This window comes from Nonomuraea sp. NPDC004580 (assembly GCF_040609855.1).
Classification (GTDB): Bacteria; Actinomycetota; Actinomycetes; order Streptosporangiales; family Streptosporangiaceae; genus Nonomuraea; species Nonomuraea salmonea.
The window spans coordinates 227,229-340,229 of record NZ_JBEXLH010000001.1; the positions used below are offsets into that span (position 1 = coordinate 227,229).

At 70.2% G+C, this 113,001-nt stretch carries 106 protein-coding genes and 1 pseudogene (2 of these 107 running past the window's edge); 69 read left to right on the forward strand and 38 right to left on the reverse strand.

What is annotated here, in order from left to right; all coding sequences use genetic code 11:
• Nucleotides 1-1,213, forward strand: the 3' portion of a protein-coding gene (locus ABZW11_RS01030; protein ID WP_355411254.1) for an ATP-binding protein. It extends 65 nt beyond the left edge of the window; 1,213 of the gene's 1,278 nt are visible here — the last part of the coding sequence; its start codon lies off the left edge, out of view; the stop codon is at nt 1,211-1,213.
• Here ABZW11_RS01030 and ABZW11_RS01035 read toward each other — a convergent pair.
• Nucleotides 1,197-1,679, reverse strand: coding sequence for a GtrA family protein (locus ABZW11_RS01035; protein ID WP_345396408.1), 483 nt, complete (start codon nt 1,677-1,679; stop codon nt 1,197-1,199). The two genes, ABZW11_RS01030 and ABZW11_RS01035, sit on opposite strands and share 17 nt — an antisense overlap.
• Before the next feature lie 304 nt (nt 1,680-1,983).
• On the opposite strand from ABZW11_RS01035, the gene ABZW11_RS01040 reads away from it, so the two are divergent.
• The 3 genes from ABZW11_RS01040 (at nt 1,984) to ABZW11_RS01050 (ending at nt 4,685) form a co-directional block, all read left to right on the forward strand.
• Nucleotides 1,984-3,132 carry a 5-(carboxyamino)imidazole ribonucleotide synthase gene (locus ABZW11_RS01040; RefSeq protein ID WP_355411256.1) on the forward strand — a complete coding sequence of 383 codons (1,149 nt, stop codon included), beginning with the start codon at nt 1,984-1,986 and terminating at the stop codon, nt 3,130-3,132.
• Nucleotides 3,129-3,635: a 5-(carboxyamino)imidazole ribonucleotide mutase gene (purE, locus tag ABZW11_RS01045; protein WP_355411258.1), complete on the forward strand. Its 507-nt coding sequence runs from the start codon at nt 3,129-3,131 to the stop codon at nt 3,633-3,635. The genes ABZW11_RS01040 and purE overlap by 4 nt, the downstream gene beginning before the upstream one ends.
• A gap of 156 nt (nt 3,636-3,791) precedes the next feature.
• Nucleotides 3,792-4,685 carry a GNAT family N-acetyltransferase gene (locus tag ABZW11_RS01050; RefSeq protein ID WP_355411260.1) on the forward strand — a complete coding sequence of 298 codons (894 nt, stop codon included), beginning with the start codon at nt 3,792-3,794 and terminating at the stop codon, nt 4,683-4,685.
• A 3-nt stretch (nt 4,686-4,688) separates the two neighbouring features.
• Here ABZW11_RS01050 and ABZW11_RS01055 read toward each other — a convergent pair whose 3' ends face one another.
• Entirely contained in the window at nt 4,689-6,032 is a 1,344-nt protein-coding gene (locus ABZW11_RS01055) for a UDP-glucose/GDP-mannose dehydrogenase family protein (protein WP_355411262.1), read from the reverse strand.
• Between the two features lie 98 nt (nt 6,033-6,130).
• Here ABZW11_RS01055 and ABZW11_RS01060 point away from each other — a divergent pair, with 98 nt between their 5' ends.
• Nucleotides 6,131-7,294 carry an acyl-CoA dehydrogenase family protein gene (locus ABZW11_RS01060; RefSeq protein ID WP_355411264.1) on the forward strand — a complete coding sequence of 388 codons (1,164 nt, stop codon included), beginning with the start codon at nt 6,131-6,133 and terminating at the stop codon, nt 7,292-7,294.
• Nucleotides 7,295-7,422: 128 nt separating this feature from the next.
• Nucleotides 7,423-8,085 (forward strand): HAD-IA family hydrolase, encoded by a 663-nt coding sequence (locus ABZW11_RS01065; RefSeq protein ID WP_355411266.1) that lies wholly within the window; start codon nt 7,423-7,425, stop codon nt 8,083-8,085.
• Nucleotides 8,086-8,122: 37 nt separating this feature from the next.
• Here the strand turns inward: ABZW11_RS01065 and ABZW11_RS01070 are convergent, their stop codons facing one another.
• On the reverse strand, nt 8,123-8,416 hold the full coding sequence (locus tag ABZW11_RS01070) for a hypothetical protein (RefSeq protein WP_355411268.1): 294 nt from the start codon (nt 8,414-8,416) through the stop codon (nt 8,123-8,125).
• A complete protein-coding gene (locus tag ABZW11_RS01075; protein ID WP_355411270.1) occupies nt 8,413-8,631 on the reverse strand; it encodes a hypothetical protein in 219 nt (72 codons plus the stop codon). Before ABZW11_RS01075 ends, ABZW11_RS01070 begins: the two co-directional genes overlap by 4 nt.
• A gap of 95 nt (nt 8,632-8,726) precedes the next feature.
• Here ABZW11_RS01075 and ABZW11_RS01080 point away from each other — a divergent pair, with 95 nt between their 5' ends.
• Nucleotides 8,727-8,999, forward strand: coding sequence for a winged helix-turn-helix domain-containing protein (locus ABZW11_RS01080; RefSeq protein ID WP_355411272.1), 273 nt, complete (start codon nt 8,727-8,729; stop codon nt 8,997-8,999).
• A 411-nt stretch (nt 9,000-9,410) separates the two neighbouring features.
• On the opposite strand, the gene ABZW11_RS01085 is transcribed toward ABZW11_RS01080, so the two are convergent.
• Both ABZW11_RS01085 and ABZW11_RS01090 read right to left on the reverse strand, forming a co-directional pair.
• Nucleotides 9,411-10,079, reverse strand: coding sequence for a restriction endonuclease subunit S (locus tag ABZW11_RS01085; protein WP_355411274.1), 669 nt, complete (start codon nt 10,077-10,079; stop codon nt 9,411-9,413).
• 284 nt (nt 10,080-10,363) lie between these two features.
• Nucleotides 10,364-12,280 carry an N-6 DNA methylase gene (locus ABZW11_RS01090; protein WP_355411276.1) on the reverse strand — a complete coding sequence of 639 codons (1,917 nt, stop codon included), beginning with the start codon at nt 12,278-12,280 and terminating at the stop codon, nt 10,364-10,366.
• 1,099 nt (nt 12,281-13,379) lie between these two features.
• Between ABZW11_RS01090 and ABZW11_RS01095 the strand changes: the two genes are divergently transcribed.
• The 6 genes and pseudogenes from ABZW11_RS01095 to ABZW11_RS01120 all read left to right on the forward strand — a co-directional run bounded on the left by ABZW11_RS01095 (nt 13,380) and on the right by ABZW11_RS01120 (nt 16,865).
• Nucleotides 13,380-13,619: a hypothetical protein gene (locus ABZW11_RS01095; RefSeq protein ID WP_355411278.1), complete on the forward strand. Its 240-nt coding sequence runs from the start codon at nt 13,380-13,382 to the stop codon at nt 13,617-13,619.
• 4 nt (nt 13,620-13,623) lie between these two features.
• The gene (locus ABZW11_RS01100) at nt 13,624-14,775 is read left to right on the forward strand and encodes a hypothetical protein (RefSeq protein ID WP_355411280.1); all 1,152 of its coding nucleotides are present in this window, start codon (nt 13,624-13,626) and stop codon (nt 14,773-14,775) included.
• Between the two features lie 2 nt (nt 14,776-14,777).
• A complete protein-coding gene (locus tag ABZW11_RS01105; protein WP_355411282.1) occupies nt 14,778-15,185 on the forward strand; it encodes a hypothetical protein in 408 nt (135 codons plus the stop codon).
• A gap of 340 nt (nt 15,186-15,525) precedes the next feature.
• Nucleotides 15,526-15,597, forward strand: a pseudogene (locus ABZW11_RS01110) (hypothetical protein); the annotation flags it as partial.
• Nucleotides 15,598-15,679: 82 nt separating this feature from the next.
• The gene (locus ABZW11_RS01115) at nt 15,680-16,297 is read left to right on the forward strand and encodes a DUF4240 domain-containing protein (RefSeq protein WP_355411284.1); all 618 of its coding nucleotides are present in this window, start codon (nt 15,680-15,682) and stop codon (nt 16,295-16,297) included.
• Between the two features lie 112 nt (nt 16,298-16,409).
• Nucleotides 16,410-16,865 carry a hypothetical protein gene (locus ABZW11_RS01120; protein ID WP_355411286.1) on the forward strand — a complete coding sequence of 152 codons (456 nt, stop codon included), beginning with the start codon at nt 16,410-16,412 and terminating at the stop codon, nt 16,863-16,865.
• Between the two features lie 122 nt (nt 16,866-16,987).
• On the opposite strand, the gene ABZW11_RS01125 is transcribed toward ABZW11_RS01120, so the two are convergent.
• Nucleotides 16,988-17,167, reverse strand: coding sequence for a helix-turn-helix transcriptional regulator (locus tag ABZW11_RS01125; protein WP_355411288.1), 180 nt, complete (start codon nt 17,165-17,167; stop codon nt 16,988-16,990).
• A 262-nt stretch (nt 17,168-17,429) separates the two neighbouring features.
• On the opposite strand from ABZW11_RS01125, the gene ABZW11_RS01130 reads away from it, so the two are divergent.
• Together ABZW11_RS01130 and ABZW11_RS01135 are read left to right on the forward strand one after the other, a co-directional pair.
• Nucleotides 17,430-17,894, forward strand: a complete 465-nt coding sequence (locus ABZW11_RS01130) for a hypothetical protein (RefSeq protein WP_355411290.1) — start codon at nt 17,430-17,432, stop codon at nt 17,892-17,894.
• Between the two features lie 90 nt (nt 17,895-17,984).
• A complete protein-coding gene (locus ABZW11_RS01135) occupies nt 17,985-18,374 on the forward strand; it encodes a VOC family protein (RefSeq protein WP_355411292.1) in 390 nt (129 codons plus the stop codon).
• A 54-nt stretch (nt 18,375-18,428) separates the two neighbouring features.
• On the opposite strand, the gene ABZW11_RS01140 is transcribed toward ABZW11_RS01135, so the two are convergent.
• Nucleotides 18,429-19,247, reverse strand: coding sequence for a hypothetical protein (locus ABZW11_RS01140; protein ID WP_355412014.1), 819 nt, complete (start codon nt 19,245-19,247; stop codon nt 18,429-18,431).
• 109 nt (nt 19,248-19,356) lie between these two features.
• Here ABZW11_RS01140 and ABZW11_RS01145 point away from each other — a divergent pair, with 109 nt between their 5' ends.
• The 3 genes from ABZW11_RS01145 (at nt 19,357) to ABZW11_RS01155 (ending at nt 22,325) form a co-directional block, all read left to right on the forward strand.
• Nucleotides 19,357-20,175, forward strand: a complete 819-nt coding sequence (locus tag ABZW11_RS01145; RefSeq protein WP_355411294.1) for a helix-turn-helix transcriptional regulator — start codon at nt 19,357-19,359, stop codon at nt 20,173-20,175.
• Nucleotides 20,176-20,304: 129 nt separating this feature from the next.
• On the forward strand, nt 20,305-21,435 hold the full coding sequence (locus ABZW11_RS01150) for a hypothetical protein (RefSeq protein ID WP_355411296.1): 1,131 nt from the start codon (nt 20,305-20,307) through the stop codon (nt 21,433-21,435).
• Nucleotides 21,436-21,515: 80 nt separating this feature from the next.
• Nucleotides 21,516-22,325 (forward strand): hypothetical protein, encoded by an 810-nt coding sequence (locus ABZW11_RS01155; RefSeq protein WP_355411298.1) that lies wholly within the window; start codon nt 21,516-21,518, stop codon nt 22,323-22,325.
• Between the two features lie 464 nt (nt 22,326-22,789).
• Here the strand turns inward: ABZW11_RS01155 and ABZW11_RS01160 are convergent, their stop codons facing one another.
• The 3 genes from ABZW11_RS01160 to ABZW11_RS01170 form a co-directional block, all read right to left on the reverse strand.
• Nucleotides 22,790-23,626 carry an LLM class flavin-dependent oxidoreductase gene (locus ABZW11_RS01160; protein ID WP_355411300.1) on the reverse strand — a complete coding sequence of 279 codons (837 nt, stop codon included), beginning with the start codon at nt 23,624-23,626 and terminating at the stop codon, nt 22,790-22,792.
• A 179-nt stretch (nt 23,627-23,805) separates the two neighbouring features.
• Entirely contained in the window at nt 23,806-24,153 is a 348-nt protein-coding gene (locus ABZW11_RS01165; protein ID WP_355411302.1) for an STAS domain-containing protein, read from the reverse strand.
• A gap of 34 nt (nt 24,154-24,187) precedes the next feature.
• Nucleotides 24,188-25,627, reverse strand: coding sequence for an LCP family protein (locus ABZW11_RS01170; protein ID WP_355411304.1), 1,440 nt, complete (start codon nt 25,625-25,627; stop codon nt 24,188-24,190).
• A gap of 82 nt (nt 25,628-25,709) precedes the next feature.
• Between ABZW11_RS01170 and ABZW11_RS01175 the strand changes: the two genes are divergently transcribed.
• Nucleotides 25,710-26,726 (forward strand): glycosyltransferase family 2 protein, encoded by a 1,017-nt coding sequence (locus tag ABZW11_RS01175; protein WP_355411306.1) that lies wholly within the window; start codon nt 25,710-25,712, stop codon nt 26,724-26,726.
• 74 nt (nt 26,727-26,800) lie between these two features.
• Here ABZW11_RS01175 and ABZW11_RS01180 read toward each other — a convergent pair whose 3' ends face one another.
• Together ABZW11_RS01180 and ABZW11_RS01185 are read right to left on the reverse strand one after the other, a co-directional pair.
• A complete protein-coding gene (locus tag ABZW11_RS01180; RefSeq protein ID WP_355411308.1) occupies nt 26,801-28,537 on the reverse strand; it encodes a CDP-glycerol glycerophosphotransferase family protein in 1,737 nt (578 codons plus the stop codon).
• Nucleotides 28,538-28,699: 162 nt separating this feature from the next.
• Nucleotides 28,700-29,467 carry an IspD/TarI family cytidylyltransferase gene (locus ABZW11_RS01185; RefSeq protein ID WP_355411310.1) on the reverse strand — a complete coding sequence of 256 codons (768 nt, stop codon included), beginning with the start codon at nt 29,465-29,467 and terminating at the stop codon, nt 28,700-28,702.
• A gap of 111 nt (nt 29,468-29,578) precedes the next feature.
• Between ABZW11_RS01185 and ABZW11_RS01190 the strand changes: the two genes are divergently transcribed.
• The 6 genes from ABZW11_RS01190 to ABZW11_RS01215 all read left to right on the forward strand — a co-directional run bounded on the left by ABZW11_RS01190 (nt 29,579) and on the right by ABZW11_RS01215 (nt 35,310).
• Nucleotides 29,579-30,997: a CDP-alcohol phosphatidyltransferase family protein gene (locus ABZW11_RS01190; protein WP_355411312.1), complete on the forward strand. Its 1,419-nt coding sequence runs from the start codon at nt 29,579-29,581 to the stop codon at nt 30,995-30,997.
• Nucleotides 30,998-31,008: 11 nt separating this feature from the next.
• Nucleotides 31,009-31,617, forward strand: a complete 609-nt coding sequence (locus tag ABZW11_RS01195) for a DUF5941 domain-containing protein (protein ID WP_355411314.1) — start codon at nt 31,009-31,011, stop codon at nt 31,615-31,617.
• A gap of 76 nt (nt 31,618-31,693) precedes the next feature.
• Nucleotides 31,694-32,428, forward strand: a complete 735-nt coding sequence (locus ABZW11_RS01200) for a phosphocholine cytidylyltransferase family protein (RefSeq protein ID WP_355411316.1) — start codon at nt 31,694-31,696, stop codon at nt 32,426-32,428.
• 28 nt (nt 32,429-32,456) lie between these two features.
• Nucleotides 32,457-33,497: an iron-containing alcohol dehydrogenase family protein gene (locus ABZW11_RS01205; protein ID WP_345409547.1), complete on the forward strand. Its 1,041-nt coding sequence runs from the start codon at nt 32,457-32,459 to the stop codon at nt 33,495-33,497.
• Nucleotides 33,475-34,242 (forward strand): CDP-alcohol phosphatidyltransferase family protein, encoded by a 768-nt coding sequence (locus ABZW11_RS01210; protein ID WP_355411318.1) that lies wholly within the window; start codon nt 33,475-33,477, stop codon nt 34,240-34,242. The genes ABZW11_RS01205 and ABZW11_RS01210 overlap by 23 nt, the downstream gene beginning before the upstream one ends.
• Nucleotides 34,243-34,425: 183 nt before the next feature.
• On the forward strand, nt 34,426-35,310 hold the full coding sequence (locus tag ABZW11_RS01215) for a glycosyltransferase (protein ID WP_355411320.1): 885 nt from the start codon (nt 34,426-34,428) through the stop codon (nt 35,308-35,310).
• A 31-nt stretch (nt 35,311-35,341) separates the two neighbouring features.
• On the opposite strand, the gene ABZW11_RS01220 is transcribed toward ABZW11_RS01215, so the two are convergent.
• The 5 genes from ABZW11_RS01220 to ABZW11_RS01240 all read right to left on the reverse strand — a co-directional run bounded on the left by ABZW11_RS01220 (nt 35,342) and on the right by ABZW11_RS01240 (nt 42,558).
• Nucleotides 35,342-36,055, reverse strand: a complete 714-nt coding sequence (locus ABZW11_RS01220) for an acetoacetate decarboxylase family protein (RefSeq protein WP_355411322.1) — start codon at nt 36,053-36,055, stop codon at nt 35,342-35,344.
• 12 nt (nt 36,056-36,067) lie between these two features.
• Nucleotides 36,068-37,108 carry a glycosyltransferase gene (locus ABZW11_RS01225; RefSeq protein ID WP_355411324.1) on the reverse strand — a complete coding sequence of 347 codons (1,041 nt, stop codon included), beginning with the start codon at nt 37,106-37,108 and terminating at the stop codon, nt 36,068-36,070.
• Nucleotides 37,109-37,164: 56 nt separating this feature from the next.
• Nucleotides 37,165-39,099, reverse strand: a complete 1,935-nt coding sequence (locus tag ABZW11_RS01230; RefSeq protein WP_355411326.1) for an acyltransferase family protein — start codon at nt 39,097-39,099, stop codon at nt 37,165-37,167.
• A gap of 173 nt (nt 39,100-39,272) precedes the next feature.
• On the reverse strand, nt 39,273-40,928 hold the full coding sequence (locus tag ABZW11_RS01235; protein WP_355411328.1) for an LCP family protein: 1,656 nt from the start codon (nt 40,926-40,928) through the stop codon (nt 39,273-39,275).
• 163 nt (nt 40,929-41,091) lie between these two features.
• Nucleotides 41,092-42,558: a hypothetical protein gene (locus ABZW11_RS01240; protein ID WP_355411330.1), complete on the reverse strand. Its 1,467-nt coding sequence runs from the start codon at nt 42,556-42,558 to the stop codon at nt 41,092-41,094.
• Between the two features lie 300 nt (nt 42,559-42,858).
• Between ABZW11_RS01240 and ABZW11_RS01245 the strand changes: the two genes are divergently transcribed.
• From ABZW11_RS01245 to ABZW11_RS01255, 3 genes are all read left to right on the forward strand, one after another.
• On the forward strand, nt 42,859-44,886 hold the full coding sequence (locus tag ABZW11_RS01245) for a hypothetical protein (protein WP_355411332.1): 2,028 nt from the start codon (nt 42,859-42,861) through the stop codon (nt 44,884-44,886).
• Between the two features lie 100 nt (nt 44,887-44,986).
• The gene (locus ABZW11_RS01250; RefSeq protein WP_355411334.1) at nt 44,987-45,916 is read left to right on the forward strand and encodes a glycosyltransferase family 2 protein; all 930 of its coding nucleotides are present in this window, start codon (nt 44,987-44,989) and stop codon (nt 45,914-45,916) included.
• A gap of 3 nt (nt 45,917-45,919) precedes the next feature.
• Nucleotides 45,920-46,981, forward strand: coding sequence for a glycosyltransferase family 4 protein (locus ABZW11_RS01255; protein ID WP_355411336.1), 1,062 nt, complete (start codon nt 45,920-45,922; stop codon nt 46,979-46,981).
• On the opposite strand, the gene ABZW11_RS01260 is transcribed toward ABZW11_RS01255, so the two are convergent.
• Nucleotides 46,882-47,853, reverse strand: a complete 972-nt coding sequence (locus ABZW11_RS01260; protein ID WP_355411338.1) for a lysylphosphatidylglycerol synthase transmembrane domain-containing protein — start codon at nt 47,851-47,853, stop codon at nt 46,882-46,884. The two genes, ABZW11_RS01255 and ABZW11_RS01260, sit on opposite strands and share 100 nt — an antisense overlap.
• Nucleotides 47,854-48,017: 164 nt before the next feature.
• On the opposite strand from ABZW11_RS01260, the gene ABZW11_RS01265 reads away from it, so the two are divergent.
• The 7 genes from ABZW11_RS01265 to ABZW11_RS01295 all read left to right on the forward strand — a co-directional run bounded on the left by ABZW11_RS01265 (nt 48,018) and on the right by ABZW11_RS01295 (nt 57,414).
• Nucleotides 48,018-48,845 carry a class I SAM-dependent methyltransferase gene (locus ABZW11_RS01265; protein WP_355411340.1) on the forward strand — a complete coding sequence of 276 codons (828 nt, stop codon included), beginning with the start codon at nt 48,018-48,020 and terminating at the stop codon, nt 48,843-48,845.
• Nucleotides 48,842-49,747, forward strand: coding sequence for a lysylphosphatidylglycerol synthase domain-containing protein (locus tag ABZW11_RS01270; protein ID WP_355411342.1), 906 nt, complete (start codon nt 48,842-48,844; stop codon nt 49,745-49,747). Before ABZW11_RS01265 ends, ABZW11_RS01270 begins: the two co-directional genes overlap by 4 nt.
• 94 nt (nt 49,748-49,841) lie before the next feature.
• Nucleotides 49,842-50,957, forward strand: coding sequence for a glycosyltransferase family 1 protein (locus tag ABZW11_RS01275; protein ID WP_355411344.1), 1,116 nt, complete (start codon nt 49,842-49,844; stop codon nt 50,955-50,957).
• Nucleotides 50,958-50,977: 20 nt separating this feature from the next.
• Entirely contained in the window at nt 50,978-52,069 is a 1,092-nt protein-coding gene (locus tag ABZW11_RS01280; RefSeq protein WP_355411346.1) for an NDP-sugar synthase, read from the forward strand.
• A 20-nt stretch (nt 52,070-52,089) separates the two neighbouring features.
• Entirely contained in the window at nt 52,090-52,986 is an 897-nt protein-coding gene (locus tag ABZW11_RS01285; RefSeq protein WP_355411348.1) for a DNA-3-methyladenine glycosylase 2 family protein, read from the forward strand.
• A 50-nt stretch (nt 52,987-53,036) separates the two neighbouring features.
• Complete coding sequence (locus ABZW11_RS01290) at nt 53,037-55,583, forward strand: bifunctional FO biosynthesis protein CofGH (RefSeq protein ID WP_355411350.1); 2,547 nt, start codon at nt 53,037-53,039, stop codon at nt 55,581-55,583.
• Between the two features lie 82 nt (nt 55,584-55,665).
• Complete coding sequence (locus ABZW11_RS01295) at nt 55,666-57,414, forward strand: substrate-binding and VWA domain-containing protein (protein WP_355411352.1); 1,749 nt, start codon at nt 55,666-55,668, stop codon at nt 57,412-57,414.
• A 3-nt stretch (nt 57,415-57,417) separates the two neighbouring features.
• Here ABZW11_RS01295 and ABZW11_RS01300 read toward each other — a convergent pair whose 3' ends face one another.
• Together ABZW11_RS01300 and cofD are read right to left on the reverse strand one after the other, a co-directional pair.
• Complete coding sequence (locus ABZW11_RS01300; RefSeq protein ID WP_355411354.1) at nt 57,418-58,695, reverse strand: coenzyme F420-0:L-glutamate ligase; 1,278 nt, start codon at nt 58,693-58,695, stop codon at nt 57,418-57,420.
• Entirely contained in the window at nt 58,692-59,630 is a 939-nt protein-coding gene (gene cofD / locus ABZW11_RS01305; RefSeq protein ID WP_355411356.1) for a 2-phospho-L-lactate transferase, read from the reverse strand. Before cofD ends, ABZW11_RS01300 begins: the two co-directional genes overlap by 4 nt.
• A 181-nt stretch (nt 59,631-59,811) precedes the next feature.
• Between cofD and ABZW11_RS01310 the strand changes: the two genes are divergently transcribed.
• The 3 genes from ABZW11_RS01310 (at nt 59,812) to ABZW11_RS01320 (ending at nt 62,547) form a co-directional block, all read left to right on the forward strand.
• Nucleotides 59,812-61,602: a hypothetical protein gene (locus ABZW11_RS01310; RefSeq protein WP_355411358.1), complete on the forward strand. Its 1,791-nt coding sequence runs from the start codon at nt 59,812-59,814 to the stop codon at nt 61,600-61,602.
• 317 nt (nt 61,603-61,919) lie between these two features.
• The gene (locus ABZW11_RS01315) at nt 61,920-62,180 is read left to right on the forward strand and encodes a WhiB family transcriptional regulator (protein WP_176903063.1); all 261 of its coding nucleotides are present in this window, start codon (nt 61,920-61,922) and stop codon (nt 62,178-62,180) included.
• A gap of 115 nt (nt 62,181-62,295) precedes the next feature.
• On the forward strand, nt 62,296-62,547 hold the full coding sequence (locus tag ABZW11_RS01320; RefSeq protein ID WP_355411360.1) for a hypothetical protein: 252 nt from the start codon (nt 62,296-62,298) through the stop codon (nt 62,545-62,547).
• Here ABZW11_RS01320 and ABZW11_RS01325 read toward each other — a convergent pair.
• Nucleotides 62,492-62,848 carry a hypothetical protein gene (locus tag ABZW11_RS01325; protein WP_355411362.1) on the reverse strand — a complete coding sequence of 119 codons (357 nt, stop codon included), beginning with the start codon at nt 62,846-62,848 and terminating at the stop codon, nt 62,492-62,494. The two genes, ABZW11_RS01320 and ABZW11_RS01325, sit on opposite strands and share 56 nt — an antisense overlap.
• Nucleotides 62,849-63,081: 233 nt before the next feature.
• On the reverse strand, nt 63,082-63,522 hold the full coding sequence (locus tag ABZW11_RS01330; protein WP_355411364.1) for a metallopeptidase family protein: 441 nt from the start codon (nt 63,520-63,522) through the stop codon (nt 63,082-63,084).
• A 288-nt stretch (nt 63,523-63,810) separates the two neighbouring features.
• Here ABZW11_RS01330 and ABZW11_RS01335 point away from each other — a divergent pair, with 288 nt between their 5' ends.
• Genes ABZW11_RS01335 through ABZW11_RS01355 form a run of 5 tightly spaced genes read left to right on the forward strand, consistent with a single transcriptional unit; the run spans nt 63,811 to nt 67,829 of the window.
• Nucleotides 63,811-64,179 (forward strand): DUF3499 domain-containing protein, encoded by a 369-nt coding sequence (locus tag ABZW11_RS01335; protein ID WP_106236645.1) that lies wholly within the window; start codon nt 63,811-63,813, stop codon nt 64,177-64,179.
• 44 nt (nt 64,180-64,223) lie between these two features.
• Nucleotides 64,224-65,579 carry a phosphomannomutase/phosphoglucomutase gene (locus ABZW11_RS01340; protein ID WP_355411367.1) on the forward strand — a complete coding sequence of 452 codons (1,356 nt, stop codon included), beginning with the start codon at nt 64,224-64,226 and terminating at the stop codon, nt 65,577-65,579.
• On the forward strand, nt 65,576-65,743 hold the full coding sequence (locus ABZW11_RS01345; RefSeq protein WP_345396568.1) for a Trm112 family protein: 168 nt from the start codon (nt 65,576-65,578) through the stop codon (nt 65,741-65,743). Before ABZW11_RS01340 ends, ABZW11_RS01345 begins: the two co-directional genes overlap by 4 nt.
• Nucleotides 65,740-66,846 (forward strand): SIS domain-containing protein, encoded by a 1,107-nt coding sequence (locus tag ABZW11_RS01350; protein ID WP_355411369.1) that lies wholly within the window; start codon nt 65,740-65,742, stop codon nt 66,844-66,846. Before ABZW11_RS01345 ends, ABZW11_RS01350 begins: the two co-directional genes overlap by 4 nt.
• A gap of 47 nt (nt 66,847-66,893) precedes the next feature.
• Nucleotides 66,894-67,829: a cation diffusion facilitator family transporter gene (locus tag ABZW11_RS01355; protein ID WP_355411371.1), complete on the forward strand. Its 936-nt coding sequence runs from the start codon at nt 66,894-66,896 to the stop codon at nt 67,827-67,829.
• A 7-nt stretch (nt 67,830-67,836) separates the two neighbouring features.
• Here ABZW11_RS01355 and ABZW11_RS01360 read toward each other — a convergent pair whose 3' ends face one another.
• Entirely contained in the window at nt 67,837-68,178 is a 342-nt protein-coding gene (locus ABZW11_RS01360) for a MerR family DNA-binding transcriptional regulator (protein WP_355411373.1), read from the reverse strand.
• A gap of 104 nt (nt 68,179-68,282) precedes the next feature.
• On the opposite strand from ABZW11_RS01360, the gene ahcY reads away from it, so the two are divergent.
• Both ahcY and ABZW11_RS01370 read left to right on the forward strand, forming a co-directional pair.
• Entirely contained in the window at nt 68,283-69,710 is a 1,428-nt protein-coding gene (ahcY, locus tag ABZW11_RS01365; protein ID WP_355411375.1) for an adenosylhomocysteinase, read from the forward strand.
• Between the two features lie 74 nt (nt 69,711-69,784).
• Nucleotides 69,785-71,020: an adenosylhomocysteinase gene (locus ABZW11_RS01370; RefSeq protein ID WP_355411377.1), complete on the forward strand. Its 1,236-nt coding sequence runs from the start codon at nt 69,785-69,787 to the stop codon at nt 71,018-71,020.
• Nucleotides 71,021-71,108: 88 nt separating this feature from the next.
• Here the strand turns inward: ABZW11_RS01370 and ABZW11_RS01375 are convergent, their stop codons facing one another.
• Nucleotides 71,109-71,747: a DUF305 domain-containing protein gene (locus ABZW11_RS01375; RefSeq protein ID WP_355411379.1), complete on the reverse strand. Its 639-nt coding sequence runs from the start codon at nt 71,745-71,747 to the stop codon at nt 71,109-71,111.
• Nucleotides 71,748-71,914: 167 nt separating this feature from the next.
• Between ABZW11_RS01375 and ABZW11_RS01380 the strand changes: the two genes are divergently transcribed.
• Together ABZW11_RS01380 and ABZW11_RS01385 are read left to right on the forward strand one after the other, a co-directional pair.
• Nucleotides 71,915-73,315 (forward strand): hypothetical protein, encoded by a 1,401-nt coding sequence (locus ABZW11_RS01380; protein ID WP_355411381.1) that lies wholly within the window; start codon nt 71,915-71,917, stop codon nt 73,313-73,315.
• A gap of 94 nt (nt 73,316-73,409) precedes the next feature.
• Nucleotides 73,410-74,801, forward strand: a complete 1,392-nt coding sequence (locus tag ABZW11_RS01385) for a hypothetical protein (RefSeq protein ID WP_355411383.1) — start codon at nt 73,410-73,412, stop codon at nt 74,799-74,801.
• A gap of 43 nt (nt 74,802-74,844) precedes the next feature.
• Here the strand turns inward: ABZW11_RS01385 and ABZW11_RS01390 are convergent, their stop codons facing one another.
• Nucleotides 74,845-75,789: an RDD family protein gene (locus ABZW11_RS01390; RefSeq protein ID WP_355411385.1), complete on the reverse strand. Its 945-nt coding sequence runs from the start codon at nt 75,787-75,789 to the stop codon at nt 74,845-74,847.
• 51 nt (nt 75,790-75,840) lie between these two features.
• Between ABZW11_RS01390 and ABZW11_RS01395 the strand changes: the two genes are divergently transcribed.
• Nucleotides 75,841-76,833, forward strand: coding sequence for a stage II sporulation protein M (locus tag ABZW11_RS01395; RefSeq protein WP_355411387.1), 993 nt, complete (start codon nt 75,841-75,843; stop codon nt 76,831-76,833).
• A gap of 24 nt (nt 76,834-76,857) precedes the next feature.
• Here the strand turns inward: ABZW11_RS01395 and ABZW11_RS01400 are convergent, their stop codons facing one another.
• Genes ABZW11_RS01400 through ABZW11_RS01420 form a run of 5 tightly spaced genes read right to left on the reverse strand, consistent with a single transcriptional unit; the run spans nt 76,858 to nt 82,407 of the window.
• Entirely contained in the window at nt 76,858-78,231 is a 1,374-nt protein-coding gene (locus ABZW11_RS01400) for a DUF58 domain-containing protein (protein WP_355411389.1), read from the reverse strand.
• A gap of 34 nt (nt 78,232-78,265) precedes the next feature.
• Complete coding sequence (locus tag ABZW11_RS01405) at nt 78,266-79,249, reverse strand: MoxR family ATPase (RefSeq protein WP_355411391.1); 984 nt, start codon at nt 79,247-79,249, stop codon at nt 78,266-78,268.
• Nucleotides 79,239-80,408, reverse strand: coding sequence for a DUF4350 domain-containing protein (locus ABZW11_RS01410; RefSeq protein ID WP_355411393.1), 1,170 nt, complete (start codon nt 80,406-80,408; stop codon nt 79,239-79,241). The genes ABZW11_RS01405 and ABZW11_RS01410 overlap by 11 nt, the downstream gene beginning before the upstream one ends.
• Nucleotides 80,405-81,118 (reverse strand): DUF4129 domain-containing protein, encoded by a 714-nt coding sequence (locus ABZW11_RS01415; protein WP_355411395.1) that lies wholly within the window; start codon nt 81,116-81,118, stop codon nt 80,405-80,407. The genes ABZW11_RS01410 and ABZW11_RS01415 overlap by 4 nt, the downstream gene beginning before the upstream one ends.
• Nucleotides 81,115-82,407 carry a glycerophosphoryl diester phosphodiesterase membrane domain-containing protein gene (locus ABZW11_RS01420; protein WP_355411397.1) on the reverse strand — a complete coding sequence of 431 codons (1,293 nt, stop codon included), beginning with the start codon at nt 82,405-82,407 and terminating at the stop codon, nt 81,115-81,117. Before ABZW11_RS01420 ends, ABZW11_RS01415 begins: the two co-directional genes overlap by 4 nt.
• Before the next feature lie 268 nt (nt 82,408-82,675).
• On the opposite strand from ABZW11_RS01420, the gene mtrA reads away from it, so the two are divergent.
• The 6 genes from mtrA (at nt 82,676) to ABZW11_RS01450 (ending at nt 89,727) form a co-directional block, all read left to right on the forward strand.
• Nucleotides 82,676-83,353, forward strand: a complete 678-nt coding sequence (gene mtrA / locus ABZW11_RS01425) for an MtrAB system response regulator MtrA (RefSeq protein ID WP_043620615.1) — start codon at nt 82,676-82,678, stop codon at nt 83,351-83,353.
• Nucleotides 83,354-83,371: 18 nt separating this feature from the next.
• Complete coding sequence (mtrB, locus tag ABZW11_RS01430; RefSeq protein WP_355411399.1) at nt 83,372-85,117, forward strand: MtrAB system histidine kinase MtrB; 1,746 nt, start codon at nt 83,372-83,374, stop codon at nt 85,115-85,117.
• Nucleotides 85,104-86,840, forward strand: coding sequence for an LpqB family beta-propeller domain-containing protein (locus tag ABZW11_RS01435; RefSeq protein WP_355411401.1), 1,737 nt, complete (start codon nt 85,104-85,106; stop codon nt 86,838-86,840). The genes mtrB and ABZW11_RS01435 overlap by 14 nt, the downstream gene beginning before the upstream one ends.
• Before the next feature lie 52 nt (nt 86,841-86,892).
• Nucleotides 86,893-87,561 carry a phosphoribosyltransferase family protein gene (locus ABZW11_RS01440; RefSeq protein ID WP_355411403.1) on the forward strand — a complete coding sequence of 223 codons (669 nt, stop codon included), beginning with the start codon at nt 86,893-86,895 and terminating at the stop codon, nt 87,559-87,561.
• Between the two features lie 626 nt (nt 87,562-88,187).
• Nucleotides 88,188-88,856: a ribosome-associated translation inhibitor RaiA gene (gene raiA / locus ABZW11_RS01445; protein WP_355411405.1), complete on the forward strand. Its 669-nt coding sequence runs from the start codon at nt 88,188-88,190 to the stop codon at nt 88,854-88,856.
• A 172-nt stretch (nt 88,857-89,028) separates the two neighbouring features.
• Entirely contained in the window at nt 89,029-89,727 is a 699-nt protein-coding gene (locus ABZW11_RS01450; protein WP_355411407.1) for a response regulator transcription factor, read from the forward strand.
• A 112-nt stretch (nt 89,728-89,839) separates the two neighbouring features.
• Here the strand turns inward: ABZW11_RS01450 and ABZW11_RS01455 are convergent, their stop codons facing one another.
• The gene (locus ABZW11_RS01455) at nt 89,840-91,027 is read right to left on the reverse strand and encodes a crosslink repair DNA glycosylase YcaQ family protein (RefSeq protein WP_355411409.1); all 1,188 of its coding nucleotides are present in this window, start codon (nt 91,025-91,027) and stop codon (nt 89,840-89,842) included.
• Between the two features lie 424 nt (nt 91,028-91,451).
• Complete coding sequence (locus ABZW11_RS01460) at nt 91,452-91,712, reverse strand: HGxxPAAW family protein (protein ID WP_345396606.1); 261 nt, start codon at nt 91,710-91,712, stop codon at nt 91,452-91,454.
• Nucleotides 91,713-91,936: 224 nt separating this feature from the next.
• Between ABZW11_RS01460 and secA the strand changes: the two genes are divergently transcribed.
• Nucleotides 91,937-94,726 (forward strand): preprotein translocase subunit SecA, encoded by a 2,790-nt coding sequence (gene secA, locus ABZW11_RS01465; RefSeq protein ID WP_355411411.1) that lies wholly within the window; start codon nt 91,937-91,939, stop codon nt 94,724-94,726.
• A 191-nt stretch (nt 94,727-94,917) separates the two neighbouring features.
• Here secA and ABZW11_RS01470 read toward each other — a convergent pair whose 3' ends face one another.
• The 4 genes from ABZW11_RS01470 to ABZW11_RS01485 form a co-directional block, all read right to left on the reverse strand.
• The gene (locus ABZW11_RS01470; protein ID WP_355411413.1) at nt 94,918-95,328 is read right to left on the reverse strand and encodes an Rv3235 family protein; all 411 of its coding nucleotides are present in this window, start codon (nt 95,326-95,328) and stop codon (nt 94,918-94,920) included.
• A 222-nt stretch (nt 95,329-95,550) separates the two neighbouring features.
• Nucleotides 95,551-96,783 (reverse strand): PTS transporter subunit EIIC, encoded by a 1,233-nt coding sequence (locus tag ABZW11_RS01475; protein ID WP_355412016.1) that lies wholly within the window; start codon nt 96,781-96,783, stop codon nt 95,551-95,553.
• 161 nt (nt 96,784-96,944) lie between these two features.
• Entirely contained in the window at nt 96,945-98,258 is a 1,314-nt protein-coding gene (locus ABZW11_RS01480) for a PTS transporter subunit EIIC (RefSeq protein WP_355411415.1), read from the reverse strand.
• 69 nt (nt 98,259-98,327) lie between these two features.
• Nucleotides 98,328-99,068: a GntR family transcriptional regulator gene (locus ABZW11_RS01485; protein WP_345396618.1), complete on the reverse strand. Its 741-nt coding sequence runs from the start codon at nt 99,066-99,068 to the stop codon at nt 98,328-98,330.
• A gap of 127 nt (nt 99,069-99,195) precedes the next feature.
• Here ABZW11_RS01485 and ABZW11_RS01490 point away from each other — a divergent pair, with 127 nt between their 5' ends.
• From ABZW11_RS01490 to ABZW11_RS01540, 11 genes are all read left to right on the forward strand, one after another.
• Nucleotides 99,196-100,230 (forward strand): SIS domain-containing protein, encoded by a 1,035-nt coding sequence (locus ABZW11_RS01490; protein WP_355411417.1) that lies wholly within the window; start codon nt 99,196-99,198, stop codon nt 100,228-100,230.
• Between the two features lie 38 nt (nt 100,231-100,268).
• Nucleotides 100,269-100,505 (forward strand): PTS glucose/sucrose transporter subunit IIB, encoded by a 237-nt coding sequence (locus ABZW11_RS01495; RefSeq protein WP_345396624.1) that lies wholly within the window; start codon nt 100,269-100,271, stop codon nt 100,503-100,505.
• A 10-nt stretch (nt 100,506-100,515) separates the two neighbouring features.
• Entirely contained in the window at nt 100,516-100,962 is a 447-nt protein-coding gene (locus ABZW11_RS01500) for a PTS glucose transporter subunit IIA (protein ID WP_355411419.1), read from the forward strand.
• Nucleotides 100,963-101,146: 184 nt separating this feature from the next.
• Entirely contained in the window at nt 101,147-101,407 is a 261-nt protein-coding gene (locus ABZW11_RS01505; protein WP_355411421.1) for an HPr family phosphocarrier protein, read from the forward strand.
• The gene (gene ptsP / locus ABZW11_RS01510) at nt 101,404-103,071 is read left to right on the forward strand and encodes a phosphoenolpyruvate--protein phosphotransferase (RefSeq protein ID WP_355411423.1); all 1,668 of its coding nucleotides are present in this window, start codon (nt 101,404-101,406) and stop codon (nt 103,069-103,071) included. Before ABZW11_RS01505 ends, ptsP begins: the two co-directional genes overlap by 4 nt.
• 58 nt (nt 103,072-103,129) lie before the next feature.
• The gene (gene nagZ, locus ABZW11_RS01515; protein WP_355411425.1) at nt 103,130-104,422 is read left to right on the forward strand and encodes a beta-N-acetylhexosaminidase; all 1,293 of its coding nucleotides are present in this window, start codon (nt 103,130-103,132) and stop codon (nt 104,420-104,422) included.
• Nucleotides 104,423-104,463: 41 nt separating this feature from the next.
• On the forward strand, nt 104,464-105,108 hold the full coding sequence (locus ABZW11_RS01520; protein ID WP_355411427.1) for an HAD family phosphatase: 645 nt from the start codon (nt 104,464-104,466) through the stop codon (nt 105,106-105,108).
• Between the two features lie 90 nt (nt 105,109-105,198).
• Nucleotides 105,199-105,705: a hypothetical protein gene (locus tag ABZW11_RS01525; RefSeq protein WP_355411429.1), complete on the forward strand. Its 507-nt coding sequence runs from the start codon at nt 105,199-105,201 to the stop codon at nt 105,703-105,705.
• A gap of 103 nt (nt 105,706-105,808) precedes the next feature.
• Nucleotides 105,809-106,249, forward strand: coding sequence for a DUF2690 domain-containing protein (locus ABZW11_RS01530; protein ID WP_355411431.1), 441 nt, complete (start codon nt 105,809-105,811; stop codon nt 106,247-106,249).
• An 82-nt stretch (nt 106,250-106,331) separates the two neighbouring features.
• On the forward strand, nt 106,332-106,958 hold the full coding sequence (locus ABZW11_RS01535) for an HAD family hydrolase (RefSeq protein WP_355411433.1): 627 nt from the start codon (nt 106,332-106,334) through the stop codon (nt 106,956-106,958).
• Nucleotides 106,959-107,036: 78 nt separating this feature from the next.
• The gene (locus ABZW11_RS01540) at nt 107,037-107,795 is read left to right on the forward strand and encodes a haloacid dehalogenase-like hydrolase (protein ID WP_355411434.1); all 759 of its coding nucleotides are present in this window, start codon (nt 107,037-107,039) and stop codon (nt 107,793-107,795) included.
• 8 nt (nt 107,796-107,803) lie between these two features.
• Here ABZW11_RS01540 and ABZW11_RS01545 read toward each other — a convergent pair whose 3' ends face one another.
• The gene (locus ABZW11_RS01545; protein ID WP_355411436.1) at nt 107,804-109,375 is read right to left on the reverse strand and encodes a penicillin-binding transpeptidase domain-containing protein; all 1,572 of its coding nucleotides are present in this window, start codon (nt 109,373-109,375) and stop codon (nt 107,804-107,806) included.
• An 87-nt stretch (nt 109,376-109,462) separates the two neighbouring features.
• Here ABZW11_RS01545 and ABZW11_RS01550 point away from each other — a divergent pair, with 87 nt between their 5' ends.
• The 3 genes in view from ABZW11_RS01550 to ABZW11_RS01560 are tightly spaced (at most 57 nt apart) and all read left to right on the forward strand, a layout consistent with a single transcriptional unit that may run on beyond the window.
• Nucleotides 109,463-110,380 carry a LysR substrate-binding domain-containing protein gene (locus ABZW11_RS01550; protein WP_355411438.1) on the forward strand — a complete coding sequence of 306 codons (918 nt, stop codon included), beginning with the start codon at nt 109,463-109,465 and terminating at the stop codon, nt 110,378-110,380.
• On the forward strand, nt 110,377-111,234 hold the full coding sequence (locus ABZW11_RS01555; protein ID WP_355411440.1) for a serine hydrolase: 858 nt from the start codon (nt 110,377-110,379) through the stop codon (nt 111,232-111,234). Before ABZW11_RS01550 ends, ABZW11_RS01555 begins: the two co-directional genes overlap by 4 nt.
• A gap of 57 nt (nt 111,235-111,291) precedes the next feature.
• On the forward strand, nt 111,292-113,001 hold the 5' portion of the coding sequence (locus tag ABZW11_RS01560; RefSeq protein WP_355411442.1) for an acetoacetate--CoA ligase. Its footprint extends 264 nt past the window's final position; the window shows 1,710 of its 1,974 coding nt (coding positions 1-1,710); it begins with the start codon at nt 111,292-111,294; its stop codon lies beyond the right edge, outside the window.

Here is a 113,001-nt window from a genome sequence, read left to right on the forward strand (position 1 = left end):
CCCCCTGGGCGTCGTCGTCAGCCGCCTGATCGTCGATGAGGCGGCTCAGGAGCTCGGGGCTGAGGCCAAGCGTCTCGTGGGAGAGGTGGAGTACGCCCGCGTCCAGGAGGCGCCGCTCGACCCCCAGCAACTGGAACAGAAATACCCGGGCAGATTCATTCAGATCTGGGAACGCGGAACCCCCCTGAGGGTGACCGTCGTCGGCGACCCCCCGCCGTCGGGTCACCTCATGACCGAGGACGCCCAGACCAACACCGGTGTCTACGTACGCATCAGCCGCGACCGCGACCAGGTCGAGCAGGACGTACGGGCTCGCCTGCTGCTCATCGTGGCCCTCGCCGGCGCCGCGCTGGCCGTGGCCGTGAGCCTGGCCGTCGTGCAGTCGCGTCGGCTCACGCTGCCCTTGCAGGACCTGGCGAAGATCGCCGACCGGCTGGGCTCAGGAGACGCGCGGCCGAGCAAGCACCGCTACGGCATCCCCGAGCTCGACCGCGTGGCGCAGGTGCTCGACCGCAGCGCCACCCGCATCTCCGACCTGCTCACCCGCGAGCGCGAGTTCGCCACCGACGCCTCCCACCAGCTCCGCACCCCCTTGACGGGGCTGACGATGCGTCTTGAGGAGATCGTGGCCTCATCCGACGAGCCCGAGGTCGTCCGCGAGGAGGGCGAGGCGGCGATCGTGCAGGCCGAGCGGCTCACCGCGGTCATCGACGAGCTGCTGGCCGCGGCCCGCCGCCAGCGGCACGCCCAGGCCGAGCCGGTGGCCGTGGACGAGGTGCTGGTGCAGCAGATGACCGAGTGGGAGCCGGTGTTCAAGGACGCGGGCCGCGTACTGCAGCTCGAAGGCACGCGCGGGCTCAAGGCGATGGCCACCACCGGCGGCTTCGGCCAGGTCATCGCCTCGCTGCTGGAGAACTCCCTGCGGCACGGCGGCGGCGCCGTCACCGTCACCACCACCTGCGGCGACAACTACGTGGTGATCGAGGTGGCGGACGAGGGCCCCGGCATCGCCGACGACATCGCCCCCAAGATCTTCGACAGGAACGTCAGCGGCGGCGGAGGCACCGGCCTCGGCCTGACGCTGGCCCGCGCGCTGGCCGCCGCCGACGGCGGCCGGCTGGAGCTGGTGCGGCGCAGGCCCGCGACGTTCGCCATCTTCCTGCGGCCGGCCGACGACGACGGCCGCAACAGGGTGGTCAGCGGTCCTGCCTGACGCCGCCCTCCGGCAGCTCCACCGGGATCGGCTCGGTGGCCTCCAGGAACACCCACTTCTTGTACGACCAGTAGCGGAACAACGTGCCGAGCCCGACGCCCACGATGTTGGCGATGTTGAAGCTGAGCGTGTCGTGCAGGCCGAGCGTGTAGGTGGTGAAGCCGATCGTCAGCATGCCGAACAGCAGGGCGATGCCGTTGAGCAGGAAGAACAGGAAGTATTCGCGGCCCAGCCCGCTCTGCTCGCGGTGGCGGAAGGTCCAGAAGCGGTTGCCCAGGTAAGCGAAGGTCGTGGAGATCGTCGTCGCCACGACCTTGGAGGTCAGCGGGCCCAGGCCGACCACGACGTTGAAGAGGTTGAGCAGACTCGTGTCGAGGACGAACGCGACCGCCCCGATGCTGCCGAACTTGGCCAGCTCGTGCACGAGGGACGCGAACCGCTCGTAGAGCCGCTTGGCGAATGTCACGTCTCTGCTCGGTCCTTCCTTGTCGAGCTGACCCACTCAGCGTACCGGTCACGATGAGGGCCGGACGTCAGGCGTACGAACATACCCCGCAAAGAAGGTCTGCAGAAATATCGCCCTATGTGCGGCATACCCGTTAAAGAGGCATTACGCTGCCATGCAGTTCGAGGGCACGCGAATCGCTGGGCGGTCGTGCCTGCGAGGCAACCCGGAACGGCCGTCCAGCCCCCTGACGAGTGCGGACGTTGACCCGGAAGGTCCAGGGCCGGGCGGGGTAAGTGGTTGCGTCCCGGTAAGCTCGCCTGACGTGAGTGCCATCAGCCCCATCGGACCGGTCGTCGGCATCGTCGGCGCGGGCCAGCTCGCCAGGATGTCGCAGCCGCCCGCCATCGCGCTCGGTGTCGAGCTGCGGGTGCTGGCCAACACTCCTGCGGAGAGCGCGGCCCGGGTCATCGTCGACACGCGCATCGGAGACTATCGCGATCTTGAGGTGCTCCGGGCGTTCGCGCAGGGTTGCGACGTCGTCACCTTCGACCACGAGCACGTCCCCACCGAGCACATCAAGGCCCTGGCCGCCGACGGCCACACCGTGCGGCCCGGCGCCGACGCCCTCGTGCACGCCCAGGACAAAGCGGTCATGCGCGAGCGGCTCAGCGCGATCGGCGTGCCCTGCCCCGCCTGGCGGCGGGTCCCGTCCGTCGGCGACGCCACCGCCTTCGCCGAGTCCCACGGCTGGCCGGTCGTGCTCAAGGCCGTGCGCGGCGGCTACGACGGGCGCGGCGTGTGGGTGTGCCGCACGCCCGAAGAGGTCGCCGAGGCGTTCGCGACCGGCGTCGAGCTGATGGCCGAGGCGTTCGTACCGTTCGAGCGTGAGGTGTCCGTACTGGTCGCCCGCTCGCCCCACGGGCAGGGCGTCAGCTACCCCGTCGTCGAGACCGTGCAGCAGGACGGCATCTGCGTCGAGGTCATCGCGCCCGCCCCCGACCTCGACCCCGAGGCGGCCGCGCGGGCCCAGCACATCGGCTTGCAGATCGCCCACGAGCTGGGCGTGACCGGGCTGCTGGCCGTCGAGATGTTCCAGACCGCGCGCGGCTTCGTGGTCAACGAGCTGGCCATGCGCCCCCACAACAGCGGCCACTGGACGATCGAGGGCGCCACTACCTCGCAGTTCGAGCAGCACCTGCGAGCCGTGCTCGACCTGCCGCTCGGCTCGCCCCGCATGACCGCGCAGGTCGTCGTCATGGCCAACCTGCTCGGCGGCGACGACCCCGACCTGTTCAAGCGCTACGAGCACGTGCTCGCCCACGATCCCGGCATCAAGCTGCACTTCTACGGCAAGGAGGTGCGGCCGGGCCGCAAGATCGGCCACGTCACCGCGCTGGGCTCCAACCTCGACGAAGTACGCGCCCGAGCCCGCCACGCCGCCGTCTACCTCATGACCGGGGAGTACACATGAGCACCGGCCCCACCGTCGGCATCGTCATGGGGAGCGACTCGGACTGGCCGGTCATGAAGGCCGCCGCCGAGGCGGTCGCCGAGTTCGGCGTGCCGTTCGAGGCCGACGTGGTCTCGGCGCACCGCATGCCGGTCGAGATGATCGACTACGGCCGCCAGGCCGCGTCCCGGGGCATCAAGGTGATCATCGCCGGCGCCGGCGGGGCGGCCCACCTCCCCGGCATGCTGGCCTCCGTCACGCCGCTGCCCGTCATCGGAGTGCCGGTGCCGCTCAAATACCTCGACGGCATGGACTCCCTGCTGTCCATCGTCCAGATGCCCGCGGGGGTGCCCGTCGCCACCGTCGCCGTCGGCGGCGCCCGCAACGCCGGCCTCCTCGCCGTCCGCATCCTGGCCGCGTCCGATGAGGGGTTGCGGGCGCGGATGGAGGAGTTCCAGGTGCGGTTGAAGGAGCAGGCGTACGCGAAGGGCGAACGCCTGCGCGCCGAGGCCGCCGGCCTCTGACACCTCCGGCTCGCCCCCGGCCCGCGCCGCGCGCGCCGTCCCACGCATGACCCCGGCCACGCCGCCGGTCGCGGTCGCGCACGCGCCCCTGCGTGTGCCGCTGAGCGCGGTTGCTTGCCTTTATCCTGAGGTTTTCCGTGGATAGGGTGCGTTCCCATGGACGACGACCCGATCAAGGGCCACGAGGCCCGCGTACGCGCTGTTGACCCGCTCGTGGCCGACCAGGGCACGCTGGTCGTCAGGGAGCGGGACGTGCCGCTGGAGGTGCCCGGTGGCGTCGGCCTGACCAACGTGGACCGGCTCGACCCCGGCAGCCTCCAGGCCGCGTGGTCGCCGCTGGTCGTGCACCGGCTGCGCGCCCGGGTGTCAGGACCCGACCCGGAGGCCGTGCTGGGGGCGCTCATCGACCGCTGGCTGGCCCTGCCCCGCGACGACGAGCCCGAGCAGGCGCTGAGCGTGGTGTGGCCGAGCCGCGACACCGTACCGGTCAGGGCGCTGGCCAGGAGCGGGTTCGCCCCCATCGTGGCGGTCTCCGTCCACCGCCTGCGCCCGCACGACGCGCCCGCCGCACCGGTGAAGATCCGTACGGCGGGTCCGGACGACGTGGACGTGGTCGCGGACATGTACGAGCGGCTCGCCGCCTACGACGCGCAGTTCGGCTGGGTGACGCCACGGGCCGGCACCCCCGACAGGATCAGGGAGTCGGTGGCGGGCGAGGTGCTGCCGCTGGATTGGTGCTGGCTGGCCGAGGTGGACGGCCGGCCCGCGGGCTGCCTCATCGTCGAGCCGCCCGCCAGGGCCCGCTGGATCTCGGGCTGGGTGCACGACGCGCCGGTGGCGTACCTGGGAGTGATGTACGTCGAGCCGGAGCTACGGGGGCGCGGCATCGGTGCGGCGCTGACCGAGGTCGCGCACGCGCACGCGGCGGCCGAGGGCGTGTCGTCCCTGCTGCTGCACCACGCGCTGCCCAACCCGCTCTCGACCCCGTTCTGGGCCCGGCGCGGCTACCGCCCGCTGCTCACCCAGTGGATCCGCCACCTCACGACCTGAAGGTCAGGGGCGGCCGAGGGCGCGGTAGTGCCAGCCGGCCGAGCGCCACGCCTCGGCGTTGAGCGCGTTGCGCCCGTCCACGATGCGCCGGGCGGCCACGACGGCCCCCAGCTCCTCCGGGTCGAGCCGGATGAACTCCTGCCACTCCGTGAGCAGCAGCACCACATGCGCCCCGCGTACCGCCTCGACGGCCGATTCGCCGTAGTTCAGCTCGGGATGCGCCTTGCGGGCGTTGTCGAGCGCGATCGGGTCGTACACGGTGACCGCGCCGCCTTGGTGGCCGATCGTGACGGCCACGTCGAGCGCGGGGGAGTCGCGGATGTCGTCGGAGTTGGGCTTGAACGCGGCCCCGAGCACGCCGACCGTGCAGCCGTGGAAGGAGCCGCCGGCCAGCTCTCTGGCCAGGTCGACCATGCGGGCCCTGCGGCGCATGTTGATCGCGTCGACCTCGCGCAGGAACGTCAGCGCCTGGTCGGCCCCCAGCTCGCCGGCCCGTGCCATGAAGGCCCTGATGTCCTTGGGCAGGCAGCCGCCGCCGAAGCCGAGCCCGGCGTTGAGGTAGCGGCCGCCGATGCGGTCGTCGTACGACAGCGCCTCGGACAGCAGCTCGACGTCGGCGTGCGCGGCCTCGCAGACCTCGGCCATGGCGTTGATGAAGGAGATCTTGGTGGCCAGGAACGCGTTCGCCGCCGTCTTGACCAGCTCGGCCGTCGCGAAGTCGGCCACCACGATCGGAACGTCGCCGATCGGCTCGTACACCTCACGCAGGATCTTCTCGGCGCGTTCGGAGCGTACGCCGAGCACGATGCGGTTGGGGTGCAAAGTGTCCTCGACGGCGAAGCCCTCGCGCAGAAACTCGGGGTTCCAGGCCAGCTCGGCTTCGCCGCCGGCGGGCGCGAGCCGGGCGAGCTTGTCGGCCAGCCGTTCGGCGGTGCCGACGGGGACCGTCGACTTGCCCACGACCAGGCATTCGCGGTCGAGGAGCGGGGCGAGGGATTCGATGGCGTTGTCCATGTACGTGATGTCTGCGGCATACTCGCCGCGTTTCTGCGGGGTGCCCACGCAGATGAAGTGCACGTCGCCGAAGGCGGCGACCTCGTCGTACGAGGTGGTGAAGCGCAGCCGCCCGGATTCGAGGCCACGGCGAAGGACGGGTTCGAGGCCCGGCTCGTGGATGGGGAGCTCGCCGGCGTTCAGACGTCGGATCTTGTCGGCGTCGACGTCGAGGCCCAGGACGTCGAACCCGAGATCAGCCATGCACGCCGCATGGGTGATTCCGAGGTATCCGGTCCCGATCACCGTGAGGCGGTATGGCACGAGTGGGCTCCTTTCGATCCGCGCAGGCATGCTACCGGGGCCCTCGCTACCTCGTACGTGCCACCTGCACTTCGCCGCAAACCGTACTAGCTGGTAACAAGATGGTCGGACGTCCTAGTATCTGACGCATGAGCTTTCCTCTCTATGCGCCCGCCGAAGAGCACGACATGCTCAGGGAGACCGTGCGGGCCCTGGCCGACGAGAAGATCGCGCCGCACGCCGCCGAGATCGACGAGACCGAGGAGTTCTCCTGGGACGTCTACAAGGCGCTCGTGGCCGCCGACCTGCACGCCGTGCACGTGCCCGAGCAGTACGGCGGCGCCGGGGCCGACGCGCTGGCGACCGTGATCGTCATCGAGGAGGTGGCCAGGGCCTGCGCGTCGTCGTCCCTGATCCCCGCCGTCAACAAGCTCGGCACCGTCCCGCTGCTGCTGTCGGCCTCGGAGGAGCTCAAGGCCCGCTACCTGGCGCCGGTGGCGCGCGGGGAGGCGATGTTCTCGTACGCGCTGTCGGAGCCTGAGGCGGGCTCCGACGCGGCGTCCATGAAGACGCGGGCCGTCGCCGACGGGGACGCGTACGTGCTCAACGGCACCAAGATGTGGATCACCAACGCCGGCGTGTCCGAGTACTACACCGTCATGGCCGTCACCGACCCGTCGGCCGGCGCGCGCGGCATCTCCGCCTTCGTCGTGGAGAAGTCGGACGAAGGCGTCTCGTTCGGGCCCAAGGAGAAGAAGCTCGGCATCAAGGGCTCGCCCACCCGCCAGGTCATTTTCGACAACGTCCGCATCCCGGCCGACCGCATGATCGGCGCGCCCGGCACCGGCTTCAAGACCGCCCTCGCCACCCTCGACCACACCCGCGTCACCATCGCCGCCCAGGCCCTCGGCATCGCCCAGGGCGCACTGGACTTCGCGATCGGCTACGTCAAGGAACGCAAGCAGTTCGGCCGGCCGATCGCCGACTTCCAGGGCCTGCAGTTCATGATCGCCGACATGGGCATGAAGCTCGAGGCGGCCCGGCAGCTCACGTACCACGCGGCCGCGAAGTCCGAGCGCGCGATGCACGGCGAGCCCCAGAAGGACCTCACCTACCTGTCGAGCGCCGCGAAGTGCGCCGCCTCGGACGCCGCCATGGAGATCACCACGGACGCGGTGCAACTGCTGGGCGGGTACGGCTACACGAAGGACTTCCCGGTGGAACGCATGATGCGCGACGCCAAGATCACCCAGATCTACGAGGGCACCAACCAGATCCAGCGCATGGTCATGGCCCGCCAACTCCTGAAGTAGGGCGCTGAGCAGCGAAAACCCCGGTCCTTCGATAGGGGGAGCCGGGGCGCTGCTCCGTGGCTGTCGTGGCTGTTCGTGAGACACGGAGCAGAGCGGGCCGCAGAAGCCTCAGTCCGTACGATTGGATCATGCAGCGCCTCGCCCTCTTCGACCTCGACAACACACTCGTGAACTTGGACGAGGCGTTCCAGATGTGGGCGGGGGAGTTCGCCGCCGATCATGGTCTCGGCAGCGGGGCAGTGGAGTGGCTGATCACCTTGAACAAGGCCGGCCATCCGCACCGTGCGGAGTTCTTCACGTTGGCGCAGGAGCACTTCGCCCTCGCGCAGTCGGTGGAGGAGCTTTGGGCGGAATACCGAAGGCGTATGCCGCATCTGGTGCGGTGCCGCCCGGAGGTGTTGGACGGTCTGGCCCGGCTGCGTGAGGCCGGTTGGAAGGTCGCCATCGTCACCAACGGCATGGCGGACAACCAGCTAGGCAAGCTGCAAGCCACCGGTCTGGCCGACGCTGTTGACGCCTACGCGCTCTCGGGCGTCGAGGGCATCCGCAAGCCAGACGCCAGGCTGTTCGAGATAGCCGCCGGCCGGTGCGGCGCGGCTTGCGCCGATGGCGGATGGATGGTCGGCGACCACCTCGTCGCCGACATCGCCGGAGGACGCGCGGCAGGTTTGAGCACCATCCGCATCGACCGGGGCACATGGCCAGAGGCGCAGAACGACGCGGACCACGTCGTGGCTGACGTGGTCCTGGCTATGGAGATCGTGCGAGAGAGCGCGGCGGCCCGCGGTTAGGCCGGGCTCGCTCCCTTCTCGTGATGGACGGCAGCAGTCACCCTGCTTGACCGGTCAGGATACGTAGCCACAAGGTGCGAGCCGCTCCTGCGCTCATCCAGGGGCTCTCGACCATGATTTCCAAGTCCTTGCCGGTGTAGCGCCGCATGAACCACAGGCCGCCCGCCGTACACAGCTCGTACATCGGGCGCAGGCACATGCATGTGTGCTCGCGGACCCGCACCCGAGGACAACGGGACTCGCTCTGCTGCCAGCCCACCTGTAGCGCGCGGTCATGAGGGCGAGCGGGATGCTCGCTGTGGTAGTCGGAGTGCCAGAACGAGCCGCTCATGACCTCACCTCCAGCTCGTTCTGCGCCTGGAGCAGCGAGACGAAGGACTCCACATCGTCCGCACCCACGGTTTGCTGAAATCCCTCGTCGATGTCGGCATCCCGAAGCCGGACACCTCGCCGCGTCCCGTAGAAGGCACCCGTGTCACTTCGGAACAAGGACCAGCCCGGGAATGCGGCGCGAAGATCGTCAAGGTCACAGGGAAGCGTCGCCATATCGCCACTGTAGAAGGCCTGTTTAACCCTGTCCATGCCATGACAAAACATGGGTTGGTACGGGCTGTATGTTCAGGTATTCCTATGGTTGGAGAGTGATTGAGTTCGAGCCGGATCGCTTCAGGTGGGAGCAGGTAGCCGACGTCCTCCGTCGGCGCATCAGCGACGGCACCTACCGACCCAAGCACCTGCTGTCGGAAGTGCAGCTCATGCAGGAGTTCGGCGTAGCCCGCGGCACCCTCCGCAAGGCCATGCAACGCCTACGGGATGAGAAGCTGATCTACACGATCCCCAACCTCGGCAGCTTCGTCGGCCAACGCACCGACCCCAGCGCGACCAACGACGCGGACCCCGCAGAGCAACCCTGAAGAGGTAAGCAACGCGTCTGACCGTGGTGCGCCAGCAGATGGGCTAGAGAGACCGCCCGGCCGGCTCACAGGAGTCACGCTTCTGCGCTACCGGGGTTCTCCTGAGAAACGCCAGCCGAGGAAATTTGACGAAGCCATCCAATCCTCTATGCGGCCGAGCATCGACCAGCGCCGGTCGCAGCAGCGGTGTCGGACCAGAGGACATGATCCCAGCTCAGGTCAGAGATCGGTATACGGCAAGATCACCGGATGAGACTTTTCTCCACGTCTTCAAGGGCCGAGCCGCCTGCGGCGCCTCAGCCGTGCGTTCGGGCTGTAGTGGCCGCGCTGCGGCTCTCGGCTGGTCGCGGCCACCACAGCCCATGCACGACTCGTACCGCTGGCCACACGTCAAGTTCAGGCGTGGGACACCTACATGGACTCCTTGAGTACGACACGAGCAAGCGGCAGCGACTGTACGAATCGCCCAGCCTCATCCCAGTCGGGTTGTCCGTCGGGTGTAACGGGAAGTCGGATAACGGAATCCTTCAGTCTCCCGATGCTCCACTTACGTCCGTAGTTCCACCGAAACTTCTCAGCGTATAGCAACGTACAAACAAACAAAGACGCTGCCTCCGACAGGGGGAACTTTGGCCGCAGAACGGTAACATCGCCAGATGCAATGAATGGATTTGGCTGATAGAACGCTTCTCCTACGCTGCCATTGCTACTCAAAGTGATCAAGCCACCCTCATGCTCTGGCGGTACATCAATCATGGCAGTGATGCCATTATTGATGGCCGATGCGCTCACATAAGGTGTCTTGCCCGGATTCATCAATCGCTTGAGAACGTGGCGTCCACGAACAAATTCGAATAGCTGATCCAGTCGGAAGGGAGCCCATTCTGCAACATCGAGTTCGAGAGGCACCATCGGTTGACCATCGGTGAACTCAGGAACGCTAACCTGATGAATCCATCCAGGAACAGCATCAGGAAGCACCAGGCCGGCAAGGCTTCTATTGGCCTGTCGCCCAAAGTTGTAGCGGTAACGGTTTGCCTTGATACACTCAGCCCACCAAAGCTTCTCCTGCAAGCTCATCGGCTTCTTAGGCCTGAGAACATAGATATGGTACCCGCAATAGAAAGAGCGTGGCTGAACAAAGGTGGAGAGCGTATAGTTGCGGGACCGCAAGCAAACGGTTAGAAGCCCCGGAGGTAGTGGTTGAAGACCGGGTATCTCCTCAACCCAGGCAGATACACCATTATTGCGAGCCGTTCTTGAAACGAATGCAATCCCCTTCTCTGGAGATGTTTGCGACAGCTTATTAAGAGATAGACTATGCCCATATTCGATATCGAATAGATCGTCAACTCGCAGTCCCACTAGTTCACCTCCTCTCCTTCAGCCCCATCATTGCCACTACTTCCATCCGCATAGAGCAGCCGGAATACGACATACTTCTTCAGGGTCGCCTCAAAGTCCTCACGCGAGAGTGCGGAATAATCCGTCTCCATATACGCTTCAGCGCACCACTCGTCATCCGCCGTTACTCGGCGCGTGATGCTCACTCCGGGCTCGATTGCACGGGCGTGGAAGTTATCGAGCCATTGCTGACGAATCTGAGGCCAGCGATGATTGAGATCGATACGTCCGCGATCCTTCGTCTTCACGAAGCCGTCGTCTTTCCAGTACCCAAACCACGTGGGCTGAGGAGAGTGTGCGTGTGGCCTATGTGCGGTGAAAACCATCGCACACGTGATAACACCTACAGGATGGAAGAGGTCGTTCGGAAGCGACATCTGGGCTACCAGAGTATGTTTCTCCAGAATCCGGCGACGTGCCGGATGCGGCTCGATTGCGCAGGACATGGGCAGAACGACCACAGCCGTCCCACCAGGCGCCAGGATCTCAAGTAGCTGCTCCACGAAGTCCAGTTCGTGCAATCCATCGCCCTTCTGACTGAAGGGCGGATTGATGAGTCCTATATTGGGTCTGCTGTGCCTGCCGTGACTCGGCTCCGAAAGTTGTCTAATGATCTTCGAATCGAAGCAGGAGCCCTGATATAGATTCGCCTTCCCGTCCCCACGCAGAATCATATTTGATGCTGCAAGAGCGAACATGTGCGGTTGCTGCTCAATGCCAATTAGGCGCCTGTTCCTGATTTCAGCCCGGGAAGCATGATTTATGCCAGCCTTGGCATCCATTTCTATCATCGCAGATATCAGGAAACCACCAGTACCTGCGCAGGTGTCCACCACTGTATCTGTGGGGGTGACATTAGCAATCTTAGCGAAGAGTTCCGTCAGATGCCTGGGGGTTAGGACGATACCCAACCCCTTCTTGTCTCCACCTGTATAGCGCAGAAACTCGCCATAGAATTGCCCGATGACGTCGACATCATGATATGTATCAATAAATGGGCGAACCTCTCGGTCCATGTCGGCGATTAGTCTGTACAGTGGAGTTTCGCCCGACGCATTTGGTTTGCTTAGCTCAGGATGCGTGCGAATGAATGCGTAGGGCGCAAGCATAACCTCACGCTTAGCTTCGGGTATATCGGCGTCTCGGGCAACTCGATCAATGGCCGAATAAAGCTCGCCAGCCAAATGCCTAACCTGATAAACTGACCAGTTCCGGCCAAATGCTGGGTCTTGAAGCGCGAGAAGAATCCCTGATACCACAAGTGGCTTTTCGGGCTCTGATAGCTTTGCATAGTCCCGCATATAGTTATGCAGAACCCTGCTAAATGCTATCAACTCCGCTTCGGTGCGTGCGCGGACAGCCGGATCGTAGGTTAGCAGATCGCGATAGGAGCTTACTGGAATCAGCTCATTGACTGGCCCGTGAGGCGATGGGAGTAGCTCGGCGGTGGCCTCGCCCTTCAGCTGGCGGAAAGTGGATACCTTGAGATGTGCTGGACTAGTCCCGCTAACAGCAATTCCTATGACGTCGAAGTGCTTGGCTAGGTGTCCCGAGTAGTGAAGCACACCATCTACCGCAAAGTCCGCTGGACGATCTCGATTTGTGCTTTCATGCTTCGCTGGGTCGACCTTGCATTCAACCACGATTACGAGATTAGGAGCGTCGGAGGGAAAGGTAACGATAAACTCAGGCTTCCCCGCACCCAAACCCGTTTTGCTCGCATTGGCCAGAGCGCGTCTAATAGCAGGATTATCGCTTGTTTGTTCTTCCACCCGCTGTTCAGAAGTGGCATGGAGCTTTAGATGCTCCCGAACGATGTCTTCCGTGGTCCGCTCGTTTGCCACTGTCGCCGTACCTCCGCCGCGCGCTTCGATCATGATTGCGGTAGGCCACAACCAAGAACCCGACGGACCAAGGGTATAGATGGTTGAGACTCCTTGCGTACGCTTGTGCGAAAACTCCTCTATACACCTCTGATGCGGCATGCCCGAAGCCTCCAACCTTGTCTATGTGACATAGATAAGGTTACCAGGCCGATCTTCACCCTGAGGCGGCTTCGCAAGTATGGTGGTGATCCCTTAACGGTCGAACTCAGCGAGCAGGTCGATGGATAGCCCATTGGAGCGTGAACTTTGGACCGTGCTTGACGTAGCGACCCGCCTGGGGGTCACGCCTGCCACGGTTCGTTCATATCGTCACAAGGGGATCTTGCCTGAGCCCTCGTACATCGGGCGGACTCCAGTGTGGGACCCCAGTGTCATCGAGGAGTGGGTGACGCAGCGTCCAGGCCAAGGCGCTGGGGGCGGAAGGCGTAAGAGGGGCGCAAGCAGCGATGCCCCCGAGGTTCATGAGACGCCTTCCTAATCGGCCACCCGGTGTTCCGCAAGTTGGCGATCAACGTTGCCACCCCAAGTCCGAACTTCTTTGACAGCAGCTGGCGCAACAACCCCCCTGGTCCCAACAGGCTAGCCAGCACTCCCGCACGGCCAACACCTCTCCATAACGGTCCGCGTCCTCGGCCGGGGCTGGTATACATCATCACCCACGCCTGCCAGCGCACCACCACCTCCTAGACCGCCGTTCGCCATGCCCTCCACCTCACCTCCCAGAGCCCGTAAGTCCTCCTGCGTGGCTTCCGTTCCGCGGGCCTGGCGGCCCTGCGGTTCGGGTCCACTTGCCACCAGGCACGCCACCCTCGTCACCGCATCCAGGAGGAGGACCACCAGCCGCTGCGGGAGAAACTGTGCTGGCTGGGGAGATTCGGGGATGATTTTCGCGGACACGAACGACTCAGAGACGTTTTCCCAGCTCAATGCGTATAGGAGGCAGGAGTGCGCCCGCTCTCCTAAGGAGGTGCTTCGCATCTCTGACACTTCAGACCAATCCCGGCGATTCGGTTGCTGCGGTGAGTGGTGCGCAGTCCAATGGCTTTGTGTCTTGGTCTCAAGCTTGATCATCCCATCCAAGGAGTCACGCATGACCCGGGAGCAAGTGGAACGGGCCTTACGCCGAGCCGAGCAACTCACCGATCAAGCCGGGCCCCGCCTCGACCGCGCGATCGCGCTCATGGCGCAGAACATCTGGACCGGCCCGGCCTCTCAGCGCTTCGCCGAAGAGCTGACTGCCCAACGGCAAGTCCTGCTCGGGGCTTGTGCCGGTACGGTGGAAGAGCTTAAGGCGTTGTTAGCCCGTACCCCGGCGGACAGTTCCGGTTAAGCCGATGGGGCAGTTGGAGGGCATGGTCCCTGAGGGAGTCCGCAGCCTCAAGGATGCATTGCGCGAGGCTGAATCGTCGCTGGACTCCATCGGCGAGGAGTTGTGGAACATACTGCGCGGTGCCTGGCTGTCGACCGCCTCGGCCGACACGATCCGTCGAGTAGCGGCGTGGGCCGGAACCCAAGGCCCTGAGATCAATAAGCGGCTGGTGCTTCTGGAGCGCATGGAGCTGGAGAAGCCGGAACTGTTCGGCGCGGGCAAGCCGCCGATTTCTGTCGACGACTCGATGTTCGCGCCAGGCGCGGTGCTGCCCACGACAGGTGGTTTCTGGGACCGTGTCGGCCAGCAGATCCAGGCCACCTTCGACCCGAACCTGAACTCCGGCGACGGTATGACAGAAATGGCCAAGGGCGCCGTGGAGAGCGTGGCCGGCTTGGGCAAGATGGTGATCGACTACTCTCCCACCCGAGCGGTCGTGGATTTCATGGGCTGGCAACGCAGCGTCAACGACATGACCCAGGGCCTGCTCCACGGCATTCAGAACCCGGCCGAGTTCGCCAAGTCGGTGCTGGACTGGGACACATGGGCCTCCAACCCCGAACGGGCCTTCGGCCGCCTCATCCCGGACATCGTCGCAGCCGTCACCACTGCCGGCTCCAGCGGCGCAGCCTCCGGCGCAACCCGGGCAGCCGGAGCTTTGGGCAAAGCGGCCAAGAGCGTACTAAAGCCCAAGCCGACTGCCGCGCTATCACGCTTTGGGGAACGCTTCGAAGTCAAGGGGAAGGAGGTGCCACCGCTGTTCCGGGGCGACGGCCGAGCACTGGAAAGGATCTTCGAGAACGGCATGACCGCGCGCAACCCGGACATGAGCATCGAAGAGCATCTCTCCGGCGAGAACGGCCTGATCGCCGCCTCGAAGAGCAAGAGTGTGGCCAGAGGGTTCGCCGTCGGGCACAAGGGCTACATCTTTGAGATCGATGACCACGGGAACGGCATGGAAGTAAAGTACGGCCCCGGCTTCAAACACCTCAGAGGCGAGCAGGAGGTCGTGTTCAAGCGGATCGATCCATCGCAGATCAGAGGCGCCTGGAAGCCAGGAAAGTACGGGAGCGCTGACGACGTTTGGATTCCGAACCCTCACTACGTGCCGAGGTGAGCATGCACAACCTCGAACTGGTCAACATGGCAGACGAATCCCTTCTGCCCTGCCAGGTGACCACGCAGACCCATGGCGAGACGTACGAGCTCCGGCTCACTGGCGCCAGCACTCCGCCGATCACGGTTCACTCGTCGATCGACTTCGAAGACGCCTTGCGACAGCTGAGGGCGGAGCTGGAACAGCAGAACCTGCTGCTGCTCTGTAACAGGTACCGCCGCGATGCGTTCGTCTCCTCGATGTCACGTCAGATGAGTGAGGGCCTGTCGTGCTATTTGGTCGTTGCGGGGGAGCCCGTGGCACCAGAATTGCTTGTCGAGAGTCTGGCCCCTGCCCCCAGGAGCGATGTCGTCACCGCCGAAGAGGCGTCGAAGTTCATCAATGAGTGGATCGCCAGCTTCGACGATTGACGAGCCTCAGCGATGGCTGAGGCCGTGACGATCGCAGACTTCGGTGCCCGCCATACGGGCTGGGGCGATCGCCGGCAAGGCCCTCCTCCGTCGGGCCTTGCCACCGGGTGACCATGGCTTACGTGGGCTTACGACGGACGCGCCAGCGGAACACCGTGGCAGCGACGCTGATGAGCCGCGAACCCTCCTTCGGGACCACCATGAACGACTCCAGCCCTGTTCCGTCACTGTTCCGTGGGATGGCCGAGAACAGCGAGAACCGACGAGAGCCGGCCGGAACCGTAACCCCTGCTCAGGCTACTGATGGACAGGTTTCCGCAGGTGGCCACGGAGAGCAACGGAGATCACCCAGATCTACGAGGGCACCAACCAGATCCAGCGCATGGTCATGGCCCGGCAGCTCCTGAAGTGATGCGGGAACCCGGCGCTTCCTGCGGGGTGGGCCGGGTCCGTGATCTTTACACGGTGGTGCAGAGCTGCCAGCATCGCGAGGCATGGATCTCGACGAGTTCTGGGAGCTGATCGAGCGTTCCGGACGTGAGACCGACACGCGGGACGCGCGTGTCGCGTGGCTGGTGGATGAGCTCTCACGCCGCCCGGTCGAAGAAATCATCGACTATGACGTCTGGTGGACGACGACTCATAACCGCGGCTGCACCATCGATCTCTATGCGGCGTTCTGGTTCGTGTTCGACAGGGGATCCCTGGACGGCTTCGAGTACTTCGTGAGCTGGCTCATCAGTCTGGGACGCGAAACGTTCGAGACCGTCGCCGAGTGCCCGGATCTGCTGATCGAACAGCCTGAAGTGCTTCGCCTGCTGGAGCCGGTCGCTCTGCACGTCAACCCCATCAAGCGTCGGCCACAGAATCGGGAGAAGGAGCGCCCTGAGTTCGAGTTGCTCGCCTACGTGAGGCACGACGCTTATGAACAGGCGACCGGCAAGGACTCGGCCGCCCTCGGCGAAGCCGTGGCCGTTCGGGGCGTGTCAGGCGACTTTCCCCTGATCCCGGCACTGGGCAGCGTTCCCCGCGGGGAGCAGTGGGACTTCGACGATGAACGGGAGTTGGCTCGCAGGCTCCCCCGAATAGCCCGTTATCGGGCTGAGAGATGACGCCTCTGCGCTGACGTGGCCGATTGTTCGCTCAACAAGCGCTCAACAGGTCCTCAACATCGGCCTGGCTACCTTCGCGGTGTCCAGTACGACGAGCACCAAGGAGAACGCGATGCGAACGCTCAACACGATGGTCCTCGGTGCGGCGGTGACCGCCGCGGCTCTGACCGCGGGCGCCCCCGCGCAGGCCTCCGTACAGACCGGCGCCCAGACCTCGTCCGCCACCGTCACCACGGCCGCGGCGACCGGCTCGGCGGCGTTGGCCTGCCGGCAGGTGCGGGTGTACCGTCCCGAGATGCGCAAGGGGCACGTGGCCGCGACCGGCTGGGCCATCGGCTGCTCCCGCAACCAGCGCATCAAGATCATGCTTCAGCGCAAGCGCTGGTACGGCTGGCAGACCATCTCCAGCGCCACCTGGTACGGGGCCGGCAAGAAGACGCTGTACAAGGGCTGCAAGCGGGGGACCACCTTCACGTACCGCCTCCAGGGCCAGGTCGCCTACTACTCGGGAAGCAAGTACGTCGTCCACAACGGCTACAGCCCCAAGAGGCGCGCGAAGTGCCCGTGACGCCTGAGGCGTTGGGGTGAGGGGAGACGGCCACCGCGTGATCACTCATGCGGTGGCCGTGAGCCACAGCTGAGGGATCTGCGGTCACGCCACCCGTACCGAGTGAGGGCCGACGCTTATGGTCACGTCGACATGTCCACCAGCGCGGCGGCATAAGCGCGAATGGTCTCTAGTCCCATCGAGTCCAGATCACCGTTCTCAATCTGAGAGACGCGTGCTTGAGAGATGCCAAGCGCAGCCGCCACCTCGGATTGCGTCTTGCCGACGGACTTGCGCAGCTCTTTGAGATGGTGACCGGCCACGTAGGCATCCAGGTGCGCGTCGGCGGCGACCTGTCTGCAGGCGATCTTGTCGAATGGGCGCGTCAGGTTCCACCGGAAGCCGCCGAGGGTGACTCACTGCCGCTCGGGCGTGACGGTCAGCGTGAACGCCGATTGGTGAGGTTTGCCGGACTTTCGAAGGTGACGAGTGAACATCAGAGAACGGAACGTTCCAACAAACAACTAAACGGCGTAGAGGAGCGTCCCAATCACCGTTCGTGTTCACGAGATGAGAGGGGACGTTATGGCGGGCAAGCAGGGCGCGTTGGGCTGCCTCATCATCGTCGGTGTCGTCATGGCCGGCTGTAGCGCTCTCTTCGGCGGTGACGACGATACGGGACCCGCCGCCGTGGCCGACCCCACACCGATCACCACGTACACGAGCTCGCCGACGCCCTCAGAGTCCACGCGGACATCCGAGCCGACGCTGACCCCCGAACCACTCCCGGACCTCGACCACGATGGCATCGCCGACCGGTACGACCACGACAAGGACGGCGACGGCGTCACCAAAGGCCGCGATCTCGATGACCGCGATCCCGACAGGGGACGCCGTCCGCCCAAGCGCACCCCGAAACCGCAGCCTGTTCGTGAGCCCGCGCCTCTCGCCCGAGCCCATCCTGGCGGGTTCTGCGGCAGTTCTGGAGCGGTGGGGGTAGCGTCGAACGGGCGTACCTACACGTGCCTGGGCGGGCACTGGCGGCGCTGACCCCGCTGCCGAGCAACTGGACCGGGGCTCGATCTCGGACATCTCGCCGCCGCGCCGATCCTGTCAGGGCGGCGGCGTAGGGTCTCTCGCATGGGTGCGGGGATGGTGCATCACATCGAGGTCTGGGTGCCTGATCTGAAGCGGGCGGTCAGGAGCTGGGGGTGGTTGCTGGAATCGCTTGGGTACGCGGTCTTCCAGGACTGGCCTGATGGGCGGAGCTGGCGGTTGGGGGAGACGTACCTGGTGCTTGAGCGGTCGCCGGCCATGACGGCCGATCGGCATGAGCGGCTGCGGCCGGGGCTCAACCACCTGGCCTTTCACGCCGGGAGTCGGGAGCGGGTGGATGAGCTGGTGGTTGAGGCCGTGGCGCATGGGTGGGTGGTGATGTTTCCCGAGCGGCATCCGTACGCGGGGGGTGAGCAGCACTATGCGGCCTACCTGGAGAACGAGGATGGGTTCGAGGTGGAGCTGGTGGGCTAGAGGGCGAGGGCGGTCGCCAGGGTGCGGGCCCCGGCGACCGGGGCGCTCACGGCGTCAGCGGGTCCAGACCGAGGCGTACACGCCGTCCTCGATGTTCACCTGCACCGGGCGCAGGCCGCGCGCCACCAGGCTGTCGAACCTGCGCTGGTAGGCGGAGGCGGAGGTGTCGATGTAGTGGTACCAGGGGTGGACGCCGTCCTTGCGGTAGACCGCGGCGAACCGGGTCCCGCCCGGGCCCACCGCGACCGCCGTCGGGCGGTATCCCTCGGCGGTGCGCTGGTTGAGGAAGCTCTTGTGGCCGGTGAACGACTTTCCGTACGAGTAGTACCAGCCGCCTCCTCCGCTCTTCCGCCAGACCGCGACGTACCGGGGATCCGACGGTGTGCCGTACATGTCAATCGAGACCGGTACGTATCCGTCCGCGTGGGCCTTCCGGTTCTGGGCGGCGAACTGGGCACCGGTGAGCCCCATGCGGGAGAAGAACCGTTCTGAGCGCTTCTCCCACAGCGCGGCGAACGTCGCGCGGCCCGCAGGACCCGTCGCGGACACCGAGATCGGCTGGTAGCCCTGTGCGAGGTACTCGTCGAACCGCGCCTTGAAGCTCGCTTCCGACAGCCCGCTCCGGGAGATCCATGCTGAGCCGCCGCTCTTGACCCAGACGGCCGCGTACTTCGGCCCTGCCGAGACGCTCACCGTGATCGGCCGGTAGCCCTGGCTGCGCAGGCGCTCGAAGTGGGCCTGGTGCGCGCTCGGGCTCGCGCCGGAGTACGCGCGGAAGGCCACCCCTGCCACCTCTGCCACTCCCGTGGTGGCGTGCGCCGGCGCCGCGACGCCGCAACAACCCAGGGCGACCGCGACCGCCGCCACGAACATCGTCTTCACTCGTTCCTCCTCAGACGGCCGACTTGTTCGGCACGGCTCATCCTTGTCACGCTTTGATTGATCACCACCGATCAGCCATTTGATCAACGAGGCAGGACGAATGGGCAGGCCAGAACGGAAACTCGATCCCGAGGGCGGGTTGATCGAACGCTTCGCGCACGACTTACGCCAGTTGCGCGTCGCGGCGGGACAACCGACGTACCGGATCATGGGCTCCCGGGTCGGCTGCTCCCCGAGCAGGCTCTCGGAGGCCGCGAAGGGGCTCAGGCTGCCCAGCCTCTCGGCGACCCTCGATTACGTACGCGCCTGCGGCGTGACGGACACCGTCGAGTGGGAGCGGCGCTGGCACGAGATCAACGACCAGGTCAAGCAGCATGCCCGGGCAGTGAGCGAGCCCGAGCCCGATGCGGCGGACGAAACCCGTGGCCAGGAGCGTCGGCCACGGGTGCTCTGGAAGGTCGCGGCGATCGCCGGTGCGGCGCTGGCGCTTCTCGCGTCCGGAGCGGCGTTCTTCTGGGCCTCGGGCGATGCCGTGCCGGACATACCGACGCGGTGCCGCTCGCCGCACGCGACGGCTCGCATGCCGATATCGATGGAACCGTGTGTCGCGCTGACGGACGGCGCCGTGGTCGCCTCCCTCGACCTGCGGGCGGTCCGTGCGGTGGACGGCGCGGTCGCCTATGTCTGGTTGCACAACGCCAAGTCCCGCGCGCCGCTGACGAAGACCCTCCGTACGTGCGAGCTCGGCGCGCTCGCGGCAGGCCAGGCGCGCACATGCGGACCGTTCGCGCACGAGGTGCCGCCAGGGCGCTACACCACCGCGGTCGCGGTGGAGCCAGCCCCGCGCCGGAGCGAACCTTCGCTGTGGCGCCGCGGCGCCACGGGAACGCAGAGCCCGCAGCTCGCGATCGAGCCCTAGGCGCGGGCCGTCAGGGCCCAATTCGTGAGGGCTTCGCCGTCCGTTCAGGTGGCAGTCAAATAACTTCACAAACGCGGTATACCGTCGGAAATCGGACTGATCATCGAGCCCCGAAGCGAGTACCGCACCATGCGCAAGGTTCTGACCCTCACCCTCGCCGCCGCCGTCACCGCAGTGTCCACCCCCGTCTACGCGGCCGCCCGCCCTCCGCAGCGCTTCCCGCTGGAGGTCTACGGCGGCGCCTGGACGGAGGGGCACGTCCAAGGCCTGGCGATCGACGAGCGGAAGGGGTACATGTACTTCTCCTTCACGAACGTCCTGGTCAAGACCGACCTCCGGGGCAACCTCGTCGGCTCCGTCAAGGGCTTCACCGGGCACCTGGGCGACCTCGACTTCAACGCGGAGGACGGCCGCGTGTACGGCTCGCTCGAGTACAAGGAGCAGGAGTCCTTCTACATCGCGATCTTCGACGTGGACCGCGTCACGCGTCCCGACATGGACGCCCAGACCAGCGACGTGGTCAGCACGGTCTACCTCAAGGAGGTCGTGGCCGACTACACCGCCGACATGAACGGCGACGGCGTCTTCGACGGCAACGTGGCCGGCACGCCCGACCACCGCTACGGGTGCAGCGGCATCGACGGCGTCGCGTTCGGGCCCGAGTTCGGCAAGAAGGACGGGCCGCGCAGGCTGACCGTCGCCTACGGCGTCTACGCCAACACCGGCCGCCAGGACAACGACCACCAAGTCCTGCTTCAGTACGACATCCGCCAGTGGAAGAGGTACGAGCGCCCGCTCACCGAGAGCGCCCCGCACAAGAGCGGCCCCGGCCGCGTGACCGGCAAGTACTTCGCCTACACCGGCAACACCAGGTACGGCGTGCAGAACCTCGAGTACGACCAGCACACCGGCGACTGGATGCTGGCCGTCTACCAGGGCTCCAAGCCGCAGTTCCCCAACTACCCCTTCTTCATCGTGGACGGCCGCGCCCGCCCGAGGACCGGCGACGTCGCCGGCCAGCCGCAGCCGGAGCGCGGCAAGCTGCTCACGCTGGCCAAGGGCGGCCTGCAGGACCCGGCCTCCGGGGTCAGGGGCTGGCAGTTCAACGGCGAGTACGGCCTGATCTCGCTCGGCCGCGGCCTGTTCTACGCGGCCGAGGCCGGCAAGGTCACCGAGGACGGCGCCTCCAAGAACACCGGCACCGCCCGCCTCTGGCGCTGGACCGGCCAGTCGCCGACCCCGTTCGAGCAAGTCCGCTGAACCCGCTGCGGTCTGTCTGTAATGACTGTTATGGTCATCCGTCTGGCACAGAACGGTCAAGAAATCTTCATGGGGGATCTATGCGGACCACCGGAAAGCTCGCGATCGTCGCGGCCGTGGTGGCGGGGGCCGCCGTACCGATGACGGCGCCGGCGAGCGCCGCCGTCGGCTGGGAGGCCTATCACGGCCTGACCGCGAAGCAGAGCGTCGAGCGGGCGACCACGCTGATGAAGCAGGGGTACCGGCCGATCACGGTGAACGTCTCGGACGGGGAACGGTACGCCGCGGTCTGGGAAAAGGGCGGCTCGCCGGACAAGTACGGCATCTGGCAGGGCATGTCGGCCTCCGGGTACCAGAAGCGGTTCGACGCCGCGCTGAAGCAGGGCGCGCAGCCGGTGTCCGTCTCGGCCACCGGGCCGGCCGGCTCGGCGGTGTTCGCGGCTGTCTTCGAGAAGAAGCGCGGCGCGTTCCTCGCCAAGTCGAACCTCAAGGGCAGCGTCTTCGCCGCCTACAACAAGCACGCGGAGGCCAACGGGCTGGCGCTGACCAGCGTGGACGCGTACGGCACCCCGGGCGACGTGCGCTATGCCGCCGTCTGGAGCGCCAACACAGGGGGCGAGTGGTACTACTCCTACGGCAAGAACAAGCAGCAGCACGCGGCCGAGTTCAAGGCCAAGAAGGCCAAGGGGTTCCGGCCGGTCAGGGTCGCGGTGGCGCCTGACGGGACGTACACGGCGGTGTGGCGCAAGGACGGCGTCAAGTCCTGGGCCCATTACGTGGACATGACCGCCGCCGACTACCAGGCCCGCACCACCGCACTCAAGGCGAAGGGCCTGCACCCGGTACAGGTCAACGCCGAGAACGGCGTGTACGCCGCTATCTGGCAGTAAAACCGGAAAATCGGGTGCGGGGCGGCGGCGAGAACCCCGCTCAGCGCCCCCGTCCGGGGGTCACTTCTTCAGGATGCGGACGTCGCCCGTGTCGCTGCGGGCCACGATGGCGGCGTCACTCCTGCGGTCCTGCTCGACCTCCGTTCGCCGGCTGCCGTCCTGGCTGACGGCAGCCACCGACCGACCTTCACGGTGTCGCCGGTGCCCTGGAGCAGGCGGACGCCGCCCACGGAGACGTTGATGGTCAGGGCGGTGCCCGTGTGGGGGAACGCCCGGGTCGTGTGGACCTCCTTGGCGTCCAGGTCGATCCCGCAACCGGCGGTGGCCGCCACGAGGAGCGTCGTACTTGCCGCAAGCGCCGCGATCTGCCTCATGCCGTCGATGCTGGCCGAACGGGACACCGGGGCCATCAGCCGTCCGGCCGAACGAACCGCCGCAGGCATCGACCATTCGGCCAACGAGGGTCAGAGGGCGGACAGCAGGGTCCTCACCTGCCCCAAAGGGTCGGGGCCGAGCGGCCGGACGGCGACCGTGGTGGCGCCCGCCGCCCACAGCTCCTTGACGTGCGCCGCAGCCTGTTCGGGCGTGCCCTCGGCGACCGCCACCTCCGACGGCTCGACCCCGAGGAACCCGGCCTGCCCCTCGACAAGGGCCTGGGAGTCCGTCGTGGAAGCGCCGAGACGCAGGTAAGCGAACACGACCAGCTCGTGATCGGCGCCCCCGTCGATCCGCGAGACGTAAGGGGGCAGGTCGGCGGGCGCGATGCCCTCGGGCAGGATCGTGCCGTCGGCCACCCGCCGCGACAGCGCCAGCGAGCGCGGCCCCTTCACCCCGGCGAGCACGGGCGGCACGACGACGGGCGGGTGCACCAGCGACACCCCGTCGAGACTTACCTCCTTGCCCGAGAGGGTGACGGTCTCGCCGCGCAGCAGGGCGCGTACGGACGTGATCGTCTCCTCCAGGAGGGAGAGCGGCGACGGGACGGCGGCGCCCACCTGGCGCATCCAGTCGCCCACCCCGTGGCCGATGCCGGCGGCCAGCCGCCCTGGATGCAGCCGCGCGAGGTTGCCCAGCTCCATGGCCAGCAGCGCCGGGTTGCGCAGCGGCGCGGGCGTGATGCCGATGCCGACACGCAGCCGGGAGGTCACGGCGAGCGCGGTGGCCGCCGCCGAGACGCCGCCGGTCCAGCCGAGGTCCTCGACGACCCAGAGGTCGTCGACGGACGTCTCGTCGAGCGCCCGCGCGAACGGGACGAGCTGCTCGGGCGGAAGGTCCCGGTCGTACATGACTCCGAGTCTCACGATGTCCTCCAGTGATAGCGGAACAACCGGCCGACCTCCGAGTATCCAGCACGGCGGAACGCGGCGGCAGTGGGGGCGTTCGCGACGTCGGTGGCGGCCACGATGCGGCGCAGGCCCTCGGCGGCGAGGGTACGGCCGCCCGGCGCAGGCGTTCAGCACATTTCACGAGGAAAGGGGAGTCAGGCGGCGCTGTCGAGCGCAGCGCGTGCCGCGTTGAGCGAATCGCTCGTCTCGAAATGGCGGTCGAGATGGGTGATCGTCAGCAGATGGCGGATCATTCCCGGCGCGACGACGAGGATCATCCGGCCGTTCATGTTCTGGATCATGTTGTACGCCGCCACGAGCACCCCGAGCCCGACGGAATCGCAGAAGGGCGCCTCGGTCAGATCGACCACCAGATTGGGCGGGCCGGCGGCGGACAACGCCTGCTCCAGCTCCGCGCGGAGCCTGGGCGCTCCGGCCACGTCGAGATCGCCCACGACGTGCAGAACCGTGCAGGGTTCCTCTCGCCAGCAATTGACCACCATGGGCCTCACCTGCCCGTCACCCGGAATGTTATACCTATTTCTTACATATGTTCTCCATTGCCGTTTTAGTGGTTGGTGTAACGCTCGGCTTGGCACTTGGGGTGGCCGTTGACTTCCGTTGCTGGACTTTCGGCTGGTCGCTGCCCAGAATCAGCTCGATGCCGTCGATGTCGGCCGCGCGCAGCTCGGCGCCCGGAATGGCGGTGGCGACCAGTTTCGCCGATTGCTCCATGCCCGCGCCGTACCTGATGAAGGTCTGCTTGTAGTCCTTCTTGTCGGTGTTACCGGGCTTGCCGGGCACCTTGAACCCGTACGCGACGAGTGCCTCCTTCGTCCGCGCCGCCAGACCCGTGATGAGCGTGCCGTTCTTGACCTTGAGCGAGACGTCTCCGGGCGCGAGCGCCGTCGGCTTGGCCGACGGCTTCGGGGACGTGGACGTGGTCGGCTTGGCCAGGTCCTCGTCCGCGCCGATCTTCCTGAACATCTCGCGGGCCGCCGCCTTGTCCCACAGCACCGCCGACTCGCCGGTGGGCGTCCTGAAGTCGACGTCGGCCAGCGGCACCTCGGCGAACTTCACGTCGCCCAGCGACACGTCACGCAACTGCGTGGCCAGGCCGAGCAACCCGTCGTCGGGATCGACCTTCACCGTGCTGAGCGTCGAGTTGACGAACGAGGCCAGCTTGCCCGGGTTGGCCAGCGTGTCGGCGCTGAGCGCCCGGTTGAGCAGCGCCGAGATGACCTGCTGCTGGCGGTCGATGCGGTCGAGGTCGGAGCGGGCGGTGGCGCGGGTGCGGGCGTAGCCGAGCGCCTGCACGCCGTTGAGCTGGTGGGTGCCGGCCGGGAGGTTGAGGGCGATCTTGGTGTCGTCGATCGGCACCGGCGTGCACACCGTGACCCCGCCGAGGGAGTCGACGACGTCGATGAAGCCCAGGATGTTGACCTCGATGTAGCGGTTGATCTCGAGCCCGGTCGCCGCCTCGACGGTCTGCTTGGCCAGCTTCGGCCCGCCGAACTGGTACGCCGAGTTGATCTTGTGGTCGCCCTTGCCGGGGATCGTCAGCCACGTGTCGCGCGGCAGGCTCACCACCGTCACCTTCTTGTGGTCCTCCGACAGGTGGATGACCATCATGGTGTCGGTGCGCTGGCCGGCCTCGCGGCCCAGCTTGAGCCGGTTCTGCTGCTGGCGGGTGAGGTCGTCGCGCTTGTCGACGCCGACCAGCAGGATGTTCTCGGCGCCGCTCGACGAGCGCGCGGTCACCCCGGCGTCGACCGTGCCGATCTGGCGCGGCGTGGCCCACACCACGCCGGTCGTCACCAGCACGCAGGAGGACAGGAAGCCGGCGAGTATGACGTTGCGGCGGCGGGCCTTGGCGCTCCTGCGCGGCTTGCGGGTGCGTGCGGGTGAGAGCTTGACGCCGCCGTAGGCGTCGCCGCCCACGAGCACACCGCCGTCCTCCTCGCCCGGGTCGCCCATCCCGTCCCCCTCTTGCTCACGCCGGAGTATCGGGCGTTGGATTGCCCTCCTGCCTCGGTCGTACAGTAGCGTGAGCCCCGCCATGAAGCAGTTCCCCGACTCGCCGCACGCGCCCGCGGAGACGCGCGGCTGGCCCCCCATCTCCGTCATCATGCCGGTCCTCAACGAGGAGCGGCACCTCCGCGAGGCCGTCGATATGGTGCTCGCCCAGGACTACCCCGGCGAGATCGAGGTCGTCCTCGCCGTGGGGCCGTCACAAGACCGCACCCAAGAGGTCGCCGACGCCATCGCGGCGGCCGACCGGCGGGTGACGGTCGTGCCCAATCCGACAGGACGGACGCCCAACGCGCTCAACGCGGCCATCGGCGCCTCGCGCAACGGCATCGTCGCCAGAGTCGACGGGCACGCCATGCTGCCCTCCGACTACCTGCGCGTCGCCGTCGAGACGCTGGCCGAGACCGGCGCCGACAACGTGGGCGGCATCATGGCCGCCGAGGGCATCACACCCTTCGAACAGGCCGTCGCCTGCGCCATGACCTCGAAGATCGGGGTCGGCGCGGCGGCCTTCCACGTGGGCGGCACTTCCGGCCCTGCCGACACCGTCTACCTCGGCGTCTTCCGCCGCTCGGCGCTCGACCGGGTGGGCGGCTACGACGAGCACTTCCAGCGGGCCCAGGACTGGGAGATGAACCACCGCATCCGCCAGACCGGCGGGCTCGTGTGGTTCCAGCCCCGCATGCGGGTCACCTACCGGCCGCGGCCCAACGTCAAGGCGCTCGCCAAGCAGTACTTCCACTACGGGCGATGGCGCCGGGTGGTGGCCCGCACCCACGAGGGCACGATCAACCTGCGCTACCTCGCGCCGCCGGCCGCCGTGCTGGCGATGCTGCTCGGGCTGGTCGTCTCGCCGTTCTTCCCCCTCGGGCTGATCATCCCCGGCGGCTACCTGCTCGCTATCGTGGCGGGCTCCGTCCTCACCGGCGGCGGCCTCCCGATGAGCGCCCGGCTCCGGTTGCCGCTGGTGTACGCCACCATGCACTGCTCCTGGGGCTGGGGCTTCCTGACCAGCCCCAGGAAACTCTCCCGCCCCCTCAACTGACCCCCCGCAGATCAGGACCCCGCCGCACTCCGGCGGGGTCCTTCTTCAAAGGACCCGCTTTGTGTGGTGGGTGGTCAGGAGTCGGTGAAGTGGCGTTCTATGGCGGCGTCGAAGCGGGTCAGCGCGTCCGGGTACTCCGGGCCGAACAAGTAGCTGCGGAGCTTGACGCGGGCCCTGGCCAGGGTGTCTTCGCCGTCCAGGAACTCCGTCAGGCCCGACAGGTCGGCGTCGATCAGCATGCCCGCCTCCGTGCTCGGGTAGCGCTCGTGGAAGGCGGACTCCGGCAGGCCGGCGACGTTGGTGACGGCGTACGGCTTCTCGCTGGCCAGGAAGTCGGCCACCACGCTGGAGATGTCGCTGATCAGCAGGTCGCACTCGTTGAAGCAGTCGTACAGGTGCGGCTCGGGGCCGGTGACGATGAGGTGGCGGATGCGGGGTTCCTCGGCGGCGGCGCGGGAGGGGTGGCGGGCCTTCGACGCGGCCAGCTCGGCGGCCTCGATCATGGCGACGATCTTGCGGTGCGCCCGGGTCGCGGCCTTGTCGCGCTGGCCGGTGAGCGGGTGCGGCTTGTAGATGACGCGCAGCGGCGGCTGGTGGTCGAGCAGCGCCCGCACGATGCGCGGCCCCATGGTGACGAGCGAGGTGTGGAACAGGTCGTCGTTCCAGCCCTCCCAGGTGGGCGCGTAGAGGACGGTCCGGTACGGCAGCCCTGGCCCCTTCGTCGAGATGCCCTCCAGCTGCGGCCTGCCGACCTCGTGAATGTTCTCGTCCCTGACGCCCACCTTGGCCCGCCGGTAGCGGTCGCGCCCCGCGGGCCCGGCCACCCACACCTCGTCGTACACCCGCGAGAACGGGTTGAACGACGCCTCCTTGTCGCTGTCGCCGTGGTTGAGGAAGGCGCTGCGCAGGGTGGGGATGCGCAGCATGTGGACGTTCCTGCCGACGTTGGAGACGTACAGGCAGAGCTTGGCGCCGGCCAGGGCGCGGAAGCTCATGAGGTCGGCCGACGACGGGATGCACACCATCGGCAGGCTGGTGCCCTCCAGGTGGGCGGCCATGCCGCGCTCGCGCAGGACGACGATGGCGCGGCGGCGGACGCGTTCGAGGGTGGGCAGCCACATCCTGGCCTGGTAGGCGGCGGCGGTGGCGCCGGAGAAGTACAGGATGACCTCGGGGGCGTACCGCTCGATCTGCTCGCCGACGACCTCCAGGACGCGGGCGCGGTCGGTGAGGGGGGCGGCGCGGCGGACGTACGGGATGAGCGCGAGCGCCGCGGCGAGCCCGGCCGTGAGCGCCAGGGCGGCCCCGATCGTGGCGGGCGCGGCCCCCTGGACGGCGCCGAGCACGGGCAATGCGTCGAGGTAGAGGAAGACCACGCTGCGGCCGTCACGCAGCGGCCCTGGCGGCAGCTTGGGGATGCGCAGCGCGGAGACGTCGAGGTTGCGCGTGGTGACCGGCATCCTGCTGAGCATCTGCCGCAGCCGCAGGGCGAGCCCGGTGTGCAGGGCGCGGACGCCGTGGACGGCGAGCATCCCGGCCGCCAGCGCCACGAACCACGGCGAGTCGGCGCCCGTCGTCCGCGCGACCAGCAGCAGCGCCAGGGTCTCGCGGACCGCGAAGCGCAGCGTGATGCCGAGGTGCACCTTGGCCAGCGCCTCGGTGAGGGGGCGGGCGGCGCGCGGTGCGGCGTACTCGACGGCGTAGGACGCCAGAGCTGCCAGTCCGAACAGCACCGGCGCCGGCCACAGGGCCGCGACCAGCAGGACGGGGTAGCAGCCGAGCAGCGCCGCGCTCACGATGAGTCTCCTCATGCGAACGCACGGTAACAAGGTGCGGGTCAAGCGCCGTCAACGCGCACGTCTATGACTTGCCCTGATAGGTCGGAGATGAGAATGTCCAGCGAGGTCTGAGCGACCAGGAGCGGAGAGGCACCGGTATTGACGCAGTTGACCCGGATGCCGTCACCGGCCCAATCAAGGGCCGGTGCCCGGGGCAGCGCGGCCACCGTCGCCGCGCGGCACCGGCGCGGGCAGCTCGAAGAGCAGCTCGGCGATGTGCAGGTCGGCGGGATGGGTGACCTTGATGTTGCGCTCGCTGCCCGGCACCAGGTGGATCGGCACCTCGGGCAGGTACCGCAGCACCACCCCGCAGTCGTCGGTGCCGCCGGCGAAGCCGGGATCGGCCATCGCCAGCTCGTAGGCCCGCCTGATGACCGACAGGCGGAAGCACTGCGGGGTCTGGCTGCGCCGCAGCCGCGACCGGTCGAGCACCTCGCCGATGACCTCGCCGCCGTCCTCAGGCACGGCCGTGAAGATCGTGTCGGAGCTCGGGATCGCCACGTTGACGGCCTCGTGGGTCTCCAGCGCGCGGACACACTCCGTGATGATCCGGGGCTCCAGAAGCGGGCGTACGGCGTCGTGCAGCAACACGTTGCACTCCTGCGCGCCGATCGCCTGCAGGGCCCGCCACGTGCTCTCCGTACGGCTCGACCCGCCGTCCACGATTTTGCTCACCTTGCGGTAGCCGCCGGCCGCCACGATCTCCCGCACCCGGTCGGCGTATCCGGGCGTCATCAGCACCACGACCTCGTCGATCTCCGGCGCGCGCTCGAACGCGGCCAGCGAGTGCTCGATGATCGTCCGCCCCGCGACCTCGATGAGCTGCTTGGGCGTGGCCGCCCCGAGCCGCTGTCCGACGCCGCCCGCGAGGAGCACTCCAACCGATCGCAGTCGTGAATTCATACGGGCAGCGTAACGGTGCCGGTCCGTGATATCGCGTTGACCTGTCGCTACGCTGTGTCTACGCACCCCCCAGTCCACGCACTCCACCCCGACCGGGAGGAGACCTGCGCTTTGCCCGACTCATTGACCCGCGAAAGCACGGCCACGTCGGTCGTGCTGCTCGCCACGACGCCCGCCGGCAGGCTTCTCAGCGGCGACGGCACCCTGCTCGACCGGCTCAACGACCAGCTCGCCACCCTGCCCGTCCGCGAGGTGCAGGTGATGAGCGCGGGCGGCGGCCTGCCTGCCGACCTGCGCGGCATCGCCAAGATCGTCCGCACCTCCACGGGCGCGGTGGCCGTGCTGCCCGCCGACCTGGTGGCCCACACCGAGGCGCTCGCGCAGCTCCTCGAACATCCCGCGCGCTGCACCGCCGCGCTCATCTCCCACGACGCGACCGCCGCCCCGATGCGCCCGCCCGTCCGCGTCGAGGGCGGCAAGGTCGTGGCCGCGGGCAGCTCGTTCCACCTCGTGCCCGAGTCCAACGCGACCTTCCGCGGCGTGCTGCAGGCCGGCGAGGCCGACCTCGGCACGCTCGCCGACGTCGCTGAGGAGCTGGCGGAGCTGGCCGAGGAGGGCAGGCTCGGCCCCGTCACCCCGGTGGAGGCGGTCGACCTGCTGCTCGTCGGGCTCGTCAGGTCGGGGGTGAGCGTGCGGGCGGCGGCGATCGGCTCGCTGCACGCCGACCGGGTCACCGGCCAGAACGCCGCCGACGCCGCCGTACGCCGGCTGTCCGAGGTCGACGAGGCCAAGGTCAGGCTCGACACCTCGGTCAAGGCCGACGACGGCTTCTTCGCCACCTTCTTCGTCTCCACCTGGACCCGCCACCTCATCAAGCCCGCCGTACGACTCAAGCTCACGCCCAACACCGTCACCGGCATCTCGGCCGGGCTCGCGGTGCTGGCGGCCGTGTGGTTCTCGGGCGGCACCCGCGGCGCGCTCGTGCTGGGCGCGGCGCTGGTCTACCTGTCGTTCGCGCTCGACTGCCTCGACGGCCAGCTCGCCCGCTACACGCGCAGCTTCTCGCCGCTCGGGGCGTGGGCCGACGGCATGTCCGACCGGCTCAAGGAGTACGCCGTCTACGTCGGCCTGGCGGCCGGCTCCGCCGACCCCGGCATCTGGTACCTCGCCGTGGCCGCCATGATCCTCCAGGTGGTCAGGCACGGCATCGACGCCACGTACGCGGGGGCGGTCGAGGACGGCGCCCGCGTCGGCGCCTCCTGGGGCCGGCCCACCCGCAGCCTGCTGGAGACCCAGGACGTGCGCCGCGCGCCAGGCGGGGTGCTCAAGCTCGCCCACCGGCTCGAACGCGACACGATCGCCCGCTGGCTGAAGAAGATGATCGTGCTGCCCATCGGCGAGCGCATGGCGCTGATCGCCGTCACCGCCGCGTTCTGGAACGCCCGCGTGACGTTCCTGGCGCTGCTCGGCTGGGGCGGCGTGGCCGCCGTCTACCAGCTCGCCGGACGGATCGCGAGGTCGGCCAGGTGATATCGGTGCAGATGACCCCCGTACCCAACAGCACGGTCGTCGCCTACCGCGACGACGGGCCGCTCTCACGTGCCATGGGCCTGCTCGTGGCCGGGCAGCTGCCGCCGCTGCCGCCGGTGCTCGCCGGCACGTTCGTGACGGGCGTGCTGCTGGTCATCGGCGTGGCGGGGGCCGACGGGCTGGCCGTGTTCGCGCCCGCCGTGACGCTGCTGCTGGCGGGCCCGGGCAGCACGCACCCGCACGACGGCAGGTTCGACTGGCTCGTGCCGCCGATCCTGCGGCTCATCGAGTACACCTTCATCGCCGCCTGCGGCTTCGCCCACGGCGTGCACCCCGTGCTGATCTTCGTGCTGCTCGGCGCGCTCGCCTTCCATCATTACGATCTGGTCTACCGGCTGCGCCAGGGCGTCTACCCGCCGCCGTGGCTGGCCACCCTCGGGCTCGGCTGGGACGGCAGGATGATGGCGATCTCGCTGATCGCCCTGTCAGGGTGGCTGAGCAGCGGTTACGTCGTGCTCGCGGTCTATCTCTGGGGCCTGTTCGGCTGGGAGAGCCTCACGTGCTGGCTCGCCGCACCCCGATCCGGGGTCGAGGCCGCCGAGGCGGGAACGCAAGACTGACGCCGGATTACCCGCACGGGGTCCAAAGACGAATACTCTTTGGGCCACGGAAGTCATGCCGACTGAGGAGTGCACGTTGCTGGGAATGGTTCTGGCCGCTGGGGCCGGACGACGCCTGCGGCCGTACACCGACACGCTGCCCAAGGCGCTCGTGCCGGTCGACGGCGAAACCACGATCATGGACATCTCGCTGCGCAATCTCGCCGAGGTGGGCCTGCGCGAGGTCGTGGTCGTCGTCGGTTACGCGGCGCAGGCCGTGCAGGAGCGTAAGGACGAGCTGGAGCAGCGCCACGGCGTCCGGCTCACCCTCGTGCACAACGACAAGGCCGAGGAGTGGAACAACGCCTACTCCCTGTGGTGCGCGCGCGACTACTTCGCCCAGGGCGTGCTGCTGGTCAACGGCGACACCGTGCACCCCGTCTCGGTGGAGAAGACCCTGCTGTCGGCTCCCGAGACGAGCGACGTGCTGCTCGCGGTCGACAACGTGAAGAAGCTGGCCGACGAGGAGATGAAGGTCACGCTGACGCCCGAGGGCGCGCTGCGGCGCATCACGAAGCTGATGGACCCGGCCGACGCCTACGGCGAGTACATCGGCGCCACCCTCATCCGCCCCGGCGCGGCCGACCGGCTGGCCGACGCACTGAAGACCACGTACGAGCGCGACCCCCAGCTCTACTACGAGGACGGCTACCAGGAGATGGTCGATCGCGGCGAGCTGATCCACGCCGCGCCCATCGGCGAGGTCGACTGGGTCGAGGTGGACAACCACGACGACCTGGCCAAGGCCCGCACCATAGCCGTCCACTACTGAGGGGGCGCGCATGCCGCTTCTCGCGAGGATGTTGCCGGCGCCCTTGACGATGGACGTCAGGCGGGGCGCGGTGGCTGAGCTCGGCGCCCTGCTGGCCGACAGCCGCGTGGCCACCTCCGGCCGGGTCGCCGTGGCGGTCGGCCCCGGCCAGGGCGACCACATCGAAAGTCTCATCGCGCCCACGCTGGGCGAGGCCGAGGTGTTCAGGGTGGCCGACGGCACGGTCGACGCGGCCGTCTCGCTGGGCGCCGACCTGCGCAAGGGCGCCTACGAGGTGGTGGTGGGCGTCGGCGGCGGCAAGACGATCGACGCGACCAAATACGCCGCGTCGCTGGCCGGCATCCCCATGGTGGCCGTGGCCACCAACCTGTCCCACGACGGCATCTGCTCGCCCACGGCCTCGCTGGTCTACGAGGGCGGCAAGGGCACGTTCGGGGTGCCGATGCCGCTCGCCATCCTCGTCGACCTCGACTTCGTGCACAGCGCGCCGAAGTCGCTGGTGCGGGCGGGCGTCGGCGACGTCATCAGCAACCTGTCGGCGATCGAGGACTGGCAGCTCGGCAACGTCGAGCGCGGCGAGCCCATCGACGGGCTGGCCTGCTCGATGTCGCGCACCGCCGCGGAGGCGCTCATCGGGCGCAAGGACTCCATCGAGTCCGACGCGTTCCTGACCGTGCTCGCCGAGTCGCTGATCCTGTCGGGCATCTCCATGGTGGTAGCGGGCTCATCCCGGCCCGCGAGCGGTGGAGACCATGAGATCCTTCATGCCGTGGATCAGCTCTTCCCCGGCACCTCCAACCACGGCGAGCTCGCCGGCATCGGTGCCGCCTTCTGCTTCTTCCTGCGCGAGGACGCCGCCCGCGTCGAGCAGGTCGTCGGCTGCCTGCGCCGCCACGAGCTGCCCGTCGTGCCCGGCGACATCGGGCTGAGTGCCGAGCAGTTCGCCGAGGTCGTCGCGCTGGCCCCGGCCACCCGCCCCGGCCGTTACACGATCCTGGAGCACCTGCGGATGCAGGACTCGGAGATTCGCGATCGGGTGGGGGACTATGTCCGGGCCTTCGGTAGCTGAGCTGAGGCAGGTGGCCCAGCCCGCGGGCCACCTGGAGCGCCGCAACGGCGAGCACTGGGCGGGCGTGCTCTACATGCGCCGGCTGTCCATCTACGTCACCTGGGCGATGACCAAGACTTCCGTCACGCCCAACCAGCTCACCTGGGTGATGACGGTGGCCGGCGTGGCGGCCGGGTTCGTGCTGGCCCTGCCGGGGCTGTGGGCGGCCGTGCTCGCCGCCCTGCTCATCCAGGTCTACCTGCTGCTCGACTGCTCCGACGGCGAGCTGGCCCGCTGGACGGGCAAGACCTCGCCGGCCGGGGTCTACCTCGACCGGGTGGGCGCCTACTTCGCCGAGGCGGCCGTGCTGGCCGGGCTCGGCTGGCGGGCCTCCGAGGTGCTGCCCGACTGGTACACCGTGCTCGGCTTCGCGGGGGCGCTCGGCGCCATCCTCATCAAGGCCGAGAGCGACCTGGTGGAGGTGGCCAGGGCCAAGGGCGGGCTGGGCACGGCCACCGAGGCGGCGGCCGTGCAGTTCCGCTCGGGGCTGCTCGGGCTGGGGCGGCGGATCCTGGCGGCGACGCAGTTCCACCGCATCATGCAGCCCATCGAGCTGTCGCTGCTGGCCGTGGTGACCGCGATCATCGACGCGATCGTCGGCGTGCCGACGGCCACGCGGGTGCTCGTGGTGGCCTGCGCCATCGCCGCCGCCGTGCAAGTGGTGCTGCATCTGATCAGCATCATGGCATCGAGACGACTTGCTTGATCTCCACCGGAACCGCCGAGGCGTCTTGTCCGTCGTATTGATCGGACGTCCGCGGTTCGGTGGGGGTTCACTGTCGGTTCCGATACGCTTAGCTTCACCATCCAGGACCATGCAGACCAGCAGACTCGGTGATCATGAAAGAATGCTCCGCTCGTGTTCTCAACGCGTCAGGACGATGATTCGTTGAAGATCTCGTGCGTCATCCTCACCATGGGCAACCGGGTTGCGGAGCTGAACCGGGCGGTCGAGTCCGCGCTCAACCAGGTCGACGGCGACGTCGAGGTGGTGATCGTAGGCAACGGAGCCGACGTGCCCCAGCTGTCGGCGACGCCACCCGAGGGTTCGGCCGCGGTCGTGAAATCGATCCGGCTCGACCACAACACCGGCATCCCGGCCGGCCGTAACCGGGGCGTCGAAGAGTGCTCAGGCGACGTCGTGCTGTTCCTCGACGACGACGGCTGGTACGCCGACCAGAAGGTCGTCTCCCATGTGCGCGACCGCTTCGCCACCGAGCCCGACCTCGCGGTCATCTCCTTCCGGGTGATGGACCCCGACGGCGGCATCGGCCAGCGCCGCCACGTGCCGCGCCTGCGGGCCGGCGACCCGCAGCGCTCGTCGCCCGTCACCACGTTCCTCGGCGGCGCGTCGGCGATCAGGCGCTCTGCCTTCCTCCAGGTCGGCGGGCTGCCCGAGCGGTTCTTCTACGCCCACGAGGAGACCGACCTGGCCTGGCGGCTGCTCGGCGAGGGCTACCGCATCGAATACGACGCCGAGACGGTGATGTACCACCCGCAGGTACCGCCGACCAGGCACGCGGAGTTCTACCGCCTCAACGCCCGCAACCGGGTCTGGCTGGCCCGCCGCAACCTGCCGTGGCCGCTGGCCTTCCTCTACCTCACCAACTGGGTGGTGCTCACGCTGGTGCGCGAGCGCGGCTCCTCGGCCGCGCTCAAGGCGTGGTTCTCCGGCTTCTTCGAGGGCCTGCGCACCCCGGCCGGTGAGCGGCGGCCGATGGCGTGGCGCACCGCGTGGCGCATGGTCAAGCTGGGCCGCCCGCCCATCGTCTGACGCTCACAGCCTGACGTTCACAGCCGGACGCTCACAGCGGCCTGGCCTCGCCGAAGCACATCGCGGCGTGCGCGACCGTGCTGCTGAACATCGCCCGCTTGGGCAGCCCCAGCTCGCTCAGCTCCTTGGCGATGGGATGGTTGCCCAGGCGGATCAGCGCGCCGCTGGGACGCACCTGGGCGCCGCGCGCGCGTACGGTCCACGGCACGACCCTGGTGACGCCGTCGCGGTGCGTGTAGGCGTCGAGCGGCGCCATCACGCTCGCCCCCGGCACCGGCGCGCCCGGTTTGACCAGCAGATCGAGCACCAGCCGCCCGTCCTTGCGCAGAATGCACCGCTTGTACGGCGACCGCAGCCGCAGCTCGATGTCGGCCAGCTCCTTCGGGAACCCCCACAATGACCGCCCGGCCTCCAGCGTGAACGCCTGGTCGACCGGCAGCCAGTGCACGAACACCCCCGCGTGCCGCAGCTCGCCAGGGCCCACGCTCGCGGGGACGCCCGGCCTGCGCACCAGGAAGGCCATGCCGAACTCGTGGTAGGCGTCGAGGTCACCGTCGCGGTAGTCGACGAACACCAGCACGCACACGGCCTTGCCGGGCAGCACCTCGGCCACGTCGAGCCCGGAGTAGGCGATCACCGCCCGGGCGGCGTCGGCACGCACCGGGTAGAAGGCACTGCACACCTCTGCGTCCCTCACCCGCACGGGCATGTCCAGCGTCCGGCCCTGGATCAGATGCGATGCCATAACACCAGTACATCAACCGCCACGTCCTGTGGCCATTCCCGCACCGGGTGGCGTCCGGCTGTGTCGGGGCAACGGAAACCAGCCCGCGGCGCCATCGTGGCCCGCCCTGGACGGGCGCGCGGCCCACGTCTCGGCCCGCTGGACGAACGCGGCCGCGTGGTCGGGCCAGTGGTGGTGCAGGCGGGCCTCCACGTGCCCGAGCGCGCCCAGCTTCAGCCGCAGCGCCGGGTCCTCCTTGAGGTCCAGGACGGCGTTCAGCACCGCGTCCACGTCCAGCGGCACCACCAGCCCGCAGCCGGCCGCCTCGACCGTCGCTGCGCCCTGCGGGGTGGTGATCACCGGCAGGCCGCGGCCCATGTAGTCGAGGATCTTGGTGGGCGGCGTGGTCACCGTGGCGTGGGCCAGCGACAGGCCCGCCAGCGCGCCCTCTGCCATGCGCAGGGCGTGGCGGAGCGGGACGTGGCCGTACCAGTCGAGCAGGCCCACCCGTTGCGCGTCGCGCAGCAGCGGGCGGACGCCGGGCGCGGCGGCGCCGATCAGGTCGAGCCTGATGCCGTGCGGCACCAGCCGCCCGGCCAGGCCGATCAGCTCCATCACGCCGCGCTCGGCCGACAGCCGGCCGAGGTGCACGACCCTCGTATCGCCCGGCGCCGGCGGGGCGGGGGAGACCAGGGTCGCCTCGGGCACCTCGGCGGCGGTGATCACCTCGTGGCGCCGCCGCGCGCGGGCCAGCCGCCTGGGGGAGACCTGCTCGCGTACGTCCCAGACGACGTGAGGACGCCGGTGGGGCAGCGTCCGCAGCAGCCGGTACTCGTGCACGATCAGCAGGTCCGCGCCCCGCAGGCCGCGTCTGAGCGCGGCCCGCGCGCGGCCCGGCGAGGCGAGGTGCGCCACGTCCACCGCGGTCAGCTCCGCGGCGGGCGTCACGTTGAAATGGGTGAACGGCGCCACGTAGGTCACCTCGTGGCCCGCGTCGAGCAGCGCCCGGATCTGCCGGTGCATGATCCGGGCGTCCTCGGGGTGATGGACGGTCGTGGCGACACATGCGCGCATGGGTCGATGCTCCGCGCTCACCCGGTCAACGGCGTTAATGCGGGGGGAACGATCGCTTAACTTCGTGAGGGGCGGCGATAGAGCCAGGTCAGGCGGGGTTCGAGCACCCACTTGAAGAGCGTGCGGGTCTCGGCCAGGCACAGGATGATGGCCAGCGCGAAACAGCTCGACGCGATCGCGAGCACGCCCAGCGGCCCGTACAGCCACGGCACCGACAGCCAGCCCATCTCCTTGGCGATCAGCACCGGGATGCCGTGCAGCAGGTAGCAGTAGAGCGTGCGGGTGCCGAGGTCGGTGTACCAGGTCTCCTTCCTGGGCACCAGCGCCAGCACCGCGAAGCACATCGCGAGCGCGCAGATCAGCAGGCCCGTACGCACGCCGAGGCCCATCCACCAGGACAGGTGCAGGTCCTGGTAGCTGTTCTTGTAGTAGAACGGGCCGAGCGGCGACTTGGGCGCGATGTAGATGGCCACCGCCGCCGCGCCCAGCACGGTGAACACCGAGAGGATCTTGATCCAGCGGCGGTTGAGCATCTCGAAGTGCTCGGGCTGCATCACGAGGCCGATCACGAAGAACGGCAGCAGGCCGAAGAAGCGGTCCATGCTGAAGTCGCCCGAGATCTGGGAGAACCCGGCGAACAGGTAGATCGCTATCGCCACCGGCACGGGGTATCTCATCCGCTTCCACACCGGTGTGGACAGCCGCCAGAACAGCAGCGCCAGCAGATACCAGTTGAGCCACGCCGGGTCGATGATCGTCAGGCTCCACTTCTGGCCCAGCGCGAAGCGGAGCGCGGCGTAGCCGACCTCGACGATGACGTACGGGATGAGGAACGTGTCGACCAGTTTGTTGGTCTTGGCGTTGGAGTTCCAGAAGTTTCTGGACAGGTAGCCGCTGATCAGCACGAACAGCGGCATGTGGAACGTGTAGATGAAGATGTAGGCCGCCCGCGCCGAGTCGGCGGCCAGCGTCGGCACCAGCGAGTGGCCGATCGGCACCAGCGCGATCAGGACGAACTTGACGTTGTCGAGGAACGGGTCGCGCTTGCGCTTCGGCTTGTCGGGCTGCTGCTGCGGCTCCGGCCGCTCCTGGCCGCCCGCGTCCGGCGTCGCCGCCTGCCGCTGCCCGGCGCCCGCTGCCACCGGAACGGCGCCCTGCTCGGCACGTCGGCCTGCGGTTCGCCCCGCAGGCCGTCCGGCCGGCTGCCCCTCGGGCGGTCCGGAGGGCACGGCACGTCCCGGCTCAGGGCCGCCCGCCACCAGGACCCCGTCAGGTCCCGTGACCGGCTCCTTGGCCCGCCGCCCTCGCGGCGCCACGGGCTCGTCGCCCGCCACGGCCCGAGCCCGCCTGCCCTCACGGGCGGCGTCGCGGCCTTGCGCACGCGGTTCGCCGATCTCGGGGGCGGCGGCGCGGGCCTGACCGGCCTCAGGGCCGCGGCCACCGGCCTGCCCGGCCTCTGAAACACGATTACGGGGCTGTCCGGCCTCCGGAGCACGACCGCGGGCCTGTCCGGCCTCGGAGCCGCGGCCGCGGGCCGGGCCGGCTTCCGGTGCGTGACCCCGGGGCTGGCCGGCCTCGGGGGCCCTGCCGCGGTGCTGTCCGCCCTCGGGGGCGTGGCCCCGGTGCAGTCCTGCCTCCGCGCCACGGCCGTTGGCGAGCGGTGAGCCCGGGTCGGCGCGCCGGTCGGCGGCGAGCGGCCGGGCCGGCTCGGAGCCGTGGCCGTTTGAGTAGGGGTGGCCGGCGTCGGCGCCTCTGCGGCCGCGCGAGCGTCCGGCCTCGGGGCTCGTGCCGCGAGACCGGGGGGCGGGAGCGTCCGGGGTGATGGCCGGCTGGGGCTGCGTCAGCTCGCCTGGCGCCACCCCGTGCGGGTCGGTGGACTCGCTCCAGAAGGTCTCTTCCGGCAGCGGCCAGCGGGATCCCGTGTTGGCAGGCCCCTCCTCTTCGGGACGCCGCGGGGTCGTGGCCGGTCGGGAGGAACTGGTGTCAGACACAGAAGGAAGTCGCTCAGCTTCGCTCGGGGCCGGGGAACACGACGGCAGCGCGGTGATGGACTGTTGCGGGCCCGTTCAGCGCTGCGTCGCCGACCGCCACAGACTATCCCGCCTTCCGACTCCTGTCTCTCGTAGCGAGCCAGAACGGCTCGTTACACAGGGAACTTGGAGCCTCAGGTGCACACGTTCTTCTGCTCGGACGCGGTGATGGTGCTGTTGTTGACGCTGTCGGGCAGCTTGGTCACCTTGACCGAGTCGAAGTCCTCGCCGACCACGAGCTGGATCACCGGCGTGCCCTTCGCGGGCGCCCCGGCACCGGTCGTGGTGGCCACGGCCCCGGTGTACGGCTGCGCGCCGACCGCCTTCACCTTCCCGGACGCGGCCTGCGGCTTCGGCAGGACGGACCCGCCCAGAGTAAGGGCGTGGTCGGCGGCGGTCTCGGCGGTCTTGGAGTAGTGGATCTCGCTCTTGGCCAGGCTCACGCCGCCCGGGGCCTCGTAGTTGCCCAGCCCCACGACCGTGAAGCCCTGCTTGGCCAGCTCGTCGGCCACCTCGCGGGCCTTCCCGACGGTCTTGGTGCCGTTGAGCACCTGGACGCGCACCTGCTCAGGCTTGATCTTGGCCTTGGGCTTGGCCGGCGTGTCGGCGCCCGCCTCGGCGGTCTTGGTCACCTCGGTGTCGGTCTTGATCGAGGTGAACAGCTCGTCGGCGTCGGGCTGCTTCCAGACCACCCGGTTGGTGTCCTCGGGGTCGGGGACCCAGGGCACGGTGGTGAACTTGACGCCGTTGGCGGTCATCTCCTTCGCGCTCAGCGCGATCTGGATGAGCTGCTCGGTGTCGTTGGCCAGCTCGGGGTCCATGGTGACCGAGCCGGCCGCCGCGGCGATGAAGTCGCGCAGCCGGCCAACGTCGGTCAGCAGCTCGCTGCTGGTGGCCTTGGCGACGACCTTGCTGAGGAAGATCTGCTGGCGTCTGATGCGCTGGATGTCGCTGCCGTCGCCGTATTTGCGCAGGCGTACGTAGCCGAGCGCCTTCTCGCCGTTGAGCAGGCTCTTGCCGGGCGGCAGCACCAGCTTGGACGCCTTGTCGTTGACGCCCGACTTGAGGCAGATCTCGATGCCGCCGAGCGCGTCGACGATGTTCTTGAACCCGCTGAAGTCCACCTCGACGAAGTGGTTGACGCGGATGCCGGTGAGGGTCTCGATGGTGGAGATCGTGCAGGCGATGCCGCCCGAGTTGTACGCCGAGTTGATCATGTCGCGGCGCGGCGGCATCTCCTGCTTGGTGGCCTCGTTCTTGCACTTGGGGATCTGCACCATGGAGTCGCGCGGGAAGCTGATCAGCCGCGCCTTGTCGCGGTCGGGCGACAGGTGCAGCAGGATGATCGTGTCGGTGCGCTTGCCGCCCGCGTCGGCCTCGCGGGCCAGCTGCTGGCCGTATCTCGCGTTGCCGGCGCCCGCCCGCGTGTCGGAGCCGACGAGCAGCACGTTGAGCGCGCCCGTGTCGGGCGGGCGCGGGTTGATGATGTCTTCCTTGACGCTCTTCTCGTTGATGTTGCCGAAGGCGTCGCGATAGGCGGTGTACGCCGTCAGCGCACCCGCCACCATGACCGTGGTGACGCCGATGCTCACGTACGCCAGCACGCGCATCTTGGTCTGACCGTCGCCGGAGCCGCCCGAGCGGTGGCCGCGCGGGGGACGGTCGTCGGGCGGCGGAGGCGGCGGGGCGGCGGCGGCCGCTCTGCGGGCCATCCTGCTGCCCGGCTGGGTGGAGGCCGATCGGCGGTCGTGCACGGAATCGACTACCGGCACGCTCCTGTAGTCAGTCATACGCCCCCCGACCTCACTCCTTGCGCCGCCGGCATGGTCGCTCCGCGCCACGAGACTAGGTCACGTACGGCGTGCCACGGGTCATGAACGTGGGGAACGGCCGTGACCCGGGCGTGATGTTTCCGCCGCACAGCATACTCAGAGCCGGACATTGGGTGGAATGTCATCGCCAAACTCTTTCTCCGCGACCAGGGCGTCCCCGCTCGTCACGTCCCCGGCCGCGTCGTTCTCGTTCGCGTCCTTGTTCGCGTCCTTGTTCGCGTCGTCTCCGCTCCGCGGGCCCGATGGCGAGGGCCGCCGCCAGACAGGCCACCGGCACGGCCGGCAGGACGTACCGGTAGTCGAATTCGGCGGCCGCGGCCGGCGTGATCAGCAGCACGACGGCCACCGACCAGGGCGCCAGCCAGGGCGGAGGCGTCGTCAGGCGGTTGCCCAGGCGGTCGCCCGCGCGTCTGCGGGCGATCGCCGCCACCGGTGGCACGAGCAGGACTGCCAGCAGCAGCGTGCCGGGCAGGCGCGCCACGCTCTGGTAGGCCCGCAGCCAGCCGGCATATGGCTCGACGATCTCCGTGCCGATCGCACCCTGCTCGTAGAGCTTGGCATACTCGGCGCCGACCTGCGCGGGATAGCGGCCAGGTGGCCCGGGGCGCTCGTGGGGGAACTGGTAGTAGCCGTAGATCTCGGCGTCCGGATAGACCGGGCGGTCCCAGCGGAAGGTGCGGGCCAGCTCAGACAGCACCGACCCGGCGTAGTCGAGCGGCTGCTTGGTGATCGCCAGCATCGCGAACCTGGCCGCCAGGTCGTCGGTCTCCTTCGTGAACGTGATGCCGGGCCGTCGCACCAGCGGGGAGTCCTGGGCCCAGATGTACTCCTGCGAGGGCGGCCGCTGGCCGGGCGGGCGCGGGTCGCACAGTTCCCGCAGGTCGGGCGGCGGGTCCATCTCGGCGCAGTCGGCGAAGGACATCGTGCGGGCGTACAGGAAGACGCCGTTCGCGCCGATCAGGCCCACCCGCTGGTACGTGGCGTAGAACCAGGCCCCGTACGCGAGGAGCGGCACCAGCGCGACCGCCACCAGCACGCCGGCCAGTCTGATCCGCCCGCGCAGCACGAACCAGGCCGCCAGCAGGACGATCAGCGGCTGCCCGACGGTCCTGGTCAGCGTGGCCGCCGCCAGCAGCAGGCCGATGCCCGCCACCGTCGCAGGGCGGGCCGTCGTGGCAAGCACGACCGCCGTCGCCACGAGGAACATGAAGAGCGTGTCCGAGACGAGCAGGTGCTCCAGCTCGATCTGGTACGCGTCCAGCAGCACCGGCACCGCCGCCAGCGTCGCCGCCCACCTGGGGGCTCTGCGCGCCGCCCGGTAGATCAGCACCCCGGTCGCCAGGCCCAGCAGGTGCTGCGCCACCGTCACCGCGCCGAACGCGTGCAGCGGCTCCAGCAGCTTGAGGAACATCGAGTAGCCGGCCGGACGCACCAGGTCGGGGCGGGGCCTGAAGACGGTGACGATGTAGGTGTAGGAGTCGGGGAACCACAGGGCCGGCCGGTACCCCAGCATGGCGAGCAGCCGCAGCACGGCCCCGAGCCCCAGCACGGCGAGGAACCACCGATGCCGCCGCACCCGCTCCCGCACCCCGGCCCCCCTCCGCCGCCTTCCTGCCCGCTTCTCCGGGGGCTCCGCGCGCTGACCCGGCTCGGTGGGCGGCCCCTGTTCCTCCGCGCGCGGACGCGGGCTCGCGGGTTGCGCGGGCTTGTCTGGGGGTGTGGGGTTCGCGGGCCTTTCGGCGTGCGGGTCCGCCATCAACCGCTGGTCCTTCCCATCTCCGGCACGTCGCGTACGCTACCGGCGTTCGCGCGCTTCCCGTGCCTCCGGGCCGTCTGGCGGCTCCCGTGGCCGCGAGGGGTGTGCGGGGTTGGATACGCTCGGTCTCCGATGGAACACGATCATCGTCCCGGCCGGTGGCTCGCCGCGCTGTCGGTGCTCCCCGCGCTGGCCGTGGCGGGCTGGTTGCTGGCCGGGCTGCCGCTGTTGCTGCTCGGCCGGTTCACGCCGGTGCTCGTCACCGTGCTCGGGGTCCCCATGGCGGTGCTGCTGTGCTGGGCGGGGACCCGCGGTCTGGGGGCCGGAGCGCCGCGGGCGGCTTGGTGGCAGCTCGGTGGGGTCGCCGGGGTGGCGGTGGCGTCCGGGGTGTTCAACGTGCTCCTGCACAGCGAGCAGCTCGCCGTCAGGCGTGACCCGGCCACCTACGCCCAGTACGCCGCCTGGATCGCCGCCCACGGCTCGCTGCCGATCCCGGCGCGGGCCGAGGCGTTCGGCGGCCCCGACGCGGGGCTGGAGTTCGACAGCGTCGGGTTCTACGCGGTGGACGGCGGGCTGTTGCCGCAGTTCATGCCGGGGCCGCCGATGCTGTTCGCGATCGGTGACTGGCTGGGGGCGCCGTTCGTGGTGCCGGCCGTGCTGGGCGCGCTGGCGGTGCTCACGCTGGGCGGCGTGGTGGCGCGGCTGGCCGGGGCGCGGTGGGCGGTGCCGGCGGCGACGGCGTTCGCGGTCTGCATGCCGGTCCTCTACACCTCGCGGACCACGTTCAGCGAGATCCCGTCGGTGATCCTGCTGTTCGGCGGGCTGGCCCTGGCGTACGACGCGCTGGCGCGAGCCCGTGACGGCGGGCCGAGCCGGGGGACGGCGGGGCTGGCCGGGCTGGCCGGGCTGGTGTTCGGGCTGGCGGTGCTGGTCAGGATCGACGGGCTGCGCGACGTGCTGCCGGTGCTGGCGTTCGCCGGGCTGCTGATCGCGCTGCGCCGGCTGGGCAGGCCCGTCGGGCGGCTGGGGCCGCCGCTGCTCGCGGGACTGGTCGTCGGGGCCGGCGTCGGGCTGGCGGCGGCGTATCTGCTGGCCAGGCCGTACCTCGACTATCTGAGCGGTTCCGTGCGGCCGCTGCTGCTCATCTGCGCCGCCGTCCTCGTGCTCACCCTCGCGGGCACGGCCGCCGCCCCCGCCCTGGCCCGGATGAGCCTGCCGGCCTGGCTGCCGAGGACGGGCGCGGTGCTGACCGTGCTGCTGATGATCGCCCTGTACGCCCGCCCGTGGTACCAGACCGTGACCAGGGACCCGGCGAATCCGGAGGACTGGCGCACGTACGAGATGATCCGGCAGATCCAGCGCGCCAACGGCCTGCCGGAGGACGGCACCCGCCTCTACTTCGAGAACTCCCTGCACTGGCTCACCTGGTACGTCGGCCCGGCGACGCTCGCGCTGGCCACGATCGCCGCCGCCCTCCTGGTGCGCAGGCTGCTGCGCGACGGCTCGTCGTTCGCCTGGCTGCTGCCGCTCGCGGTGGTCGGCTGGACGACGGTCACGACGCTGCTGCGCCCTGAGATCACCCCCGACCATCCGTGGGCCGCCCGCCGCCTGGTGCCGGTGGTGATCCCCGGGGTGATCCTGCTGGCCGCGTACGGGCTGGCCCGGCTGCGCCGGCTCATGGACCGGCACGGCCCGCTGGTGCTGAAGTGGGGCACGGTGATGGCGGTGCTGCTGGTGCTGGCGCCGCCGGTGGTGACGTCGATCGGCACCGCGTTCACGCCGGTGGAGCGGGGCGAGGCGGCGGCGGTCGAGGAGATGTGCGCGCGGCTGCCCGACCGGGCGTCGGTGCTGTTCGTGGAGCGGGTGACCGGCGACCGGTTCGTCCAGGTCGTACGGGGAATGTGCGGAAAACCGGCCGCCAAGGTCAAGCGTGCGGGCACCGACGTCGCGCCGGAGCGCGAGGTGCGCCGCCAGATCGAGCGGGTGCGCGCGGCCGGCCGGGTGCCGGTGCTGCTGGGCGCCGAGGAGTCGCAGGTCGCGCCGTACGGGCGGGCCACGCAGGTGATGCGGCTGGTCACCCGGCAGGACGAGCGCTCGCTCATTGAGGCCCCCGATGCCACGTGGTCACTGCGGATCAACGTGTGGATGACCGTCGCTTGACCGGGATGGGTCACACTGGAAGGAACAGCCCTGGAATCGGGGGCACCCGCTGGAGTGATGTGCACTCGCCTTCCGGCGGGGCAGAGTAACCTCGACCCCCGTGAGCACGCCTGAGACCCCCAAGAGTGGAACCGCCGTGGAAGAAGCGCCGTACGTCACGATCGTCCTGCCCTGTTACAACGAGCAGGACCACGTCATCGACGAGGTGGAGCGCATCACCAAGGCGATGGACTCGAGCGGCTACACCTACGAGCTCGTCGCCATCGACGACTGCTCCACCGACGACACGCTGGCCAGGCTCAAGGAGGCCGCGCCCGACTATCCCCACCTGCGCATCCGCGCCTTTCACCGCAACGGCGGCTCCGGCACCGTGCGGCGCATCGGCACGCAGGAGGCCAGGGGCGAGATCGTGGTGTGGACCGACGCCGACATGTCCTACGCCAACGAGCGCATCCCCGAGCTGGTGCAGATCCTGGAGAAGGATCCCTCGGTCGACCAGGTGGTCGGCGCCCGCACCAGCGAGGAGGGCTCGCACAAGCTGCTGCGCGTGCCGGCCAAGTGGGTGATCCGCAAGGTGGCCGAGATGCTGGCGGGCCAGAAGATCCCCGACCTCAACTCAGGGCTGCGTGCCTTCCGCAAGTCGGTGGCGCGGCCCTACCTGCGGCTGCTGCCTCCCGGGTTCTCGTGCGTCACGACGATCACGCTGTCGTTCCTGATGAACCAGCACGACATCTACTACCTGCCGACCGACTACGCGAAGCGGGCCGGCAAGTCGAAGTTCAGCTTCGTCTCCGACGCCTACCGCTACATCCTGCAGGTGCTGCGGATGATCATGTACTTCAACCCGCTCAAGGTGCTCATGCCGCCGGCGCTGTGGCTGGTGGGCATCGGGTTCGTCAAGGGCGTCTGGGACATGATCGAGCACCCGTTCTACTTCCCCGCCAACACCGTCATGATCTTCCTGTCGGGCATGCTCATCGGCTCGGTCGCGCTGCTCGCCGACCTGATCGTGCGCTCGCGGGGAGAGTGACCGGTGCGCATCGCGATCGTCGGGCCGACGTATCCGTACAAGGGGGGCGGGGCCCAGCACACCACGGAGCTGGCGCACCGGCTGGCGGCGCTCGGCCACGACGTGGTGATCGAGTCGTGGCGCGCCCAATATCCGTCGTTCCTCTATCCGGGACAGCAGACGATCTCCGCGCCTGAGGGCACCCCCTACGACAGAACCGTGCGGCGGCTCGACTGGCGGCGGCCCGACGGCTGGGTGGCCGCGGGGCGGCGGCTGCGTTCGGCCGACCTGGTCGTGCTCGCCGTGCTCAGCCCGGTGCAGGTGCCCGCGTACCTCGGCATCCTGTACGGACTCAAGCGCCGCACCAAGGCGATCGCCCTGTGCCACAACGTGCTGCCGCACGAGCGCAAGCCCTACGACGAGCCGCTGATGAAGGCGCTGCTCAAGCGGGTCGACGGCGTGCTGGCCCACTCCGAGCAGCAGGCGGAGCTGGCTCGCGGGCTCACCTCCAAGCCGGTCAGCGTGGCCGGGCTGCCGCCCCACCTGCCATCGACGACGGCGGAACGCTCGGCCGAGGTGCACCGCAGGCTGCTGTTCTTCGGCATCGTGCGGCCGTACAAGGGGCTCGACCTGCTGCTGCGGGCGCTGCCCGAGGGCGTTTCGCTGACCGTGGCCGGTGAGTTCTGGGGCGGGCTCGACGAGACCAGGGCGCTGATCGCCGAGCTGGGCATCGGCGACCGGGTCGAGCTGCGGCCGGGCTACGTCGCCGCAGGCGAAGTGCCGAAGCTGTTCGCCGCCGCCGACGCGCTCGTGCTGCCCTACCGCAGCGCCACGGCCAGCCAGAACGTCTGGCTCGGCCACGAGCACGGCGTGCCGGTGATCGCGACCAGGGTGGGCGCGCTGGCCGAGCACGTCACCGACGGCGTGGACGGCCTGCTGGTCGAGCCGGACGACGTGGGGGCCCTGCGCGAGGCGATCGAGCGATTCTACGCCTCGGGCGAGCCAGAGAGGTTGCGGTCGGGGGTCAAGGCGGTCGATCCCGAGCCGTTCTGGTCGGCGTACGCGGGCACGCTGCTGGCCGCCTGACGGCCGAGCAGCACGAACAGCCCCGCGAGGGCCGCGTCGGCCAGCGTGAACGCCACCCGCGACACGATCGCCACCGCGAGCGCCGCCGGCGTGCCGATGACCGGGCCGAGCACGAGCACCAGGGCGCCCTCCCTGACGCCGACGCCGGCCGGCACCACGACGGTCAGGATGCCGGTGGCCCAGGCGAACGCGTAGGCGCCGGTCGCGATCACGTAGAGGTCGGCCCCCTGGATGGCGCTGCCGGCGACCAGCCAGATGTGCAGGCCGTAGACGAGCCAGCCGAGCGCCGTCCAGCCCACCGCCACCAGCACCGTACGGCCGGGCAGCACGCTCTCCAGCGGCTCCCTGCGCGCGATGCGCAGGGCCAGGTTGAGCCCCCAGGTCAGCACCTTGGGATGCAGGCAGATGATGATCACCGGCACCAGCAGCACGAGGTACCACGCCTGCCGTACCGCCTCCAGCGTGCCCAGCGTGGCCGCGGCGATCGAGATCGCCACCCCGAGATTGATCACCAGCCCCAGCGAGATCGTCGCGAACGTGCGCCGCGGCGGGCTGCCGTGGTCGCGGCCGAGGTCCATCATCGCCGCGTACGCCCACACCGCACCCGGGATGTACTTCCCGAGCTGCCCCACGAACATGATCCGCCCGGCCACCCGCACCGGCACCCGCGTGCCCAGACCCGCGAGGATCTCCCGCCAGGCCACCAGCATGAAGAACTGGCCGAGCAGCACCGAGCCGAACGCCCCGAGCACCGCCCAGGGCGACATGCGCGCGAGCGCGCCGGTGGTCTCTTCCCAGTGGGCGGCCAGCCCGTAGCCCAGGAAACCGAGCGCGACCAGGGCGAGGAGGAGGCGCAGCAGGCGGCGGAGCATTGGCTCAGGTTACGCGCGGTACGCCTGGTAAAGCCAGACGACGGCGGCCACCAGCGCCGGCGCCGCCGGCACCGCCGGGACGATCCTCACCACGCCGCCGGATGGCCACCGTACCAAGGCGGTTCGACGTCGGATGGGCGCAGAGGTCGGTACGGTTGGGAGTCGTGGTGAAAGAACGGGTCGCGCAGCTCGAATACTCGGAGTTCCAGTCCGCCATGCTCGACGAGGAGAAGCGGCGGCGGAAGGCAGCGAAGATCATCGCCGTCCTCGAGCACTTCCACGGGCCGCTCGACGGGCTCACGGTGGGCGACGTCGGCTGCTCGGCCGGCTTCATCGCCGACGAGCTGGCGCAGGCCGGTGCCCGCCACACGCTGGGCATCGACATCGACGTGCCGGGGTTGCGCAAGGCGGCCGACCGGTTCGGCGAGCGGGTGGCGTTCGTCTGCGGCGACGGCACGGCGCTGCCGTTCCCCGACGGCTCGATCGACGTGCTGGTCTTCAACCACATCTACGAGCACGTCGTCGACCCCGACGCGGTGGTGGCCGAGATGCACCGGGTGCTGTCCGACGACGGCGTGCTCTACCTGGGGCTCGGCAACCGGCTCGGTATCATGGAGCCCCACTACAAGCTGCCGTTCCTGTCCTACCTGCCGCCGGCGCTCGCCGACCGCTACGTCCGCGCGTCCGGCCGGGCCGACCACTACTACGAGCGGTTCAGGACGCGGCGCGGGCTGCGCAAGATGCTGCGGGCCTTCCACATCTGGGACTACACGTTCCCCGTGCTCGCCACGCCGACCAAGTTCGCGGGCGGCGAGCTGTTCCCGGGAGTGCTCGGCAAGGTGGTCAGGGCCGTCCTGTCGCGTACGCCGCGCGGGGTGCTCAAGCTGCTGCTGCCGGTCGTGCCGACGTACCTGTGGGTGGCGACCAAGAGGGCCCGCCGCCCGGTGGGCGCGCACCTGCCGCAGCCGCCGGAGCGGGTGCGGCCGCTGTGACCACCGACGAGGCCGCTTCCGAGGCCGTTCCCCGGCGCTCACCGGCTCGCCGGTTGGTGAGATACGGCTTCCTGGCCGTCGCGCTCGGCTTCGGCGCGTGGGCGGTGATCAGGGAGTGGGACGCCGTGGTGGCCGGGTTCGCCAGGCTGTCGGTCCCCGCGCTCGCGGGCTCGCTGGTCGCGGTGATAGCGGCGCTGCTCGGAGCCATGCTGACCTGGCGTACGTTGCTGGCCGACCTCGGCTCGCCGCTGCCCCTGCGCCCGGCCGCGAAGGTGTTCTTCGTCGGCCAGCTCGGCAAATACATCCCCGGCACGGTCTGGCCGATGCTCGCCCAGATGGAGATGGGCCGCGACCTCGGCGTGCCGCGCTCGCGCAGCGCGGCGGCGTTCTTCCTGATGATGCCCGTCCAGCTCGCCACCGGCCTGCTGGTCACGCTCGTCACGCTCGGCTGGGACCGCTACGGCTGGCTGCTGCTGTTCATCCCGCTGCTGCTCGTGCTGCTGGAGCCCAGGGTCGTCAACGCGGTGATCGGCTTCGTCCTGCGCAAGCTGAAGCGCGAGCCGCTCGAACGGCCGCTGACCAGGCGCGGCATGCTGACCGCGCTCGCCTGGGCGCTGGCCGGCTGGGTGGCCTACGGCGTGCACCTCTCCTTCGTCGTCCCCCAGGGCGGCCTGGTCTTCGCCATCGGCGCGTTCGCGCTGTCGTGGTGCCTCGGCATCATGACCTTCGTGATCCCCGCGGGCGCCGGTGTCAGGGAGCTGGCCATGGTCGCGGTGCTGGCCCCGCAGCTCGATCGGGGCTCCGCGATCGCGGTCGCCCTGGCCTCCCGGATCGTGATCATCGCCGGTGACCTGATCTGCGCCGGAACCGCCGGAATCGCGGCTCGTCGCGACTCGGTGTGATTTGGCCCACGATTTAGGGGAGGCTGGTCATAAGCTGAAATTTCAAGAGGGGGACGCCCGTCCCACGTTGATCTTGAGGGGAGAAGATCTTCGTATGCCTCGTGTGCTCGTCGATGCGGCGGCGGTCCCCGCGGACCGCGGCGCGCTGATCAGATACGTGGACGGGCTCGTGGCCGCGCTCGACCGCGCCGGCGCCGAGCTGTCCGTCGTCTGCCAGCGTTCCGAAGCCGAACGCTACCGGCGCCTCGCGCCGTCCGCCCAGATCATCTCCGGCCCCGTCGCCATCACCAACAGGGCCGCCAGGCTCGCGTGGGAGCAGAGCGGCCTGCCGCTGCTGGCCCGCAAGGCGGGCGCCGACGTCATCCACGCCCCCTACTACTCCATCCCGCTCGGCTCCGGCGTGCCGACCGTGGTGACCGTGCACGACGCGACCTGGTTCACCGAGCCCGACCAGCACAGCCCGCGCGCGTCCTTCTTCCGCTCGGCCACCCGCACCGCCGTCCGGCACGCCCGGCGCATCATCGTGCCGTCCAAGGCGACCAGGGACGAGCTGGTCCGCGTGCTGGCCGCCGACCCCACCCGCATCGACGTCGCCTACCACGGCGTCGACCTGGCGCAGTTCCATCCGCCGACCGAGGAGGAGGTCCAGCGGGCGGCCACGAGGTGCGGGCTGCACGGCCAGCCGTACGTGGCGTTCCTCGGCGCGCTCGACCCCCGCAAGAACGTCCCGAACCTCATCCGCGGCTTCGCCGCCGCCGTCAAGCGGCTGGACCGGCCGCCCGCGCTGGTCATCGGCGGCGGTGTGCACGAGGACGACGTGGACGCCGCCTGCCGGGAGGTCGAGGCCACGGTCAGGGTGATCAGGCCCGGCTACCTCAGCGCGCCCGACCTGCCGGGCTTCCTCGGCGGCGCGCTCGTCGTGGCCTTCCCCTCGCGCGGCGAGGGGTTCGGGCTGCCGGTGCTGGAGGCCATGGCCTGCGGCGCGCCGGTGCTGACGACTCACCGTTCGTCGCTGCCCGAGGTCGGCGGCGACGCCGTCGCCTACACCGAGCCCGACGCCGACAGCATCGCCACCGCGCTGGGCCAGCTGCTGGCCGCCCCCGAGCGCAGGCGGCAACTGCGGGAGGCCGGGCTCGCCAGGGCCCGCGAATTCACCTGGGACGCCTCGGCCGAGGCGCATCTCAGCTCCTATCAACGCGCGATCGAATAGTTCGGTAACCTCACGGAGTGATGGAGAGCTCTTTGCCAGACCTCGAGGCGATCCTCCTGGTCGGGGGGCAGGGCACGCGCCTGCGTCCGCTGACACTGGGCACGCCGAAGCCGCTGCTGCCGACCGCCGGGGTGCCGTTCCTGGCCCACCAGCTGGCGCGGGCGCGATCGTTCGGCGTGCGCCGGATCGTGTTCGCGACCTCCTACAAGGCATCCATGTTCGAGCCGGCCTTCGGTGACGGGTCGGGGTTCGGGCTCACGCTCGAGTACATGACGGAGGAGACGCCGCTCGGCACCGGCGGCGCGATCCGCAACGCCGCGGAGGCGCTCACGTCGGGGCCCGACGACCCGGTGCTCATCCTCAACGGCGACATCCTGTCCGGCCACGACATCGGCGAGCAGGTGCGTCTCCATCGCGCGCGCGAGGCCGCTGTAACGCTCCATCTGACGGAAGTGGACGACCCGAGCCGGTTCGGCTGCGTGCCGACCGACGACGAGGGCCGCGTGACGGCCTTCCTGGAGAAGACGCCCAATCCCGTCACCAACCGCATCAACGCCGGCTGCTACGTCTTCACCCGCTCGGTGATCGACTCGATCCCGCGCGACGAGGTCGTGTCGGTCGAGCGCCAGACGTTCCCCGGGCTCATCGAGTCGGGGCGGCTCGTGCTGGGCTACGCCACCCGCACCTACTGGCTCGACGTCGGCACGCCGGCCGCCTTCGTGCAGGGCTCGCGCGACCTCGTGCTGGGCCGGCTGGCCTCGCCCGCGCTGCCCGGCCCGACCGGCGAATACCTGGCGCTCGACGGCGCGCGGGTCTCGTCCGAGGCGAAGGTGCTGGGCGGCACGGCCGTCGGCGCCGGCGCGGTGATCGAGGCGGGCGCCACGGTGGCCGGCTCGGTGCTGAGCGACGGCTGCGTGGTCGAGGCGGGCGCCTCCGTCACCGACTCCGTGCTCGGCCAGGGCGCGCGCGTCTGCGCCGGCACGGTGGTGCGCGACGCGGTCATCGGCGACGGCGCGATCGTGGGGCCCGGCAACGAGCTGCAGCACGGCGTACGCATCTGGCCGGGCGTCGAACTGCCCGAGCGGGCGCTGCGCTATTCCAGCGACGTCTGAGCACCCGGCAGACTGGACGCGTGAAAGAGCGCAGGTGGGTGCCCGGCGGGCCGCTCGACGTCGAGCTGGCCCTGCAGCCGCACCGCAGGGGCGGCGGCGACCCCACCTGGCGCAAGGGCCATGACGGCTCGGTGTGGCGCACGTCCAGGACTCCCGACGGGCCCTGCACGCTCCGGGTGAGCGTCGCGGCCGGCGCCGTGCTCGGGCAGGCGTGGGGGCCGGGCGCCGGCTGGGCGCTGGAGACGCTGCCCGCGCTGCTCGGCGCGGACGACGACCTGTCCGGGTTCAGTGTCCGGCACGAGGTGCTGGCCGAGGCCGTACGCAAGCATCCCGGGGTGCGCATCGGGCGGACCGGCCGCGTCATGGAGGCGCTGGTGCCCGCCGTGCTGGAGCAGAAGGTCGTCGGCAGGGAGGCGTGGCGGGCCTGGCGCTGGCTGCTGACGCGTTATGGCGAGCCCGCGCCTGGTCCCGCGCCCGAGGGCATGCGGGTGGTGCCCGAGCCCGTGGTGTGGCGGCAGATCCCGAGCTGGCACTGGCACCGGGCGGGCGCGGAGGCCGTCCGCGCGCGGACCATCGCCACCGCGGCCTGGCACGCGGACAAGCTGGAGTCGGCGGCCACCACGCAGGAGCTCGACCGGCTGCTGCGGGCGCTGCCCGGCGTCGGGGTGTGGACGTCGGCGGAGGTGCGGCAGCGGGCGTTCGGCGACCCCGACGCGGTCAGCGTGGGCGACTTCCACCTGGCCAAGCTGGTCGGCTACGCCCTGACGGGGGAGAAGACCGACGACAGAGGGATGCTGCGGCTGCTGGAGCCGTACGCGGGGCATCGGCACCGGGCGACCGTGCTGGTCTGGCTCACCGGGCTGCGCCCGCCGGCCAGGGGGCCGCGCATGCCGGTGCGCGACTACCGGTCGTTCTGAGCCGACCCTGGGTGCGTACGGCGAACTCAGGCCGACGTACTGTGCACCTTATGAGTTCTGACTCCGCGCTCCGCCGCGCCCTCGCCCGCGCCAGGGACGGCAAGACGCTCGACGTCACCGAGGCGACCGTCCTGCTGCACGCCCGTGACGGCCACCTCGACACGCTCCTCGACCACGCCTCCCGGGTGCGCGACGCCGGGCTGCGGGCCGTCGGCCGCGAGGGGATCATCACCTACAGCAAGAAGGTTTTCATCCCGTTGACCCGGCTGTGCCGGGACCGTTGTGGTTACTGCACGTTCGCGACCGCGCCCCACAAGCTGCCCGCGCCGTTCCTCAGCCCTGACGAGGTGCTGGAGATCGCCAGGCAGGGGGCGGCGATGGGGTGCAAGGAGGCGCTGTTCACGCTGGGCGACCGGCCGGAGGACCGCTGGCACCAGGCGAGGGAGTGGCTCGACGCCCATGGCTATGACGACACGTTGTCCTACGTCCGGGCCATGGCGATCAGGGTGCTGGAGGAGACCGGTTTGCTGCCGCACCTCAACCCCGGGGTGCTGAGCTGGCGTGACCTGCAGCGGCTGAAGCCGGTGGCGCCGTCGATGGGCATGATGCTGGAGACCACGTCGCGCCGGCTCCATGAGGAGAAGGGACAGCCGCACTACGGCTCGCCCGACAAGGACCCGGCCGTGCGGCTGCGGGTGCTGGAGGACGCCGGGCGCTCCAACGTGCCGTTCACCACGGGCATCCTCATCGGCATCGGCGAGACCGTCGAGGACCGCGCCGAGTCGATCTTCGCGATCAGGAAGGTGGCCAGGGAGTACGGCGGTGTCCAGGAGGTCATCGTGCAGAACTTCCGGGCCAAGCCCGACACCGCGATGCGCGGCCTGCCGGACGCCGACCTGCAGGAGCTGGCCGCCACGATCGCGGTCGCCAGGCTCGTGCTCGGCCCCCGCGTCCGCCTCCAGGCGCCGCCCAACCTGGTGGACGCCGAGTACGAGCTGATGATCAGGGCCGGCATCGACGACTGGGGCGGCGTGTCCCCGCTCACCCCCGACCACGTCAACCCGGAGCGGCCGTGGCCGCAGATCGACGAGCTGGCGGCACGCACGCGCGATGCCGGGTTCGCGCTCAGGGAACGCCTGACCATCTACCCCGAGTACGTCCGCGCCGGCGAGCCCTGGCTCGACCCCCGCCTGTTCGCCCACGTCGCCGCGCTCGCCGACCCCGAGACCGGGCTGGCCCGCGAGGACGCCGTGCTCGAAGGCCGCCCGTGGCAGGAGCCCGACGGCGGGTTCGCCGCGTCCGGCCGGGTGGACCTGCACGTCGAGGTGGACACGACCGGCCGCACCCACGACCGCCGCGACGACTTCGACCACGTCTACGGCGACTGGGACGCCCTGCGCGAGCGGCTCGGCACGGCCGCCGCCGCCACGCCGAGCGACGTGCGGCAGGCTCTGCGGCGTGCCGAGTCAGACCCGGCCGGGCTGACGGACGCCGAGGCCGTGGCTCTGCTCGGCGCCGACGGTGAGGCGCTGGACGAGCTGGCCGCCATCGCCGACGGGCTGCGCCGCGAGGCGGTGGGCGACGACGTCACCTACGTCGTCAACCGCAACATCAACTTCACCAACGTCTGCTACACCGGCTGCCGCTTCTGCGCCTTCGCCCAGCGCAGGACCGACGCCGACGCCTACACCCTCAGCCTCGACCAGGTGGCGGACCGGGCCGAGGAGGCGTGGGCGGCCGGGGCGACCGAGGTGTGCATGCAGGGCGGCATCCACCCCGACCTGCCCGGCACCGCGTACTTCGACATCGCGCGGGCGGTCAAGGAGCGCACGCCGGACATGCACGTGCACGCGTTCTCCCCGATGGAGGTCATCAACGGCGCAAGCCGGACGAACCTGTCCATCCGCGACTGGCTGGAGGCCGCCAAGGACGCCGGCGTGGACTCGCTGCCCGGCACCGCGGCCGAGATCCTCGACGACGACGTGCGCTGGGTGCTCACCAAGGGCAAGCTGCCGGCCAAGGAGTGGATCGAGGTCATCACCACCGCCCACCGGGTGGGCATCCCCACCACCTCGACCATGATGTACGGCCACGTGGACAACCACCTGCACTGGGTCAGGCACATCAAGCTCATCCGCAGGCTGCAGGAGGAGACGGGCGGCTTCTCGGAGTTCGTGCTGCTGCCGTTCGTGCACACCAGCGCGCCCATCTACCTCGCGGGCGTGGCCAGGCCGGGGCCCACCGCGCAGGAGAACAGGGCCGTGCACGCGCTGGCCAGGATCCTGCTGCACGGCGCCATCGCCAACATCCAGTGCTCCTGGGTCAAGCTCCAGGACGACCTGTGCCGCCAGGTGCTCCAGGGCGGGGTCAACGACCTCGGCGGCACGCTCATGGAGGAGACGATCAGCCGGATGGCCGGGTCGGAGAACGGGTCGTACAAGACGATCAGCGAGCTGCGCGCGATGGTCGAGGTGAGCGGCCGCCCGGTGAGGCAGCGCACCACCGAGTACGGCGTCCCGAGCGCGGAGCGGCTGGCGGCCTCTGCGGCCAGCGACGGCGTCTGCCAGAGCGTCAGAAGGGTCCTGCCACTGGCCTAGTTGTAACATGTTCTAACAACGTCTTGCGTGCGCCAGGTGAGGCGCTGGGAGAATCGTCACTCCCCCGGGAGAGAGGTTCACCGTGCGGTTGGGTCGGCACCACGCCGCGCTGTCCCCCGAGCAGCGCCGCAGGAAAGCGCTCAGGCGCGGCATGCTGGCGGGGCTGACGGCCGTGGCGATCGTCGCGGCCGGTCTCGTCGTCGTCTTCGGCGGCGGCGGCCTGCTGTGCCGCACGCGAGAGCCTGTTCTGGTCGACGTCGCGGCCGCCGTGGACGTCGCGCCCGCCGTCATGGAGGCGGCAGACGCGTTCAACGCCACCAGGACGGCCGCGGGCGGCCGGTGCGTGCTCGTCCAGGTGACCGAGCAACCACCGGCCACCGTCCTGCGCACGCTCATCGGCGACCGGGCCGGCGTGCTGCGCGAGCGGCCCGACGGCTGGATCGCCGACTCGTCGGCCTGGATCCGGCTGGCCCGCCGGCAGGGCGCGAGCGCGCTGCCGGCCGAGGAGAGCGTGGTGGCCACCTCGCCGCTGGTGTTCGCCACGCGGTCGTCGCTGGCCAGGCGCTTCTCGGTGGGCGGCACGCAGATGAACTGGCGGATGGTCTTCCCCTCGACCGTACGCGGGCGGCTGGCGCCCACCGCCGACGAGCCCGACGTCGTCCGCGTGCCCGACCCCTCGCTGGCCGGCGCCGGCATCGCGACCGTGGCCGCCGCGCGGGACGTCGTCGGCTCGGGGCCCGACGCCGACAAGGCGCTGACCGCGTTCGTCCGGTGGGCGCAGGCCGGCTCCGCGCCCGACTACCGCAGCATGCTGGCCGCCGTGGACGACCGCACGTTCTGGCGGCGGCCGGTCGTGATCGTGCCTGAGCAGTCGGTCTTCCAGCACGGCCGGCGGCCGTCGGCCGACCCGGTGGTGGCGCTGCACCCGCGCGAGGGCACGATCAACCTCGACTACCCGTACGTCGTGACCGCCGGCGACCCGGCCGTGGCCGAGGCGTCCAGCGCGTTCGCGGCGTGGCTGCGCGGCCCGCAGGCGCAGGAGATCGTCAGGCGGGCCGGGTTCAGGTCGGGCGACGGCCGCCAGGGCCCGATCTCGCCGGGCCCGCAGCTCCCCACCGCCGCCCCGCTCACCAGGACGTCGGTCTCACCCGACGACATCGACGAGGCCCTGCGCGCCTGGAGCCGCCTGGCCCCCGCGACGAACATCCTCGTGCTGGCCGACACCTCCAAGCACATGGCCGAGCGGCTGAACGGCCGCCCCCGGCTGGACGTCGCCCTCGACGCCGCCAAGATCGGCCTGCGGCTCTTCCCCGACTCCACGCACATGGGCCTGTGGGAGTTCGCCGGCGGCATCGGCGGCATCAAGGGCTACCGGCAGCTCGTCGGCCTCGGCCCGATCAGCGAGCCGGAGCGCGGCCAGGTCGTCCGCAAGGGCCGCCTCGACGAGCTGACCAGCACGATCACCGCGCATCCGCGCCGCGACAGCTCCCTGTACGACGCGGTGCTCAGCGGCTTCCGCAGGGTGACGAGCGACTACCGGGAGGAGATGAACAACGCGCTCCTGGTCATCACCGCGGGCAAGGACGACGGCAAGGGCGTCAAGCTGCCCGACCTCGTACGGCGGCTGCGCGACGAGTGGGACCCCGACCGGCCCGTCCAGATCATCGTCATCGCCTTCGGCGAGGGCGTGGACCGCGACGGGCTGGCGCAGATCGCCGCCGCCACCAACGGCTCGCTGCACGAGGCGCAGGAACCCGGCGAGATCATCGACGTGTTCCTCGCCGCGCTGGCCCGCCGCCTGTGCCACCCCACCTGCAAGCCGACGACCTGACCGTCAGCGCACGACGATGAAGTCGGCCGGGTCGCGAGGCGCGCGGTCGCGCGGCGGCGCGGCGGCGTGACCGACGGCCACGCAGCCCATCGGGTCCCACGACTCGGGCAGGTCGAGCACCTCGCGCACCACCGGCCGGCAGAACATCGTGGACGACACCCACGCCGAGCCCAGCCCCTCGACGGCGAGCTGGATGAGGAAGTTCTCCACCCCCGCGCCCGTCGCCACCACGAACATCTCCCGCTCCGAGGCGTTGCGCCGGTCGTCGCGGTAGGTGTGGGAGCCCTCCATGACCAGGCAGGGCACGACCAGATAAGGGGCGTTGCGCAGCACGTCGCCGCGCCTGACCCGCTTGGCGATCGACTCCTCGGAGAAGCCGTCGCCGCGCAGGTCGGCGATCCACGCCTCGCGCATGGCGTCGAGCAGCTTCGTCCTGGTCTCGGGCGACTCCAGCAGCACGAACCGCCACGGGGTCGTGTGGTGCGGCGCGGGCGCCGCGATGCCCGCCGCGACCGCCCTGCGCACCGCCGCCGGATCGACGGGCTCGCCGGAGAACTCCCTGATCGTCCGGCGGGCGAACACCACGTCACGCGAGCCGTGACGGAACAGGTCCTCGTCGGCCGGGCGCACCAGCGGACGGACGCCTGGCCCGTCGTCGTCGGTCACCAGATGGGCGAGCCCGCGCACGATCGCCACGGGGACGCCGTCGAGCTTGCCCTTGACCAGCTCGGCCGCGCTCGCGATCTCGTCGGCCAGCGCGGTGACCGTGGCGCTCAGCTGGTTGCCGTAGGAGTCGGCGCGCCCGCGGTAGTCGTCGAGCGGCCGCAGCCCGGCCACCCCGATGGCCACGTCGGTCAGCCCGTTGCGCCACGGCCGCCCGAACGTGTCGGAGACGATCACGCCCGCGCGCCGGCCGAGGCCCGCCCTGATGCGCCTGGCCGAGGCGTCGGGGTCGGCGGGCAGCAGCAGCACCGTGCCGGGCTCGGTGTTGGAGGCGTCGACCCCGGCAGCGGCCATCACGAAACCGTGGCGGGTCTGGGTGATGACGGTGTCGCCGCGCCGCGCGACCACCCGCGCGGTCTCCTCCGCGATCGCCGCCGTGCGGTCGGGCGCGTGGCGTACGCGGCCCTCCGCCTTGCTCACGATCTTTGACGTGACCACCACGATGTCGCCGTCGCGCACGTCCGCGCCGGCGAGCAGCGCCGCCACGTCGTCGCCCGGCCGCACCTCGCCGATGCCGGTCACCGCGATCACTTCGAGGTGCTGGGGAGTGGTGGTCATCGGCTGAGCTCCTGGGCGAGGTCGAGTGCGGTACGGGCGATGCCGGCCGCGGCGTCGGCGTCGTGCATGAGGATCGGCCGGGCGACCACCTCGACGCCGTCGAGCGCGACCCCGGCGTCCTCCTCGGCCACCAGCCAGCCGTCGATCAGCTCGGGGCCGTACAGCTCGAGCACGGCCTGCGCGGTCGTCTCGACGCCGATGGCGGTCAGGCAGGCGTCGGCCATGCCGCGCACCGGCGCGCCGCCGATGATCGGCGAGACGCCGACGACGGTCTTGGGCAGCAGCGCCGCACGGATGCCTGGAACCTGGAGGATCGTGCCGATGCTCACCACCGGGTTGGACGGCGGCAGCACCACCACGTCGGCCTGCTCGATCGCCTCGAGCACGCCCGGCGCGGGCTTGGCGGTGTCGGCGCCGACCAGCGCGAACGACTGCGCGGGCACCGAGGCGCGCAGGCGTACCCACCACTCCTGGAAGTGGATCGCGCGCCTGCCGTGCTCGTCCTCGATCACGACGTGGGTCTCGCAGCGGTCGTCGGTCATCGGCAGCAGCCGCACGCCCGGCTGCCAGCGCGCGCAGAGCGCCTCGGTGATCTGGGAGAGCGGGTAGCCGGCCTCCAGCATCTGCGAGCGCACGATGTGGGTGGCGAAGTCGCGGTCGCCGAGCCCGAACCACTGCGGCTCGACGCCGTACGCGGCCAGCTCCTCCTTGACGACGTGGGACTCCTTCGCCCTGCCCCAGCCCTGCTCCTCGTCGATGCCGCCGCCGAGGGTGTACATGACGGTGTCGAGGTCGGGGCAGACGCGCAGGCCGAACAGGGTGATGTCGTCGCCCGTGTTGCCGATGACGGTGATGGAGGCGTCGGGGGCGGCGGCGCGCAGGCCGCGCAGGAACCGGGCGCCGCCGATGCCGCCGGCGAGGGACACGATGTGCATGCGGACCAGTCTTCCACCGGCCCGCGGCGAGCCCGTCGCGGGATCTGTTTTACGGAAGCGGTCCGCCTTATATGTCGAGGTATTAGCCGATTTGATAGGCAAGTGCTTTCTGTGACTCCCGGCGGCTGAGTCGTTGATGTGGCAAACTCCCTTCGGACCAATGGGTCTGATGGGGGTACTTGTGAGCAAACTTGACGTAGCCCGGCTGAAGGAGCCGGCCGCTTGGATCATGCTCGTCACCGGGTTGATCAGGGTGTTGCTGGCGATCGGCCACCTTCTGGTCGGGTCGTCGGCCTTGTCGTCGTTCACGGAACGCGCGGCCACCAACCTGTCGAGCCTGACCAACCCGGTGGTGACGGCGCTGCTGCTCGGGTCCGTGCTCCTGGTGACCAAGGTGGGCGAGCCGTCGCCCAAGGCCAAGACCATCGCCTACGGCGCGGCGGCCGGTCTCGGCCTGGCCGCGCTGTTCGGCCTCGTGGCGTTCTTCGCCGGACTGGCCGCGGGGCTCGGCGGGCGCGGCGTGATCGAGTTCGTGCTGACCGGGCTGACCTCCCTCGCCCTGACCGCCATCGCCCTGGTCTACCTCCTTCCGCAGGTGCTGCCCGAGCGGCCGGCGGCGCAGGTGTACCACGGCCAGTTCGGGCCGCAGCCCGGCTTCTTCGACCAGCAGCCGCCGTACGGGCAGCCCGGCCGGCCTCAGGCGGGGCCCGGCCAGCCCGGTTTCCAGCAGCCCGGCTACAACCAGCAGGCCCCCGGCGGGCCCGGCTACGGCCAGCAGGACCCCGCGTACGGCCAGCAGCCGCCCTCCGCACCCGGTTACGGCCAGCAGCCGATGAGCGGCCAGCAACCGGCCCCCGGTCAGCCCGCTCAGCCCGGTCAGCCCGCCCAGAGCCACCAGCCCGCTCAGCCCGCCCAGCAGCCCGTTCCCGGCCCGCACCCCGGCTACGGCCAGGAGCCCCCGCCGGGCGCCGGCTACGGCCAGCAGGATCCCGCGTACGGCCAGCAGCCGCCCTCCGCGCCCGGCTATGGCCAGCAACCCCCTTCCACCCCCGGCTACGCTCAGCAGCCGATGAGCGGCCAGCAGCCCGCCCAGAGCCAGGAGCAGCCCCCCGCTCCCGCCTACGGCCGGCAGCCGCCCTCCGCGCCCGGCTACAGCCCGCAGCCGCCGAGCTTCGGCGGCCAGCCGGAGCCGCCGGCGGCCCCGCACATCAGGGGCGCCCTGCCGGCCGCGCCGTCGGACCAGCAGCAGCCCGAGCCGTTCGCCCCCCAGAGCTTCGAGCAGCAGCCCGAACCGCAGCCCTTCGCCCCTCAGAGCTCCTACGCCCCCGCGGACACGGCGCCCGCGGCCCCGCCGGCCGGTGAGTACACCCCTGCCCCTTACGTCCCGGCCGACAGCCAGCCGAACGTCTACGGCCAGGCCGGCCAGAACCCGTACGCCCCCCAGGGGGACCAGAGCCCGTACGCTCCGCAGCCCGAGCAGAGCCCGTACGCGCCTCCGGCGAACGACCAGGCGTATCCCACGGGCGACACCGCGCCCAACGTCTCGTACCAGGGGCAGAGCGCCTTCGACCAGCAGCAGGGCGGGCAGCCGTTCACCGGCTACTCGGGCCACGAGTTCGCCCAGCCCGCCTACCAGGAGCCTGACCCGCCCGTGGACCCGCGCTCCCAGCAGCTCATGGACGCCTACCAGCAGGCGGACACGTACCAGTCGAACGCCGGCGCCCCGCAGCCCCGCCCGTACGACGACCCGTTCGGCCACCCCCAGGGTGCCGGGTACGAGCCGCAGCAGGGCCAGTACCAGCCCACCCACCAGGCTCCCGCGGCCCAGCAGGGCCAGTGGGAGGCCGCACCCGCGGACTCCACCATGCGGCTGGACCAGTTCCAGCAGGGCGCGTTCGGCGATCAGCGCGGGCCGGGGGACGACCCCATCGACCCGACCGCCATATACACCCCCAACGAGCCACGCAGGTAACGGACCGGCAATGAACGACTAGAGAGAAGGCGGGCCACGGGCGGGCGTCTTTCCCGCCCTGGTACGGTTCCGACCGCTGAGAGTGTTGCACGAGCCAGGACGACGCCATGCGCACGGTGTCAGTCCGGCTTCGAACATGACATGCCGAGCACACCGGGGCGAGATCTGGTCTTTCCCCGGATACCTGCATGCCGCTTGACGCCGCGTACAGCACACGCGTGTAATTACAACCATGTTGTTACGCCTTCCCGTGGGTGGGTAATAAGGAAGGCGTCCATGGGGGGCTCCATTGCGGGCGGGCGGCAGGGAGGTGTGCAGTGACCGATCCGGTCATCGCACAGGAACAGCTTGACGCTGAAGAACTCGGCTGGCAGGAACGCGCCTTGTGCGCGCAGACGGATCCGGAGGCGTTCTTCCCGGAGAAGGGCGGCTCCACCCGAGAGGCCAAGAAGGTCTGCCGATCGTGCGAGGTCCGTGCCGAGTGCCTGGAATACGCACTCGAGCACGATGAGCGCTTCGGCATCTGGGGTGGGCTGTCCGAGCGGGAGCGCAGACGGATCAAGCGCCAAGCCGTATAGGACGACAAGGGGGGAAGGGGTCACGCGGAACGCCGTGTGACCCTTTTCGCATCTCTTGATCGGCTTGTCACTGTATGGTGGGCGCGCCTGATCACCCCCCCCAGGAGCCTCAGCGATGTCACGTCCCTACGTCACCGCGATCGTCGTCGCCCCCACGGGCGCCCGCCGCCTCCTGACCGCAGGGGGCGCCGCCGGAAAGGTGCGGGTGGTCGGGGCCAAGGGCGAGGCGGAGTCGCCGTACGAGCTGGAGATCCCGGCGAACAGAACCCGAGACGTCCGCGTGAAGGCGAAGGGCGACTTCGCCGTGGTGCTCACCCCGATCGCAGGCGAGGTCGGGCGGAGGGGTCGCCTTGGTGGGAGCAGCTGACGTGCAGTTTCGGGTGGTACGGGACGACGCCGCAGGCCCAGTAGCCGGCGGCCGTGTAGTCGGCGCGGGGGATGTTGCGGGTGCTGTAGGTGGGAGGGGTGGTCAGGGGGTCGGCGTCACCCGGCCACACGCCCCAGCCCTCGCCCCACCACGCGACCCGCCACAGCTTCTCGTGGGGGTCGAAGAGCGGCCCGGGAGGGAAGTCCTCCGGCGGGGGCTTGCGCCACCGGCGGCGGAGGCTGGGCTTGAAGTAAAACTGCTGGTCGCCGCGCCTGGCTCGCCTCCGCAAGTGACGGAACATGCACCCAGCATCGCACACGGTGACGAACCATGCCCGCGATACGCGAAGCCGATCGAGCGGGCGGGGAGGACACGCCCAGCGCCGACCTGGCAACGCCTGGAGGTGCTCGCCGATACCCAGGTCAGCGGTGGTGAGGTGATGTTTCGGTCCGGCGGGCGTCAGGGATCGGGCTGCGGCGGTCCTGGCGGAATCGCCGGGACCAGCGGTGGTGGTCGCCGCGACGGAATCCGGAGTCAGCGGCGGTCGTCGTAGCCGGGGTCCACCGTTTCCGGGGCCAGGCCGAGCAAGGTGGCGACCTGTTCGACGACCGTGTCGTGGACCATGGCGCCCAGGGTGTCGCGGTCTCGGGCCCTCGCCTCCAGCGGGCGGCGGTAGATCACGACCGAGGCGGGGGAGTGGCCGGTGGCGGCGTCGGCGCGGCCGAAGGGGATGGGGTCGGAGTCGAGCCCGGGCCCGTCGCCCAGCTCGCTCAGCGGCGGCACCTCCTCCACCGCGAACTCCACCGCCGAAAGCTGCCGCTCCCACCGGGGACGCAGCCGGTCGACGGCGTCGAGCACGAGGTCGTCGAAGCGTTCGCTGCGCGACTTGGCCATGGGGACGTGGGAGGGGGCGAGCGGGCCGCGGAGGCCGCGACCGTGGCGATCGCGCCGTCTGGGACCGCGCTTCTGAGTCACGTGTGCCAGTGTACGGGCCCGTTCAGCCGATGCCCGGGAGCGGTCGCGGGGTTGTCAGAAAGGTGGGGGTACCAACCGGGACGAACGTGATCTTCAGTGAAGATCGGAAGGGCAGGATTGGGCTGGTGGCGGGGTGGGGAAAGGCGGGAATGGAAGCGCGGGCGAAGGGCCGGAGGTCTCGGGGCATGTGGGTGGAAACGCTGCGACAGGTGTCCGAATTGTGGCGACACGCTCGTTAAGAGCGCTCAGGTAGTGGCGCCTCGCACTCTTACCAGATACGGTCCCTCCGTGAGCCCCGTCCGCCGCTGTTCCCGCACCGCCTGCAGCCAGCCTGCCGTCTTCACGCTCACGTACGTGTACGCCGACTCGACCGCTGTCCTCGGCCCCCTGGCGACGTACGCGGAGCCACACTGTTATGACCTGTGCGCCGAACACGCCGAGCGACTGACCGCCCCCCGCGGCTGGGAGGTGGTGCGGCTGCCCACCGACGGCGCCTCGCCCAGCTCCGACGATCTCGAAGCGCTGGCCAACGCGGTCAGGGAGGCCGCGCGACCGACGCCGTCGGGCGGTGGCGAGCCGGTCGGTCAGGGCGTCGAGGTCGGCCGGCGCGGGCACCTGCGCGTTCTGAGATCGGCCCAGCAGCACCGTGACCGGTAGGCTCCTTCTGTAAGGCGGATACGACCTAGGGGCGGAGCTGGAGAGTGGGCGACCTCGCCAAGATCTTCAAAGCGTATGACGTTCGCGGGGTGGTGCCCGACGAGCTTGACGAGCAGACCGCCGAGGCCGTGGGGGCGGCGTTCGTCGAGGTGACCGGGGCCGGGTCGATCGTGGTCGCGCACGACATGCGCGAGTCGTCGCCGGTGCTGGCCGAGGCGTTCATCCGCGGCGCGCGTTCGCGCAGGGCCGACGTCGTGCACGCGGGCCTGGGCTCCACCGACCTGCTCTACTACGCCAGCGGCAGCCTGGGGCTGCCCGGCGTGATGTTCACCGCCAGCCACAACCCGGCCCGCTACAACGGCATGAAGATGTGCCGCGCGGGCGCGGTGCCGGTCGGCGGCGACACGGGCCTGACGGAGATCCGCGACAGGGCGTCCGAGCTGCTCGCGACGGCCGCGCAGGACACGAGGGCCGGCTCGGTGATCGAGAAGGACCTGCTGTCCGGCTACGCCCACCACCTGCGCACGCTCGTCGACCTGAGCGGCATCCGCCCGCTGAAGGTGGTCGTCGACGCGGGCAACGGCATGGGCGGCCACACGGTGCCCGCGGTGTTCGACGGCCTGCCGATCGAGCTGGTGCCCCTCTACTTCGAGCTCGACGGCAGCTTCCCCCACCACGAGGCCAACCCTCTGGAGCCCCAGAACCTGCTCGATCTGCAGCGGGCGGTCGTCGAGAGCGGCGCCGACATCGGGCTCGCCTTCGACGGCGACGCCGACCGCTGCTGGGTGATCGACGAGCGCGGCGCCTCGGTCTCGCCGTCGGCGATCACGGCGCTGGTGGCCGTACGCGAGCTGGCCAAGGACCCCGGCGCGACGATCATCCACAACCTGATCACGTCGCTGGGCGTGCCGGAGATCGTCCGCGAGCACGGCGGCGTGCCGGTGCGCACCCGGGTCGGCCACTCCTTCATCAAGGCCGAGATGGCCCGCACCGGCGCGGTGTTCGGCGGCGAGCACTCCGCCCACTACTACTTCAGGGACTTCTGGTTCGCCGACTCCGGCATGCTGGCGGCGATGCACGTGCTGGCCGCGCTCGGCGAGCAGGACAGGCCGCTGTCGGAGGTGGCCGCCGCCTACTCCCGCTACCACGCCTCGGGCGAGGTCAACAGCGCGGTGTCCGACCAGGCCGAGGCGCTGCGGCGGGTGCGTGCGGCGTTCGCGGACCGGGGCGAGTTCGACGAGGTCGACGGGCTGACCGTGACGGGGTCGGGCTGGTGGTTCAACCTGCGTCCCTCCAACACCGAGCCGCTGCTCAGGCTGAACGCCGAGGCGGCCGACGAGAGCAAGATGACGGCGATCAGGGACGAGGTCCTCGCCATCGTGGGAAAGGTGTCAGAGTGAAGATCGACGACTGGCTGCTGGAGATCCTGGCCTGCCCGGCGTGCAAGGCTCCGCTGCGTGCCGAGCACGAGGCGGAGGAGCTGGCCTGCACAGGCTGCGGCCTGATCTACCCGGTCAGGGACGACATCCCGGTCCTGCTCGTCGACGAGGCCAGGAAGCCGTGACCTGGGAGCCGGAGCGGCTCGACGACCAGGGACACCTCACCGAGGCCGACCCCGGCGGCATGCTTCCGGCGGTGGCCGCGTCCGCGGCCCACATCCGCACCGGCCACCGCATCGCGATCGAGGCGGGCGTCGAAAGCCTGGCAGGTCACGGGCGCCCGCGGGCCATCGTGGTCGCGGGCATGGGCGCCGCCGGATTGGCCGGCGACATCCTGGCGGCCGTCGTCGGCAACGGCGCGCCGCTGCCGATCGTGACCGTGCGCTCCTACCAGCTCCCCGGCTGGGTGGGGGCCACCGACCTGGTCATCGCCGTCTCCGGCTCGGGCGACACGGAAGAGACGCTGGCCCTGGCCACCCAGGCGGTGCGCCGGGGCTGCTCGCTGCTCGGCGTGGGCCCTGCGGGCTCCCCGCTGGAGGCCGTGGCGCTGCAGGCGTCGGCCCTCTACGTGCCGGTGCCGGTCACCGGGCAGTCGCGGTCCAACCTGTGGCTGCTGAGCGTCCCGCCCATCGTGGCGGCCGCGGCGCTGCGGCTGGTGCAGGCCGACGCCGACCTGTTCGAGGGGGTGGCGAGGTCGCTCGAGGACATCGCGCACCGGTGCCGGCCCACCAGCGAGTCGTTCATCAACCCCGGCAAGTCGCTGGCCCTCGACCTGGCCGAGACCGTGCCGATGGTGTGGGGGTCGTCGCAGGTGGCGGGGGTGGCGGCGTACCGGATGGTCTGTCAGCTCGCGGCGAGCGCGAAATATCCCGCCGTGCACGGCGAGCTGCCCGAGGCCGGCCACCATCAGGTGGCGGCGCTCGACGGGCCGCTGGCCGAGCGCGACATCTTCGCCGACACCTCGGGCCGCACGCTCAGGCTCGTCGTCCTGCGCGACGTCGAGGAGCATCCGCAGGTGACGCGGCGGCGCGAGGCGGCGCTGCGGCTGGCGGGCGAGCGCGACGTGCCGGTGACCGAACTGGCCGCCGAGGGCGTGCATCCGCTCGAACGTCTCGCCTCCCTCATCGCGCTCGGCGACTACGCCAGCACCTATCTGGCGCTGGGATATGGCGTCGATCCCGCGGCCGTGTCCGCAATCACTGAGGTCAAAGCGAGAATTACCCCATAGGATCCTCTTTCAAGAGTTTGACGTGATCTTATGAGTGGAGAAGATCGGTGAGCGCGAGCGGCGGAACTAAAGCAATCATCGCGGCATTGTCCGCGAACTTGGCGATCGCCGTGGCCAAGTTCGTGGCCGCGGCCTTCACCGGTTCCTCGTCGATGCTGGCCGAGGGCATCCACTCGGTCGCCGACTCGGGCAACCAGGTGCTGCTGCTGGTGGGCGGCAAGCGGGCGGCCAGGGCCAGCACCCGCGAACATCCCTTCGGCTACGGCCGCGAGCGCTACTTCTACGCGTTCGTGGTGGCCGTGGTGCTGTTCACGATCGGGGCGGCGTTCTCCCTGTACGAAGGCATCCACAAGATCTCCGACCCGCACCAGGTCGAGTCGCCGATCTGGGCGTTCGCGGTGCTGATCTTCGCGATCATCGCCGAGACGCTCTCCTTCCGTACGGCGGTCAAGGAGTCCAACCCGCTGCGCGGTGACCAGTCCTGGATCAGCTTCATCCGGCGCTCCAAGTCGCCCGAGCTGCCCGTCATCCTGCTCGAAGACCTGGGCGCGCTGCTCGGTCTGATCTTCGCGCTGTTCGGCGTCACGATGGCGGTGGTCACCGGTGACGGCGTCTGGGACGGCATCGGCACCCTCATGATCGGCGTGCTGCTCGCCATCATCGCGGTCGTGCTGGCCATCGAGACCAAGTCGCTGCTCGTCGGCGAGGGCGCGTCGCCCGAGATGGAGACCAGGATCAGGACCGCGCTGGAGAGCGCGCCCGAGGTGGAGCGGGTCATCCACATGCGCACGCTGCACCTCGGCCCCGAGGAGCTGCTGGTGGCCGCCAAGATCGCGGTCGAGCACAACGACACGGCGGCCGAAGTGGCGCGCGGCATCGACGAGGCCGAGCGGCGCATCCGCGATGCGGTGCCGATCGCCCGGGTCATCTACCTCGAGCCCGACCTCGACCGGCTCCGCAGCACGAGCGGCTCCGCCGGCTAGCCGCAGGTCAGCGCCGGGGCCTGGGGGCGAGCAGGCGCAGGGCCTTCTCCTTTTCGAAGTCGAGGGCCCGGCGCGGCGCCTGGATGCGCCCGATCCGCACCCCCAGGTCCCGTACGGCCGCCGCCACCGCGGGCTCGCTCAGCACCCGCAGCGCGAACGCCAGCTCGGCCGGCGAGACGTCGAACCGTTTCTCCAGCTCCACCCCCTGCGCCACGGCGGCCAGCTCGTCGGGGCCGAACCTTCTGTGCGCCCCCTGCTCCCTGACCGGCGGGAGCAGGCCGAGCGCCTCCCGGTATCGGAGCATTCGCGGGGACATGCCGAGCCGCCTGGCCGCTTCGGTGATGCGCATTCTTACATTCTTACGTCAGATTCGGCCTCCTCGGCGTGCATCGGCGTACGAGCGCCGCCTAGACTCGTCGGCGTCAACCATCCTGTGACGCGAGGGGACACCCGATGGACTTCAAGGTCGCCGACCTTTCACTTGCCGAATTCGGCCGTAAGGAAATCCGGCTCGCCGAGCACGAGATGCCCGGTCTCATGGCAGTACGCAAGGAATACGCGGCCTCCCAGCCCCTTCGCGGCGCGAAGATCATGGGCTCGCTGCACATGACGATCCAGACGGCCGTCCTCATCGAGACCCTGGTCGCGCTCGGCGCCGAGGTGCGCTGGGTGAGCTGCAACATCTTCTCCACGCAGGACCACGCCGCCGCCGCCGTGGTGGTCGGCCCCGACGGCACCGCCGAGGACCCCAAGGGCGTTCCGGTGTTCGCGTGGAAGGGCGAGACGCTGGAGGAGTACTGGTGGTGCACCGAGCAGGCGCTCACCTGGCCTGACGGCACCGCCCCCAACATGATCCTCGACGACGGCGGCGACGCCACGCTGCTGGTGCACAAGGGCGCCGAGTACGAGAAGGCCGGCGCCGTGCCCCCGGCGACCGCCGACGACCCGGAGGAGTGGCACGTCATCATCGACCTGCTCACCCGCACGGTCGGCGCCGACAAGAAGTGGACGAAGATCGCCGAGAGCATCAAGGGCGTCACCGAGGAGACCACGACCGGCGTGCACCGTCTCTACGAGATGCACAAGAACGGCCAGCTCCTCTTCCCGGCCATCAACGTCAACGACTCGGTCACCAAGTCGAAGTTCGACAACAAGTACGGCTGCCGCCACTCCGTCATCGACGGCCTCAACCGCGCCACCGACGTGCTCATCGGCGGCAAGGTGGCCGTGGTCTGCGGCTACGGTGACGTCGGCAAGGGCTGCGCCGACGCGCTGCGCGGCCAGGGCGCCCGCGTGATCGTCACCGAGATCGACCCGATCTGCGCGCTGCAGGCGGCCATGGACGGCTTCCAGGTCACCACGCTCGACGAGGTCGTCGGCATCGCCGACATCTTCGTCACCTGCACGGGCAACTTCAACATCATCACCGCCGACCACATGGCGCGGATGAAGCACCAGGCGATCGTGTCCAACATCGGCCACTTCGACAACGAGATCGACATGGCCGGCCTGGCCAAGCTGCCCGGCATCGAGAAGCGCAACATCAAGCCGCAGGTCGACGAGTGGGTGTTCGCCGACGGCCACTCGATCATCGTGCTCGCCGAGGGCCGGCTGATGAACCTGGGCTGCGCCACCGGCCACCCCAGCTTCGTCATGTCCAACTCCTTCACCAACCAGGTGATCGCGCAGATCGAGCTGTTCACCAAGACCGAGGACTACCCGCTCGGCGTCTACACGCTGCCCAAGCACCTCGACGAGAAGGTGGCGCGGCTGCACCTCGACGCGCTCGGCGTCAAGCTCACCGAGCTGACCAAGGAGCAGGCGGCCTACATCGGCGTCCACGTCGAGGGGCCGTACAAGTCCGACCACTACCGCTACTGAGCGACCCCTTTCCTGAGCTCCGGGAGGTCCCCGCGCCTCCCGGAGCTCCCTGTTTCCTGCTTGCGAGGGTGGCCATGGATCTCAGTGAAAGCGGCGAGCGGCAGATCTCCTGGGCCGCTCGTTCGATGCCGGTGCTGACCGCGATCGGCGAGCGGTTCGCGCTCGAACGGCCGCTGGACGGGCTGAAGATCGCGGCGTGCCTGCACGTCACCGCCGAGACGGCGGTGCTCATGGGAGCACTGCAGGCCGGCGGGGCGGAGATCGCGCTGGCCGCGTCCAACCCGCTGTCCACGCAGGACGACGTGGCCGCGGCGCTGCGGTCGTACGGGATCGGGGTGCACGCGAGGGCCGGTGTCGATCGGGCGACCTACTACCGGCACATCCACGAGGCCCTCGACGTGGGGCCCGACCTGGTGCTCGACGACGGCTGCGACCTGGTCAACATCCTGCACACCGAGCGGCGCGACCTGCTCGACGGGGTGAGCGGCGGCTGCGAGGAGACCACGACCGGCATCATCCGGCTGCGCCAGATGGCGGCCGAGGACGCGCTGCGCTTCCCCGTGGTCGCGGTGAACGACACCCGGACCAAGCGCATGTTCGACAACCGGTACGGCACCGGGCAGTCCACGTTCGACGGCATCATGCGGGCCACCAACACGATGCTGGCCGGGCGTACGGTGGTGGTCGCCGGGTTCGGGTACTGCGGGCGCGGGGTCGCCGAGCGGGCCAAGGGGCTCGGGGCCAGGGTGATCGTCACCGAGATCGACGCCGTGAAGGCGCTCGACGCCACCTTGCAGGGGTACGAGGTGCGGCCCATGGCGCAGGCGGCGCTGATCGGGGACGTGTTCGTCACCGTCACCGGCAACCGCGACGTGATCAGGGCCGAGCACCTGTCGGTCATGAAGGACGGGGCGATCCTGGCCAACGCGGGACACTTCGACGTCGAGATCGACGTGCGGGCACTGGACGAGCTGGCCACCGAGGTGCACCGGGGGGTGCGGCCCAACACCGACGAGTACGTCATGCCCGACGGGCGCCGCCTCCTGCTGCTGGCGGAGGGCCGCCTGGTCAACCTGACGGCGGCCGAGGGGCATCCCGCGGCGGTCATGGACATGTCGTTCTCCGCCCAGGCGCTCGCCGTGGCCTGGCTGGCGGCCGAACGGGCCGGCCTCGCGCCCGGCGTCTATGACGTGCCCGAGGAGATCGACCACGAGGTGGCCAGGCTCAAGCTGGCGGCGGCCGGCATCGGCATCGACCTGCTGACGGCCGAACAGGAGGACTACCTCCATAGCTGGCGCGTCGGCTCCTGAGCGCGCCCCCGTCCGGGGCTGGGGTCCTTTTGGGGGAGAGGGGGAAGCGGGGGAGGCGCGTGGCCTTCGGCTGAGTGCGCGCCCGTTGTTACAGGGCGGCTTGCATGTCCTGCATGCGGCGGATCTCCGCTGCCTGGGTGACGCTGACGTCGCCGGCCAGTTCTTCGATCCTGATGTGGGTGCCGTTCGTCAGGACTGCCTCGGACATTTTGATCGCGCCGAGGTGGTGATTGATCATGAGTTGCAGGAACAGGCGGTCGAACTCCTTGCCCTTGGCGGCCTTCAGGGCGTCCAGCTGTTCGGGCGTCGCCATTCCCGGCATGTTCTCGTGGGAGGCGTGGTGATCGGGGACCTTCTGCTCCTGTTCGTGCAGCCACGTGGTCATGAAGGCGATTTCCGGCCCCTGCGCCGCCTTGATGCGGTCGGCGAGCGCCTTGAGCTTGGCCGACTCGGCGCGGTTGGGGGCGAGCAGGGCCATGTCCACGGCCTGGCGGTGGTGGACGACCATGTCCTGGACGTACGTGACGTCCGCCGCGTTGGGGGTGGCGGAGGGTACGGCGGTGGCGGCCTCGCCCGGTGAGAGCGTCCTGGCCTGTTCGCCAGGCCGTCCGGGAGCGAGGACCGGCGCCGTCGAGTCAGCTCTGGGGGCCGGTGGGGTGGTGGAGCCGGCGGTGCACCCGGTGAGGGCCGCGATCAGGCCCACGATGACGACGAGCGCAGCGCGCACCCGACCTCCTGACTGATCTGGTCCAGATTGCGCACTCTAGGCGAAAAGTCCCGAGATGAGAAGGGGTCGAAGCGCAATAAAATTTGACATCTTGGACGCTGGTCAGGTCAGGCCCGAAAGGGTGAGGATGACGTAGATTTATGCCCCCTTTATTCGGAGGTTCCTCCGTGTTCTCCCTCCGCAGACCCCTCGTCCTGGGTGCGGCGCTGATCGCGCTGGCAGGCGTCGTAGCGCCGGCCCAGGCTGCGGACATCCCGGCTCCCGGCGAGATCGTCATGAGCCCGAACATCAAGCACGTCACGAACGTGCCCAAGCCGGAAGCCCTGGCCGACATCCACACGGACATGGCCTTCCAGGGTGACTACGCCTATGTCGGCAACTACTCCGGCTTCTCCATCTACGACATCAGGAACCCCAAGAAGACGTCGCTGGTCAGCTCCGTGGTCTGCCCCGGCGGCCAGATGGACGTCTCGGTCTACGGAAACCTCCTGTTCGGGTCGGTCGACTCCTCGCGGAGCGACGACTCCTGCACCAGCACCTCCCAGAGCGCCACGATCAAGGAGTCGTGGGAGGGCATCCGCATCTTCGACGTCTCCGACAAAACCAACCCGCAGTACATCAAGTCGGTCGAGACGAACTGCGGCTCCCACACCCACACGCTGGTCCCCGACCGCAGGCGGCAGAACGTCTACCTCTACATCTCCTCCTACAGCCCGAGCGAGACGTTCCCCGACTGCAAGCCGCCGCACGACCTGATCTCGATCATCAAGGTGCCGCTGCGCAACCCGACGGCCGCCTCGGTGATCGCCACGCCCAACCTGTTCCCCGACGGCGGCTTCCCCGGCGTGCCCGGGTCGTACCCCGACGGCAAGTCGGCCACGACCGGCTGCCACGACATCACCGCCTACCCAGAGAGGGGCATCGCGGCGGGCGCGTGCATGGGTGAGGGCGTCCTGCTCGACATCCGCGACCCCGAGCGGCCCCGCGTGACCGCGACCGCCAGGGACGAGACGAACTTCGCGTTCTGGCACTCCGCCACCTTCAACAACGAGGGCACGAAGGTCATCTTCACCGACGAGCTCGGCGGCGGCGGCGCGCCCACCTGCAACGAGGCCATCGGCCCGAACAGGGGCGCCGACGCGTACTACGACATCGTCCGCGGCAAGCTCGTCTTCAGGGGCTACTTCAAGATCGCGCGCCACCAGGACGACACCGAGAACTGCGTCGCCCACAACGGCTCTCTCATCCCGGTCAAGGGCCGCGACATCATGGTCCAGGCGTGGTACCAGGGCGGCATCTCGGTGATCGACTTCACCGACTCCAGCCGGCCGAAGGAGATCGCCTTCTTCGAGCGCGGGCCCGACAACACCGCTCCTGCGCTGTCCGGCGGGTTCTGGTCGGCGTACTACTACAACGGCTACATCTACGGCTCGGACTTCAACCTGGGCCTCGACGTCCTCAAGATCAACGACCCGCGGACCAACAAGGCCAACGGCGTCAGGACGGACCGGCTGAACGCCCAGACGCAGACGTCGTACCCCGAGCGCGGGCACGGCCACGGCTACTGACCCCCTCCAGGCGGCGGGGACCCTCGGTGAGGAGCCCCGCCGCTTTCCGGTCCTGTCCGGTGACCCAGAAATCCCCGTTCAAGGAGGCTCCCGAGTGTCCCTTTCGCGCCGTTCCATCGTGGTGGCGGCAGCGGCCACCGTCTTAGCGCTGGCGGGACTGCCCGCCGCCGCCGCGGACATCCCGCCCGCCGACGCCGTGGTCCACAGCCCGAACGTGACCCACGTGCTGAACATCCCGAAGCCCGACCCCATCGCCGGCACCATCAACACCGACATCGCCTTCCAGGGCGACTACGCCTATGTCGGCAACTACGGTGGCTTCTCCATCTACGACATCAGGAACCCGAAGAAGGCGAGGGCGGTCAGCTCCGTCGTCTGCCCCGGCGCCCAGATGGACGTCAGCGTCTACGGCGACCTGCTGTTCACCGCCGTCGACTCCTCGCGCAACGACGACTCCTGCAACAGCACCGGGCAGAGCGCGACGATCAAGGAGTCGTGGGAGGGCGTCCGCATCTTCGACGTCTCCGACAAGGCCAACCCGAAGTACATCAAGTCGGTCGAGACGAACTGTGGCTCGCACACGCTGACCCTGGTGCCGGGCAAGGGCCGCGACAAGAACAGGAACGTCTACATCTACGTCTCGTCGTACCAGCCGGCCGCGAACTTCCCCGACTGCGCGCCGCCGCACGACAAGATCTCGATCATCAAGGTGCCGCTGCGCGACCCGGCCGCCGCCGAGGTCGCGGCCACGCCCGTCGTCTTCCCCGACGGCGGCAACGAGACGCAGCCCGGCCTGCTGCTGCCCACCAGCGGCTGCCACGACATCACGGTCTACGCCGAGAAGGACATCGCGGCCGGCGCCTGCATGGGTGACGGCGTGCTGTTCGACATCAAGGACCGGCTGAACCCGAAGGTCACCGCCAGGACCACCGACCCGAACTTCGCGTTCTGGCACTCGGCCACGTTCAGCAACGACGCCAGGAAGGTCGTCTTCACCGACGAGCTCGGCGGCGGCGGCGCGCCCACCTGCAACGAGGCCACCGGGCCGAACCGGGGCGCGGACGCCATCTACGAGATCGTCCGGGGCAAGCTCGTCTTCAAGAGCTACTTCAAGATCTCGCGCTACCAGGACGACAGCGAGAACTGCGTCGCCCACAACGGCTCGCTCATCCCCGTCAAGGGCCGCGACATCATGGTCCAGGCGTGGTACATGGGCGGCCTGTCGATCTGGGACTTCACCGACTCCAGGCGGCCCAGGGAGATCGGCTACTTCGAGCGCGGGCCGCGCTCGGACGGCGGCGGTGGCGGCATCTGGTCCGCCTACTACTACAACGGTTACATCTACGGCGCCGACTTCAACGAGGGGCTGGACGTCATCAAGATCGACGACCGGCTCACCGACAGCGCCAAGCACGTACGTTTCGACCGGTTGAACACGCAGACGCAGGAGTCGTACAAGGACGGGCACGGGCACGGCCACTGGTGACGGCCAGTGCTGACAACCTGTCCCTGACCTCCGCTGATCGCGCTCACTGAGGTGGCGCGAACCCGCCCGGAGTCGCCTGCGGCGGCTCCGGCGCGGGTGGCGGCGGCGGAGGAGAGGGCCGCTCGGCCGGCGCCATCGGACCCGGTTGCGGGAACGGTGGCGCATATGGCTGCGGCTGCACGGGGCCGGGCTGGGCCGCGTAGGGCGGCTGCGGGGCAGCGTACGGCTGCTGGGCGGGGCCCATGCGCTGCGCGAAGCGTTCCTGCTCCCGCCGCCGGCGCTCGGCCAGGACGGCGCTCAGGTACGCGTGCGGCGGCACCCCCGCGGGGGCGGCCGGCGAGACGTAGGCCGCCGTCTGGGTGGCGATGCGCACTCCCATCTCATGCTGGACCTGCGGCGACAGATCGTGCCATCGCGCCAGGTATTGCCGGGCGGCATGCGCCACCTCGTCCGGCAGTTGCGACAGCTCAAGCGTGGCGGCCCAGGCCGCGAGCTGCGGCGGCATCATGACCTGCTGCGCCCGGTCGCGCGGCGGCCGGTCGGAGATCACGATCGTGCCCGCGAAGATGTCGCCGAGCCGCTTGCCCTGCTGCGAGATCAGCGACGAGATCAGCGCCGGCGCCCCCGACAGGAGCCAGAACTCCAGCACCCCCGCCAGCCCCCTGAACAGCGCCTGGCGGAACCGTACGGGGCTGCCGTCGTCGCCGACCACCCGCAGCCCGAGTATCAGCTTGCCGATGCTGCGCCCCCTGGTGAGCGTCTCGACGGCCACGGGGAAGCCCACGAGCACCAGCACCACCAGCGTGATCATGGCGGCGCCGAACATCGCGAAGTCGGTCACCGACGCGAACAGGCTCAGCAGCGAGTAGGCGGCGAGCAGCAGGAGGAACTGCGCCCCCAGGTCGATGATGATCGCCAGGGCGCGCGTGGGCATCTGGGCCACGCGTACTTCGACGACGACGGCATCCCCGGTTACGACCTCGGACATATGTGGAGCCTAACGGCTCAGCCGCGGTGATCGAGCGGCCAGAATGGTCGGGTGGACATCGATGCGTTCGTCACGGCACACCGCCCGGTCTGGGACCGGCTCGACCACCTGGTCAAGCACCGCTCGTCGCTGACCGGCACCGAGATCGACGAGCTGGTCGAGCTCTACCAGCGGGTGGCCACGCACCTGTCCATCGTGCGCTCGTCGTCCACCGACGCCATGCTCGTGGGGCGGCTGTCGGCGCTGGTGGCGCGGGCCAGGTCCGCGGTGACCGGCGCGCACACCCCCGCCTGGCGCGAGCTGACCCGCTTCTTCACCGTCTCGTTCCCCGTCGTGGCCTATCGGGCGCGGTGGTGGTGGCTGGCGAGCGCGCTGGCGTTCCTGGTGGTCTCGTGGGTGATCGCGGCGTGGGTGGCGGCCAACCCTGGCGTGCAGGCCACGATCGGCAGCCCCGACGAGATCGCCCAGCTGGTCAACGAGGACTTCGCCGACTACTACTCCGAGCATCCCGCCGCCTCGTTCGCGGGCCGGGTGTGGACGAACAACGCCTGGGTGTCGGCCCAGATGATCATGTACGCGCTGGTGCTGGGCCTGCCGATCCCGTACGCGCTCTACGCCAACGCCGAGAACGTGGCCGTCTCCGCCGGGCTCATGGCCTCCCGCGACAAGCTCGACATCTTCTTCGGCCTGATCCTGCCGCACGGCCTGCTGGAGCTGACCGCCGTCTTCCTGGCCGCCGCCGTCGGCATGCGGCTCGGCTGGACCGTCATCGACCCGGGCCCGCGCCGGCGGCTCGACGCGCTGGCCGAGCAGGGCAGGGCCGTGATGAGCGTGGCCCTGGGGCTGGTCGTGGTGCTGTTCGTGTCGGGGCTGATCGAGGCGTTCGTGACGCCGTCAGGGCTGCCCACGTGGGCGCGCGTCGGCATCGGCGTGCTGGCCGAGGTCGCGTTCCTCGCGTACGTGATCGGCTTCGGCCGGCGCGCCGCCCGCCGCGACGAGACGGGCGACATCGAACGCGCACCCGACGTCGCCCCCACCGCCTGACCCTTCCTGACCGCCTGACCCTTCCTAGAGGCGGCCGGCGGCCTTCAGCGCCAGGTAGGCGTCCGCGAGGGCGGGTGCGATGTCGTCCGGTGGCGCGTCCACGACCTCGACCCCGTGCCTGCGCAGCCGGGCCGTGATGCGCCTGCGCCCGAGCCTCGCCTGTTCGGCCGCCGCCGCGTCGTAGACCTGCTCGGCCGTGTCGCGGCGCTCGGCCATGGCCGCCACGCTCGGGTCGGACACCCCGGCCACCAGCACGAGGTGGCGCGAGGAGAGCTGGGGCAGCACCGGCATGAGCCCCTCGTCCATCGCCGCCGGGTTGAGGTCGGTCAGCAGCACGACCAGGCAGCGCCGCTTGGCCCGCGCGAGCACCGCCGCGACCATGCCTTGGGCGTCGGCCTCGACCAGCTCGGCCTCGATCGGCGCCATCACGTTGACCAGCGACGACAGCAGCTCGGTGCGGGACGCGCCGCTCACCCAGGCGCGTACGGCCCGGTCATAGGCCAGGAAGTCCACCTGGTCACCGGCGCGGGCGGCGAGCGCCGCCAGCAGCAGGGCGGCGTCCATCGACCAGTCGAGGCGCGGCCAGCCGGGCGCGGGCGGTGCGTCGGGGCGTACCAGCAGGCCGCCGCCGCCCGGCTGCTCCCCGGCCAGCGGCACGGGAGCGGCGCCCACCCGGCCCGCCGAGGTGCGTCCCGTGTCGAGCACGATGAGGACGCGCCGGTCACGTTCGGGCCGCCACGTCCGTACGACGACGTCGTGCCGGCGCGCGGTGGCCCGCCAGTCGATCGAGCGCACGTCGTCGCCCACCACGTATTCGCGCAGGGAGTCGAACTCGGTGCCCTGGCCGCGGACGAGCGCCGGGTGCTGCCCGTCGAGCTCGCGCAGCCGGGCCAGGCGGGAGGGCAGGTGCTTGCGCGACAGGAACGGCGGCAGCACGCGTACGGTCCAGGGGGACTGGTGACTGCCCTGGCGGGCGGCCAGCCCCAGCGGGCCGACCGACCGCACGGTCACCGCCACCGACGACCGGTCGCCGCGCCTGGTGGGGGAGAGCGTGATGGTGATCTTGCGGCGTTCGCCGGCCGGCACGTCGAGGGGAGCCACCCTGGGAGCCGCGCCCGCGGAGGGCGGCCAGGCGTCCCTGAGCGCGCCGCGCACCCGCCGGCCGCCCGGGTTCTCCACCACCAGCTCCACGGTGGCCCGCTGGCCGAGCCGCAGCAGCGTGTCGCCCGAGCGGTGGAAACGCAGCGGGCGTACGGCGCCGGCGAAGGCCAGGTCCACCACGATGCCGGCGGCCAGCAGCAGGCACACCCCGGCCAGCGCGGCCCCCGGCTGCGGCGCGAACAGCACCACCACGATCCCGAGCGCCGCCAGCAGCCCGGCACGTCCGGTCAACGCCATCGGCACACCCGCCCTGCGAGTCCGGTGGCCGGCATCAGCGCGGGACCGGGACGGAGGCGAGGATGCCGTCGAGCAGGCCGTCGGCGGTCGCGCCCTCCAGCTCCGCCTCGGGGCGCAGCTGGACGCGGTGCCGCAGCGCGGGCCTGGCCAGTGCCTTGACGTCGTCGGGGGTGACGTACGCGCGGCCTGACAGCCACGCCCACGCCCGCGAGGCCGCCAGCAGCGCCGTCGCGCCTCGGGGTGAGACGCCGAGCTGCAGCGAAGGGGAGCTCCTGGTGGCGCGGGCGACGTCCACGATGTAGCCGAGCACCTCGGGCGCCACGTGCACGGCGGCCACCGCCTCGCGCCCCGCCGCCAGGTCGGCGGCCGACGCGACGGCCTTGACCTGCGACAGGTCACGCGGGTCGAAGCCGAGCGCGTGGCGTTCGAGCACCGCGATCTCCTGCTCGCGCGGCGGCAGCGGCACGGTCAGCTTCAGCAGGAACCGGTCGAGCTGGGCCTCCGGAAGCTGGTACGTGCCCTCGTACTCGACGGGGTTCTGCGTCGCGCACACCACGAACGGGTCGGGCAGCTCGCGCGCCGCGCCCTCCACGCTGACCTGCCGCTCCTCCATCGACTCCAGCAGCGCCGCCTGCGTCTTCGGCGGCGTACGGTTGATCTCGTCGGCGAGCAGCAGGTTCGTGAACACAGGACCCTCGCGGAACTCGAACCGCGCGGTCTTCGTGTCGTAGATCAGCGACCCGGTCACGTCGCCCGGCATCAGGTCGGGGGTGAACTGCACGCGCTTGAAGTCGAGCGCCAGGGCGGCGGCCAGCGTACGGACCATCAGCGTCTTCGCCACGCCAGGCACGCCTTCCAGCAGCACGTGCCCCCGGCACAGCAGCGCGATGACCATCCCCGTCACCACCGCGTCCTGGCCGACCACGGCCTTGGACACCTCGGCGCGCAGCGCGCTCAGCGCCTCCCTGGCCGAGTCGCCGCCCTGCTGTGGCGCGCGATATGTGCTGTCAAAGCTCACTGACGGTCCTTTCGATGGAGTCCAGATAGCGGGCCAGCGCCACCAGCCCCGCGTCGTCGTTCGGCGGCGGGCCGTAGAGCGCGTCGGCGACCTGGTGGGCGTCCTCGCCCGTACGGGCTGCGAGCGCGGCCACCACCTCGTGCCTGCCCGCGCCCGATGCGAGCCCCAGCCGGGGCGTCAGCCGGTCGATCGTGCCCGCGCGCAGGGCGTCCGCCGCGCGTTCCCGGGCGCGCCTGGCGCGGTAGAGCCGGCCCCTGCCCTCCACGGTCTCGGCGGCCCTGACGACGACGGGCAGCTTCTCCGCCACCACCGGGCCGAGGCGGCGGCCCCGCCAGAACGCGGTGACCAGCACCGCGATCGCCGCCATGGAGATGGCCCAGCGGATGCTGCCCGGCATCAGGTCGTACATCGAGGCGCCGCGCTCGCCCGGCAGAGCGGACGGCGGCGGGGTCTCCGGGCGGACGACCCAGATGACCGGCTTGCCGGTGCCGATCAGGTTGAGCGCCAGCGCGGCGTTGCCGTCCTCGGCCAGGCGCTGGTTGGTCATGAACGAGCCGTCGCCGACGACCGTGATCGTGCCGCCGCCGTACGGGTAGCGCACCAGCGCGTGCCCGTCGTCGGCCGGGTAGCAGGCGGTCGCGCCCGAGGGTCCGCGCAGCCGGGGGCCGCCCAGGTAGGCGCTGCCCGCCGCGGTCGCCGCCGGCAGCCCGCACTCGGGCTCGCGCGACCTGGTGCGGGCCGCTTGGCCTGGCTCGATCTGGATCCCCGGGGCGAGCGCGCTCAGGCCGGGCACGGCGCCGACGATCACCCGGTCGCCGGGGACCCTGGCCAGGGCGTACTGGTCGATGAAGGTGGTGTCGGTGACCAGCAGCAGCCGGTCGCCCGCCGCCCCCTTGGCGACCGCGGCCTCCGCGGTGTCGACCCGCTCGACGGTGACGCCCTGCTTGCGCAGCAGCTCGGCCAGCGCCTTGGAGCCGGAGAGCGAGGTGTCATCGGGATCCAGCGGCCGTGACGGGCCCGAGTCGCCGGACAGCAGCACGGACAGCACTCCGAAGAGCACCGCGATGACGCCGAGCAGCACGAACAGCCGCCCGGCCCGCCAGGCGGAGCGCGCGGTCGGCGAGGTGGAGTAGGACGCCCCCGCGGTGGTGAGGCTCACGACCCGCCCTCGGCCTGGCTGTGGGGGCCGGCGGGGCTGCCAGGGCCGGTGGGGCCGTTGAGAGCGTAAGGGCCGGTCGAGCCGCTGGGGCCGGTGGTGGCCATGGCCAGGGGGACCGGGCGGGCTCGGCGGAGGCGGTCGTCCAGGCTCGCCATCGTCTCGTACGCCTCCCTGGTGCCCGCCACCCCGCCGTAGGTCACGTCGTCGAACGAGCGGGCCGCGGCGGCGAGTTCCCCGGCGAAGGCGGGCAGTGCCTGGGCCGCCTCGGCGGCGAGCTCGTCGGCCGTGCGCCCGGGCAGGCCGTCCACCAGCGCGCGCTCCTCCAGGTCGCGGGCGATGGCGCGGAGCCGTTCCTGAAGGGCCTCCGTCCAGCGGCCCTCCGCGGCGAGGCGCTCGGCGGCCTGGCGGTGCTGGAGCGCCGTCATGGCCTGCGCGCCGAACAGGGCGCCGTCAGGCGCCGCGTTACGGCGCGAGGACCTGCGCAGCCGCCAGCCGATCAGCGTGATCGCTCCAAGGATGATCGCCGTGATCACGATGGCCGCGATGATGCCGCCCGTCGTGCCGCCCCCGGTGGCGACGTCGATGATGTCGCCGAGGAACTGCGTGACCCGCCGGTAGATCAGGTCGAGCAGCGGCTCCCTCGCGTAGTCGGGGTGGAGAAGCTCTTCCGCGGCCCGCCGCGCGGCCTCCTCCCGATCGATCGGGCTCACGACCGCGCGGAGTTGCTCGGGTGCCACAGCTCGTCGGCCGAGTCGTGCACCCAGCCCTGGCGCTGCTGCTCGATGGCCGCCGTCTGCAGCACGAGGTCGAACGCCTCACTGCGCATGCGGCGGTCGGCGTACAGCAGGCCGGACACACCGGCTTCGAACGGGTAGGTCAGCATCGAGCCCAGCATGGTGCCGAGCGCCAGCAGCACGGCGGCCAGGACGGTGGTCGCGACCGAGTCGGCGCCGAGCATGCCGAACAGCGTGCCGGCCATCGTGAACGGCACGGTCAGAATGCCCGCCACGAGCCCGACCAGCAGGGTCGTGAGCAGCAGGATGCCGAACACCCGCCAGAAGTCGCCGGTGACGAGCTGCCACGAGCGGCGCATGGCGTCGATGGGTCCCCGGCCCTCCAGCACCACGGCGGGCGAGGCGAGCGCGAAGCGGGTCCTGAAGAACAGGTAGTAGCCGACGTACAGGACGAGGAACAGGATCGTCGCCCCGAACAGCCACCCGAGGTCGGACGCGCCGGCGTTGAGCGCGAGCGCCACCATGATCAGAGTGAACACGATCAGCGGCACGAGCATGATGACGGCCATCAGCCCCACCACGCCGAACAGCGCGGGCACCCGGCCCTTGACGAGCCGCCAGGCGTCGCCGGCGCTGAGGTTGCCGCCGAAGACGGCCCGGCCGAGTATGCGGGTCAGCACGCCGGTCAGCAGCGTGACCACGACGAACTGCACGGCGTAGGAGATGAGCGTGCCGCCGTATTGGCCGATGACGCCGTAGACGCTGTTGAGCTGGGCCTCGGCGGCGCCGGTCGGGTCGTCGAGCGCGACGCGGGTGGCGTCGATCACGAACGCCTGCCCCACGGCCAGCGGGACGGCGGCGATCAGGGCGGCGATGGCCGACAGGCCGAGCACCGCCTTGGGGTTGGACCTGATCAGCTTGATCGTGCCGTCGAGGATGTCGCCGAGCCCGAGCGGGCGCAGCGGGATGATGCCGGGCCGCAGCGCCGGCGGGTGCGGCATGGGAGGGCCGTAGGGCGGCTGCTGCCCATGGTGCTGCCCATGGTGCTGCCCGTGCTGCTGCCCGTGCTGCTGGTACGGCGGGGGCGGCGGGTAGGGGGCGTGCGGCCCTTGCGGCGCCTGCTGGTGCGGCGGGCCGCCATAGGGCCCCTGTTGCTGGGAGCCGGGCGCGGTCCAAGGGGAGGCCGGCGGGGCGCTGTAGGGCGGGGGCTGTTCGGCCGACCAGCCTGATGGCGTCTCGGGCGTGGGACCGTGACCGTCTGACATATCCCAATCCTGGCATGCTGGGCCGAGGGTTGCGTCACGGAGCGGAATCGCCGCCTCATCTTGCCCACATTGGTTGACGAATCGGGGCAAGGTTCGCGTCCAGGGATGGCCGAAAGTCGCCTTGTTACCGCAGACTGAGATTGCGGTCGCGGGGGCGGACCTAAAATTCGCCTTTTGCAGGGCTCAGGTCACACTCATGGGCCGACCAAGGGTAACCTTCAGCGATCGTGCGGGTATGTCCCACAATGCGTAGAACGAATGAGGGGCCATGAAAGGTCGCGTGCTGGTCGTCGACGACGACGCCGCTCTCGCCGAGATGCTGGGGATCGTGCTGCGAGGGGAAGGCTTCGAACCGTCATTTGTCTCCGATGGCGACAAGGCCCTCGACGCGTTCCGGGATACACGCCCGGACCTGGTGCTGCTCGACCTGATGCTGCCGGGAGCCGACGGCATCGATGTCGCGCGCAGGATCAGGGCGGAGTCGGGGGTTCCGATCGTCATGCTCACGGCGAAGAGCGACACGATCGACGTGGTGCTCGGCCTCGAGTCGGGCGCCGACGACTACATCGTCAAGCCGTTCAAGCCGAAGGAACTGGTCGCCAGGGTGCGGGCGCGGCTGCGCCGTACCGATGAGCCGACCCCCGAGATCCTGCAGATCGGCGACATCACCATCGACGTGGCGGGCCACTCGGTCAAGCGCGGCGAGGAGACCATCAACCTCACGCCGCTGGAGTTCGACCTGCTGGTGGCGCTGGCTCGCAAGCCGCGCCAGGTCTTCACCCGCGAAGTGCTGCTCGAGCAGGTGTGGGGCTACCGCCACGCCGCCGACACCCGGCTGGTCAACGTCCACGTGCAGCGGCTCAGGGCCAAGATCGAGAAGGACCCCGAGCACCCCGAGATCGTCGTGACGGTCCGTGGCGTGGGCTACAAAGCCGGCCCGGCCTGACCCTCGTTCCGCTCCGCCATGCCCCCGACGACGAGACGTAGAACCCGCAGACGGACGCTTCGCCAGATCCTCGGCGGCGTCCGCCGGCGGGTTCGGCGTGCGGCGGGCAGGACGCGGAGCGTCTGGCGGCGCTCGCTCCAGCTCCAGGTGGTCACCAGCACGCTGGTGATCTCGGTGATCGTCGTGGTGGTGCTCGGCACCTTCCTGTACGGCCAGATCTACCGTTCGGTCGTCGACAGCAGCACCCAGTCGGCCACCAACGAGGCGTTCACCGACCGGCTGCAGATCGCCGACGCGCTGGCCCCCGAGACCGACGACCCCGCCCAGTCCACCGACTCCGGCAAGCAGGGCGTGGTCAACCGGCTCGACGAGGTCATGAACACCGTCGCGGGCACCGGCGAGGACGGCTCGGGCAAGCGCTACGACGTGCTGATACTCAACCTGACGACCCCGGGGGAGTCGCGGGCGTCCGGCAACGTCGTGCCCGCCAACGTGCCTGAGGGGCTCAAGCAGAGCCTGCGGCGCAACATCAAGAACCACCGCTTCGACAAGACGGTCGCGTCGATCCAGACGATCAAGTTCTCCGGCGAGAGCCAGCCGAGGCTCACGTTCGTGGTGGTCGGCGCCGTGCACCAGCCGGACGGCCGCAACTACGAGGTCTACCACTTCTTCCCGATGACCGAGGAAGAGGAGATGCTCTCCAACGTCCGGCTGGCCATCGTCGTGGTGGGGCTCGGGCTGGTGATGCTGCTCGCCGCCATCGCGTACCTGGTGGCCAGGCAGGTCGTCACCCCCGTACGCCTGGCCCGCCAGGCCGCCGAGCGCCTCGCCGCCGGCAAGCTGGACGAACGGCTCAAAGTGCGCGGCGAGGACGACCTGGCCAGGCTCGCGAACTCGTTCAACGAAATGGCCGCCAACCTCGCGCTCAAGATCCACCAGCTCGAAGAGCTCTCCCAGGTGCAGCGGCAGTTCGTCTCCGACGTCTCCCACGAGCTGCGCACCCCGCTCACCACCGTCCGCATGGCCGCCGACCTGCTCTACGACGCCCGCGAGGACTTCGACCCCATGGCCGCGCGCTCGGCCGAGCTGATGCAGGCCCAGCTCGAACGCTTCGAGTCGATGCTGGCCGACCTGCTGGAGATCAGCCGCTACGACGCCGGCGCCGCCACCCTCGACCTCGACTCCGTCGACATCCGCGACGTCGTGCTGCGCGCCATCGGCGACTCCGAGGCCCTCGCCGAGCGCCACTCCACCCGCTTCGAGCTGCGGCTGCCCAACGAGCCCTGCATGGCCGAGATCGACAACAGGCGGGTCGAGCGCATCCTGCGCAACCTGCTGTTCAACGCCATCGAGCACGGCGAGGGCCGCGACATCGTGGTCACCGTCGGCGCCGACCGCGACGCCGTCGCCGTCGCCGTACGCGACCACGGCATCGGCCTCAAGACCGGCGAGGAGACGATGGTGTTCGACCGGTTCTGGCGGGCCGACCCGTCGCGGGCGCGCACCATCGGCGGCACCGGGCTCGGCCTGGCCATCTCCCGCGAGGACGCCACCCTGCACGGCGGCTGGCTCCAGGCGTGGGGCCAGCCCGGCGAGGGCTCCCAGTTCCGGCTCACGCTGCCGCGCACGGCCGGGGCCGACCTCAAGGGCTCGCCGCTGTCGCTGGTGCCGCCCGAGATCGAGATGCGGCGCACGTGGCGGACCTCCATGACGCCCGTGCTCCTGCCCGCCTCCGCAGACGGGGCCGGTCATGACGAGGACTAGACGGCTGGCCGCGGTCGCCCTGCTCGCGGTCGTCGCCGTGCTGGCGGGGTCCGGGTGCTCGGTCATCCCGCCGAGCGCGCCGTACACGGTGAACGACGAGGGCGCCGGCGACCCGCTGACCAAGCCGTTCCAGCGCATGATCGCCATCGGGCCGCAGCGCGCGTGGGGGCCCATGGAGACGTTCAGGGGCCTGCAGAGCGCCATGGCCGCCTACTCCGAGGACCCTGCCGTCCTGCAGCAGTACCTGACGCCGCAGGCGCGGCAGAAGTGGAGTGCCGCGGGGCCTGTGACGGTCATCGAGGACCTGTACGAGGTCGTGCCGCCCGCCTCGATGGACGGCACCGAGCCCGCCATGAAGATCACCGTCAAGGGCCGGTGGGTGGCGCAGATCAACGAGGACGACTCGTACAAGCCGACCGCCGGGCCGTGGTCGCAGGACTTCGAGCTGGTCAGAGAGCCGGGCGGCGGCTTCCGGGTCAACAGCCTGCCCCAGGGGCTGCTGCTGACCGCGGCCGACGTCGCCCGCGCGTACCGGCCGACCAACCTCTACTACCTCGGACGCGACGGGCAGCCGCCGCTGGTCGTCGACCGCGTACGCCTGCGGCTCAAGACCACGGAGACCTACGCGCAGACCGTGCTCAAGCGGCTGCTCAAGCCGCCGACCGAGGCCCTGCGCGGCGCGGTCACCACCGGTTTCCCGCCCGGCAGCGCGATCGAGTCGATCCGCTCGGGCGAGGAACGCGTCGTGATCAACCTCTCCGGTGACTTCGACGTGCTCGACCTGAGCGCCGAGGACGCCCTGCGCGCCCAGATCAGGCACAGCCTCAACAACAACGAGATCGCCAAAGGCCGCATCATCGAGGTCCAGGTGGACGGCGAGCCGTACATCACCGACCGCCCCAACACCGAGGACAGCTGGCTCGGCGACGGCGGCGAGCGGGCCTACTACGTCAGCCGCGGCGCCCTGCACTACCTCGGCCAGGACGGCGCCGCCGGCGCCGTGGCGGGGGCCGCGGGCGAGCAGCGCGACGGCTACTCCGACTTCGCCGTCTCCAAGGACGCCGGCGGCGTCTCGGTCGCCGCGCGCACCTCCACCGGCGTCTCGGTCGCCGGGCTCAGCCCCGACGGGCGCTGGCAGCAGGTCATCCAGGGCGGCGACCTCACGCCGCCGACCTGGCGCAGAGACGGCACCCTATGGACCTACGACCGCAAGAACGCCGACCTGCTGCGCTACGACCCCAAGAGCGGCCGCGGCCCCGACGTCGTCCCCACGCCCAAGCAGCTCGTCGGCCTGAACATCACCGGGCTGCGCATCGCCAGGGACGGCGTGCGGGTGGTGGTCACCATCGACGACGAGACCGTCCAGATCGGGGCGCTCATCGGCGAGGGCGGCGGGGTCGAGCTGGGCAACCTGCAGTCCCTGACCACCACCGAGGGCAGCGACCAGATCACCGACGTGGCCTGGGCCGACGACCTGCGGCTGCTGGTGCTGGTGGAGAGCAAGGCCGGCCAGATGCTCAACGAGATCAACGTGGGCGACGGGCAGACCAGCGGCGTGCCGCTCAAGGACCGCGTCACCTCGCTGGCCGCCCTGAACGATCGCATCCTGGCGGCGGTCGGCAGCGGCGGCGACGCCAAGATCCTTGAGCTCAACCAGGACCGCCAGACCTGGACCGCCAAGATCGAGTCCGACGCCGCCGAACCCCTGTTCCCCCTGGGCTGACGACGCGCTCTCCCCAGCGGAACTGTCGGTGGCGGGGGGCATGCTGGTCCGCGTGCTGAGCGACGTACTCGATCTGGTGTTGCCCGCCTCCTGCGTGGGGTGCGGGGCGAAGGGGGCGTCGTGCTGCGCCCGCTGCCGGGCCGCGCTCACCGTCGCGCCCGCGCGGCGGGTCCCCGCGCCGGCGCCGACCGGCCTGCCCGACTGCTGGTCGGCGGCTCCGTACGACGGGGTGGTCCGCAGGATGATCCTGGCCTACAAGGAGCGGGGAGCGGTCGTGGTGGCGGGGGCGCTGGCGGACGCGATTGCGCTCACGGCCGTGATGGCGCTCGGGCGGGTGCGGGGCGGCTTCGCGGTGGTGCCCGTGCCCAGCTCGCGGCGGGTGCGCAGGGCAAGGGGGCACGACCCCGTGGGGCGGCTGGCGGTGCTGGTGGCGGCCCGCCTGCGGGCGTCCGGGCTGGCGGCCGAGGTGTGGGCGGGCCTGGGGCAGGCGCGCGGCGTGACCGACCAGGCGGCTCTGAGCGGCACGGAGAGGGCCGCCAACCTCGCGGGGTCCCTTGAGGTCGTACGCGTCGCGAAAACGCCTCCAGGAGCCTTTGCGCTGCTCGTGGACGACATCGTCACGACGGGGGCCACCCTTGCCGAAGCGGCGAGGGCACTACGAGCGGCGGGCGTGCGAGCGCCACTGGCCGTGACCGCCGCCGCGACACGCCGAAGATCTTAAGGATTATTACGGTCACCGTCCGTGAGAAAAGATCGTTTTCACCAACCGCCCACGAGGTCACACGTCTCTGTCCTGTCACCCCTGTGCTCCATTCCGGACACACGGGACCTGCTGCCGCACAAGGGATCCCGACCGGTTGGCCGGTGCATCGCACGTCGCTTACCCACCCAGGGGAAATCACGGAAAGTGATCCTTCGGTCAGGGCTACGGCTGACATTCGTGCTGGATGCGGATAGCGTTCTGACATGGCACCCGTTCGGGTCCGTGGTTGCGCAGGGTCGGGGTCCCCGGCTCTGCTAGCCGATGCCAGCCGCAGGCAAAACGGTCCACGTAAGGCGACTCTTTGTCGACCGATCACGGTGCGGCTTAGGGGTAAGTCCTGCCTTCCCGGGGGTCCAGATGTCCCCCGTCAGAAGAGAAGGGCAGTAGTGGCGACAGCGCTGCGAGACCCTCAGCAGGCGGATGTGGGGTCGAAGACCAGGTCGGCCGGGCGGGTGCCGCCCGAGATCCCGGTGACGCGACGTCGGAAAGGGGAACGGTGACAGAAAGGCGAACAGTGCACCCCGTCCGGCGCACCCGTCGTCGGGCGCTCTTGCTCAGTCGTTAGACCGAAGGGGGGCTGTTGCATGGACATCATCGTCAAGGGCCGGCACACAGGAGTGAGTGAACGGTTCCGCGACCACGTGACGACCAAGCTGGCCAGGATCGAACGTCTGGACAACAAACTCATCAGGGTCGATGTGGAGGTGTCGAAGGAACGCAACCCGCGTCTCGCGGGACAGCGCGAGCGCGTGGAGCTCACCATTCACTCACGAGGGCCCGCGATCCGCGCCGAGGCCTCGGCCGACGATCGCTTCGCCGCCCTCGACCTAGCCCTCGACAAGCTGGAAGGCCGCCTCAGGAGGCTCGCCGACCGGCGCAAAGTCCATCACGGCAACCACTGCCCGCCCTCCGTGGCGGAGATCACCAGGACGCTCCCAGGCGCCGTCGAGCCGGCGCCGCGCGCCCAGACCGCCGTCCCCCGGCAGGCCGAGGCCGAAGAGGACGAGCGGCAGGAGAAAAGCGATCAGCTCTACGACGACATCGTCCCGATCGAGATGGACGGCGACGGGCCGCTCATCGTCCGCGAGAAGTTCCACCGAGCCGAACCCATGACCATCGACCAGGCCCTGCTGGAAATGGAGCTGGTCGGACACGATTTCTACCTGTTCCGTGACAAGGAGAGCGGGCAGCCGTGCGTCGTCTACAACAGACGCGGGTACAACTACGGCGTGCTGCGGCTCGTAGAGCCCTGATCGTGCGCTGAAAGATCTTCTCGACCACCCGAGAACCGCCGGGTACATGCCATCATGGCGGTTCAACGGCTCTGGCCCCCCGACGAGGAGGAGACGTGAGCGAGCTCAGTCAGGCGCAGGTGAGCGAGCGAAACGAGGGAATGTCAGGCGCGAGGCGGATCAAGGAGGCCTCGTGACCGAGTCTGGCGAGTCCCGCACACAGGCGAGCGAGCCGATCCGCGTGCTGATCGTGGACGATCACGAGCTGATCAGGCGGAGCCTGGCACTGGCGCTGGCCGCGGAGCCTGACATCGAGGTGGTCGGTGAGGCGAGCGACGGGCAGGAGGCGGTCGAACTGGCCGATCGCCTCATGCCTGACGTCGCGCTCATGGACGTGCGCATGCCCCGGCAGGACGGCATCGAGGCCACGAAGGGCATCAAGGACTCCGTCCCGAGCACCCGGATCATCATGCTCACGGTGAGCGACGAGGAAGAGGACCTCTTCGAGGCCATCAAGGCGGGGGCCACCGGCTACCTGCTGAAGGACGTCCAGATCAACGACGTACCCGCCGCGGTGCGGGGCGTGCACGAGGGCCAGTCGTTAATCAACCCGGCGATGGCGGCCAAGCTGATCAGCGAGTTCGCCAACATGAGCCGCAAGGAGGCCGAACGCCCGCCCCAGCTGCCCGTCCCCCGGCTGACCGACCGGGAGATGGAGGTGCTGCGGCTCGTCGCCAAGGGCATGAACAACCGGGAGATCGCCAAGCAGCTGTTCATCTCCGAGAACACGGTGAAGAACCACGTCCGCAACATCCTCGACAAACTGCAGCTGCACTCGCGGATGGAAGCCGTGGTCTACGCGGTACGCGAACGCATGCTGGAAATCACCTGACCCCACCTGCCACCCCCACCCCCAGCGGCCAGACCGCCGGACAACCGACCGCGAGCCGGCACGCGGCGCCCGCCTCTCCGGCGTCCGTACGCACCGCATGCCGCCCGCGGGCTCAGGGGGTGTTGAGGAGGGGGAGGAGCTCTGGGGGGTCGGCGCGTTCGACACGTACGTTGTCGCAGCCGACCCATGAGGCGGCTGACCACAGGGCCTCGCGCATGGCGTCGGCCCACTTTCCTGCCGAGAGGCCCGGTTCGAGGCTGAGCTGGCGAGCCACCAGGGTCGAGCCTTCACGTGCCGGGTCGACCCGGCCGATCAGGCGGCCGCCGGCGAGCACGGGCATGGTGAAGTAGCCGTGGACGCGCTTGTGCTTGGGGACGTACAGCTCAAGGGTGTAGGTGAAGCCGAAGACCCGCTCGGTGCGGCCCCGGTGCCAGATCAGGGAGTCGAACGGCGACACCAGCGTGGTGCGGTGGCGGCCGCGGGGCTCGGCGGCCAGGGCGGCCGGGTCGGCCCAGGCGTTGGGCCGACCGCGCTTGCCCGGCCAGCCGGCGACGGTGACCGGCACGAGCCCGGCCGCGCCGCTGTGGAGGGCCTCGTCGAGGATCTCGCCGAAGCGGCCCTTGACGCGGATGAAGTCGGTGAGGTCGGTGCGGTTGGCGACGCCGAGGCTGCGGCCCGCGATGGCGGTCAGGCGGGTGATGCACTCTTCGTCGGACGGCTCCTCGGCCAGCAGCTCCGGCGGGACGGCGCGTTCGGCCAGGTCGTAGACGCGGCGCCAGCCGACGCGCCGGGTGCAGACCAGCTCGCCGATGTCGAGCAGCCACTCCAGGCCGATCTTGGAGTCGGACCAGTCCCACCACGGGCCGCCGTTCTTGGCGCCGCCCACGTCGGACGTGGTCAGCGGGCCGAACTCGCGGGCCTGGTCGAGCAGCTTCTCGACCCCGTCGGGGACCTCGTGCCAGCGCTGCTTCCGCGCGCGGAAGGCCCGGCGGCGGAACGAGTAGAGGGGCCAGTGCTCGATGGGCAGGAGGCACGCGGCGTGGCACCAGTATTCGAAGCTGAGCGCCGGGTCGTGCCAGTAGGCGCGCTCGACCGCGGGCCGGCCGACCGCGCCGAGCCTGGCGTAGGCGACCAGCTCGTGGGAGCGGGCGAGCACCGAGATGGTGTCGAGCTGCACGGCGCCCAGCCTGCGGAGCATGGTGTGCACCCCGCCCTTGCGCGCGTCGGCGCCGATCAGGCCCTGCGCGCGGAGGATGATGCGCCGGGCCTCGTCGGGGGTGAGGTCGGTGACGTCGCTCATGGCTGCGGATCCGTACGGCGATGCATGCGAGCAATCTAGCGGCGCCCACCGACAGAACCGCCCGCCCCTCCACGGCGTGATGGCTGGGGTGGCGGGGGTGGGGCGAGAACGCGGCGATGAGCCCGGTCACGAGGCTCGCTCGCCGACCGCCGACCCGACAGGGACGGAACCCCGCCCGCTTGCCGGTCCATCGCCTGAGAGGGGCAGGACCCGCTCGCTGTGTGATCCTTCTGGCGACGCCGGACGCGCGCCGCTGGTCGCCCGCAACGAGTGAGGACGGTGTGGGTTGGGGCCCACCGGAGGCGGCCGTCGGGGGGAATGGGGCGGTTTGGGGTTGGGGACACGCCCGGGTGTAGACGTAAAGGTCAGGATATGGAAACGGCGGGCGGCCCGATGATCGGGCGCCCGCCGGTCGATGCCTGCGTCAGCGGTGATCCTCTGCGCGCATCCCCACCCGGGGCGCGTCGATCACGACGTCGGTGAAGATGTCGAAGACGAGGGCGAGGATTCCGCCGACGACGAACACACCGGCGCCGATCCAGACGACCGTCCAGTTGTCGGCCGTCAAGCCGAAGCCGGCGACGACCGTTCCCACCAGCATCACGGTCACCGCGAGCCACGAGGACGCGCGCCCGCCGTGGCTGCCGAGATGCTCGGTTTGCTCCGACTTCTTCCCCTCAACCATGACTAATCCTTCCTTTGCCGGAAATCCCGCAATTGGTGCGAGCCGGCTCTCCACCGGCATACCCTCTGCCTTCCCCCCATTCTCCCAGACCCGTTCCGTGCCCTCGTCGGCACGGTGGCTGTGTCTGGTTGCGGAACCGCCTACGATGGCAGGCGGGGAAGTTTGTCTCGGCCTCTCCTCCTGGCGGCGCCGCCGGGGTAGACCTGCGAGGAGCTTTACATAAAGTGGCAGCCATTCTCGACAAGATCCTACGTGCCGGCGAAGGCAAGATCCTGCGCAAGCTCAAGCGGATCGCAGACCAGGTCAACTCCATCGAGGACGACTTCACGAGCCTGTCCGACGCGGAGTTGCGCGCAATGACGGACGAGTTCCGCCAGCGCCACGCGGACGGCGAGAGTCTCGACGACCTCCTGCCCGAGGCGTTCGCGACCGTGCGCGAGGCGGCTCGCCGCGTGCTCGGCCAGCGGCCCTACGACGTGCAGATCATGGGCGGCGCCAACCTTCACATGGGCAACATCTCCGAGATGAAGACCGGTGAGGGCAAGACGCTGACCTGTACGCTGCCGTCCTACCTCAACGCGATCGCGGGCAAGGGCGTCCACGTCATCACGGTCAACGACTATCTGGCCAAGCGTGACGCCGAGACCATGGGCCGCGTCCACCGCTTCCTCGGCCTCGAGGTCGGCTGCATCGTCTCCGGCCAGCAGCCCGACGAGCGGCGCAAGCAGTACGAAGCCGACATCACTTATGGCACCAACAACGAGTTCGGCTTCGACTACCTGCGCGACAACATGGCCTGGACGCTCGACGAGTGCGTGCAGCGCGGCCACTTCTACGCCATCGTCGACGAGGTCGACTCGATCCTCATCGACGAGGCCCGCACCCCGCTGATCATCTCCGGCCCCGGCGAGCAGTCGGGCAAGTGGTACCAGGAGTTCGCCAAGATCGTGCCCCGCCTGCGCAGGGGCGTCGAGGCGAAGAACCCGGGCGAGGAGAGCACCGGCGACTACATCGTCGACGAGAAGAAGCGCACGGTCGGCATCCTGGAGTCCGGCGTCGAGAAGGTCGAAGACTGGCTCGGCATCGACAACCTCTACAAGCCCGAGCACACCCACCTGGTCGGCTTCCTGAACAACGCGCTCAAGGCGAAAGAGCTGTTCAAGAAGGACAAGGACTACATCGTCGCCGACGGCGAGGTGCTCATCGTCGACGAGTTCACCGGCCGCATCCTGCACGGCCGCCGCTACAACGAGGGCATGCACCAGGCCATCGAGGCCAAAGAGGGCGTGAAGATCAAGGACGAGAACCAGACGCTCGCCACGGTCACCCTCCAGAACTACTTCCGCCTCTACGAGAAGCTGGCCGGCATGACCGGTACGGCGACCACCGAGGCCAACGAGTTCCACCAGACGTACAAGCTGGGCGTCGTCCCGATCCCGACCAACCGGCCGATGATCCGCAAGGACCAGCCCGACGTGGTCTACAAGACCGAGGACGCCAAGTTCGACGCGGTGGTCGAGGACATCAAGCAGCGCTACGAGGCCGGCCAGCCGGTGCTCGTCGGCACCACCTCGGTCGAGAAGTCCGAGCGGCTGTCCAAGGCGCTCAAGCGGCGCGGCGTGCCGCACGAGGTGCTCAACGCGAAGAACCACGCGCGTGAGGCGTCGATCATCGCCGAGGCGGGCCGCAAGGGCGCCGTCACGGTCGCCACCAACATGGCCGGTCGAGGCACCGACATCATGCTCGGCGGCAACTCCGAGTTCCGCGCCGACCTGGAGCTGCGCCAGCGCGGGCTCGACCCGGTCGAGACGCCGGAGGAGTACGAGAAGGCGTATGCCGAGGCGCTGGAGAAGGCGCGTGCGGCGGTCAAGGCCGAGCACGACGAGGTCACCAAGCTCGGCGGCCTCTACGTCCTCGGCACCGAGCGCCACGAGTCGCGCCGCATCGACAACCAGCTCCGCGGCCGTTCCGGCCGTCAGGGCGACCCCGGCGAGTCGCGCTTCTACCTGTCGCTCGGCGACGACCTCATGCGCCTGTTCAACTCGGCCAGAGTCGAGATGATCATGACGCGGCTCAACATCCCCGACGACCAGCCGATCGAGTCCGGCATCGTCTCCAAGGCCATCGCCTCCGCCCAGCACCAGGTCGAGCAGCAGAACTTCGAGATCCGCAAGGACGTTCTGAAGTACGACGAGGTCATGGACCGCCAGCGCAAGGTCATCTACGCCGAGCGCCGCCGCGTCCTCGAGGGCGCCGACCTGCACGAGCAGGTGCGGGGCTTCATCGGCGAGGTGATCGAGGGCTACGTCCAGGGCGCCACCGCCGAGGGCTTCGCCGAGGAGTGGGACCTCGAGAAGCTGTGGAAGGCGTTCGGCGAGCTCTACCCGGTCAGCGTCCGCATCGACGACCTCATCGAGGAGGCCGGCAACCGCGAGGAGCTGACCGCCGAGCTGATCAGCGAGCGGATCAAGGCCGACGCGCTGGCCGCCTACGACCGGCGGGAGGAGGAGTTCGGCCCCGACACCATGCGTGACCTCGAGCGCCGGGTGATCCTGTCCGTCCTCGACCGCAAGTGGCGTGAGCACCTCTACGAGATGGACTACCTGCGCGAGGGCATCGGCATGCGGGCCTACGCGCAGAAGGACCCCAAGATCGAGTACGCCCGCGAGGGCTTCGAGATGTTCTCCGCCATGCTGGAGGGCATCAAGGAGGACTCCGTCGGCTTCCTGTTCAACCTCGAGGTCGAGGTTCAGGAGAACCCGATCGTCGAGGAAGAGGACGCCGCCATCGCTGAGACGCGCTCGATCATCGCGCGCGGGCTGCGCGGTCCGCAGCGGCCGGCCGAGCTCGAGTACACGGCGCCGGGCGAGCAGGGCGACGTCGAGCACGTGAAGGTGCGCACCACCTCCGAGGAGCGGGCGGCGTACGGCAACGTCGAGCGCAACGCGCCCTGCCCCTGCGGGTCGGGCAAGAAGTACAAGCGCTGCCACGGCGATCCGAAGAACGCCGCCTGAGCCGGTAAGGCGACCGCAGAACCCCCGCTCTCGCGCGAGAGCGGGGGTTCTGCGCGTTCTCCGGCGGGTCTGGATGTCGGGGCGGGCCCGCTGCGCGCTGCCGCGTTCTCCGGCGTTCGGTGCAGGCCCGCTGGGCGGTGTTTTCAGGCGGTTTCGAGGTCGGTGCGGGCCCGCTGCACGTCGTGGCGTTCTCAGGCGGTTTCGACGTCGGTGCAGATCCAGTGCATGCCGCGGCGTTCCAGGCGGAGGGCGAGGACGTGGTCGCGGGTGGTGCAGTGGATGACCGTGCACAGTTCGAGGGCGCCGTCGCGGGGTTCGGTCAGGTGGACGCGGCCGGCGAACGGCGGACGGTCGCTGGTGTACATGCGGCCCGCCTTCACCAGGCCGCGGTAGGCGCTGTCGGTGAGCCGGTCGGCGACGCTCTCGGGCGGGCGGCGGCCGGCCAGCACCTCGGCCACGGCCTGGCTGAGGTGGCGCAACCGGCGCTCGTCGGGCGGCGTGCCCGCCGGGCCCCACACCATCGGAGGGCGGTCGAGGGCCAGGGAGCCGTGGGTGCTGGGGCCCTCGTCGTACGGCGCTGCGGCGGTGGGGCTGAGGGCCATGCGAAACCTCCAACTCGACGGCGAAGAAAGAATCGTTATAAGGAGTTTTCGGTCCGGCCGAAGAATACAAACGGCACCAACTTCGGCGGGTGCGGGCGAGATATGTCCGCCGATGCGGAGGAAGTCGGCAGGAAGTTGGAGTGGTCTTCGGGTGAGTTTGATCATTTGCGGTCGGCGGCCCCGGCGTCATGAGAGCGTCCCCAAAGGTTTGGGGCCGGCGAGTCAGGGAGTTTGCGCGGTGTCCTTATCCGGGGTGTCCGGTTCGCGGCCGGGAGTGGGGAGGTCGAGGCGGCGGATGAGGACCGCGAAGAGGGCGTAGTAAAGGACGAAGTAGAGCACGCCGAACGCCAGGATCAGCGGCACGCCGTGGGTGTTGGACTTGGTGGCGTTCAGGGCCAGGTCGATGGCGCCGCCGGAGAACGTGAAACCGAGCCTCGCGCCCAGCTCGGCCATCAGCGCCATCGACAGGCCGGTCAGCAGCGCGTGCAGGACGAACAGCACGGGCGCGACGAAGATGAACGCGAACTCCAGCGGCTCGGTGATGCCGGTGACGAACGCCGTCAGCCCGGCCGACAGCATGATGCCGCCGACCGCCTTGCGGCGATGCGGTGGCGCGGCCCGCCACATCGCGATGGCCGCGCCCAGCAAACCGAACATCATGACGGGGAAGGAGCCGGTCATGAAGATCCCGGCGCCCTGCTCGCCGGCGAAATAGCAGTTGAGGTCGCCGGCCGCGTCCCTGGTGGCGCCGCGCACGCCGGCGCGGCACTCGGGGAGGGTGAACCAGACGATGGTGTTGAGGAAGTGGTGCAGGCCGATGGGTATGAGCAGGCGGTTGGCGACGCCGTAGATGCCCGTGCCGGCCGTGCCGTTCGCCGACAGCCAGTCGCCGACGTGCGAGAGTCCGTCGCCGATCGGGCGCCACACCAGGCCGAACGCGACGCCGATGAGCAGCGCGGCGACGGCGGTGATGATCGGTACGGCCCTGCGCCCGCCGAAGAAGGCCAGCCAGGATGGCGGCTTGACGCGGTGGAAGCGCTGCCAGAGCAGGGCGGCGGTGAGGCCGATGACGATGCCGCCGAGGACGCCGGTCGGGTTCTGGGCGCCCAGGTCGAGCGCGGGGGTGCCGTCGTGCAGGGTGACGGCGACCTTGGCGTGGACGGCGCCGTGGCCTGCCTCGAAGAACAGGGTCTTGGTCACGCGGTCGAACACCAGGTAGCCGACCAGGGCCGCGAGGGCCGTGGAGCCGTCCGACCTGCGGGCGAACCCGATCGCGACGCCGACGGCGAACAGCAGCGGCAGGTTCTCGAACAGGGCGCCGCCGGCCGCCGCCAGCACGCCGGCCGCGGGGAGGAGCCAGGGCAGGGTGCCGCCGAGGCCGTCCGCGCCGAGCAGGTCGGGCTGGCCGAAGCGGAACAGCAGCCCCGCGGCCGGCAGGACCGCGATGGGCATCATGAGCGAGCGGCCGATGCGCTGCAGCACCGCGAACGCCGCGGACGACCAGGCGGGCGGCACGGCCGTCGATCACCCCTCTTCCCGCGCCGGCCGCACACGCCGGGCTCGCGTCGCGGGGGATCGCCGGTTTCCTGCCCTGGGGGAGAACGGGGGAAACGCCGTCAGGTTTCGCCGGAGTCGACGTCGGGCTCTGGTTCGCGGCCGGGGGTCTGGATGTTGAGGCGGCGGATGAGGAACGTGAAGACGGCGTAGTAGAGGACGCCGTAGACCGCACCGATCGCCAGGATGCCCGCTACGTTCTCGGTGTTCGACTTGCTGGCGTTCAGCAGCAGGTCGAGCAGGCCGGCGGAGAAGCCGAAGCCGAGCTGGCCGCCGATCAGGGTGGTCACCGCCATCGCCAGCCCGGTCAGGACGGCGTGGACGACCAGCAGCAGCGGCGCCACGAAGATGAACGCGAACTCGATCGGCTCGGTGATGCCGGTGACGAACGAGGCGAGCGCCGCCGACAGCATGATGCCGCCCACGGTGGCACGCCGGTGCTTGGGCGCCGCCCGCCACATGGCGAGCGCGGCGGCCGGGAGGGCGAACATCATGATGGGGAAGAACCCGGCCATGAACTCGCCGGAGTGCGGGTCGCCGCCGAAGTAGCAGTTCCAGTCGCCGCCGAGGACGCGGCCGTTCACCTCGCACTGCGGCACGACGTACCAGACGACGGAGTTGGCGAAGTGGTGCAGGCCGAGGGGGATGAGCAGCCGGTTGATGAGGCCGTAGACGCCGGTGCCGATCGGGCCGATGGAGGCCAGTGCCTCGCCGGCGTGGCTGATCCACTCGCCGATCACCGGCCACAGCCAGCCGAAGAGCACGCCGATGAGCAGCGCCGCGATGGAGGTGACGATCGGGACGAAGCGCCGCCCGCCGAAGAACGCCAGCCACGCCGGCAGCTTGATGCGGTGGAAACGCTGCCAGAGCAGCGCCGCGACCAGCCCGATGACGATGCCGCCGAGCACCCTGGTGGGGTTCTGGAGGCCGTAGTTGATCACCTCTTTGATGCCGTCGGGCTGGACCTCCTTGATCAGGACGGTCTCCCTGATGTCCGAGCCGGCGAACATCACCTTCGTCACCCGGTCGAAGACGAGATAGCCGACGACGGCGGCGAGCGCGGTGGAGCCGTCGGACTTGCGGGCGAACCCGATGGCGACGCCGACGGCGAACAGCAGCGGCAGGTTCTCGAACAGGGCCGCCCCGGCGGCCTCCAGCACCTCGGCGACCTGGCTCATCCAGGCCAGCCCCGCCACGTCGGCCAGGCCGCCCGGCTCGGCGCCGTTGGCGCCGAGCATGTCGGGCTGGCCGAAGCGCTGGAGCAGGGCGGAGGCGGGCAGGGCGGCGATGGGCAGCATCAGGGAGCGGCCCAGCCGCTGGAGCACGCTCATCGTGCGGGCGAACGGCGATGGCCGGGCGGCGGTGGTCTCGTTCACCGGGCGTTCCTCCGGAGGCATCTCTGCCGGGGACTGGGGGTCGTACGGCGCGGCGAACCCGGGCCGGCGTCAGCCCCGGCGGGCCGGCCCCTCCAGGAGGGTGCGCAACTGGTAGCGGTCGGCCCGGTAGGTGGACACGCCCAGCTCAGCGCACACCCCGCCGGAGAACGACCGGCGCTGCAGCAGCAGGACGGCGCCGCCCCGGGGGAGCTTCAGCAGGTCGGCGTCGCTGGGGTCGGCCAGGCCGCCGTCGATGGTGAGCTCGCCGGCGTCCATGACGAGCCCGTAGCGGCGCTCCAGCAGCTCGTACAGTGATTTATCCGACAGATCGTAGTCTGCCAGGTCGGGTGCGAGCTTGACCGGGATGTGCGCCCGCTCGATGGACAGCGGCTCGCCGTCGGCCGTCCGCAGCCGCTCGATGAAGTGCACCTCCTCGCCCGGCTGGATGCCCAGCTCCTTGGCCAGGTGGGCGCTGGCGCGCACCACGCGGCGGTCGAGGTCGCGCGAGCCGGGGATCATGCCGCGGGCCCGCATGTCGTCGGTGAACGAGGTGAGCTGCAGGGCCAGCTCGATCTTCGGCCGGGCGACGAACGTGCCCTTGCCCGGCACCCGGTGCAGCCGGCCCTCGGAGACGAGGTGGTCGACGGCCTGGCGCACGGTCATCCTGGACAGGCCGAAGCGCTGGCAGAGCTCGCGCTCGGACGGGATGGCCGCGCCGATGCCGAACTCGTCGCTGTCGATGAGGTCCAGCAGGATCTCGCGAAGCTGGAAGTATTTGGGCACCGGGCTGTCCGGATCGATGTGCGCCACGGATCCTCCCCTCGTCTCCGTCTGGACTATGAGTTATGGTTCGTACTGGTCTAGTCCGGACTAGACCACCATAAGACGCAAAAGACGGTCAAGTCTGTAACCGCATGAGTTGAGGGAAGAGCGCGAGATGACCACCAAGATGCGCAGCGAGATCGCCGAGCAGCCGACCGCGTTGCGGAACACATTGGACTCCCTGCTCCCCAAGGCCGGCGAGATCAAGGCTCTGGGCGAGCAGACCCGCCAGCTGCTGTTCATCGCGCGCGGCACTTCCGACAACGCCGCAGTCTATGGGCGTTACCTGGTGGAGGCGCACGCCGGGCGGCTGGCGGCGCTGGCCGCGCCGTCGATCGCGACGACGTACAAGCGCCGGCTCGACCTCGACGGGGTGCTGGCCGTCGCGATCTCGCAGTCGGGACGCACCGAGGAGATCGTCGAGACGCTGAGCTGGGCCAAGGACTGCGGGGCCAAGACCGTCGCCGTGACGAACGGGGGTGCGCGGAGCCCGCTCGCGCAGGCCGCCGACGTGGCCCTGTGCACCGTGGCCGGCGAGGAGAAGGCGGTGCCGGCGACCAAGACGTACACGACGCAGCTCGCCGCCCTCGCGGTGCTCGCCATCGGGCTGGGCGCCGACGTGGACGTGGACGACCTGCGGCGGGTGCCCGAGGCCGTCGAGAAGCTCCTCGCGGAGCCCGGCGACCTGGACGCCGTGGTCGAGGGGCTGCTGGACAAGCCAGGCGTGGTCGTCTCCGGGCGCGGCCTGGCCTTCTCCACGGCGCTGGAGACCGCGCTCAAGCTCAAGGAGGCCTGCTACCTGCACGCCATGGGCCTGTCGTACGCCGACCTGCTGCACGGCCCCATCGCGGTCGTGGACGAGGACACCCCGGCGCTGCTGGTCGCCTCCGAGAACAGCCCGACCCTCCAGGGCACCGTGGCGCTGGCCGAGCGGGTGGTGGCCGCGGGCGCGGCGGCGTACACGATCGGCGGCGGCAGCGCGCTGGCGCAGGCGGGCACGGCCGCGCTCAACGGACCCGACCTGCCCGAGTGGGTGGCCCCGATGGGCCTCATCGTGCCGGGGCAACTGCTCACCGAGGCGCTGGCCCGCCGGCTCGGCGTCGACCCCGACGCGCCGCGCGGCTTGAACAAGGTCACCCAGACCGACTGATCTAGCCTGGTCGGAGAGGTGACCCGAGGGAGGACCTGATGGCGGCGGACGTGAACGCGATCATCGCCGCGCTGGGCGGCGCCGGCAACATCATCGACATCGAGCCCTGCATCACCCGCCTGCGCACGGAGGTGCACGACGCCTCGAAGGTGGACCAGGCGGCGCTCAAGGCCGCCGGCGCGCACGGCGTGATGGCCACGGGGAACGTGGTCCAGGTCGTCGTCGGGCCGGAGGCGGACACCATGGCCAGCGACATCGAGGACATCATCGGCTAAGGGCGAGATCATGACGACTGTTCTCGCCCCGGTCGAGGGGGAGGCCGTGGGGCTGGCAGCCGTGCCCGATCCGGTGTTCTCGGCGGGCATGGTCGGCCCGGGAACGGCGATCGACCCGCTCAGGGGGCCGGGCGAGGCCCTGGCTCCCATAGCCGGAAAAATCATGAAACTGCATCCGCACGCGTACGTCATCGTCGGCGACGACGGCAAGGGCGTGCTCGTGCACCTGGGCATCGACACCGTGCAGCTCAAGGGCGAAGGTTTCGCGCTGCTGGCGTCGGAGGGCGACCGGGTCGCGGCCGGTCAGCCCGTGGTGGCCTGGGACCCCGCGGTCGTCGAGGCGGGCGGCCGGTCGCCGGTCTGCCCCGTCGTCGCGCTCGACGCGCTGTCCGGCGCGGTCACCGGGGTCACGCTGGGGGCGGTGCACGCCGGTGACCAGCTCTTCGAATGGGCCTGAGCGCGCGGTTTCCGACTTTAAGCGCAGTTTCGTGCCCAATGGGGGAATAAGAGCGGTCCGGGGGAGATGAACGGTCGTCAGCGGGGTCGCCGGACCCGTCACAATATTGTCGGTCGTCCGTTTTGGTGGCGATCGCACGAAGGTCCGGCTGGTCTGGACCGGCACAGAAGGAGGAACGACGACAATGGGTGAACGCAAGGTCACCGTGGCGGCGGAGGTAGGGCTGCACGCCCGGCCCGCGGCGACGTTCGTCCAGCGGGCCAAGCAGGCGCCGATGGACATCACGGTCGAGAAGCCGCACGGTGGCGGGCCGGTCAACGGCAAGAGCATTCTCGCGATCATGGCCCTCGACGTCAGGCAGGGCGAGACCGTGGTGATCTCCGCTGAGGGCGAGGGGTCGGAAGAGGTGCTCGACGAGCTGGCCGCGATCGCCAGTACGCCATGAACCTGCGGGGGGTGGGGGTCAGCCCGGGCATCGGGCACGGACCCTCTTTCGTTCTGACCGTCTCCGTGCCCGAACCCCCCGAGGGCGCCACCTACACCGGTGAGGCGGAACAGGAGAAAGAGCGTGCCATGGTCGCGCTCCAGCAGGTCGCGGGCGAGCTGGAGGCCCGCGGCAACCAGGCGGGCGGCGAGGCCGGGGAGATACTCAAGGCCCAGGCGCTGATGGCCGAGGACCCCGGGCTGGTCGTGAAGGTGCGCACACTGATCGACCGCGGCCTGGCCGCCCCCAGAGCGGTCTTCGAGGCCTTCTCGAAATACCGGGACGTGCTCGCGGGGTCCGGCGGATACCTGGGTGAGCGGGCCGCCGACCTCAGCGACATCAGGGACCGCGTGATCGCGCTGCTCTACGGGCAGGCGCTGCCCGGGCTGCCGGTGGCGCCGGAGGAGCCGTACGTGCTGGTCGCCAGGGACCTCGCGCCCGCCGACACGGCGCTGCTGTCCAGGGACGACGTGGTCGCGTTCGTCACCGAGGAGGGCGGCCCGACCAGCCACACCGCCATCATGGCCAGATCGATCGGGGTGCCCGCGGTCGTGGCCTGCCCCGGTGCGACCCGCATCCCGCCGGACGTCGAGGTGATGGTGGACGGCACCTCGGGCGAGGTCCGCGTGGCGCCGGAAGAGGCGGACGTGGCCGGCGCGGTCGGCGCCGCCTCCGCCCGTCAGGCCGCGCTCGCGACGTGGACCGGTCCAGGCGCCACCGCCGACGGCCACCCCGTGCCGCTGCTGGCGAACATCGGCGGCCCGGCCGAGATCGACGCCGCGCTGGCCGCGGGGGCCGAGGGCATCGGGCTCTACCGCACCGAGTTCCTCTTCCTCGACCGCGCCGAGCCGCCGTCGATCGAGGAGCAGGAGCGGGCCTACCGGGCCGCGCTCGACGCCTTCCCCGGCGGCAGGGTCGTGGTGCGCACGCTCGACGGCGGCGCGGACAAGCCGCTGCGCTTCCTGTCCACGCCGGCCGAGCAGAACCCGGCCCTCGGTGAGCGGGGCCTGCGCCTGTTCAGGCGCGCGCCCGAGGTGATGGACGTCCAGCTCCGCGCCCTGGCCGCGGTCGCCGTACCCGAGCTGCAGGTGATGGCGCCGATGGTGGCCACGGCCGAGGAGGCCACCTGGTTCGCCAGGGAGTGCGCCGACAAGGGCCTGCTCGACGTCGGCGTGATGATCGAGATCCCGTCGGCCGCGCTGCGCGCCGCCGACGTGATCTCCCAGGTCGACTTCGTCTCCGTCGGCACCAACGACCTCAGCCAGTACGCCTTCGCCGCCGACCGCGGTCTGGGCGCCGTCAGCGGGCTGCACGACCCGTGGCAGCCGGGGCTGCTCGACCTGGTCGCACTGGTCGCCGAGGCGGCCTCGCGGGCGGGCAAGCCGTGCGGCGTGTGCGGGGAGGCGGCCGCCGACGCGGCGCTGGCCTGCGTGCTGGCCGGGCTGGGGGCCTCGACGCTGTCCATGGCGCCGTCGGCGCTGTCCGGCGTACGCGCCGGGCTGGCCGCGCACACGCTGGAGCAGTGCCGTACGGCGGCGCAGGCGGCCAGGGCGCAGCCGTCGGCGGCCGACGCCCGCGCGGCGGCCCGCGTGCACCTGCCGGGGCTCGCCAGGCTCGGGTTGTAGCTGCGCTGAGAGCGAGCGCGGGGTCCGGGCGCGTCGTCGGATGGATACCTTTGGAGTCATGCTTCGACGGATCGGTACGACAGGGCTCCTGGTGATCGCGCTCACCGCGTGCGGCGGTGGCGGCGGAACGGCGGGGGCCGAGCCGACCGGAGGCAAGGCCGCCCCGCCCGCGCGCACCACGTCCGCGGTCCCGTCGGCGGCCCCGACGCCCGCTCAGAGCGAGGTCCAGCGGGTCCTGGCGCGGCTGAGCACCGAGGAGAAGGTCGGCCAGCTCTTCATGCCCGTCCTCTACGGCACCACGGCCGGCTCCGCCTCGGGCGAGAACCAGGCGCGCTACTCCGCGCGCACCCCGGCCAAGGTGATCGCGAAATACCACCTGGGCGGCGTGATCCTCTTCCCCCACAACGTCAAGAGCACGAGCCAGGTCGTCGGCCTGACCAACGGCCTGCAGCGCGCCTCGGCGAAGGTGCCGCTGATCATCGGCACCGACCAGGAGAACGGCGCGGTGTCGCGCATGTCGGCGCTGATGACGAAGTTCCCCGGCGCGGGCGACATCGGCGACACCAAGGACACCGGCCTGGCCCGCCAGGTGGCCAAGGCGACCGGCGAGGAGCTGCGGGCGCTCGGGGTCAACCTCGACTTCGCGCCCGTCGCCGACGTCAACGTCAACCCGCGCAACCCCGTCATCGGCCGCCGCGCCTACGACGACGACCCCAAGCGGGCGGCCAAGATGGTCGCGGCGGCGGTCAAGGGCTTCGGCGAGGCGAAGATCGCGGCCACCGCCAAGCACTTCCCCGGCCATGGCGACACCAGCGTCGACAGCCACACCGGGCTGCCGATCATCAAGCACACCAGGGCGCAGTGGGAGCGCCTCGACGCGCCGCCGTTCAAGGCCGCGATCGACGCGGGCGTCGACGCGGTGATGAGCGCCCACATCGTCTTCCCCAAGCTCGACCCGTCGGGCGACCCGGCCACGCTGTCCAAGCCGATCCTGACCGGCCTGCTGCGCGAGAAGCTCGGCTTCAAGGGCGTGATCTCCACCGACGCGCTCAACATGGCGGGGGCGCGCAAGAAGTACGACGACGGCGAGGTCGCCGTGCGGGCCGTAATGGCCGGGGCCGACCTGCTGCTCATGCCCAACGACCTGCCCAAGGCCTACAAGGCGGTGCTGGCGGCGGTGAAGTCGGGCCGCATCTCCGAGCAGCGCCTCGACCAGTCGGTCACCCGGCTGCTGACGCTCAGGCACAAGCGCGGCTTCCTGACCGAGGCGCCGGTGGCCTCGGCGGCGAAGGCGTCCGACGTGCTGCGCTCGTCCGCGCACCGCAAGCTGGCCGCCCAAGCAGGCGGCTGACCGGAGTTATCGGGCTTTTCCGGACGCTCTACCCTAGAACGATGGTTACGGGTGTGCTCATCGACTGGGGTGGGGTGCTGACCACCAGCCTGTCCGACTCCATCGCGCGCTGGATCGCCGCCGACCGCATCGACGCCGACCGCTACCACACGGTGATGCGCGAGCTGATCGACCACGCCTACCGGGGCGGAAACGGCGACAACGTCGTCCACGCCCTCGAAAGGGGCGAGATCGACGGCGCCGCCTTCGAGCGCGACCTGGCCGCCCGGCTGCTCACCGTCGACGGCGTGCCGCCGGTCGCGGAAGGGCTGCTGGAGCGCATGTTCGCGGGCTTCGACCGGGTCGAGGCCATGTACGACATGCTCCGCGACGTCCGCGGCAACGGCGTGAAGACCTGCCTGCTGTCCAACTCGTGGGCCAACACCTACCCTCGCGACGACTGGGACGACCTCTTCGACGCGGTCGTCATCTCCGGCGAGGTCGGCATGCGCAAGCCGGAGGAGCGCATCTTCCGCCACGCGCTCGACCTCATCGGCCTGACCGGCGCCGACTGCGTGTTCATCGACGACATCGAGGCCAACATCACCGCCGCCGGCGCGCTCGGCATCAACGGCATCCACCACCGCGACGCCGCCACCACCATCGGGCACCTGGAGGGCCTGCTGCGTCTCACCTTGCGGAAGTAGCCCATCACCACCGTCGGTACCAGGGACCATGAGTAAGGTGGCGATCGGGCTCCCGCCTGAGCGAGCCCCGCACGTTTGGAAAGGTTCGTCATGCGCGTCTATCTGCCGTGTACTCTCCCGGCGCTGGCCTCGGTGCTGAAGGCAGGAGAGGTGGGCCCGGCCCCGCTGACCGGCTACGCGGTGACCCCCGCGCTGATCGAGTGGTACGCATCGGGCGACACCGAGGAGCTCGAGTACGTCGCGCTCACCGAGGCCGCCCGCGCCTCGCTGCGGATGCTGGCCGCCGACCGCGCCGACGGCGTCGACGCCCCCGCCCGGCGCGTGGTGATCGCCGCCGAGGTGCCAGAGGGAGCCGTCTCCGCGGGCGCCGCACTGGAGGAGCGCGGTCGCGTACGTCTCGCGCAGCCGGTGCCGATGGCCAAGGTGGCCGCCGTGCACATCGACGACCACGACGCCGAGCCCGACATCGAGGCGGCCATCGCCGCGCTGCCCGCCTCCGACGCCGGCGACGACGACGCCCGTTTCACCGTGGACGGCGCCGAGGCCCACGAGCTCATGTGGTACGCGACCCAGGAGATTCCCGACCTTCTCGGTTGATAACGGAGAGATCACGGCTCATGCGGCTCGCGCCTCTGTGTCGTCACACCACGTTAAGGTCACGACGCAGCACAGGATGTCGCACTGAAGGAGTCGGTTCTACGTGAAGCGTCGAGTCTTGGCGGTCGCCATCGGAGCGCTGGCCGTCCTGGCCAGCTCGCCCGCAGCGGCCCAGGCCGCGTCCTACGACCACAAGGACCCGTACAAGTCGGGGTGCGGCACCTCGGCGCGTGCCGTCCGCTCGGCCAAGATCGTCAGCCGTGCCAACGGCGAGGTGGGCACGGTCAAGCTCATGTGGTCGAGCAGGTGCCAGACCAACTGGACGGAGATCAAGACGGGCACGTCCATGACCGGGACCGTCAACGTCTACACCGCGGACGGCCGCTCCGACTCCTTCCGCTTCAAGGCCGGCAACGGCGGCCGCCACTGGGGCAACATGCTCAAGGCCAGGGGCATCTGCGCCTGGGGCAGCGTGAGCGTGCAGTGGAACGGCGGCAGGGGCGGCCAGAACGCCCAGGGCACGACCAGCAAGGCCTGCGGCTGACCTGCGGAAGGCGCGGGCGCCGCCGTTTCGGGGAGGGCCGCCATCGCGAATGTCATAGCGGGCATTTAGGCTTGGGCCCGCCATGACACAGCACATCATCTGGGACTGGAACGGCACCCTTTTCCACGACATCGACGCCGTCGTAGGGGCCACCAACGAGGTCTTCAAGCCGTACGCGCTGCCCGCACTCACCGCCGACGGCTTCCGCGCCGTCTACACCCGCCCCATCTGGGTCGCCTACGAGCGCATGCTCGGCCGCCCGCTCACGGAAGGCGAGTGGGAGCGGCTCGACCAGGGTTTCCACGAGCACTACTTCCGGCTGGCCGAGGTGTGCGAGCTGGCCGCCGGCGCCGAGATGATGCTGGCGGCCTGGACCGGCACCCAGTCGCTCTGCTCGATGGCCCCGCACGCCCACCTGATGCCCAAGGTGGCCTCGTTCGGCATCACCCGGCACTTCACCAGGATCGACGGCCTGCACGGCGCCACCGGTGGCGAGAAGGCCGCGCACATGGAGGAGCACATCAGGGCGCTGGACGTCGACCCCGCCCAGGTCCTCGTGATCGGCGACAGCGTGGACGACGGGCTGGCCGCCCGCCACGTCGGCGCCAGGGCCGTGCTCTACACCGGCGGCATGACGACCAGGCAGGAGCTGGAGAGCACCGGGTTCCCGGTGGTCGATCGGCTCGCCGACGCGCTCGACCACATCTGAGGGCCCGTCCTCGAAGGCCGGCCGTCTTCAGCGGGCGGTCATGCCGGAATCCACGTGGTAAGGATGCCGGAGGCCGTGATGGCCTACCCTGCTGCAGAGATCCTTCAGGAGGCCGCCATCAATCGCCTTGTGCTGTGGAACGTCGACCTGACGCTGGTCGACGTCGCCATCGTGACCAGAGACGCCTACGCCGAGGCGTTCCGCGTCGTGACCGGGCGTCCGCTCGTCAAGCTCGTCCCTCCGCTCGGCCGCCCCGACTCCGAGATCGTCTTCGAGACGCTCGCCGTCAACGGGATCGTGGCCGAGGACGACCATCTGCCCAGGTTCCTCGCGGCGCTGGCCACCGCCTTCGCCGACCGGCGCGGGCGGCTGGCGAAGGAGGGGCGCATGATGGCCGGGGCCAAGGCCGCGCTCAAGGCCGTCTCCAGGCTCGACGGCGTCGCCCAGACCGTGCTCACCGGCACGATCAAGAGCAACGCCGTGCTCAAGCTCAAGGCGTTCGGGCTCGACAAGCACATCGACTTCGAGCTCGGCGGCTACGGCGAGGAGGTCTACCCCAAGGCGACGCTGCTCCAGGTCGCCCAGTCGCGGGCCAAGCAGCGGCTCGGCACGCCGTTCACCGCGGCCAACACCGTCGTGATCGGCGACTCCACCCGTGACGTGCAGGCCGCCAAGATCGGCGGGGCGGCGATGATCGGCGTCGCGTCGGGCCGGTCGATGGCGTCCGAGTTGCGCGAGGCCGGGGCCGACGTGGTGCTGCCCGACCTGTCCGACGCCTCCGAGGTGGTGGCGGCGGTCGCGGCCCTGACCGCACCCCTGGACAGCCGGGCAGTGTGATCCCGGGATCAGGTGAGAGCTTTGAGGAAGCGGGCGGCGATCGGGGCGGCGACCGCTGAGCCGGCGCCGCCGCCCTCCACGATCACCGAGAACGCCACGTCCCCCTTGTAGCCGATGAACCACGAGTGCGCGGGCGGCTCCTTGCCCGAGCCGTACTCCGCGGTGCCGGTCTTGCCCGCCGTCCCCGACGGGAAGCTGACGCCGTGCGCGGTGCCGTCGGTGACCACGGCGGGCATGAGGGCGCGCAGCGCGTCCACGACGCCCTTCTCCAGCGGGCGCGGCGTGTCGGGCTGCCGGCCGGGGACGTGCTCGCCGGTGACCAGCCGGGGCGGGATCCACGAGCCCGAGGCGATCGCGGCGGCCACGGAGGCCATGTTGAGCGGGCTGGCCAGCACCCTGCCCTGCCCGATGGCGGCGGAGGCGAGGTCGGTGTCGTCCTTGGGGTCGGGGAACTCGGCGCGTACGGCGGGCACGCCCGGCGTGATCGGCGTGCCGAAGCCGAAACTCCTGGCCACCTCGGCGAGCCGGCCGCCGTTCAGCCGGTCCACGCTGAGCTGCCCGAAGGTGGTGTTGCATGAGTGCGCGAACGCTTTCTGGAACGTCAGCGTCCCGAAGTCCTCGTAGCCGGCGTTGTGGAACGGGAAGCCGCCGATGTTCTGCTCGGCCGGGCAGGTGACCCGCTGCCCCGGCTCGATGCCGCCGGCGACGAGCGCGGAGGCGGTGACCACCTTGAACGTCGAGCCGGGCGGATACTTGCCCATGAGCGCCCTGTTGAACCCGCCGGGCGCGTTGACCACGGCCAGGATCTCCCCGGTCGAGGCCCGCAGCGCCACCAGCGAGACGGGCTTGTCCACGCCCTTGAGCGCCTGCGCGCCGGCCCGGTGCACCTTGAGGTCGAGCGTGGTCTGGATCGGCGGCTCGCCGTCCGTCTCCCCGGCCACGTTGCGCAGCAGCTCATCGCCCCGGTAGAGGCCGATGACGGTGTTCCCGCGCGCCGTGAACCGGTCGGGGAAGGTCTGCTTCATGCCCTCGACGAGCTGCTGCACGGAGCCGGGCGCCGACGGGTCGTTGACCTGGGTGCCGTCGGCGGCGAGCACGCGTACCGGCTCGGCGTCGCGCTTGACGGCCCGCAGCGACAGGCCCTCGCGAAGCTGCGGGTGCATGGTGGCGGGCGTCCAGGCCACCTTCCACGTACGGTCGCGCTCGACCAGGTGCAGCCGCCCGGTGTAGGCGAGGTCGCGCGGCCCGGACAGCGCGGCGCGGAAGACGATGACCTCCCTGCCCTCGCTCAGGTCGCGGCGCTCGAAGTGCGCGGCGGTCAGTTTCAGCCCGGTGCGGAAGTCGCGATGGGCGCGCTCGAAGTCGGCGGGCGGGTCGGCGACCAGGTCGCGCATGGCGGCGTAGTCCTGGGTGCTCCAGGCCGCCAGGTAGTGGTCGGCGGTCTCCTCGGGCGAGCCCTGGGTCCGCGTCACCCAGACGACGCCGCCCGCCACGACGACCGGGACCAGCAGCCCGGCCACGATCCAGGGCCATCGCCTGCGGCGACGCCTGCCGTAAATTCTCCCCGTTTGCGGTGCCATGCCGCAGAGAACACCAGATGGGAAGTAACGGTGTCCAATATTGATATGAGGGACACATAGATACAAAAGTGGATATATTTGCTGGTCATGGACCTCGTCCGGCACCTGCGCTACTTCATCGTGGTGGCGGAGGAACTGCACTTCGGCAACGCGGCGATCCGGCTCGGCATGGCCCAGCCGCCGCTCAGCCAGCGCATCAAGCGGCTGGAGGAGGAGCTCGGCGTACGGCTGTTCGACCGCTCGGCCCGCCAGGTACGCCTCACCGAGCAGGGCAGGCTGCTGCTGGGCGAGGCCCGCGCGATCGTCACCCGCGTCGACCGGCTGCACGAGCTGGCCAGGCAGGGCGGCGGCACCGTGCTGAAGGTCGGCGTGCCGCCCGACCTGGCCGCGTCCGTGCTGGCCGCCCTGATCGCCGCCTTCCGCGCGGCCAGCCCCGACGTACGGGTCGCACCCGCCGAGATCTGGACCGCCGACCAGGTGGCGGCCCTGGCCGACGGCACGATCGACGTCGGGCTCGTCCGCCATCCGATCACCGCGCCAGGTCTGCGCTTCGGGCACGTGCTCGTGCAGCCCCAGGGCGTGCTGCTGGCCGACAGCGACCCGCTGGCCGCCGTCGGCGAGGTGCACCTGGCCGACCTGGCGGGCCGCGAGCTGCTGCTGCCGCCCCAGGAGGGTGAGCCAGGCTGGCGGGGCGAGGTGCTGGCCGAGTGCCGCCGCCACGGGTACGTGCCCGCCCAGGTCCATGACGGCGCCGGACTCGGGCTGGTGCTGGCCGGTGCGGCGGTGGCGTTCGGGCCGAAGGTGGAGCTTCCGGGGCTGGCCTGGCGGCCGCTGCTAGGCTCGCCGATCGCGAGCCGGGTCTCCACGGCCTGGCGCACGGCCACGGCCGCGACCACCGACTTCGCGGCCGTGGCCGTACGGACGTTGAAGGAGAGCGCCGGGATGACCGAGCAGGGCGCCGCGCCCCAGCGGCGGGTCAGCCGCAGACCGGGGATGCTGGCATGACCCCGCCCGACTTCGACGCCCTGTTCACCCGCGCCGGGGTGACCGGCTGGCTGTGCGCCGCCGACGTCGACACCGGCCACGAGCTCGGCCACGGCCCCGACGAGCTGCTGCCGACGGCGTCCATGTTCAAGGTGCCGCTGCTGGTGGAGTTCTGCCGGCAGGCCGACGCCGGGCTGCTCGACCCTGCCACTCGGGTCACGGTGCCCGCTGAGGGGCGCATCCCCGGGCCCACCGGGATCGCCGCGATGCTCGACGACGTGACGATCTCGCTGCGCGACCTGGCGTACCTGATGATCGCGGTCAGCGACAACACCTCGGCCGACACGCTGCTCGACCTGATCGGGTGCGACGCCGTCAACGCCATGCTGGACGGGCTCGGACTGACACGGACCCGGGTCGTGCAGGGGGCGGGGGAGGGCAACGCGCGCATGCGGGACGACACCGGGCACGGGTGGCCGTACCTCGATCCCGAGGACATCGCCCGGCTCAGCGTGCTCGACCCGGCGCACACCAACCGCAGCACGCCGCGCGAGATGGTCCGGCTGTTCGAGCTGATCTGGCGTGACGAGGCCGCCTCCGCCGAGTCGTGCGCGTGGATGCGCAGCGTGCTCAACATGCAGGTGTGGCCGCACCGGCTGGCCTCCGGCTTTCCGTACGACGACGTCGCCGTCAGCGGCAAGACCGGCACCTACCCGACGCTGCGCTGCGAGTCGGGCGTCGTGGAGTACCCCGACGGCCACCGGTACGCGGTGTCGGTCTTCACCCGGTCGTTCAGCACGGCCCTGATCCAGCCGCGCGCCGACGCGGTGATCGGCACGGCCGCGCGTATGGCGGTGGACCACCTACGGAGGTAGCAAGTTATGGGGAACGCCGGGTATGACATTCCTCCGTACGGGCGACAGGATGATGACATGGTTGCTGAGGGCGAGCTTCTCTGGGAGCCGGGCGACGAGGTGGTCGCGTCGGCCAGGCTGACCCGCTATCTGAGGTGGCTGGGCAGGTCAGGCGGTTACGAGGACGCGTGGCGGTGGTCGGTCGAGCATCCCGGCGCGTTCTGGACGTCGATCTGGGACTACTTCGAGGTGATCGGAGAGCGCGGCGACGGCCCCGTGCTGTCGGGCACGATGCCCGGGGTGACCTGGTTCGAGGGCGCCTCGCTCAACTACGCCGAGAACGCCCTGCGCCACGACGAGGGCCCCGGCATGATCTTCGTCAGCGAGGACGGCGGCCGGCAGGAGCTGAGCAGGGCCGAGCTGCGCGAGGAGGTCGCGCGGGTGCGGGCCGGGCTGGTCAGGCTCGGCGTCGGCCGCGGCGACCGGGTGGCCGGCTACCTGCCCAACATCCCGCAGGCGCTGATCGCGTTCCTCGCCACCGCCTCGCTGGGCGCCATCTGGTCGGCGGGCTCGCCCGACTTCGGCGTGCCGTCCATCGTCGACCGGTTCAAGCAGATCGAGCCGAAGGTGCTCATCGCCGTCGACGGCTACCACTACAACGGCAAGAGCTTCGAGCGCTCGGCCGCGGTCAACGAGATCGCCGCCGCGCTGCCCTCGCTGCGCGCCACCGTGTGGATCCCCTACCTGGCCGCCGCCGAGGACGGCAGGGCACCGCAGCAGGCCGAGCCGACCGCCGTTCATGCCGCGGGTCACGCCGCCGAAATGCCGCACGGCCAGGTGATCGGCTGGGAGGGCCTGCGGGCTGAGGAGGGGCCGCTGGAGTTCGAGCAGGTGCCGTTCGGCCACCCGCTGTGGATCGTCTACTCCAGCGGCACGACCGGGCTGCCCAAGCCGATCGTGCACGGGCACGGCGGCGTGGTGCTCGAGCACCTCAAGGCGCTCACCTTCCACCAGGACCTCGGCCCCGGTGACGTGTTCTTCTGGTACACCACCACCGGCTGGATGATGTGGAACTACCTCATCGGCGCGCTGCTGGTGGGGGCCACGCCCGTGCTCTACGACGGCTCGGCCACGCATCCGTCGCCGGCCGCCCTGTGGCGCATCGCCGCCTCGGAGGAGGCGACGTACTTCGGGGTGGGGGCGCCGTACATCATGGCCTCGCTGAAGGCGGGGCTCCAGCTGGAGGGGCTTGAGCGGCTGCGCGGGGTCGGCTCGACCGGCTCGCCGCTGCCGCCCGAGGGCTTCGCCTGGCTGGCCGGGCAGCTTCCCGGCACGCCGCTGGGGTCGTTCTCCGGCGGCACCGACGTGTGCACGGGATTCGTCGGCGCCACGCTGCTGCACCCCATCAGGGCCGGCATCATCCCCTGCCGGTCGCTGGGGGCGAAGGTGGAGGCGTACGATCCGGCGGGCAAGCCGGTGATCGGCGAGGTGGGGGAGCTGGTGCTGACCCGGCCGATGCCGTCGATGCCGGTCTGCTTCTGGAACGACCCCGAGGGGCGGCGCTACGCCGAGAGCTACTTCGACGTCTACCCCGGCGTCTGGCGGCACGGCGACTGGATAAAGATCAACGAAGACGGCGGCTGCGTCATCTACGGGCGCTCCGACTCCACGCTCAACCGGGGCGGCGTCCGCATGGGCACCAGCGAGTTCTACCGGGTGGTCGAGCGCTTCGAGGAGATCGCCGACAGCCTCGTCATCGACACCGGCCAGCTCGGGCAGGAGGGCCGG

Excerpts from the sequence above, each read along its gene's own strand:
- purE (WP_355411258.1), top strand. The coding sequence starts at position 3,129 with ATGAGCACCGGCCCCACCGTCGGCATCGTCATGGGGAGCGACTCGGAC.
- ABZW11_RS01050 (WP_355411260.1), top strand. The coding sequence starts at position 3,792 with ATGGACGACGACCCGATCAAGGGCCACGAGGCCCGCGTACGCGCTGTT.
- ABZW11_RS01055 (WP_355411262.1), bottom strand. The coding sequence starts at position 6,032 with ATGCCTGCGCGGATCGAAAGGAGCCCACTCGTGCCATACCGCCTCACG.
- ABZW11_RS01060 (WP_355411264.1), top strand. The coding sequence starts at position 6,131 with ATGAGCTTTCCTCTCTATGCGCCCGCCGAAGAGCACGACATGCTCAGG.
- ABZW11_RS01065 (WP_355411266.1), top strand. The coding sequence starts at position 7,423 with ATGCAGCGCCTCGCCCTCTTCGACCTCGACAACACACTCGTGAACTTG.
- ABZW11_RS01070 (WP_355411268.1), bottom strand. The coding sequence starts at position 8,416 with ATGAGCGGCTCGTTCTGGCACTCCGACTACCACAGCGAGCATCCCGCT.
- ABZW11_RS01075 (WP_355411270.1), bottom strand. The coding sequence starts at position 8,631 with ATGGCGACGCTTCCCTGTGACCTTGACGATCTTCGCGCCGCATTCCCG.
- ABZW11_RS01085 (WP_355411274.1), bottom strand. The coding sequence starts at position 10,079 with ATGAGCTTGCAGGAGAAGCTTTGGTGGGCTGAGTGTATCAAGGCAAAC.
- ABZW11_RS01090 (WP_355411276.1), bottom strand. The coding sequence starts at position 12,280 with ATGATCGAAGCGCGCGGCGGAGGTACGGCGACAGTGGCAAACGAGCGG.
- ABZW11_RS01095 (WP_355411278.1), top strand. The coding sequence starts at position 13,380 with ATGACCCGGGAGCAAGTGGAACGGGCCTTACGCCGAGCCGAGCAACTC.
- ABZW11_RS01100 (WP_355411280.1), top strand. The coding sequence starts at position 13,624 with ATGGGGCAGTTGGAGGGCATGGTCCCTGAGGGAGTCCGCAGCCTCAAG.
- ABZW11_RS01105 (WP_355411282.1), top strand. The coding sequence starts at position 14,778 with ATGCACAACCTCGAACTGGTCAACATGGCAGACGAATCCCTTCTGCCC.
- ABZW11_RS01115 (WP_355411284.1), top strand. The coding sequence starts at position 15,680 with ATGGATCTCGACGAGTTCTGGGAGCTGATCGAGCGTTCCGGACGTGAG.
- ABZW11_RS01120 (WP_355411286.1), top strand. The coding sequence starts at position 16,410 with ATGCGAACGCTCAACACGATGGTCCTCGGTGCGGCGGTGACCGCCGCG.
- ABZW11_RS01130 (WP_355411290.1), top strand. The coding sequence starts at position 17,430 with ATGGCGGGCAAGCAGGGCGCGTTGGGCTGCCTCATCATCGTCGGTGTC.
- ABZW11_RS01135 (WP_355411292.1), top strand. The coding sequence starts at position 17,985 with ATGGGTGCGGGGATGGTGCATCACATCGAGGTCTGGGTGCCTGATCTG.
- ABZW11_RS01140 (WP_355412014.1), bottom strand. The coding sequence starts at position 19,247 with ATGTTCGTGGCGGCGGTCGCGGTCGCCCTGGGTTGTTGCGGCGTCGCG.
- ABZW11_RS01145 (WP_355411294.1), top strand. The coding sequence starts at position 19,357 with ATGGGCAGGCCAGAACGGAAACTCGATCCCGAGGGCGGGTTGATCGAA.
- ABZW11_RS01150 (WP_355411296.1), top strand. The coding sequence starts at position 20,305 with ATGCGCAAGGTTCTGACCCTCACCCTCGCCGCCGCCGTCACCGCAGTG.
- ABZW11_RS01155 (WP_355411298.1), top strand. The coding sequence starts at position 21,516 with ATGCGGACCACCGGAAAGCTCGCGATCGTCGCGGCCGTGGTGGCGGGG.
- ABZW11_RS01165 (WP_355411302.1), bottom strand. The coding sequence starts at position 24,153 with ATGGTGGTCAATTGCTGGCGAGAGGAACCCTGCACGGTTCTGCACGTC.
- ABZW11_RS01170 (WP_355411304.1), bottom strand. The coding sequence starts at position 25,627 with ATGGGCGACCCGGGCGAGGAGGACGGCGGTGTGCTCGTGGGCGGCGAC.
- ABZW11_RS01175 (WP_355411306.1), top strand. The coding sequence starts at position 25,710 with ATGAAGCAGTTCCCCGACTCGCCGCACGCGCCCGCGGAGACGCGCGGC.
- ABZW11_RS01180 (WP_355411308.1), bottom strand. The coding sequence starts at position 28,537 with ATGAGGAGACTCATCGTGAGCGCGGCGCTGCTCGGCTGCTACCCCGTC.
- ABZW11_RS01185 (WP_355411310.1), bottom strand. The coding sequence starts at position 29,467 with ATGAATTCACGACTGCGATCGGTTGGAGTGCTCCTCGCGGGCGGCGTC.
- ABZW11_RS01195 (WP_355411314.1), top strand. The coding sequence starts at position 31,009 with ATGACCCCCGTACCCAACAGCACGGTCGTCGCCTACCGCGACGACGGG.
- ABZW11_RS01205 (WP_345409547.1), top strand. The coding sequence starts at position 32,457 with ATGTTGCCGGCGCCCTTGACGATGGACGTCAGGCGGGGCGCGGTGGCT.
- ABZW11_RS01210 (WP_355411318.1), top strand. The coding sequence starts at position 33,475 with ATGTCCGGGCCTTCGGTAGCTGAGCTGAGGCAGGTGGCCCAGCCCGCG.
- ABZW11_RS01220 (WP_355411322.1), bottom strand. The coding sequence starts at position 36,055 with ATGGCATCGCATCTGATCCAGGGCCGGACGCTGGACATGCCCGTGCGG.
- ABZW11_RS01225 (WP_355411324.1), bottom strand. The coding sequence starts at position 37,108 with ATGCGCGCATGTGTCGCCACGACCGTCCATCACCCCGAGGACGCCCGG.
- ABZW11_RS01235 (WP_355411328.1), bottom strand. The coding sequence starts at position 40,928 with ATGACTGACTACAGGAGCGTGCCGGTAGTCGATTCCGTGCACGACCGC.
- ABZW11_RS01245 (WP_355411332.1), top strand. The coding sequence starts at position 42,859 with ATGGAACACGATCATCGTCCCGGCCGGTGGCTCGCCGCGCTGTCGGTG.
- ABZW11_RS01260 (WP_355411338.1), bottom strand. The coding sequence starts at position 47,853 with ATGCTCCGCCGCCTGCTGCGCCTCCTCCTCGCCCTGGTCGCGCTCGGT.
- ABZW11_RS01275 (WP_355411344.1), top strand. The coding sequence starts at position 49,842 with ATGCCTCGTGTGCTCGTCGATGCGGCGGCGGTCCCCGCGGACCGCGGC.
- ABZW11_RS01280 (WP_355411346.1), top strand. The coding sequence starts at position 50,978 with ATGGAGAGCTCTTTGCCAGACCTCGAGGCGATCCTCCTGGTCGGGGGG.
- ABZW11_RS01290 (WP_355411350.1), top strand. The coding sequence starts at position 53,037 with ATGAGTTCTGACTCCGCGCTCCGCCGCGCCCTCGCCCGCGCCAGGGAC.
- ABZW11_RS01300 (WP_355411354.1), bottom strand. The coding sequence starts at position 58,695 with ATGACCACCACTCCCCAGCACCTCGAAGTGATCGCGGTGACCGGCATC.
- cofD (WP_355411356.1), bottom strand. The coding sequence starts at position 59,630 with ATGCACATCGTGTCCCTCGCCGGCGGCATCGGCGGCGCCCGGTTCCTG.
- ABZW11_RS01320 (WP_355411360.1), top strand. The coding sequence starts at position 62,296 with ATGTCACGTCCCTACGTCACCGCGATCGTCGTCGCCCCCACGGGCGCC.
- ABZW11_RS01325 (WP_355411362.1), bottom strand. The coding sequence starts at position 62,848 with ATGTTCCGTCACTTGCGGAGGCGAGCCAGGCGCGGCGACCAGCAGTTT.
- ABZW11_RS01360 (WP_355411373.1), bottom strand. The coding sequence starts at position 68,178 with ATGCGCATCACCGAAGCGGCCAGGCGGCTCGGCATGTCCCCGCGAATG.
- ahcY (WP_355411375.1), top strand. The coding sequence starts at position 68,283 with ATGGACTTCAAGGTCGCCGACCTTTCACTTGCCGAATTCGGCCGTAAG.
- ABZW11_RS01370 (WP_355411377.1), top strand. The coding sequence starts at position 69,785 with ATGGATCTCAGTGAAAGCGGCGAGCGGCAGATCTCCTGGGCCGCTCGT.
- ABZW11_RS01390 (WP_355411385.1), bottom strand. The coding sequence starts at position 75,789 with ATGTCCGAGGTCGTAACCGGGGATGCCGTCGTCGTCGAAGTACGCGTG.
- ABZW11_RS01400 (WP_355411389.1), bottom strand. The coding sequence starts at position 78,231 with ATGGCGTTGACCGGACGTGCCGGGCTGCTGGCGGCGCTCGGGATCGTG.
- ABZW11_RS01420 (WP_355411397.1), bottom strand. The coding sequence starts at position 82,407 with ATGTCAGACGGTCACGGTCCCACGCCCGAGACGCCATCAGGCTGGTCG.
- mtrA (WP_043620615.1), top strand. The coding sequence starts at position 82,676 with ATGAAAGGTCGCGTGCTGGTCGTCGACGACGACGCCGCTCTCGCCGAG.
- mtrB (WP_355411399.1), top strand. The coding sequence starts at position 83,372 with ATGCCCCCGACGACGAGACGTAGAACCCGCAGACGGACGCTTCGCCAG.
- ABZW11_RS01435 (WP_355411401.1), top strand. The coding sequence starts at position 85,104 with ATGACGAGGACTAGACGGCTGGCCGCGGTCGCCCTGCTCGCGGTCGTC.
- raiA (WP_355411405.1), top strand. The coding sequence starts at position 88,188 with ATGGACATCATCGTCAAGGGCCGGCACACAGGAGTGAGTGAACGGTTC.
- ABZW11_RS01455 (WP_355411409.1), bottom strand. The coding sequence starts at position 91,027 with ATGAGCGACGTCACCGACCTCACCCCCGACGAGGCCCGGCGCATCATC.
- ABZW11_RS01460 (WP_345396606.1), bottom strand. The coding sequence starts at position 91,712 with ATGGTTGAGGGGAAGAAGTCGGAGCAAACCGAGCATCTCGGCAGCCAC.
- ABZW11_RS01470 (WP_355411413.1), bottom strand. The coding sequence starts at position 95,328 with ATGGCCCTCAGCCCCACCGCCGCAGCGCCGTACGACGAGGGCCCCAGC.
- ABZW11_RS01475 (WP_355412016.1), bottom strand. The coding sequence starts at position 96,783 with ATGATGCCCATCGCGGTCCTGCCGGCCGCGGGGCTGCTGTTCCGCTTC.
- ABZW11_RS01490 (WP_355411417.1), top strand. The coding sequence starts at position 99,196 with ATGACCACCAAGATGCGCAGCGAGATCGCCGAGCAGCCGACCGCGTTG.
- ABZW11_RS01495 (WP_345396624.1), top strand. The coding sequence starts at position 100,269 with ATGGCGGCGGACGTGAACGCGATCATCGCCGCGCTGGGCGGCGCCGGC.
- ABZW11_RS01500 (WP_355411419.1), top strand. The coding sequence starts at position 100,516 with ATGACGACTGTTCTCGCCCCGGTCGAGGGGGAGGCCGTGGGGCTGGCA.
- ABZW11_RS01505 (WP_355411421.1), top strand. The coding sequence starts at position 101,147 with ATGGGTGAACGCAAGGTCACCGTGGCGGCGGAGGTAGGGCTGCACGCC.
- ptsP (WP_355411423.1), top strand. The coding sequence starts at position 101,404 with ATGAACCTGCGGGGGGTGGGGGTCAGCCCGGGCATCGGGCACGGACCC.
- nagZ (WP_355411425.1), top strand. The coding sequence starts at position 103,130 with ATGCTTCGACGGATCGGTACGACAGGGCTCCTGGTGATCGCGCTCACC.
- ABZW11_RS01520 (WP_355411427.1), top strand. The coding sequence starts at position 104,464 with ATGGTTACGGGTGTGCTCATCGACTGGGGTGGGGTGCTGACCACCAGC.
- ABZW11_RS01525 (WP_355411429.1), top strand. The coding sequence starts at position 105,199 with ATGCGCGTCTATCTGCCGTGTACTCTCCCGGCGCTGGCCTCGGTGCTG.
- ABZW11_RS01535 (WP_355411433.1), top strand. The coding sequence starts at position 106,332 with ATGACACAGCACATCATCTGGGACTGGAACGGCACCCTTTTCCACGAC.
- ABZW11_RS01540 (WP_355411434.1), top strand. The coding sequence starts at position 107,037 with ATGGCCTACCCTGCTGCAGAGATCCTTCAGGAGGCCGCCATCAATCGC.
- ABZW11_RS01545 (WP_355411436.1), bottom strand. The coding sequence starts at position 109,375 with ATGGCACCGCAAACGGGGAGAATTTACGGCAGGCGTCGCCGCAGGCGA.
- ABZW11_RS01550 (WP_355411438.1), top strand. The coding sequence starts at position 109,463 with ATGGACCTCGTCCGGCACCTGCGCTACTTCATCGTGGTGGCGGAGGAA.
- ABZW11_RS01555 (WP_355411440.1), top strand. The coding sequence starts at position 110,377 with ATGACCCCGCCCGACTTCGACGCCCTGTTCACCCGCGCCGGGGTGACC.